Origin of the sequence: Enterobacter wuhouensis (genome assembly GCF_035835995.1) — a bacterium.
Lineage (GTDB): Bacteria > Pseudomonadota > Gammaproteobacteria > Enterobacterales > Enterobacteriaceae > Enterobacter > Enterobacter wuhouensis.
Genome location: NZ_CP142124.1, coordinates 3,033,725 through 3,149,067, shown reverse-complemented (window position 1 = coordinate 3,149,067; position 115,343 = coordinate 3,033,725). Strand labels below are relative to the sequence as shown.

The following is a 115,343-nucleotide window of genomic DNA, read 5'->3' as shown; positions in this document are numbered from 1 at the left end:
CCGCGAATTCAGAGTGAACCAGCGCAGGCAGCTCGTCGCGAATATAGTCATACATGCGGTAGTGGCTCGCCCACGGCTGCTCGGTGGCATTCAGATAGAAACCGGCGCCTTTACCTAAATCGTACCCGGCATCGTCGGCCACATCATCGCCGCGCGGGCTGGTGTCGGGCATAACCAGCGCAATGCCCAGCTCGGCCGCAACACGCTGCGCGCCCGCTTTGGTGGTGAAGTTTTCGTCGTTACAGGTCAGGCCGGAAAGCCAGAACAGAACCGGCGGATTGTCCGTCGGCGGCAGAAAAATGCTGAACGTCATGGCACAGTTCAGAACGGTAGAGTCGTGCCGCCAGCGCTGCTGTCGACCTTCAAAACAACGGTGCTCTTCGAGCAGTTCCATGCAGGGCTCCTTTATACGAATTGGTATTCACACAATCCATAATACAGAGTTTTCATTGACCTGTGAGTAACTTTCACTTCCCCCTTGCGGTCAGATGCTGCATCATAAATTTACTTTTCTTTAACATTTGGAGCGGTCATGGCGCTGCGTATCGCGCTCAGCGGATTTGTGGTTCTGGTGGTGGCAATGGGGATAGGGCGCTTTGCCTTTACGCCTCAGGTGCCGCTGATGATTGCCGCCGGGCAACTCACGCTTACCAGCGCGGGTCTGGTGGCGGCGATGAACTACCTGGGCTATCTGGTGGGGGCGTGGGATGCCATGCGCGCTCACCGTTTTGTGGAAACACGCCTCTGGCTGGGTATCTTTGGCGCCGTAGCGCTGACGCTGCTCTCGGCGGCTGCTGACAATGCGGTCATACACGGATTGCTGCGCTTTGTGATTGGCTGCATGAGCGGGTGGTCAATGGTGCTGATTGCCGCCTGGACCAACGAACGGCTGGGGCAGCTGGGTAAACCTGGACTCAGCGCCGCCGTGTTTGCCGGGCCGGGGGCAGGTATCGGCCTCAGCGGGCTGCTTGCCGTCTACATTCAGGCCAGGTCGCTCTCTGCCGGAGCGGCATGGCAAATCTACGGCGTGCTGGCGCTGGTGCTGGTTGTGCTGGTCGCGCGATACTTGCCGCGTTCAGGCCAGCTGCATCGACCGGGAACCGCGCCGGAACCGCTGGTGCTGACGACGGATTTAAAGCGCCTGGTCTGGAGCTACAGCCTGGCGGGGTTTGGCTATATCCTTCCGGCAACCTTTTTATCGCAGATGGCGGCGGCGCGTTTTCCCGGCAGCCTGTTCGCCCAGTTTGTCTGGCCGATTTTTGGCGCTGCGTCCGTTCTGGGCATTGCGCTGAGTATCGCGCTGCGCCACGCCTCTACCTCTAACCGCAGGCTGGCGATCGTGCTCTGGCTACAGGCCGTTGGCGTGCTCGCCGCCTGGCTGCTGCCGGGCGTTGGCGGCTTGCTTATCGGCGGATTGCTGGTGGGCGGCGGCTTCTTATGTGCCGTGCAGCTCTCTCTTTTATACGGTCGCGAGCTGGCGCCAAACCACACGCGCTATATGGCGGGACTGCTCACCACGGGTTACGCCATTGGCCAGCTGGTTGGCCCCGTTACCTCTGCGCTGTCAACCTGGCTTACCCATCAGCTGGAGCCCGCGCTGGGGCTGGCCGGCATCGCGCTGTTTGTCGGCGGGGCGTTAGTCTGGAACCGCCAGGCCGAAAGGCAGCGGCAATTGCAATAATTATCGTCGTGAATACTGGATTATGTGCGCCGCCTCACGCACAATGAGCGCACACTTTTGCCACAACTAGGGCAAAAGACGCCACACCTGCAGGAGAAAAGAATGCCATCACTCAGTAAAGAAGCTGCCCTGGTCCATGAAGCCCTGGTTGCGCGCGGTCTCGAAACGCCGCTGCGTCCACCGGTTCAGGAGCTGGATAATGAAACCCGTAAGCGTCTGATTTCCGGGCATATGACCGAGATCATGCAACTGCTGAATCTCGATCTGAGCGATGACAGCCTGATGGAGACGCCGCACCGCATCGCAAAAATGTACGTCGATGAGATCTTCTCTGGCCTCGATTACGCGAACTTCCCGAAAATCACCGTCATCGAAAACAAGATGAAGGTCGATGAAATGGTAACGGTGCGCGATATCACGCTGACCAGCACCTGCGAGCATCACTTCGTGACTATCGATGGTAAGGCTACGGTGGCGTATATTCCGAAAGACACGGTGATTGGTCTCTCCAAAATCAACCGCATCGTGCAGTTCTTCTCCCAGCGTCCGCAGGTGCAGGAGCGTCTGACGCAGCAGATCCTGACCGCGCTGCAAACCCTGCTGGGCACCAATAACGTGGCGGTTTCTATCGACGCGGTTCACTACTGCGTGAAGGCCCGCGGCGTACGCGACGCGACCAGCGCGACCACCACCACCTCTCTGGGCGGACTGTTTAAGTCGAGCCAGAACACCCGCCAGGAGTTCCTGCGCGCCGTGCGTCACCACAACTAATCAGACAGGGCAGGGACCATGGAGCGAAACGTCACGCTCGATTTTGTCCGCGGCGTCGCGATCCTCGGTATCCTGCTGTTGAACATCAGCGCCTTCGGCCTGCCGAAGGCGGCGTACCTTAATCCCGCCTGGTATGGCGATATCACCCGCAGCGATGCCTGGACGTGGGCGATCCTCGATCTCTTTGCGCAGGTAAAATTCCTCACCCTCTTTGCGCTACTCTTTGGCGCAGGGCTTCAGCTGTTACTCAAGCGCGGCACGCGCTGGATCCAGTCGCGGCTAACGCTGCTGGTCATCCTCGGTTTTATTCACGGTTTACTCTTCTGGGACGGCGATATTCTGCTGGCCTATGGTTTAGTCGGGCTGATCTGCTGGCGGCTTATCCGCGATGCGCCCGGCGTGAAAAGTCTGTTTAATACCGGGGTGATGCTGTACGTCATGGGGCTGGCCGTACTGCTGCTGCTGGGGATGATCTCCGGTGAGTCGACGAACCGTTCGTGGATACCCGATGCGGCCAACCTGCAGTACGAGCAGTTCTGGAAGCTGAAAGGCGGTACGGAAGCCATCAGCAATCGCGCGGATATGCTGGGCGATAATCTCCTCGCGCTGGGCGCGCAGTACGGCTGGCAGCTGGCGGGAATGATGCTGATGGGCGCGTCGCTGATGCGCACCGGCTGGCTGAAGGGCGAATTCAGCCTGCGCCACTACCGCCGCACCGGGGCAGGGCTGGTGCTGCTGGGCGTGCTGATTAATCTTCCGGCGGTGGTTGCGCAGTGGCACCTTCAGTGGGATTACCGCTGGTGCGCGTTTCTGCTGCAGGTACCGCGCGAGCTAAGCGCGCCTTTCCAGACTATCGGCTACGCGGCGCTGATCTATGGCTTCTGGCCGCAGCTGTCGCGCCTGTGGATCGTCAGCGCGGTGGCCTGCGTTGGCCGCATGGCGTTAAGCAACTACATTATGCAGACGCTGATCTGCACCACGCTTTTCTATCGATTTGGCCTGTTTATGAAGTTCGACCGCCTGACGCTGCAGGCGTTTGTTGTCCCGGTCTGGATTGTTAACGTGATGTTTTCCGTTATCTGGCTGCGATTCTTCCGTCAGGGCCCGCTGGAGTGGATGTGGCGACAATTAACCGCACTTGCTTCGGGTGTATCATTGAGTAAAACATCCAGATAACGATCTGGATCACAATCATTAACAAAACGGATGTAAGCGTTTTCATCTGTGTGAGCTTCTTCACGTAGTCCCCTCTCTCTCGCTGCCAGAATAGCCACCTTGCTAAACACAGGGGGTGTCTGTGAGCTGCTGCAATCCTTTGAAGGATGGTGAATATGATCACCATTCGTGACGTCGCCCGTCTGGCGGGCGTTTCCGTGGCGACCGTTTCTCGCGTGCTGAACAGCAGCGCGCTGGTTAGCCCTGAAACCCGTGAAACCGTAATGAAAGCCGTGACCCAGCTGGGATACCGGCCAAACGCCAATGCGCAGGCGCTGGCGACGCAGGTCAGCGACACCATCGGCGTGGTGGTGATGGATGTATCTGATGCCTTCTTCGGCGCGCTGGTCAAAGCCGTGGACGTCGTTGCCCAGCAGCATCATAAATACGTGCTGATCGGCAATAGCTATCACGAGGCTGAAAAAGAGCGTCACGCCATCGAGGTGCTGATTCGCCAGCGCTGTAACGCCCTGATCGTCCACTCAAAAGCACTCAGCGATGAAGAGCTTTCCGGATTTATGGAGCAGATCCCCGGCATGGTGCTTATCAACCGGATTGTGCCGGGCTATGCGCACCGCTGCGTTGGGCTGGATAACGTCAGCGGCGCGATGATGGCGACCCGGATGCTCATCAACAACGGCCATCAGCGCATCGGTTATCTTGCCTCCAGCCACCGTATTGAAGACGACGAAATGCGTCGGGAAGGGTGGCAAAACGCGCTGAAAGAGCACGGCATCGTGCCGCCTGAGAGCTGGGTGGGAACCGGTTCGCCGGATATGCAGGGGGGAGAGGCGGCAATGGTCGAGCTGCTGGGGCGCAACCTGCAGCTCTCTGCCGTATTTGCGTACAACGACAGCATGGCCGCGGGAGCGCTGACGGCGTTGAAAGACAACGGCATTGCGGTGCCGCAGCATTTATCGCTGATTGGCTTCGACGATATCCCCATTGCCCGTTACACCGACCCGCAGCTCACCACGGTGCGTTACCCGATAGCCTCCATGGCAAAACTGGCGACAGAGCTGGCGCTACAGGGGGCGGCGGGGCTGTTAGATCCTGATGCAACTCACTGTTTCATGCCGACTTTAGTGCGTCGCCATTCAGTATCGGGGCGGCAAACTGTGGTTCCGATCACTAACTGATTACACTGCGTGATGTAACCGTTTTCAATCTGTGAGTAAATTCACAGTATCTTAACAAGGCGCTGACTATGATGTCAGCGTTTTAGGGGCTGAAACGCTATGTAACGGTGATTATTCACTTTCACTATAGTCAAAGTGCCGCAAACGACGAATAAAACGCATTTCTGGAGCGTTACCGAACACGGAAGATAGAAATTTTATAAGTGAACTTCGGCGATCAGTAACGTTTTATTAACACCTGCCCGCCGACCGTTAATTCACAAGAACTACCCTGCATAAAAAAAACCGGAGATACCATGAATAAGAAGGTGTTGACTCTGTCTGCTGTAATGGCAAGCATGCTTTTTGGTGCAGCAGCGCACGCTGCGGATACCCGTATTGGCGTGACAATCTATAAATACGACGACAACTTCATGTCCGTTGTGCGTAAAGCAATCGAGAAAGACGGTAAATCAGCGCCGGACGTTCAGCTGCTGATGAATGATTCCCAGAACGATCAGTCCAAACAGAACGACCAAATCGACGTTCTGCTGGCGAAAGGCGTAAAAGCACTGGCCATCAACCTGGTTGACCCGGCTGCAGCAGGCACCGTCATTGAGAAAGCGCGTGGCCAGAACGTACCTATCGTCTTCTTCAACAAAGAACCTTCCCGTAAAGCGCTGGATAGCTATGACAAAGCGTTCTACGTAGGTACTGATTCCAAAGAATCCGGCATTATCCAGGGCGACCTGATTGCTAAGCACTGGGCGGCGAACCCGAACTGGGACCTGAACAAAGACGGTCAGATTCAGTTCGTTCTGCTGAAAGGCGAACCGGGCCACCCGGATGCCGAAGCACGTACCACCTACGTGATTAAAGAGCTGAACGACAAGGGTCTGAAAACCCAGCAGCTGGCGTTAGATACCGCAATGTGGGATACCGCTCAGGCGAAAGACAAGATGGACGCGTGGCTGTCCGGCCCGAACGCGAACAAAATCGAAGTGGTTATCGCCAACAACGATGCGATGGCAATGGGTGCAGTAGAAGCGCTGAAAGCGCACAACAAATCGTCCATTCCTGTCTTCGGCGTGGATGCCCTGCCGGAAGCCCTGGCGCTGGTGAAGTCTGGCGCAATGGCCGGTACCGTTCTGAACGATGCTAACAACCAGGCGAAAGCCACCTTCGACCTGGCGAAAAACCTGGCCGACGGTAAAGGTGCTGCTGACGGCACCAGCTGGAAAATTGAAAACAAAATCGTTCGCGTGCCATACGTGGGCGTAGACCAGTCCAACCTGGCTGAGTTTATCGGTAAATAAGATCTTTGTTTTGTCTTCACTGGGCGCAATTCGTTGCGCCCTTTTATAACGCGATATGCGAGGCCAACAAGGTATAATTATGGTCAGCACAACTACTCAGTCGTCCGGTGAATACTTGTTGGAAATGACAGGCGTCAACAAGTCTTTTCCCGGAGTTAAGGCACTCGATAATGTTAATTTAAAAGTGCGTCCTCACTCTATTCACGCCCTGATGGGGGAGAACGGTGCGGGTAAATCAACATTATTAAAATGTCTTTTTGGGATCTATCAAAAAGATTCTGGCAGCATTCTATTTCAGGGGAAAGAGATCGATTTCCATTCAGCGAAAGAAGCACTGGAAAACGGTATCTCGATGGTTCACCAGGAATTAAACCTGGTACTGCAACGTTCGGTAATGGATAATATGTGGTTGGGGCGTTATCCAACCAAAGGCGTCTTTGTCGATCAGGACAAAATGTATCGCGACACCAAAGCGATATTCGACGAGCTGGATATTGATATCGATCCGCGCGCCCGCGTGGGAACATTATCCGTATCCCAGATGCAGATGATCGAAATTGCAAAAGCGTTCTCCTATGACGCGAAAATCGTCATCATGGATGAACCGACATCCTCATTAACGGAAAAAGAGGTTAACCACCTCTTTACCATTATTCGCAAACTCAAAGACCGAGGCTGCGGTATTGTCTATATCTCGCATAAGATGGAAGAGATTTTCCAGCTGTGCGATGAAATCACCATCCTGCGCGACGGCCAGTGGATTGCCACCCAGCCGCTGGAAGGGCTGGACATGGACAAGATCATCGCCATGATGGTTGGCCGCTCCCTGAACCAGCGCTTCCCCGACCGTGAAAACAAGCCGGGCGAAGTGATTCTGGAAGTGCGCAATCTGACCTCCCTGCGTCAGCCGTCCATTCGCGACGTCTCCTTCGACCTGCACAAAGGCGAAATCCTGGGGATTGCCGGGCTGGTGGGGGCCAAACGTACCGATATCGTGGAAACCCTGTTTGGTATCCGGGAAAAATCGGGCGGTACTATTACGCTGCACGGGAAGAAAATTAATAACCACAACGCCAACGAAGCCATAAACCACGGTTTTGCGCTGGTGACGGAAGAGCGCCGCTCAACCGGTATTTATGCGTATCTGGATATTAACTTTAACTCGTTAATCTCAAATATCCGTAACTATAAGAGCAAAATCGGCCTGCTGGATAATTCCCGCATGAAGAGTGATACCCAGTGGGTTATCGACTCCATGCGCGTAAAAACGCCGGGCCACCGTACTCAGATTGGATCGCTCTCGGGCGGTAACCAGCAAAAGGTCATTATCGGCCGCTGGTTGTTAACCCAGCCGGAAATTTTAATGCTGGATGAACCAACCCGTGGGATCGACGTGGGTGCAAAATTTGAGATTTACCAGCTGATTGCCGAGCTGGCGAAAAAGAATAAAGGGATCATTATTATTTCTTCCGAAATGCCGGAATTGTTAGGGATCACAGATCGTATTCTGGTGATGAGCAATGGGCTCGTTGCCGGTATTGTTGACACCAAAACGACTACGCAAAACGAAATTTTGCGTCTTGCGTCTTTGCACCTTTAAGATCAGGGGCTCCTCATGAGTGCGTTGAATAAGAAAAGTTTTCTCACTTATCTGAAAGAAGGCGGTATTTACGTTGTTCTTTTAGTATTGCTGGCCATTATTATTTTCCAGGACCCTACGTTCTTAAGCCTGCTGAACTTGAGTAATATTCTTACCCAGTCTTCCGTGCGTATTATTATTGCGCTGGGGGTAGCGGGTCTGATTGTTACCCAGGGCACCGACCTTTCCGCTGGTCGTCAGGTGGGGCTGGCGGCGGTTATCGCGGCAACCATGCTGCAGTCGATGGAAAACGCCAACAAGGTGTTCCCGGAAATGGCAACCATGCCGATTTTCGTGGTGATTCTGATCGTCTGCGCCATCGGCGCGGTCATCGGCCTGATTAACGGCATCATCATCGCGTACCTGAACGTGACGCCATTCATCACCACGCTGGGTACGATGATCATCGTTTACGGTATCAACTCCCTGTACTACGACTTCGTGGGCGCGTCCCCCATTTCGGGCTTTGACAGCGGCTTCTCGACGTTCACGCAAGGGTTTATCGCGATGGGCAGCTTCCGCCTGTCGTATATCACCTTCTATGCGCTGATCGCCGTGGCCTTCGTCTGGGTGCTGTGGAACAAAACGCGCTTCGGTAAAAACATCTTCGCAATCGGCGGTAACCCGGAAGCGGCGAAAGTGTCCGGCGTTAACGTTGCCCTGAACCTGCTGATGATTTATGCGCTGTCCGGCGTGTTCTACGCCTTCGGCGGGATGCTGGAAGCGGGCCGAATCGGCTCAGCGACCAACAACCTCGGCTTTATGTACGAACTGGATGCGATTGCGGCCTGCGTGGTGGGCGGCGTCTCCTTCAGCGGCGGGGTGGGTACCGTGCTCGGCGTGGTAACCGGTGTGATCATCTTCACCGTGATCAACTACGGTCTGACCTACATCGGCGTGAACCCGTACTGGCAGTACATCATCAAGGGCGCCATCATCATCTTCGCGGTTGCCCTGGACTCACTGAAGTACGCGCGTAAGAAGTAAGTGCATTAAGAATGAAAAGGCCCGCTTACGAAGCGGGCCTTTTTTTGTCCGGTGGCGTCCACAGTCGGGTGGCGGCTTCGCCTTACCCGACCTACAGGGCACCGGAGCAGTCAGTTCTACTTCTTCTTCTGTATCTCCAGCAGCTGCTCCGGCGTCACCGCCGGATAACCTTGCGCATCTTCCGGCACTTCATGCATCGTTGGGATTGGCACCAGCGGGCCTAAAAAACGCGGTTCGCGCTTGAAAAGATACAGGTCGGCCAGCGCGCCGAAGCGGGCGCCAAACTCGCGCACGCGCACGCTCAGCATATCTTTCGGCGACGGCACGGCGTAGCACTGCGCCTGAATGCCCATGTGCAGGGCGATAAACAGCGCGCGCTCGCAGTGGAAGCGCTGGGTGATAATGATGAAATCGTTGGTGTCGAACACTTTACGGGTGCGAACGATGGAGTCGAGCGTGCGGAATCCGGCGTAGTCGAGCACGATATCGGCGGGATCGACGCCAGCCGCAATCAGGTCCTTGCGCATGGTCACCGGTTCGTTATAGCTCTGCAGCGCGTTATCGCCGCTCAGCAGCAGGTAATTCACCTTGCCGCTGTTATAGGCGTTCAGCGCGCCCTGAATGCGGTAGCGGTAATACTGATTGATGACGCCGGTGCGGTAATACTTGGCGGTGCCAAGCACCACGCCAACCTGGCGATAGGGCAGATCCTGGAGGTCATCAAAAATGTAGGGGGCCGTTTTCCAGCTCATCCAGCGGTCGAGGCCCAGCACGATCAACAGCAGTATGCCGATCAGGACAGACAGGCTGTAAAACACGCGCTTTAACATGCAGATGGCTCGTTCGTGGATGAAAGTTTACTCAGGCTACTGTACCCGCCTGGTTAGCGCAAGAAACGGTGAATCAACTGAGGGCTTTTTCAGCAAACGGGCGGGCATTTCTGCCCGCCGGAAGGTTCAGGCAAGCAGCACGCGGTCGATTGTGGTGCAGCCCAGCGCTTTCAGCGTCGCGGCGGTGGCGTCCCACTGGATCAGCGGTGCATCGGCAATTTCTGCCAGAATCGCGCGCTGAATGTCAGGATAGTCGTAGCCGTTCAGGCTCAACAGGTTGAGTGCGCCCTGCAGCGGCGGCAGCGTCGGGTTGAACGCGGCGTTCTCCGCATAGCTGCCGGTGAAGATACGACCGTCGCGGCACTGCAGCGCAACGCCGCTCGGCGATTTGCTGTACGGCGTGTGGCTCTTGTTGGCGGCGGTGATGGCGGCCTGGCTCAGATCATCGCCGGACAGGGCGAAACCGTGATCCTGTTCGTCCATCAGCAGCGTTTTGATCTCGAGATCTTTCGGGCCGAAGGCGTCCGGCAGATAGTCGCCCAGCGTATGCGGCGCGCGGCCCGGCAGGTTGATGCGCAGCTGCAGCCCGCTGTTCAGCTCGTTCATAAACTGGCGGCAGTGGCCGCACGGGGTGTAGTTAACGGTAATCGCGCTCAGCGCTTTTTCACCGCGCAGCCAGGCGTGGCTGATGGCGCTCTGCTCGGCGTGAACGGTTTGCTGCATGGTCGCACCGAGGAACTCCATATTTCCGCCGAAGTACCAGGTTCCGCTTACGCCGCGTGCAATGGCACCGACGTTAAAGTGGGAAAGATCTGCCCGGGCGCAGGCGGCGGCCAGCGGCAGGAGTGCGAATGCCAGCGCGTCTTCGTCCAGTCCCGTTGCCTGTTTCAGCGTCGTGACCTGCTCCGCCGTCAGCAGGGCGGGGAAATGCGCATCCGCCAGAACCGGAGCCAGGGCTGATTGCAAATTCTCTGCGAGCTGGGCGAAAGCAGTTTGAAAACGTGGATGCATGGCGTGTGCCTCATGAAGGTTAATGGATCGGTAGTGTACGGAGCCGTTAGGGCTTTATATGTGATCCACTTCTCATTATGTATGCAACTTATGAAAACAAAATGAAATTTGCGCGACGCATCGCAAATTTTAGCCCATTACCGCCAGAATTATCGGGAACACAAACGGCGCAATCAGGGAGGTGATAATCCCGCAGATCACCAGCGCCAGCGAGCTAAACGCCCCTTCCTGATAATCCACTTCGGCGCAGCGCGCGGTGCCGAGCGCGTGGGATGCCGTTCCCATTGCCAGACCGCGGGCGGCTTTGGTGCGAATTTTCATCAGATTCAGCAGGGTATGGCCAAACACCGCGCCCAGGATACCGACGAAAATCACGCACATAGCGCTGATCGCGGGAATACCGCCGATGCTGCCGCCCACGGCCATTGCAATCGGCGTAGTAACGGACTTCGGCAGGATAGAGGCCGCAATTTGCGGCGACGCGCCCATCAGCAGCGCCACCGAGGTTCCGGTGACCATCGCCACCAGGCTGCCGATAAAGCAAATGGTGATGATGGACTTCCAGCGGGCGCGGATCTGGTGCAGCTGTTCATATAAAGGAAACGCCAGCGCCACCACGGCAGGCTGCAGCAGATCGTTTAAAATTTTGCTCCCGGCAAAGTAGCGCTCGTAGGGAATGCCGGTGAGGAGCAGGAAAGGAATAATGACCACCATCGCCACCAGCAGCGGGTTGAGCAACGGCATCTTAAAACGGATAGCGAGCCTGCGTGCGGCAAAGAATACCACCAGGGTTAACGGCAGCGACCACCAGATATTAGCCATCATTTTTTTGTTTTCTCCCCGACGACTTTACGTTCGCCATGCACGATATGCGAACTCCAGCTCACCACCAGGAACACCACCAGCGTACTGACCGCGCAGGAGACGACAATCGGGCCGAACTGCGCTTTAAGCACATCGTAATACTGCATGACCCCCACGCCGATGGGCACGAACAGCAGCGCCATATAGCGGATGAGGACGAAGCAGCCGGGATTAACCCACTTCGCGGGCAGCACCTGCAGCGCCAGAAGGACGAACAGGATCAGCATGCCGATAATACTGCCCGGAATGACGATCGGCAGCAGCGACGCGATAAAGATCCCGGCGTACAGGCAGGCGTAAATCAGGACGAATGCGCGCAGATATTGCCAGACGGTGTTCAGTGATTTGCTCATGGTGAAAGTCCTTGATGAAACGTATTCATCATACAATTAAACCCGGAAATGTGCCACGGATCACATCATGAATTTTGAGCATACCAGACATTCCTGAATGGAACGCCGTGCTTTCCTCAACCATACGGAGCAGATACTATAGCGCGTCTTTTTTCACAGGTACTGCTATGCGTGTTTTACTGGCCCCAATGGAAGGCGTGCTCGACTCACTCGTGCGCGAGCTTCTGACCGAGGTGAACGACTACGATCTCTGCGTGACGGAGTTTTTGCGCGTGGTCGATATGCTGTTGCCGGTAAAATCCTTTTACAGGCTCTGCCCGGAGCTGCATAACCAGAGCCGAACCTCCTCCGGCACGCTGGTGCGCGTCCAGCTGCTGGGCCAGTACCCTGAATGGCTGGCGGAAAACGCCGCCCGCGCGGTTGAGCTGGGCTCTTACGGGGTCGATCTCAACTGCGGCTGCCCGTCGAAAATGGTGAACGGTAGCGGGGGCGGGGCGACGCTGCTGAAAGATCCTGAACTCATTTATCGCGGCGCGAAGGCGATGCGTGAGGCCGTGCCGTCGCACCTGCCGGTAACGGTCAAAGTGCGTCTGGGCTGGGACAGCGACGCGCGGCAGTTTGAAATTGCCGATGCGGTGCAGCAGGCCGGTGCCACCGAGCTGGTGGTGCACGGGCGTACCAAAGAAGATGGCTACAAAGCCGAGCGCATTAACTGGCAGGCGATCGGTGAGATCCGCAAACGGCTCACCATTCCGGTTATCGCCAACGGTGAAATCTGGGACTACGCCAGCGCGCAGGCCTGCCTGAAAGAGACGGGCTGCGATGCGGTAATGATCGGCCGCGGTGCGCTGAACGTGCCGAACCTCAGCCGGGTAGTGAAATATAATGAACCGCGTATGCCGTGGGCCGACGTGGTCACGCTGCTGCAAAAATACAGCCGTCTGGAAAAACAGGGCGATACCGGGTTATATCACGTCGCACGTATTAAGCAGTGGCTCAGTTATTTACGCAAAGAATATAGCGAGGCGCTGGAATTATTCCAGGAGATCCGCACGCTGCAAACCTCTGCGGATATTGCGCGGGTGATCCAGTCAAAATAATAAGCGTTAATTTGCTCACACTTTTTTAAAATAGAAAACGATGCAGGTTTTCAAGGTGGCACAACGGTGTTAAGGTGCCACTGTTTTAACGCAGGATTGTTACTGGCTAACAGGCAAAACCTAAGCGTTTCACAGCATTAGCCGCTGTGGAGCACTTAGGTTTTTTTTTGCCTGTCATTTACGCAGGAGATAAGTTTGGCCTAACGTTTTTCGCTCGAACTAATAAAGACAACACGACAGGAAATAGAAAAATTTCCTGCGACCGGTTACGCACTAAATACTCAGTCACAGGTTGCTAAAATGGCATATAAAAATAAACTCTACGCACTCGCGCTATTGACGATTTCCCCGCTTTCAGCGGCGCAGGACTGGAACGGAACGGTATTAGGTTTTGAAGCTCCGCCGGCCCCCATTTTTGGCGAGATGCTCGGCATTCGTCAAATCCTTAACGATAACGGTTTTACCTACAATCTCGGTTACCTGAATGAAATTGGCTGGAACGGCGGAGGCGGTTACAACCACGACTCCCACGTGGCCTATATCGATCAGTTCGCGCTGACCTTCAACCAGGATCTGGAGCGCTGGACGGGCATCCCGGATGCGCGTATCGAAGGGAACATCGTCAACCGTAACCACAATGACGATCTGACCACCAAACGCGTGCAGGACCCGCGCGTGAACTTCAACGACCTGACCCAGGAGAGCTGGGGCGGACAGTCCATTACCCGCCTGGGCTGGCTGACGTTTGCCCGCAGCTTTGACGACCGCCGCCTTACCTGGCGCATCGGGATGATGAACAAGGTGCAGACCTTCGACCAGATTATCCCCTGTGACTTTCAGCTGCTCACCCAGTGCGGCGGGAAATCGGCCAACTCGCTGACCTGGAATAACTGGAACGTTCACACCTGGGGCACCACGCTGGCTTATAAGGTCACGCCGACCGTCACCTTAAAAGGCGGCGTGATGGAGCAAAACCCGGATGCCTCCAGCCGTAACCATGCCTGGAGCTGGTCGACAAAGGGCAGTAAAGGGGTCTTACTCCCGGTCGAAATCGAAGCGCGGCCGCTGATCAACGGCCTGCCGGGGGCGTACAACCTTGGCGTGGTGTTCACCAACGCGCCGCAGGCCGATCTCTACCGCGGGAAATCCGGCGGCGCCGGGGCGAGCGATCCGGACGGTTTCGAGAAGCATAACCGGACCTGGTTTATGTACGCCGGGCTGAACCAGCAGCTCACGCAGCACGCGGACGACCCGAACCGCGGACTGAGCACCTCTTTCAGCATGAGCCTTGCGGATCAGCGCAGCAACTATATGCACCAGGTATACGCCGCCTCGCTGCGCTATCGCGGGCTGTTTGACGCCCGCCCGGAAGACTGGATTGGCTTCGGGCTGACCTGGATTGATATGAGCAGCCAGTACGCCCGCAGCCAGCGCTATATGAACAGCCTGAGCGGCGTGTCGGACTATAACGATCCGGCGTATCACCCGGTGCCGGGCCACTCCCTCAACGGCGAGTTTTACTATCGCTTCCGTCCGGTGTCGTGGCTGGAGCTGCAGCCGGGCATTCAGTACTGGCACCATCCAGGCGGCGTATCGCGCACCCAGGATGCCTGGGTCACGGAGCTGAAAACCGTCGTGACCTTCTAGCAAGTACGATCTGCGTCACGTTTTTTACTCGTGACGCATTGAGGCTACGAATGAAACTGTTAGAGTGCCAGAACTGGATTGTTACTGCTTCGGCAGGCAAAACCTGATTTTCTGGCTTCTGCCGGAGGTCAGGTTTTTTTGTTTCTGGAGTTCCGATGAAAATCGCCAAAATTCTTAATAATAATGTGGTGGTTGTTCTGGATGAGCGCGGGCGTGAACAGGTGGTGATGGGCCGCGGGCTGGCCTTTCAGAAGCGCGTGAATGACGCGCTGGACGCCGCGCTGATTGAAAAGGTGTTCGCGCTGCAAAGCGACGAGCTGGTGCGTCGACTGGGAGAGCTGCTGAGCCAGATCCCGCTGGAGGTGATGACCACCTGCGACCGCATCATTGGGCTGGCGGCGCAGCGGCTGGGCAAGCTGCAGGAGAGTTTGTATATCACCCTGACCGATCACTGCTACTTTGCGATTGAGCGGCAGAAGAACGGGCTGGCGATCAGGAACGTGCTGCTGTGGGATATCAAGCGTCTCTATCCGAAGGAGTTCGAGCTGGGGCAGGAGGCGAGGGCCATTATCGCCAAACGCCTGAACGTCGAGCTGGCCGAGGACGAAGCGGGGTTTATCGCGCTGCATCTGGTCACCGCGCAGCTGAACAGCGAAATGCCGGAAGTGATGCACGTGACGCGGGTGATGCAGGAGATCCTGCAGCTGGTGAAGTATCAGCTGCAGCTGGAGTACGACGAAGAGTCGCTCAGCTATCAGCGTTTTGTCACGCACCTGAAGTTTTTTGCCCAGCGGATGCTGACCCGCACCGTGGTTGAAGATGACGATGTCTCGCTGCATACGGCGGTAAAAGACAACTACGCGAAGGCGTGGAAGTGCGCCGAGAAAATCGCGCAGCACCTGAACAAAAGCTACCAGCGCGAGCTGACAACCGAAGAAATTATGTTCCTCGCCATTCATATTGAACGGGTGAGAAAAGAGGGGCGTTAAGCCTCAAATCTGGATTGTTACTGCATAACGCAGGCAAAACCTGAGCGCGGCCTTCGCAAGAAGGACGCCCTCGGGTTTTTTTATTTTTAGACTCAGTCAACAGGTGCCTGCGGGCATCGGATGTAAGGAAATCGAGATGGAATACCAGGCGTTAGCGAAGGATATTCTCGGCCACGTTGGCGGAAAAGAGAACATTGTTAGCCTCGTGCACTGCGCGACCCGGCTTCGCTTTAAACTGAAAGAGAACCAGAAAGCGGATGCCGAAGGGCTGAAGAAAAACCCGGGCGTGATTATGGTGGTCGAGAGCGGCGGCCAGTTCCAGGTGGTAATTGGCAACCACGTTCACGACGTCTGGCAGGCGGTGCGCAGCGAAGCCGGGCTTACCGACGACGCGCCGGCTGTTGAAGACAAAGGGGAAAAGGGAAACATGCTGGGCCGCCTGATCGACATCGTGTCAGGGATTTTCACCCCGTTTATCGGCATTCTGGCGGCCTCCGGTATTCTGAAAGGCCTCCTGGCGCTGGCGGTGGTCTGCGGCTGGCTCACCCCTGAAAGCGGCACCTATAAAATCTGGTTTGCCGCCAGCGACGCGCTGTTCTTCTTCTTCCCGCTGGTGCTGGGCTATACCGCCGGGAAAAAATTTGGCGGCAACCCGTTTATTACCATGGTGATCGGCGGGGCGCTCACCCACCCGATGATGATTGCCGCCTTTAATGCCAGCCAGCAGCCGGGGGCGGTTTCCGAGGCGTTTCTCGGCATACCGGTGACCTGGTTCAACTACAGCTCCTCGGTGATCCCGATCATTCTCGCCGCGTGGGTAAGCTGCTGGCTGGAAAAGCAGAGCACCAGGCTGCTGCCGTCCTCAATGAAAAACTTCTTCGCGCCGCTGATCTGCTTAGGCGTGACCGTGCCCCTGACCTTCCTGGTGATTGGCCCGCTGGCGACCTGGCTCAGCCAGCTGCTGGCCAACGGCTACCAGTGGATTTACGTCCTGGCGCCGTGGCTGGCGGGGGCGGCGATGGGTGCGCTGTGGCAGGTGTGCGTGATCTTCGGCCTGCACTGGGGGCTGGTGCCGCTGATGATCAACAATCTGGCGGTGCTGGGCCACGACACGATGCTGCCGATGCTGCTTCCCGCGGTATTTGGCCAGGTCGGCGCGGCGCTGGGGATCTTCCTGCGCACCCGCGACGCGCGTCAGAAAATGCTGGCCGGGTCGTCCGTGACGGCGGGCATTTTCGGCATCACCGAACCGGCGGTCTACGGCGTTAACCTGCCGCTGCGCCGTCCGTTTATCTTCGGCTGCGTGGCGGGGGCCGTCGGCGGCGCGATTGTCGGCTTCAGCGATACCCACGTCTACTCCTTCGGCTTTGCCAATATCTTTACCATCGCCCAGATGATCCCGCCGGGCGGCGTGGACGCCACGCTGTGGGGCGGCATTATCGGCACCGTGGTGGCGCTGGTGCTGAGCTGCGGACTGACGCTGGTGGCGGGGATGCCGGGGCAGGCCGAGCCGGAAGCAGTGATGACCGTGGGCGAAAATGACGTGCTCTCCCCGATGACCGGCACCGTGCTGGCGCTTGACCAGGTGCCGGACACCACCTTCGCCAGCGGCCTGCTCGGCAACGGCGTGGCGATTATTCCCTCCGATAACAGGGTGATTGCGCCGTTTGCCGGTGAGGTTGCCTCTCTGTTCCAGACCAAACACGCCATCGGCCTGCTCAGCAACAGCGGAATTGAAGTGTTAATTCATGTGGGAATTGACACCGTGAAGCTGGACGGCAGGCCGTTTACCGCCCATGTCAACGTGGGCGACAGGGTGCAGCCGGGCGATCTGCTGCTGGAGTTTGACCGTCAGGCGATTATCGATGCCGGATACGACCTGGCGACCCCGATTATTATCAGTAACAGCGACGAGTATCGCGAGGTAGCGACCGTGGCGGGAACGTCCGTGACCGCCGGTGCACCGCTGCTCAGCGTAAGCCATCAATAACAGGAGAACGTGATGAAAACTTTCCCGGATGATTTTTTATGGGGCGGCGCGGTTGCCGCGAACCAGGTAGAAGGCGCGTATCTGGAGGATGGCAAAGGGCTGTCCACGTCTGACGTTCAGCCGCAGGGGGTCTTTGGCCCGGTGGTGGAGCGCGTGGCGGGGGACAGCGGCATCAAGGATGTGGCCATCGACTTCTATCATCGCTACCCGGAGGACATTAAGCTCTTCGCCGAGATGGGCTTTAGCTGCCTGCGCGTCTCCATTGCCTGGACGCGCATCTTCCCGAACGGCGACGAGCAGGCGCCAAACGAGGCGGGCCTGGCGTATTACGATAAGCTGTTTGACGAGCTGGCCGCGCATAACATCACCCCGCTGGTGACGCTGTCGCATTACGAAATGCCGTGGGGGCTGGTGAAGCAGTACGGCGGCTGGGGCAGCCGTCAGACTATTACCTTCTTTGAGCGCTACGCCCGCACCGTGTTTGCGCGCTACCGGGAGAAGGTGAAGCTGTGGCTGACCTTTAACGAAATCAACATGTCGCTGCACGCCCCGATGACCGGCGTTGGCCTGCCGGAAACCAGCAGCAAGGGCGAGGTGTATCAGGCTATTCACCACCAGCTGGTGGCCAGCGCGCTGGCGGTAAAAGCCTGCCACGAGATTATCCCGGACGCCAGAATCGGTAACATGCTGCTGGGCGGCCTGATGTACCCGCTGACCTGTAAGCCAGAAGACGTGCTGGAGGCCTTGCAGGAGAACCGCGCCTGGCAGTTCTTTGGCGACGTGCAGTGCCGTGGAGCCTATCCGGGCTATATGCTGCGCTTCTTCCGCGATAACGGAATTCAGGTTGATATCACCGACGCCGACCGCGAGGCGCTAAAATCCACCGTCGATTTTATCTCGTTCAGCTACTACATGACCGGCTGCGTGACCACCGATGAAGAACTGAACCATCAGGCGCGGGGCAACATCCTGAGCATGGTGCCTAACCCGCATCTGGCAAGCTCCGAGTGGGGCTGGCAGATTGACCCGGTGGGCCTGCGTACCCTGCTGAACGTGCTCTGGGATCGCTATCAGAAGCCGCTGTTTATCGTCGAAAACGGCCTGGGCGCGAAGGATAAACCGGACGCGGACGGCGTGGTGCAGGATGATTACCGCATCAGCTACCTTAACGACCACCTGGTGCAGGTGCGCGAGGCGATTGACGACGGCGTGGAGGTGATGGGCTACACCAGCTGGGGGCCGATCGACCTGGTCAGCGCCTCCAAAGCGGAGCTGTCCAAGCGCTACGGCTTTATTTATGTAGACCGTGACGACAGCGGAAAAGGCACGCTAGCACGCAGCCGCAAGAAAAGCTTCCACTGGTATAAAGAGGTGATTGCCACGAAGGGGGCGTCGCTGAAGGCCTGATAAGGAACGGTGCCCGGCGCGGAGCCGGGCAAATAAATCAGAAAATCATCTTGAATACGCCGGTCACCACCAACAGCCCTATCAGAAATATAATCAAAATAACCCACAGTAATATTTTCATTCCCTTCTCCTGCTCATGTATGTCCTGAATAAGTGTAGCAGCGTATTTATAATTGACATGAATGCATTGAATTTATTCATTATCTTTGGGAATAATTTTCCGGGTATGAAAATGTATGACAATTTGCGGATTGCCACGCGTTACTAAAAAAAGGAACGGCTTCGGGCGTAACGTGCGCCTTTATTTTTTTGAGTTTATGGCGTCATGAAACGTTCTTTTATTATATCTCTGAGTGCTCCCCTCGTTTTTATTCTGGCGGCCTGTGCGCCTGAACATGCCACGGTATCTCCCATTACGGCGCAAACCACGGCGGCAGCGGTGAATACGCAGCTTCGCCATACCGACTGGCCGAAAAATGAGTGGTGGAAAGACTACAACGATCCCGCGCTTAATTCGCTGATTGCTAAGGCGCTGAACGATGCGCCGGATATGCAAATCGCCCGCCAGCGCATCACGCTCGCCGAAGCGCAGGCAAGAGCGACGATGGCGGCCGACGGCCCGCAGGTTGATTTTTCAGCCGATGCGGAGCGGCAGAAAATGTCGGCTGAAGGTCTGATGGGGCCCTTTGCGATTACCGATCCGGCAGCGGGCACCACCGGGCCGTGGTACACCAACGGTACATTCGGCCTGACCGCGGGCTGGGATCTCGATCTGTGGGGCAAAAATCGCGCGCAGGTTGAAGCCCGAATCGGCAAGGTTAACGCGCAAAACGCCGAGATGAAGCAAACCCGCCAGCTGCTGGCCAGCAGCGTCGCGCGACTCTACTGGGAATGGCAGACCCAGGCTGCCGTGGGGGACGTGCTCGCCCAGATTAAGCACGAGCAGGACAACATTATTGGCGCCGATCGCGAGCTGTATCAGCACGGGATCACCTCCTCCGTAGAAGGCGTCGAAACGGATATCAACGCCAGCAAAACGGAAGAGCAGCTGGCTGAGGTCAGAGGCAAAATGAAGGCCGTTGAGGCCCGCCTGGAAGCCTTGACCAACAGCGCTTCCATGACGCTTACGCGCCACGCGTTACCGACTGCGGAAGCGGCACTACCGGCCACGCTGGGCTACGAACTGCTGGCCCGCCGCCCCGATCTGCAGGAGGCGCACTGGTATATTGAAGCGTCCATGAGCGAGGTGGAGGCCGCCAAAGCGGCGTTCTACCCGGATGTGAACCTGATGGCGTTCCTGCAGCAGGATGCCCTGCACCTGAGCGATCTGTTCCGATCCTCCGCGCAGCAAATGGGCGTCACCACCGGGCTGACGCTGCCGATTTTTGACAGCGGCAGGCTAAACGCGAACCTGGATATCGCCCAGGCGCAAAGCAATCTTTCGGTGGCGAATTACAACAAGGCGGTGGTGGATGCCGTCAATCAGGTGGCGCGCACGGCCAGCGAAGTGGAAACCTTAACCGCTAAAAATCAGCAGCAGCGGCAGGTCGAAAAGGATGCCGCGCGCGTGGTTGCGCTGGCGCAGGCGCGCTATAGCGCCGGGATTATTGCCGGTTCCCGCGTGAGTGAGGCTAAAATTCCCGCGCTCAGGGAACGCATCGCCGCCCTGACGCTGAAAGGGCAGTACGTTGACGCCACGCTGCAGCTCACGTCCGCGCTGGGCGGCGGCTACCATCATGGCTAAAAACGGTCATTATCTATACTTACCTCTTTGCCCATGTGCAGGAGGTAAGTATGAACCGAGTCGCGATTGTGACCGCATCGGATTCCGGGATCGGTAAAACCACGGCGCTGATGCTGGCCGAGCGCGGGTTTGATATCGGCGTAACCTGGCATTCTGATGAGAAAGGCGCGCTGGAGACCTGCCGCGAGGTTGAAGCGCGAGGGCAGCGCGCGGAGGCTATTCAGCTTGATTTAAGCTCTCTGCCAGACGGCGCGAAGGCTATCGAAACGCTGATCGCGCGCTTTGGCAGGCTGGACGTGCTGGTCAATAATGCGGGGGCGATGACCAAAGCGTCGTTTCTCGATATGCCGTTTGACGAATGGCGGAGCATTTTTACCGTTGACGTCGACGGGGCGTTTCTCTGTTCACAAATTGCCGCCCGCCAGATGGTGAAGCAGGGGGAAGGGGGCCGGATCGTAAACATCACCTCGGTACATGAACATACGCCCCTCCCGGACGCCAGCGCCTACACGGCGGCGAAGCATGCGCTCGGCGGGCTAACGAAGTCGATGGCGCTGGAGCTGGTGAAGCACAAGATCCTGGTGAACGCCGTTGCGCCCGGCGCGATTGCCACGCCGATGAACGATATGGACGACAGCGAGGTGAAAGAAGGCTCAATGCCGTCAATCCCGCTGGCGAGGCCGGGCCACACCAAAGAGATTGCCAGCCTGGTAGCCTGGCTATGCGACAGCGACGCCAGCTACACCACCGGGCAATCCTTTATCGTCGACGGGGGATTTATGCTGGCGAACCCGCAGTTTAAGCCGGAGGGATAAGTGTTTTACCCCTCACCCCAAAGGGGCGAGGGTGTATAAAGTCCCCTCTCCCCTTTGGGGAGAGGGTTAGGGTGAGGGGGCATCAGGCCGCACTCACTCCTCATCCCGCCTCTTCTCCCGATGCCGCATCCACAGCCGCACGCCAATCACCGCCACGACCACCAGAATCAGCCACGCCCAGTGCTTAATATGCTGATCGAGATTATGCAGCCACGGACCAATCACCTCGCCGCCCAAGTAGCCGAGGGTCGTAAAGATCAGCGCCCAGGCGATCGCGCCCAGAATATTCAGCGGCAGGAAGATTTTAGGCGGCAAACGGCTGGCGCCGATCAGAATCGGCCCGATGATGCGAAAGCCGTACATAAAGCGGGTGCCTATGACGAACAGATAGGGATGGCGCTGAATTAGCCGCTGCGCGCGCTTAATTTTCTTCTGATGCTTTGCGAAACGCTTGAGCAGCGTTGGCCCAAAGCGAAGCCCGAGAAAGTAAAGCAGCTGATCGCCAATCATGCCGCCCAGCGCGACGGCGGCCACCACCAGCGGGAATTTCAGCAGCCCCTGATGCGCCGCGACGCCCCCCAGCAGCGTGATCGTTTCGCCCTCAGCCACGCTGCCAACCACCAGCGCGGCGTATCCATATTGTTCAATAAGTCCGTTGATATCCATTACGTCTCTGTTTTCTCCCTGTGCAAGCCTCCGTTAATCATATACCCCATGAATCAACCGCGCGGCAATCAACGGAAATTTCCCACTGTACAGAAAATAATCTACAGCCTGCATTATACTTAGGGTATCGCTGACGGGCCGACAACAAGGGGGCGCTATGAACCATGTCTGGGGACTCTTCTCCCATCCCGATCGTGAAATGCACGTAATCAGAAGCGAGAACGAAACGGTCGCGCATCACTACACGCACCATGTGCTGCTCATGGCGGCGGTGCCGGTGATCTGCGCATTCATCGGTACAACACAAATCGGCTGGAACTTCGGTGATGGTAACGTGGTTCAGCTCTCCTGGTTTACGGGTTTATACCTTGCCATTCTGTTTTACGGCGTCATGCTCGCCGGGGTGGCGGTGATGGGGCGGGTTATCTACTGGATGGCGCGTAACTATCCGCAGCGCCCGTCGCTCGCCCACTGTATGATTTTCGCCGGGTATGTCGCGACCCCGCTGTTTTTAAGCGGTATTGTCGCGCTCTATCCACTGGTCTGGCTGTGCGCGCTGATCGGTACGGTTGCGCTCTTTTACACCGGATATCTGCTGTATCTGGGCGTGCCCACCTTCCTGAATATCAATAAAGAAGAGGGCCTGAGCTTCTCCAGCTCAACGCTCGCCATCGGCGTGCTGGTCCTGGAGGCGCTACTGGCGCTGACGGTTATTCTTTGGGGTTATGGATACCGTCTGTTCTAAGCTCACTGCATTGCTGGCGTAAATGCCAGCAATGCAGCATCTGTTCACGATTCTCCGCTGGCGACAACGTACGGTGCCCGCTATGATGCCGAAGCCAGCCTGCGTTTATCCGTCGATGCAGGCGGTGTACGTATTACGTGCGTGAATAATTATCAGAAGTCTCACCATGCTGAAATTCCGAGTTTCAATACTTAGCCTTGCGCTTATCCTGGGGGCATCCGCTGCCGCACCCGTGATGGCCAAAACGCCCGCCGAGACCACCGCCGCTGCGCAGCCGCAGATTGCGTCCGGCAGCGCGATGATTGTCGATCTGAATACCAATAAGGTGATCTACGCCAGCCATCCGGATCTGGTGCGTCCGATCGCCTCGATAACCAAATTAATGACCGCGATGGTGGTGCTTGATGCACGTCTGCCGCTGGATGAAAAGCTGAAGGTCGATATTAGCCACACGCCGGAGATGAAAGGGATCTACTCTCGCGTGCGTCTGAACAGCGAAATCAGCCGTAAGAATATGCTGCTGCTGGCGCTGATGTCCTCCGAGAACCGCGCGGCGGCGAGCCTGGCGCACCATTATCCGGGCGGCTATGATGCCTTTATTCGGGCGATGAACGCCAAAGCCAAATCGCTGGGGATGACCAACACGCATTACGTTGAGCCGACGGGGCTGTCGATTCATAACGTCTCAACGGCGCGCGACCTGACGAAGATGCTGATTGCCAGCAAACAGTACCCGCTGATTGGTCAGCTGAGCACCACGCGTGAGGACATGGCGACCTTCTCTAATCCGCCGTACACGCTGCCGTTCCGCAATACCAACCATCTGGTGTATCGCGAGAACTGGAATATTCAGTTAACCAAAACCGGTTTTACCAACGCGGCGGGGCACTGCCTGGTGATGCGCACCGTGTTCAACGGTAAGCCGGTGGCGCTGGTGGTGATGGATGCCTTTGGCAAATACACCCACTTTGCGGATGCGAGCCGCCTGCGTACGTGGATTGAGACCGGGAAGGTGCAGCCCGTTCCGGCCGCAGCGTTGACGTATAAAAAGCAAAAAGCGGAACAGATGGCGACGGCGCAGAACGATTAGGTAAATGCAAAACGGTAACCCAGGTTACCGTTTTTTATGTTTTCGCCCTCTCCCCGTGGGAGAGGGCCGGGGTGAGGGCACCAGACCGCACGGCGTTTTACTCCGGCAGCGTCCAGTCACCGTCGTTGAGCGGGCGCTGCATTATCAACGTATCCCGCCAGTCGCCTTTTTTGTACCCGACGCTTCGCAGCTGACCCACGACTTCAAAACCGTGCTTCTTGTGCAGGCGCAGCGAACCCGAGTTATTGTTACCGTCACCGACCACCGCAATCATCTGCCGCCACGGACCCTGTTCGCAGCGCTCAATCAGCGCATTCAGCAGCGTTGAGCCAAACCCGCGGCCCGTAGTGCTGGCATCCACATAGATAGATTCTTCCAGCGTATAGCGATAAGCCTGTCGCGGACGATACGGCGTGGCATAGCAGTAGCCAACAACGATGCCGCGATACAGCGCCACCAGCCACGGCATACCGCCGTCGATCACGCTTTTTATGCGCTTGCGCATCTCGTCAACGGTGGGGGGCACTTCTTCGAAAGAGGCGCGTCCGTGAAGCACATGCCAGGCGTAGATGGCCGAGATAGCATGCGCATCGTCGGGAAGCGCATCGCGCACTTCCACTTCGGTTTCGGATAAAACATCAATAGCCGACATGATGTGCCTGCTCCTCGTCATGGAAAGTCAGAGAAACGTTTCTCTGGCAACAGGCACTTAATCTAGTACGTTTGAGGCGTGCTTAACAATCTCTTAAATTTGGCTGTAGGAATTAATCAGCAGCTTGCGTATTGTGCTGCTCCGTTTCTTCACTCTCTTTCCAGTATTTCTTCCGCGTGGTCTTGCCAATGCCGGGATTCATACTGTTTGTAGGGTCATTCTCGCGATAAAACGCCTTAAGCGTTTCGGGCGCTTTGTACAGATGTCCCACGTTATGTTCCGCAGGGTACTGCGCGCCGCGCTCGCTGAGCAGGGCGAGCATCTGCTCTTTCAGCGCGTGGGCATCAACGCCTTTCTTAACGATGTAATCCTGGTGGAAGACGTAGCACATAAAGTGGCCGTAATAGAGCTTGTGCACCAGCTTGCTGTCGATTTCAGGCGGCAGGTGTTCAAACCACTCGGTGTCGTTACGACGCAGGGCAATATCCAGCGCCAAAATATCTTCCACCTCTTCAGAATGAACGGCCTGATAGCGAATGGCCGCGCCCGCCGCGGCGAAACGGTGCAGGAAGGCTTTGCTGCCCTCTTCAGGCGTACAGGCAAAGAAATCACCCTCAGCCGTCCTGAAGTACTCGGTCAGCCAGGCCTGCGCTTCGGCAATGCCGTCTCCGGCCATTTTCAGCAGCAGGTGGTGTTCGTACCTATCGCGCCAGGTTTTCATCCGCTCCGGTAAGTGCGCCGGAAAAACGTTGCCCAGCTTCTGCATGAAGCGGTCGGTGAAGTGCGGCTTGAACAGCGACACCTTATCGAGCATCGCATCCGTGCGCCCCTTCATGGTGAAGAAGAACGGCATTTTATCGGTGCCGAGCTTGTCGATCATCAGGAAGGTATCTTTCCCGTATCGCTCGGCGATGTCGTAAATGTCCCGGTGCATGTACTCGCCCGCCACCGGCAGGTGGGTAAATTCCCCCAGAATATGACGGCGGATTTCGGTCAGCACCTCCGGCTGGTTGGTGCCGATGTAAAACACCTGCTGCTTTTTCTCCGCCGGGAAGGTATCCAGACGCACCGCGAAGACGGCCAGCTTGCCCGCGCAGCCGGAGGATTCAAACAGGCGATCCGGGTCGGCGTTATAGCGCGCCGGGGTATCCGCGTCGATATCGCGCACGCGGGTCACGTAATCGTGGTCATGCGCGTGGCGGCCATCGTGCTGAACGTCTTCGTCCTTCACGCGATCGTCGTCGAGCTTGCTGAGGATCTGCTCCGGCGTTACGCCGAGATCGATACCCAGATGGTTCACCAGCGTCAGCTTGCCGTTTTCATCGATACGCGCAAACAGCGACATCTCGGTGTAGGCCGGGCCGCGCTGCACCAGCGAGCCGCCGGAGTTATTGCAAATCCCGCCAACCACCGACGCGCCAATGCACGACGAGCCGATCACCGAATGCGGTTCGCGTCCCAGCGGCTTAAGCGCTTTTTCCAGCGTGTAGAGCGTGGTGCCCGGGAAGGCCAGCACCTGTTCGCCTTTGTCCAGCAGGTGAAGCTTGTCGAGGCGCAGGGTGCTGATAATCACGATGTCGCGATCGTAGTCATTACCGTTCGGCGTGGAGCCTTCGGTCAGGCCGGTATTGGCGGCCTGCATTAAAATAATCTTATCGGCGGCGACGCAGGCGCTCAGCACGCGCCACAGCTCCAGCAGCGTGCCGGGGAAGACCACCGCCAGCGCATCGCCCTGGCCGGAACGGAAGCCCTTGCGGTAGCGCGCCGTTTTGGCCGGGTCGGTAAGCAGGTGAGAGTGACCAACCAGGCGCGACAGTTCGTTAATAAAAGTATTGTTATCGTCAGTTCGAACAGAAGACATCTTCCACTCCTTGTGGTGGGGCAAATTTCTCGCTGTAAAGCATAGCGCGATTAACCGTTAAGCGGTCGAGTATTCACGAGAAAAATCAGAGAATAACCCTGCAACGTTCAGAGGGTTTGTGGCACACTGCGCTTTTCGCACGGTATGGCCGGGTGCTTCCCGCGGTTATTGATGAGAGAGTAAAAACGACATGAAATGGCTATGTTCTGTAGGTGTCGCCGTCAGCCTGGCACTGCAGCCTGCGCTGGCAGAAGAATTGTTTGGAAATCATCCGCTCACGCCTGAAGCCCGCGACGCGTTCGTCACGGATTTGCTCAAGAAGATGACGGTCGATGAGAAAATCGGCCAGCTGCGTCTGATCAGCGTCGGCCCGGACAACCCGAAAGAGGCCATCCGTGAGATGATCAAAGAGAGCCAGGTGGGGGCGATTTTTAACACCGTTACCCGCCAGGATATCCGCAAAATGCAGGATCAGGCGATGGAGCTTAGCCGCCTGAAAATTCCGCTGTTCTTCGCTTACGACGTGCTGCACGGCCAGCGCACCGTTTTCCCGATTAGCCTCGGCTTAGCGTCCTCCTTTAACCTCGACGCGGTGAAAACCGTTGGGCGCGTGTCCGCCTATGAAGCGGCAGATGACGGCCTGAATATGACCTGGGCGCCGATGGTGGACGTCTCCCGCGATCCGCGCTGGGGCCGCGCGTCGGAAGGCTTTGGTGAAGATACCTATTTAACGGCCACAATGGGTAAAACCATGGTGGAAGCGATGCAGGGCAAAAGCCCGGCGGATCGCTACTCGGTGATGACCAGCGTCAAGCACTTCGCCGCGTATGGCGCGGTTGAAGGCGGTAAAGAGTACAACACCGTGGACATGAGCCCGCAGCGCCTGTTCAACGACTACATGCCGCCGTACAAGGCGGGGCTGGACGCGGGCAGCGGCGCGGTGATGGTGGCGCTTAACTCGCTGAACGGCACGCCGGCTACCTCCGATTCCTGGCTGCTGAAAGACGTGCTGCGCGACCAGTGGGGCTTTAAGGGCATCACCGTTTCCGATCACGGCGCGATTAAAGAGCTGATCAAGCACGGCACGGCGTCCGATCCGGAAGACGCGGTGCGCGTGGCGCTCAAGTCCGGCATCAACATGAGCATGAGCGACGAGTACTACAGCAAGTACCTGCCGGGGCTGGTGAAGAGCGGCAAGGTAACGATGGCGGAGCTGGACGATGCCGCGCGCCACGTGCTGAACGTGAAATACGACATGGGGCTGTTTAACGATCCGTACAGTCACCTGGGGCCGAAGGACTCTGATCCGGTGGACACCAACGCCGAAAGCCGTCTGCACCGTAAAGAGGCGCGTGAAGTGGCGCGCGAAAGCCTGGTGCTGCTGAAAAACCGCCTCGACACGCTGCCGCTGAAAAAATCCGGCACCATCGCCGTGGTGGGGCCGCTGGCCGACAGCAAGCGCGACGTGATGGGAAGCTGGTCGGCCGCGGGCGTGGCGGATCAGTCCGTTACGGTGCTGACCGGCATTAAGAGCGCCGTGGGTCAAAACGCAAAAGTGGTGTACGCCAAAGGGGCGAACGTCACTGACGACAAAGACATCGTGACCTTCCTCAATCAGTACGAGGAAGCGGTGAAGGTGGATCCGCGCACGCCGAAAGAGATGATTGACGAAGCGGTTAACGCGGCGAAGACGTCTGACGTCGTTGTCGCGGTCGTGGGTGAAGCGCAGGGGATGGCGCACGAGGCCTCCAGCCGTACCGATATCACCCTTCCGCAAAGCCAGCGCGACCTGATCGCCGCCCTGAAAGCGACCGGCAAACCGCTGGTGCTGGTGCTCATGAACGGTCGTCCGCTGGCGCTGGTGAAAGAAGACCAGCAGGCAGATGCTATTCTGGAAACCTGGTTCGCCGGTACTGAAGGCGGTAACGCCATCGCCGACGTGCTGTTTGGCGATTACAACCCGTCGGGCAAGCTGCCGATGTCCTTCCCGCGCTCCGTCGGGCAGATCCCGGTGTACTACAGCCACCTGAACACCGGTCGTCCATATAACGCCGACAAGCCGAACAAATACACCTCTCGTTACTTCGACGAAGCCAACGGCCCGCTGTATCCGTTTGGTTACGGTCTGAGCTACACCACCTTTAAGGTCTCTGACGTGAAAATGTCAGCGCCAACGATGAAGCGTGACGGCAAGGTAACCGCCAGCGTGGACGTGACCAACACCGGCAAGCGCGAAGGCGCCACGGTGATCCAGATGTACGTTCAGGATGTTACCGCGTCCATGAGCCGCCCGGTGAAGCAGCTGCGCGGTTTCGATAAGGTCAGCCTCAAGCCCGGCGAAACCAAAACCGTCAGCTTCCCGATCGACGTCGACGCGCTGAAGTTCTGGAACCAGCAGATGAAATATGATGCGGAACCGGGCAAGTTTAACGTCTTCATCGGCGTGGACTCCGCCCGCGTAAATCAAGGCGAGTTCGAACTGCAGTAACTTTTCCCTCCTTTGCATCCCCCGTTCTGCGGGGGATGCGTCTTACCTTATGCTAAAAAGGCATTTTGACGGTTAATTCGGCCGTTTTAAGCTACGCTTTTCTCTCAAGCCTCTGAAAAAGGCGATAAAAAAATGAGGACAGTCGAATGACGATTCAAAAGGGGATGGTGGTCTCTGCGGCGTTACTGGCGGCGCTAAGCCTGCCGCTACAGGCTGCGGAGCCGGTAAAGGTGGGTTCGAAGATTGATACCGAGGGGGCGCTGCTCGGCAATATTATCCTGCAGGTGCTGGACAGCCACGGCGTGAAAACCGTCAATAAAGTCCAGCTCGGCACCACGCCCGTCGTGCGCGGCGCGATCACCTCCGGCGAGCTGGATATTTATCCGGAATACACCGGCAACGGCGCGTTCTTCTTCAAACAAGAAAACGATCCGGCATGGAAAAACGCCAAAGCGGGCTATGAGAAGGTCAAAAAGCTGGATGCGGAGCAGAACAAGCTGGTCTGGCTGACCCCAGCCCCGGCCAACAATACCTGGACTATCGCGGTGCGCAAGGACGTGGCGGAGAAAGGTAAGCTGACCTCGCTTGCGGATCTCAGCCGCTATCTGAAAGAGAAGGGCGACTTTAAGCTCGCTGCGTCCGCGGAGTTTATCGAGCGTCCTGATGCGCTCCCGGCGTTCGAAAAAGCGTACGACTTCAAGCTCGACCAGGCGCAGCTGCTTTCGCTGGCGGGCGGGGACACCGCGGTGACCATCAAGGCGGCGGCGCAGCAAACCTCTGGCGTTAACGCGGCCATGGCCTACGGTACCGACGGCCCGGTTGCGGCGCTCGGTCTGCAAACCCTGACCGACCCGAAAGGCGTCCAGCCGATTTACGCCCCGACCCCGGTGGTGCGCGAAGCGGTGCTGAAAGCCTACCCGGAGATTGCCGACTGGCTTAAACCGGTCTTCGAAAAGCTGGATGAAAAAACGCTGCAGCAGCTGAACGCCAGCATTGCCGTTGAGGGGCTGGACGCCAAAAAAGTGGCCGCCGATTTCCTGAAGCAGCAAGGGCTTGTGAAGTAACGGGACAGGGCTGTGCCAATAAAATGTCATAACCGCGTGCTGCTGCTGTTGGCCTGCATCGCCATCGCAGCGGTCGCGCTACCTTTCGTGAACGTCGCGCCCAACCGCCTTATGTCGGGGGAGGGGCGCGCTGTCTGGCAGATCTGGCCGTATACGCCCGTGCTGTTGGTTGCCGCGCTCGGCGTGCCTGTTGCGTTGTCGTTCTGGCCTGCGCGCAGGGCGCAGTGGCTGACGCTTATCCTCTGTGAAGCGTTGTTCATCGTGCTGGTCTGGAGCGCGGGGCTGGCGGCGTCGCAGATGGTGTCGGTTGAAAGCCCCCTCGCGCGGACCTCCGTTGGCAGCGGGCTTTGGCTGTGGCTGGCGCTGTGTCTGCTGGCCTGCAGCGATATCATTCGCCGACTGATGCCAAAGCCCGTCTGGCGCTGGCTGCTGAATGCGCAAATCTGGATTATTCCCCTGTGGCTGCTCTTTAGCGGCGAACTGAATCAACTCTCGTTGTTGAAAGAGTACGCCAACCGTCAGGAGGTGTTTAACGACGCGCTGGCGCAGCATTTGACGATCCTGCTCGGCACGCTTTTCCCGGCGCTGCTGGTCGGCGTGCCGCTGGGCATGTGGTGCTACCGCCATCCCGCGCGCCAGGGCAGTATTTTTGCCGTGCTCAACGTGATCCAGACGGTGCCTTCCGTTGCCCTGTTTGGCCTGCTGATTGCGCCGCTGGCCGGTCTGGTGAAGTCATTTCCCGCGCTGGGGGTGATAGGGATCGCCGGGACCGGGCTCACGCCCGCGCTCATCGCACTGATGCTGTACGCACTCTTGCCGCTGGTGCGCGGCGTGGTGGCGGGATTAAGCCAGGTTTCGCCCGATGTGCTTGAAAGCGCCCATGCGATGGGGATGAGCGCACGACAGTGCTTCTGGAAAATACAGCTACCGCTTGCGCTACCGCTGCTGGTGCGCAGCCTGCGCGTGGTGACGGTGCAAACCGTGGGCATGGCGGTAATTGCGGCGCTCATCGGCGCGGGCGGCTTCGGTGCGCTGGTGTTCCAGGGGCTGCTGAGCAGCGCGCTGGATTTGGTGTTGTTGGGCGTCATTCCTACCATTGCGCTGGCGGTGGTGCTGGATGCGCTGTTTGCCCTGTGGCTCGCGCTGCTCAGGAGAAGAGCCAATGATTGAATTTCACGATGTGAGTAAAACTTTTGCGGGCCGTCCGGCGGCGAGCAACCTGAACCTGCATTTTGCGGAAGGGGCGTTCTCGGTGCTGATCGGGACGTCGGGATCGGGAAAATCCACCACCCTGAAGATGATCAACCGGCTGGTGGAACACGACAGCGGCCTGATCCGCTTCGCCGGGGAGGAGATCCGCAGCCTGCCGGTGCTCGAACTGCGTCGGCGTATGGGGTACGCCATACAGTCCATCGGCCTGTTTCCTCACTGGACGGTGGCGCAGAACATCGCCACCGTGCTGCAGCTCGAAAACTGGTCGCGGGCAAAAATTAACGAGCGCGTGGATGAACTGATGGCGCTGCTCGGCTTAGAAACCGCTCTGCGCGATCGTTTTCCGCACCAGCTTTCCGGCGGACAGCAGCAGCGCGTGGGGGTCGCACGGGCGCTGGCGGCTAATCCGCAGGTGTTGCTGATGGATGAACCCTTTGGTGCGCTCGACCCGGTCACGCGCGGGGCGCTGCAGGTTGAGATGACCCGCATTCATCGCATTCTCGGGCGCACGATTATTCTTGTTACGCACGACATCGATGAGGCGCTACGCCTGGCCGACCATCTGGTGTTGATGGATCATGGCGAAGTGGTGCAGCAGGGCACGCCGCTGGAGCTGCTGACGCAGCCGGAGAACGACTTTGTGCGCGAGTTTTTTGGCCGCAGCGAGCTGGGCGTCAGGCTGCTTTCCCTGCGAACCGTCAGCGACTACATGCGCCGTGAGGACATGCCGGTGGGCGGCGAACCGCTGCAGGCGCAGATGACCCTGCGGGATGCGCTTTCCGCGTTTGTGGCGCGTCAGTGTGAGGTGCTGCCCGTTTCGGATGCCCAGGGCGCACCCTGCGGCACGCTGCATTTTCGCGATTTGCTGGCTGGGGAGGTGGCGCGTGAAGGCAGTGCGTGATCCGTTGCTCTGGCTGGTAGGGCTTTTCCTGGCGCTGCTGTTTTTGATGCCGCACAGCGCGACGCTCTTTAGCTCGCTGTTCCCCGGTCTGCCGAGGCCGGTGTACCAGCAGGAAAGCTTCATTAACCTCGCCCTGGCGCACGCCTGGCTGGTGGCGATCTCAAGCGTGATTGCCATTGTGTTGGGCGTAGGGGCGGGTATAGCGGTCACGCGATCCTGGGGCCGGGAGTTTCGCCCGCTGGTGGAGACGATTGCGGCGATCGGTCAGACGTTCCCGCCCGTGGCGGTGCTGGCCATTGCCGTACCGGTGATGGGATTTGGTCAGCAGCCGGCCATTATTGCGCTGATTTTATATGGCGTACTGCCGATCCTTCAGGGCACGCTGGCCGGGCTTGCGGCAGTGCCTGCGTCGGTGCTGAGCGTCGCCGAAGGAATGGGGATGAGCAGCGGGCAGCGGCTGCGCAAGGTTGAGCTGCCGCTCGCGGCGCCGGTTATCATCGCGGGGATCAGAACGTCGGTGATTATCAATATCGGGACCGCGACCATTGCGTCGACGGTAGGCGCCAACACGCTGGGAACGCCGATTATTATCGGCCTAAGCGGATTTAATACGGCCTATATTATTCAGGGAGCGGTACTGGTGGCGCTGGCAGCAATCGTGGTCGATCGCGTCTTCGAGCGTTTTGCGCTGTACCTCAGCCGACACCGCCGCGAACGATAAACGAATAGCCTGCAAGCATCACGCCACCGATACCGCTTACGGCCATCAGAACAAATAAGGTAATTACGGCCAGTTTGGTTGCCTTCATCATGTGCTCCTGTTGTTAACGGAACAATTATACGGTGAAGCGCAGCTGTTAATGAACCATTAAATGCCGTTACAGCTCATTTGGCCCAAGCGGGTAAACGGGGTAGCCGTGCTCGCGCCATTCGGTCAGGAGCTGCTGCTGCGAGGCCGTGGGCACTTCCCCACACCAGACCAGCAGGGTCTGGCCGTCAAAAAATTCAGGGCGGAGCTGAGCCAGCGAATGGGCGAGGACGTCAACGCGCCAGCCCTGCTGGGTGGCGATCCAGGCTTCCAGCCAGAGGCGGGTGGTGTCGTGAACGTTCCAGCCGACAACCAGCGCGTCTTTTCCGCTTTTACTTCTCGCCGAGGCAAGACAGACGGCAATGTAATTGATCAGTACGCCATCCAGCATGCTGAGCAGCGCCTGCAGAGTGGACTGCTGGCACTGTAAGCGTCGACGCAGCGGAATAAAAAGGTTTGTGATGAGGGTTTGCGCGGGGTGGTCGCGCCCTTGCTCTTTTATCCACGCGCGCAGCCGCTGCAGATTACCTGCCTGAAGGAGCCGCAGCAGCGTTTCCTGCTGTTCGCGCCAGAGGCGCAGCGTGTCGGGATCGTCCTGGCTGAGCAGCGACTTTACTTTACCGACCTGTACGCCGTTGTCGATCCAGCTTTTGATCTCGCGGATTCGATCGATATCCGCATCATTAAAAAGACGATGCCCGCCGTCGGTTCTCTGCGGTTTGAGTAATCCGTATCGTCGCTGCCACGCCCGTAGCGTAACGGGATTGATATCACAAAGGAGTGCCACTTCGCCTATCGTGTAAAGCGCCATATTCGCCCCCTGGCTTACGCGTCCCCAGCTTAACTGTAGACCCAGTTTGTCGAACCAGGAAGAAATGGTTGTTTTTTGCACAAATAATGCGAAGCACGGATGACGTCCGGCAAAAGGTGTGATGGCGGACACGATTTACAGCTTTTTTGGACAGCTTCAAAGAAAGTTAACCGTCATCAGTGTATGTTACGCGTTTTTAGAATGTGCGGTTGTTAGTATGTACGAGTTTAATCTGGTGCTGTTGCTGCTTCAGCAGATGTGCGTGTTCCTTGTCATCGCCTGGTTGATGAGTAAAACGCGCCTGTTCATCCCGCTGATGCAGGTCACCGTCCGCTTGCCGCACAAGCTGCTCTGCTACGTTACCTTCTCTATTTTTTGCATCATGGGGACCTACTTTGGCCTCCATATTGAAGACTCTATTGCCAATACGCGCGCCATCGGCGCGGTGATGGGCGGGCTGCTGGGCGGTCCCGTCGTCGGCGGCCTTGTCGGGTTAACCGGGGGTCTGCATCGCTATTCGATGGGCGGCATGACGGCGCTGAGCTGTATGATCTCCACCATCGTTGAAGGGCTGCTCGGCGGGCTGGTCCATAGCTATATGGTCAAGCGCGGTCGCCCGGATAAGGTCTTTAGCCCGCTGACCGCCGGGGCCATTACCTTCGTGGCGGAAATGGCGCAGATGGCGATTATCCTGCTGATTGCCCGCCCGTTTGAAGATGCGCTGCACCTTGTCAGCAGCATTGCCGCGCCGATGATGGTGACCAACACGGTGGGCGCGGCGCTGTTCATGCGTATTCTGCTCGACAAGCGCGCCATGTTTGAGAAGTACACCTCCGCATTTTCCGCTACGGCCCTGAAGGTCGCGGCTTCGACCGAGGGCATTCTGCGCCAGGGATTTAACGAAGAGAACAGCATGAAGGTGGCGCAGGTGCTCTATAAGGAGCTGGATATCGGCGCCGTCGCCATAACCGACCGCGAGCGGCTGCTGGCCTTTACCGGTACGGGGGACGATCACCATCTGCCGGGTAAACCGATCTCCTCAGCCTACACGCTGCGCGCCATTGAAACCGGTGAGGTGGTGTATGCCGACGGTAACGAAGTACCTTACCGCTGTTCGCTGCATCCACAGTGTAAGCTCGGCTCCACGCTGGTCATTCCCCTGCGCGGTGAAAACCAGCGGGTGATGGGAACGATCAAGCTCTACGAAGCGAAAAACCGCCTGTTCAGCTCGATCAACCGCACGCTGGGGGAGGGGATTGCCCAGCTGCTGTCCGCGCAAATCCTCGCCGGGCAGTATGAGCGCCAGAAAGCGCTGCTGACGCAGTCTGAGATCAAACTCCTGCACGCCCAGGTGAATCCGCATTTCCTGTTTAACGCGCTCAATACGCTGAAGGCGGTGATCCGCCGCGACAGCGATCAGGCCGCGCAGCTGGTGCAGTTTCTGTCGACCTTTTTCCGCAAGAACCTCAAGCGCCCGTCGGAGATTGTTACCCTGGCGGACGAAATTGAGCACGTGAACGCCTATCTGCAAATTGAGCAGGCGCGCTTTCAGTCGCGGCTGCAGGTGTCGCTCTCCATCCCGGATGAACTGGCGTACCAGCATCTTCCGGCCTTTACCCTGCAGCCTATCGTGGAAAACGCCATCAAGCACGGCACCTCGCAGCTGCTGGGGACAGGGGAGATCGCGATTTCCGCCAGCCGCTTTAACCATCACCTGGTGCTGGATATAGAAGACAATGCCGGGCTTTACGTTGCTTCCGCGTCGGGCGGATTAGGCATGAGCCTGGTGGATAAGCGCCTGCGCGCGCACTTTGGCGATGGGTGTGGTATTACCGTCGCCTGTGAGCCAGAGCGCTTTACCCGTATTACCTTACGACTGCCGCTGGAGGAAAACGCATGCTGAGAGTGCTGATTGTGGATGATGAGCCGTTAGCACGGGAAAACCTGCGCGTGCTGCTGCAGGAGCAGAGTGATATTGAGGTGGTGGGCGAGTGTGCAAACGCCATTGAAGCGATTGGCGCGGTGCATAAGCTGCGCCCGGACGTGCTTTTTCTGGATATCCAGATGCCGCGCATCAGCGGCCTGGAGATGGTCGGGATGCTTGACCCGGAACATCGCCCCTATATCGTGTTTTTGACGGCGTTTGATGAATACGCCGTGAAGGCGTTTGAAGAGCACGCGTTTGACTATCTGCTAAAGCCGATCGAAGAAAAACGTCTCGAAAAGACGCTGACGCGTTTACGCCAGGAGCGCACCGTCCAGGACGTTACGCTGCTGCCGGAAAACCAGCAGCCGCTGAAGTTTATTCCCTGCACCGGGCACAGCCGCATTTATCTCCTGCAGATGGATGACGTGGCCTTCGTCAGCAGCCGTCTGAGCGGGGTGTACGTCACCAGCGCGGAAGGAAACGAAGGGTTTACCGAGCTGACCCTGCGCACGCTGGAGAGCCGAACGCCGCTGATCCGCTGCCACCGCCAGTATCTGGTGAACATGGCGCACCTGAAGGAGATCCGCCTGGAGGATAACGGCCAGGCCGAGCTGGTGCTGCGCGCCGGGCAAACGGTGCCCGTCAGCCGTCGCTATCTGAAGAGTTTGAAAGAGGCGATTGGCCTGTAAAACTGGTACACTGCGCCGCATTGCAACATCGACAGTTAAAGGCACTCATGATTAGTAATGACATTCTTCGTAGCCTGCGCTACACCCTGAAAGCAAACAACAACGACATGGTGCGCATTCTTGCGCTGTCCGATATGGAAGCCACGTCGGCAGGTTTCGATACCTGGATGACCAAAGAAGATGAAGAGGGGTTTGTTCGCTGCCCGGACATTATTCTGTCTGGCTTCCTGAATGGTCTTATCTACGACAAGCGTGGCAAAGATGAGTCCGCGCCCGAGCTGGCGCTGGAGCGTCGCGTGAACAACAACACGGTGCTGAAAAAGCTGCGTATCGCCTTCTCGCTGAAAACGGACGATATTGTGGCGATCATGACGGAGCAAAAATACCGCGTATCCGTGCCGGAAGTGACCGCCATGATGCGCGCGCCGGATCATAAAAACTACCGCGAGTGCGGCGACCAGTTTCTGCGTAATTTCCTGCGCGGGCTGACTCACCGGGTGCATCATCCGAAGGCGTGATTGCGGAATGGGTGCGGCCTGATGCCCTCACCCCAACCCTCTCCCACGGGGAGAGGGAGAAAACAAAATGCCATAAAAAAAGCCGGAGATTAACTCCGGCTTTTTTGTTATTTCACCTGCTGGCCCGGCTTCGCGCCTTCGTCAGGGCTTAACAGGAAGATATCTTTTCCGCCAGGACCTGCGGCCATGACCATCCCCTCGGAGATGCCGAAGCGCATTTTGCGCGGCGCAAGGTTTGCCACCATCACGGTCTGGCGACCGATCAACACCTGCGGGTCCGGATACGCTGAACGAATGCCGGAGAAGACGTTGCGCTTCTCGCCGCCCAGATCCAGCGTCAGGCGCAGCAGCTTGTCAGAACCTTCCACGAACTCCGCGTTTTCAATCAGCGCCACGCGCAGGTCGATTTTGGCGAAATCATCAAAGGTGATGGTTTCCTGAATCGGATCGTCCGCCAGCGGGCCGGTGACCGGTGTAGCAGCCGCCTTCACTTCTTCTTTGGATGCTTCTACCAGAGCTTCAACCTGCTTCATCTCGATGCGGTTATACAGCGCCTTGAAGGTGTTCACCTTGTGGCCGAGCAGCGGCTGCGCCATTGCATCCCAGGTCAGTTCAGCGTTCAGGAACGCTTCAGCGCGGGCTGCCAGCTGCGGCAGAACCGGCTTCAGGTAGGTCATCAGCACGCGGAACAGGTTAATGCCCATGGAGCAGATGGCCTGCAGATCGGCATCGCGGCCTTCCTGCTTGGCGACAACCCACGGCGCCTGCTCGTCCACATAGCGGTTTGCCAGGTCAGCCAGCGCCATGATTTCACGCACCGCTTTACCGAACTCGCGCGCTTCCCACGCTTCGCCAATGGTGGCCGCCGCGTCGGTGAAGGTTTGGTACAGGGCAGGATCGGCCAGCTCAGCGGCCATCACGCCGTCGAAACGCTTGGCAATAAAGCCCGCGTTGCGGGACGCCAGGTTCACCACCTTGTTGACGATGTCCGCGTTCACGCGCTGCACGAAATCTTCCAGGTTCAGGTCGATATCGTCGATGCGGGAAGAGAGCTTCGCGGTGTAATAGTAGCGCAGGCTGTCCGCATCGAAGTGGTTCAGCCAGGTGCTGGCTTTGATGAACGTTCCGCGAGATTTGGACATCTTCGCGCCGTTCACCGTCACGTAGCCATGTACGAACAGGTTGGTTGGCTTGCGGAAGTTGCTGCCTTCCAGCATCGCCGGCCAGAACAGGCTGTGGAAGTAAACGATGTCTTTACCGATGAAGTGATACAGCTCGGCGTCGGAATCTTTCTTCCAGTATTCGTCGAAGCTGGTGGTGTCGCCGCGCTTATCGCACAGGTTCTTAAAGGAGCCCATGTAGCCGATTGGCGCATCCAGCCAGACGTAGAAATATTTGCCCGGCGCGTTCGGGATCTCAAAGCCGAAGTATGGCGCATCGCGGGAAATATCCCACTGCTGCAGGCCAGATTCGAACCACTCCTGCATTTTATTCGCCACCTGCTCCTGCAGCGCGCCGCTGCGGGTCCACGCCTGCAGCATTTCGCTGAAGGACGGCAGGTCGAAGAAGAAGTGCTCGGAGTCACGCATTACAGGCGTGGCGCCGGATACCACGGATTTCGGCTCGATAAGCTCGGTCGGGCTGTAGGTCGCGCCGCACACTTCGCAGTTATCGCCGTACTGGTCCGGGGATTTACACTTCGGACAGGTGCCCTTGACGAAACGGTCCGGCAGGAACATGCCTTTTTCCGGATCGTACAGCTGAGAGATGGTGCGGTTTTTGATAAAACCGTTCTCTTTCAGACGGCCGTAGATCAGCTCCGACAGCTCGCGGTTTTCGTCGCTGTGGGTGGAGTGATAGTTGTCATAGCTGATGTCAAAGCCAGCAAAATCAGTCTGATGCTCCTGACTCATTTCGGCAATCATCTGCTCCGGGGAAATCCCCAGCTGCTGCGCTTTCAGCATGATCGGCGTGCCGTGGGCATCGTCCGCACAGATGAAGTTAACCTCGTGGCCGCGCATTCGCTGGTAACGGACCCAGACATCAGCCTGGATATGCTCCAGCATGTGGCCGAGGTGGATTGAGCCGTTGGCGTACGGCAGTGCGCACGTTACCAGAATTTTTTTCGCGACTTGAGTCATAGTAGGCATTACTTCTTTTAACTGTGAAAAGGGTTTTTGATATTACCAAAAGGGGCATTATTAAGTAAGCACAAACCACGGCCTTTCAGGTAAACTTGTTCATCTAAGGTCTTATTCACAAGAACAAAGGAGTCGGGATGAGTTCTCAATCCCAGGCCAAATCACCGGAAGCCTTACGAGCAATGGTCGCCGGGACGCTGGCTAATTTTCAGCATCCAACCCTGAAGCACAATCTCACGACGCTGAAAGCGCTTCACCACGTCGCCTGGCTGGACGACACGCTGCACGTTGAACTGCAGATGCCGTTCGTCTGGACCCGCGCTTTCGACGCGCTGAAAGAGCAAACCAGCTCTGAGCTGCTGCGCATTACTGGCGCAAAAGCCATCGACTGGAAGCTGAGCCACAGCATCGCCACGCTGAAGCGGGTGAAAAACCAGCCTGGCGTGAACGGCGTGAAAAACATCATCGCCGTCAGCTCGGGCAAGGGCGGGGTGGGTAAATCCTCCACGGCGGTAAACCTGGCGCTGGCGCTGGCAGCGGAAGGGGCAAAAGTCGGTATTCTGGATGCGGACATTTATGGCCCGTCCATTCCAAACATGCTGGGGGCGGAAAACCAGCGCCCAACCTCGCCGGACGGCACCCACATGGCGCCCATTATGGCGCACGGGCTGGCGACTAACTCCATCGGTTATCTGGTAACCGACGATAACGCGATGGTCTGGCGCGGGCCGATGGCCAGCAAGGCGCTGATGCAGATGCTGCAGGAAACCATGTGGCCGGATCTCGATTATCTGGTGCTGGACATGCCGCCGGGCACCGGTGACATTCAACTGACGCTGGCGCAGAATATTCCCGTGACGGGCGCTGTCGTCGTCACCACGCCGCAGGATATCGCGCTGATCGACGCCAAAAAGGGCATCGTGATGTTCGAGAAGGTGGAAGTGCCTGTGCTGGGTATCGTCGAGAACATGAGCATGCACATCTGCAGCAACTGTGGACACCATGAGCCTATCTTTGGCACCGGCGGTGCGGAAAAGCTGGCCGCGCAGTATCACACCCAGCTGCTGGGCCAGATGCCGCTGCACATCACGCTGCGTGAAGATCTGGACAGCGGTAAGCCAACGGTGGTGAGCCGTCCGGACAGCGAATTTGCGGATATGTATCGCCAGCTGGCAGGGCGCGTTGCGGCGCAGCTCTACTGGCAGGGTGAGGTCATTCCGAGCGAGATTGCGTTCCGCGCGGTGTAACGTCTCTGCGCGATAGTGCCGGGTGGCGGCTTCGCCTTACCCGGCCTACAAATGGCACCATCACGTAGGTCGGGTAAGGCGAAGCCGCCACCCGACTTTAATCCAACCGATAGTGCATCAGATAGTACTCTCCGTCCGGAGAAACCCCTGTTGCCTCAATGTGCCAGCCGTTACGCTGGTAAAACGCAACCGCCCGCTCATTCTTCACCAGGCATTTCAACGCACCGGTGCTGGTAAATGTCTTTTGCACCTGCTCCAGCAATCGCTTACCCACGCCCTGGCTCTGATACTGCGGATCGACAAACAGATTGTGCAGAAAATTATCGTTCGTCCAGACGGAGGCGAAGCCAAGCCGATGCCCGTCCTGAACCGCCACCCAAATCTGTTCGTCACGGGTTACCGCGTCGAAGTCCTCTAGCTGCCATTCGGCATCGTTCATCCAGGGCCAGGCAGCACGACGGGCATGCAGATAAAGCGTGCGCAGGAAAGGACGATCGCTCTCCTGCCACGGACGGATCAGGATCGCATCAGCGGTGATAGAAGATATCTCCGTTGTAGGCTTTGTAGATTTTGCCGTCAGTATCACCAATCAGAACGTAGTTTTCGCCCATATAGGTCCAGTGGGTACCGGCATCAGGCGCCGGTAGATTACGCAGCTGATACTGTTTGATGGTGTACTCAGGCGTTTGGTACTGCGCCGGAGCCGTGTCACCAATCTTGAACTTTGTGAAATCGGCAATGAACTCTTGTTCTTCATAGGCCTTGATGCCAGAAGGTGCGGACGCCGTTTGCGGAGCAGCATAAGCCGCACTCGCCAGAGACATGACGACACCCAGAAGCAGCCATTTACGCTTAGCCATTTTTTCTCCAGTTATACCGTTACTGATACTCTCAGCCTGCTGTTTCGTTGACAGCATGACAGCCCATTTTAAGTGCCACAGCAGAGTATGTTCGAAAAAAAATGTAACAAAACTGGACGGCTTTGTGTAGTGCGAAAGGTTAATGCTATTTTTTACGTGAATGCATTATCGTGGGAATAATTCATTTGAACTATGGCTTTGCTGGATTAATTCTGAAAATACATTATTAATATAAGTTTGGACTCAGTATGGCGTGCATTTTATTGGACGAGGATTTACTATTTTTAATAGTGAATCCTTTTAATTCATTGCGGGCCAACGTGAGGTGGCGCATGTTTTACTTCATCGTTGCGTAACATTATTTTTTTTATGATGAATTGAAAGCTAAGTAGTTCTAGGGACTGGTGAACGCGGGCTTGATGTACTGTACGCGTTTCCCGCGAGCATGGATAATAAATTTATATAAATGAAAAACACAACGGCAATTTCTGTAATATTCTTATCAATAAGTCAGTTAACCGGGTGCGTAATTTCTCCCGGGCAAACGCTTAATACCTCAGGGAAACAAATAATTGTTTCTGCGGATCAAAATAATAACCTGGATAACCAGGTAGATATTTATCCACTCACCCCCGCGCTTATCGAAAAACTGCGCCCTGCGGCCGCTAAATCTCAGGCAAATCCTAATCTGGATGAGCAGGTGAAAAACTGGGAATACCGCATTGGGACCGGTGACATCCTGACGGTCACCGTCTGGGATCACCCTGAGCTTACGACGCCCGCCGGGCAGTACCGTAGCGCAAGCGATGCGGGCAACTGGGTCAATGCCGATGGTACGCTCTTCTATCCCTACGTGGGCAAACTGCACGTCGCGGGAAAAACGGTTTCCCAGGTACGCGAGGAGATCACCGCTCGACTGGATAACGTCATTGAAAGCCCGCAGGTGGACGTCAGCGTGGCCTCGTTCCGGTCGCAAAAAGCCTATGTGACCGGAGAGGTGGCGAAGTCAGGACAGCAGGCCATCACCAATATTCCCTTGACGGTAATGGATGCCGTCAATGCCGCCGGTGGGCTTTCTGCCGACGCCGACTGGCGCAACGTGGTGCTCACCCACAACGGTCAGGATTCTCGTATTTCACTGTATGCCCTGATGCAGCAAGGCGATCTCACTCAAAATAAGCTGCTCTATCCTGGCGATATCCTGTTTGTTCCTCGCAACGACGCGCTGAAAGTGTTCGTGATGGGGGAGGTTATCAAGCAGAGCACGCTGAAGATGGACCGTAGCGGCATGACCCTCGCCGAAGCGCTGGGGAATGCCGGGGGGCTGAATCAGAATATGGCGGATGCTACGGGGATTTTTGTTATCCGTTCGGTACGCAAATCCGGGATTACCGGGAAAATCGCCAATATTTATCAGCTCAATGCGCAGGACGCCTCGGCAATGGTGCTGGGCACGGAATTCCAGCTTGAGCCGTACGATATTGTGTATGTCACCACGGCGCCGCTGTCGCGCTGGAATCGCGTCATCACGCAGCTGGTGCCGACAATCTCGGGCGTGCACGACCTGACCGAAACCGTGCGTTACATCCGATCGTGGCCGCAATAATGTTCAATTCAATATTAGTGGTGTGCACCGGTAATATTTGCCGCTCCCCGATTGGCGAGCGGCTGTTACGCCAGCAGCTGCCCGGTAAGCTGGTCACCTCGGCGGGTATCCACGGACTTGAGGGGCGCCCGGCGGATGAAGGCGCACTGAACGTTGCCTGGCGCCACGGTCTTTCGCTTGATGGCCACGTTGCCCGCAAGCTGACTCGCAGCCAGATGGTTAAATCTGACCTCATCCTGGCGATGGAGCCCCAGCATCTTCACTTCATTGCTGCTGTCGCGCCTGAGCTGCGGGGAAGATCGCTGTTGTTCGGACACTGGCTGGAACAGCAGGACATTCCCGATCCGTATCGGAAAAGCAGTGAAGCCTTTGAGTACGTTTTCGAACTGTTGGGCAAAGCCAGTCAGGAATGGGCGCGTCGCCTGGGTCAAAAAGGAATTCAGCATTAATGCCGTCATACTCATCAGACAATTATGGTGCTGCCGCACCTCAAAAGAATGAAATCGATCTCATTCAGCTCCTGGCTGAAATGTACGATCACCGTACAAAAATAGTGTTGATCACGCTTCTGTTCACGTTGTGTGCTGCGCTGTATGCCTTCACGACCACGCCGATTTATCAGGCTGATGCCCTTGTGCAAATAGAAGGTAAGCAGGACAACACGCTGCTTAAAAATTTAAGCCAGCTGGGCTCCGATCTTTCGCCCGATGTGGCGCCCGAACTTTTGCTGCTTAAATCGCGCATGATCCTGGGGGAGACGGTCGATAAGCTGGGTTTACAGTATCAGGTTGAACGGCGCGTTTTCCCTGTGTTTGGCCGCCTGTGGGAGCGCGGGCGGGGAGCCCAATCGGACGAAATGACCCTGGGCGAGCTGAGTATTCCGCTGCTGGAAGGCCAGCCGCAAGAGCTTGTGCTCACCGTGCTGGGGCAGGGGAAGTATCGCCTGGAGGGAGACGCCTTCCAGGCCGAGGGCATTGTCGGACAAACTCTGGCAAAGGAGGGCGTTTCTGTTCTGGTTACCTCGCTCACCTCTGAACCGGATACGCAATATGTCCTGAAAGCCTTCACCAGGCTAGAAGCGATCAATGCGCTACAAAAAAGGCTGACGGTGGCGGAATCGGCGAAGCAGAGCGGCATGATAATGTTAACCCTCACGGGGAAAGATCCAGCCAGAATTGCCGTGGTGCTCAACACGATCGCAGACAATTATCTCAACCAGAATATCGCGCGTCAGGAAGCGCAGGACGCCCGTAGCCTCGCTTTCTTACAGCACCAGCTGCCGAAAATCAGCAACGAGCTGAACGAGGCTGAAGCGCGACTCAATGCCTATCGCGAGAAGCGAGATTCTGTCGACCTATCCCTGGAGGCGAAGTCGGTTCTTGACCAGGTCGTCAACGTGGAGAATCAGCTTAACGAACTGACGTTCCGCGAAGCCGAGATCTCTCAGCTCTTCAAAAAGGACCATCCGACCTACCGGGCCTTACGGGAAAAACGGCAAACGCTTGAGCAGCAGCGCACGCGCCTCAACAATCGCGTGTCGTCGATGCCCTCTACGCAGCAGGAAATTCTGCGCCTGAGTCGGGATGTGGAGTCCGGGCGCACCATTTACCTGCAGCTGTTAACCCGCCAGCAGGAGCTGAATATTTCTCGCTCAAGCGCGATCGGGAACGTGCGGATTATCGATACTGCGGTGACGCAGCCTAAGCCAATCCAGCCGAGAAAAGCGGTTATTATTATCATGGGGATGCTGTTCGGGCTGATGCTCGCTGTGGGATGGGTGCTGGTTCGCGCAGCGCTGAAGCGGGGTGTTACCGCAACGGAACAGCTCGAGGCGTGCGGGATGACGGTTCTGGCGACCTTGCCGCGATCGGAATGGCTCTGGAAACAAACCCATCTGCGCAGAATGAATCCGTTCGCGTCTTACTGGCAGCATAAAACGGCGAACGTGCCTTTTCTGCCCGTGGACAGGCCTGCTGATATGTTTGTTGAAGCGGTACGGGGGCTGCGCACCAGTTTGCACTTTACCATGATGGATGCTGCGAATCGGATGGTGATGATTTCCAGCCCGACGCCGGATTGCGGTAAAACGCTGGTCAGTACCTCGCTGGCGGTGGTTGCCGCACAGGCCGGACTGCGGGTGCTGTTTATCGATGCGGATATGCGGATGGGGTATGTGCATAACGTCTTTAAGCTGAACAACCACCGTGGGCTGTCCAACGTGCTGCAGGGAGACGGTCAGTGGCAGGATACCGTTCAGCGTTTCGAGAAGGGGGGCATTGACGTTATAACCTGCGGTCCACAGCCTGCGCATCCATCAGAACTCCTCATAGGGGAGCGCTTTCAGAGCATCATGGCGAGTATGAACGAACGCTACGACATTGTGATTATCGACACGCCGCCGGTCCTTGCCGTCACGGATGCGTCGTTGGTTGCCAGAATGGCGGCAACAACCCTGCTGGTAGCCCGTTTTGATAAAACCAGCGTGAAAGAGATCGTGAATGGCAGCAAGCGGCTTCAGCAAATGGGAGGCAAGGTGAGCGGTACGATCCTCAATGATATTGTGAAATCTGCCGCGCTTTACTACACCTCGGGGTATAGCCAGTATAGCTACGGGTATACCCCGAAGAAGACGCGCAAAGGTTAGTGCCTGACCAGCGTCGCAAAGTAGTACACCAGTGGAATGGCGAGGACCCAAAGACCTGCAGGGATTTCTCGCCATTTTCCGGCAATCGCCTTAATGACGATGTAAAACAGCAGTCCTCCGGCAATGCCCGTGCCGAAGCTGTTTGAAATGAGCGTTATCATTACCATCATCAGCACCGGCAGCCCGTCGGTGAAATTCGCCAAATCAACCTTACGTAAGCCGCTGAACATATTCAGCCCAATCAGGATCAGGGCTGGGGCCGTGGCTTCCTTCGGGATCATCAGCGCTACGGGCGTAAACAGCAGCATCAGCAGGAACATCACGGCGGCGGCCAGCGCGGTCATACCGGTTTTGCCGCCGGCCTCAGCCGCTGCCGATGATTCAATCAGCGCCGTGGCGGCAGGAATACCCACCCAGGGGCCAATCGCGGCGGCAATCGAGTCCACCATAAACGGACGATTAATGTGTGGCATATTGCCTTCCTCATCCAGCAAACCCGCCTCGCCGCCAACCGCCAGGGTTGTTCCCATGGTGGAGAAAAACTCGGAGGCAAAAAAGACAAACAGGAACGGCAGGAAGGCAATGTTGAGTGCGCCCAGCATATCGACGTGGCCCAGTACCGGCGCCAGTGAGTGAGGCACATCGATAAAGCTGGCGGGTAATTTTGTCACCCCAAGCGGGATGCCGATGAGGGTGGCAAACAGAATTGCCCATAAAATCGCCCCCGGAATACGGCGAGCCTGCAGCGCGATGGCTAAAAACAGGCCGGCCAGCGCCACCAGCGCGCCTGGCGACAGAAAATCACCCAGCATTAACGCGTTCGTTTTCGCATTCGCCAGCACCAGCCCGGCGTTGCGGAAGCCGAGAACGGCGACAAACAGCCCGATGGAGGCGGTGAGCCCCAGCTTGATGGATTGTGGGACGGAGCGGGTGACCACTTCACGCAGGCCAAAGCGGGTCAGCAGGAAGAATAAGATCCCTGACCAGCAGGCTATGCCCAGACCAATTTGCCAGCCAATGCCTTCACTGCCTGCGAGGGTAACGCCTACCAGCACCGAACCGCCGATGCCTGGCCCGACGATAAAGGGCAGGTTAGCGTAAAATGCCATCAGCAGCGTACCGGCGACAAACACCAGAATGGTGCCGGTGGTTGCCGCCCCTTTATCCATGCCGCCGACGGCCAGCAGCCCCGGGATCACGACCAGTAAATAGGCGGCAGCGAGAAATCCGGAGATCCCTGCCAGGCACTCGGTACGTACGGTGCTTCCACGGGTGTGCAGTGCAAAACGACGTTCAAGCCAGCTCCCTGGTGCTGGCGAATTCACGGTGTTGTCGGCCATTATCCGGCTCTCCTTCAGTCTTATTGTGTTGTGTCCGGGGTTTCCCGGTAAGAGATCAGCGGATCGACAATCTGGCGCGTGCTGCCGTCGGTCAGTCCAAGATCGGTCAAATGCGGCCCGGCGTTACAGGCCAGGCAGGTTCCTTCGATGGCCTTAAACACCCGGTACGGCGGCTCCCAGTCGGCAATCAGGCTGCTGCGGTCGCGCAGCTCGCGGAACTGCGCTGCCAGCTCAGACGGCGGCAGCTCGGAGAGCATACCCGCAATCGGCATGGCGACGTGGGCGATAATCCTGCCGTTTTGCACCAGCGCCATTCCACCACCGCTTTGGATCAGGGCGTTGGCGGCTAGCGCCATCTCATCAGGATCGCGTCCCAGCACCACCAGATTGTGCGAGTCGTGAGAGTAGCTGGTCGCAATGGCACCGCGCAGTTCTCCCCACCCTTCCAGCAGCGCAATTTGCGGTTTCGCCGCATGGCGCGCGTGGCGATGCTGCACCCAAATGAAGCTAAATCCTTCCGGTATCTCTACCTGCCCGTTGCGCACCCGCACGTCGGTTTCTCCCCAGCGGGTAAAGCGAGCGCCGCTAATATGGCGCAGGCGGGCAACGCCGTGGTTCGCGTTGGCGATAAGCATACGGAAATCATTCGCGGCCAGTTCAGACAGCTGCACGGTATCACGCGGGAGCGGCAACGGCTTTTCCACGATCGGTTCTAACATTGCCCCATCCCGGGCAATCAATTTTCCTGCCACGTAGACCTGGCGTGCGGTGAGCTTTTCCAGCGAGTCAAACACCACCAGATCCGCGCGCCGCCCGGCGGCGATCAGCCCGAGATCGTTGCGCTGCAGGCGAATGGCGGCATTCAGCGTGGCAAAGCGCAGCGCGTCCGTTGCCGGCAGGCCGTGCTCAATAAGCAGGTTCAACAGCGCGATGATGCCGCCTTTTTCCATCAGCATATCTGGCGGGACATCGTCGGTGCAGACCGTAATTTGTGAGGAGAGGTGCGGTAAGGTTTTCAGGGCGCTAACGATATCGGGCAGCAGATAAGGGTGCGATCCGCGGATTTCCAGCGTCAGCCCGGCGCGCAGTTTTTCCAGGGCGTCATCGGCAGAGGTCAGTTCGTGATCCGAGGTCACGCCCGCGGCCAGATAAGCCTGTAAATCGGCGCCGCTAAGCCCGCGAGCGTGGCCCTCAATCAGCTTGCCGCTGTTCAGTCCCGCGTCGAGGATCTCCAGCATACGCTGGCTGCCGTTGAGCACGCCGTGCATGTCCATCACTTCTGCCACGCCGCGCACTTCAGGCCAGCCGAGCAGGGTATTCATCTCTTCCCCGGCGAAATCCGCCCCGGACATTTCCAGGCCGGGGGTCGACGGCACGCTTGAGGGCGCGGCAACCATCACCTGCAGAGGCAGGTCCCGGCTGGCGTCAATGGCAAAACGCACGCCCTCGATGCCCAAAACGTTCGCCAGCTCGTGCGGATCCCAGAATACCGCCGTGGTGCCCTGGGCCAGCACAATCTCCGCATAGCGGGCGGGCAGCAGATGCGAACTTTCAAGGTGAACGTGCGTATCCATCAGCCCCGGGGAGAGGAACCGGTTGTTCAGATCCTGCGTCTCGGCCGCATCGGTACGGCTGCCGCGCGGGTGGACGCTGGCGATAAGCGAGCCAACGATGCCGACGTCCGCGTCGCGGATCTCACCGGTTGCCATATCGACGATGCGGGTATGCGTCAGCAGCAGATCAAAAGGCGTTTCGCCTCGCGCAGCCTGTACGGCGCGGCGTCGGGTTTCAGCAGTCATGCAATTAACCGTTCCAGAAATCAAATATTGACGTTACTCTAAGCACCCGGCAAACGTTTGCCCAGCTGATAAAACTTATCGGCCGATAACTCCGGCTTATTCTGTAACGCGTGAAAGAGAAAATGACGACGGAACCCTGGCAGCGCCTGCCCGCGCTCTCCCTTCGACAGCTGCAGTATTTTGTCACTCTGGCGCAGCTGCGCCATTTTACCGATACCGCCAGCAGGCTGGCGATCAGCCAGCCCGCGCTCAGCAGCGCGCTGCGGCAAATCGAAACGGTGCTGGGCGGCAAGCTGGTAAATCGTACCGCCTCTGCGGTGACGCTAACGGAATTGGGTAACGCCATTCTGCCGCACGCGCAGCGGGTGCTCAGCGTCGCCCAGCTCGCCTTTGAGGATATGCAGCAAATCGTTCAGGCGGGCGGCGACGGCACGGTGCGTATCGGATTAATCCCTTCCGTAAGTTCGCTACTGTTTCCCCTGCTGCCCCAGACGCTCGCGCAGGCTTTCCCGCGGCTGAAGGTGGAGTTTCACGATCAAACGAATGATGCGCTGGTGGCACAGCTGCTGAAAGGTCAAATCGACTTTGGCATTGGCGCGCTGGACAGCTCGGTTCCGGAACAGCTGGATGTGTTCCCGCTGCAGGAGGACCCTTTCGTTGCGGTGGTACACCGTGACGATCCTGCGGCCACGTCAGCACATTTGCCCTGGAAGCAGCTGGTGGGGCGCGATATTGCCGTGTTCTCAAAAGGCAATATTCAGCGCCTGGTCGGCGCGCTCGCTGAAAGCCATCGTTTGTCATTGCAGGCGCGTTATCAGGTCGACTACATCGAAACCTTGTACGGGCTGGTGCGCTCAAAGCTGGCCGTGGCGATATTACCGCAGCTTTATACCACGCATCTTCAGGACCCGCAGCTCAAGGTGGTGCAGCTACAGCAGCCGGCGCTGGCGCGAACGGTGGCGCTCATGCGCGCGCCGCAGACGCTTCCTCCCCTCATTGAATCCTGCTTTACGCTGATGGTCGAGACCTTGCGCGCCCGCTAGGGCGACACTTCTTTACAGCGCCGCCGTCCGTTGCTCGCTAAGATGACCTTCGTTAATTCATGAGGTCACGATGGAAAACCGTACATGCAGCAAGCTGCGCCGCTGGGCGCGGGAAGGGATTATTTTTATTCTGCTGGCGCTGGCCGTAATGTGGGGCGTAGATCGGTACCGTCAGCCGACGCTGCCCGACAACTTCAGTGCGATGCCGATGCAAAGTATCGACGGGACAACCTACGATTTGACGGCGCTCAGCCAGGAGCGGCCGCTGCTGATTTACGTCTGGGCGACCTGGTGCAGCATCTGCCGTTTTACGACCCCGTCGGTGGATAAGCTGGCAGGCGAGGGCGGGAATGTCGTCAGCATCGCGATGCGTTCGGGCGACGATGCAAAGCTGGAACGCTGGCGTGAAAAGAAACAGCTGACAATGCCGATCGTGAATGACGTCAATGGCGCGCTATCGCAACAGTGGCAGGTGAGCGTAACGCCGACGCTGGTGATAGTGTCTAAGGGCAACGTCGTCAGTACGACCACGGGCTGGACAAGCTACTGGGGAATGAAAATGAGAATGTGGTGGGCTGGGGTCTAAAAATATCCCCTCCTCCAGCGGAAGAGGGGATACGCATTACTTCGCCAGAACTTCCTGTGCGGTACGCTCAACCAGAGACAGCAGGACTTTAACATCCTCCAGCGTCACGGTTGGGTTCAGCAGGGTCAGCTTCAGGCAGGTGATGCCGTTATGCTCGGTCACGCCGACGTTGGCGCGGCCGGATTCCAGCAGCGCATCGCCAATCTTCTGGTTCAGCAGGGCGATACCTGCATCATCCATCTGCGCCTGAGGACGGAAGCGGAACAGCACGCTCGCCAGCTGCGGCTGCATGACCAGCTCCAGAGCAGGCTGCTCTTTCACGTAGGCCGCGACCTGCTGCGCCAGCGTCACGCCGTGATCGATGATCGCCGCGTACTGCTCCTGACCCAGCGCTTCCAGGCTCATCCACAGCTTCAGCGCGTCGAAACGACGGGTGGTCTGCAGAGACTTGGACACCAGGTTAGGCACGCCTGCTTCTTCGTCAAACTCAGAGTTCAGGTAGGCCGCCTGGTAGCGCATCAGCTCATAGTGACGCGCTTCTTTCAGCAGGAACGCGCCGCAGCTGATGGTCTGGAAGAACTGCTTGTGGAAGTCCAGGGTAATGGAATCCACCAGATCGATACCGTCCAGGTAGTGACGATACTGCTCGGACATCAGCAGCGCGCCGCCCCAGGCCGCATCAACGTGTACCCAGATGTTCTGCTTGGCCGCCAGTTCAGCAATGGCACGCAGCGGATCGATAGCACCGGCGTCGGTGGTACCTGCCGTCGCGACGATCGCCAGAATCTGCTCGCCGTTCGCGTTGCACTGCTCAATTTTCGCCGCCAGATCGGTCAGATCCATGCGGGAGAATTCGTCAGTTTTCACCTGCACCACGGACTGGTAGCCCAGGCCCATCAGCGCCATGTTTTTCTGCACGGAGAAGTGCGCATTTTCGGAGCACAGCACGCGAATTTTGCGCAGATCGCCCACCAGGCCGTCCTGCTGAACGGAGTGACCCTGACGCGCGAAGAACGCATCGCGCGCCAGCATCAGGCCCATCAGGTTGCTCTGGGTGCCGCCGCTGGTGAAGACACCCGCGTCGCCAGCCTGATAACCCACGCGGGTACGCAGCCATTCGATCAGCTTAATTTCGATGATGGTTGCGGACGGGCTTTGATCCCAGGAGTCCATACTCTGGTTAGTGGCGTTGATCAGCACTTCCGCCGCCTGGCTGACGACCAGGCTTGGGCAGTGCAGGTGCGCCACGCACTGCGGGTGATGAACGGACAGGCTGTCTTTCAGGAAGAACTCCACGGCGCGTTCAATCGCCGCGTCGTTGCCCAGCCCCTTCGGGTTGAAATCCAGCTTAATACGGTCGCGCAGTTCCGCGACCGTTTTGCCCTGGTACATCTCAGGCTGTTTCAGCCACTGCATCACAGCCTGAGTGCTTTGTTCAATCGCCTGCTGGTAAGCGTCAATGCTCTGCGCAGAGGAGAACAAAATTGGGTTTGAATCAGACATCGTAATCAACAACTCCGGTTACGCCGGGCGAACGCCCGCAGCAAGCAGCGCCTGCTCGAATTTATCCAGGAAGATCTTCAGCTCGTCATCGCTAATCAGCAGAGACGGCAGCAGACGCAGAACGATGCCGTTACGGCCGCCGCGCTCCAGAATCAGGCCGTTTTCGAAGCATTTCTTCTGAATCAGCGCAGACAGCTCGCCGTCGCCCGGGAAGCAGCCCATATGGTCAGCCGCTTCGTTTGGCTTAACGATTTCAATACCGATCATCATGCCCAGACCGCGAACGTGGCCGATAACAGGGTAGCGTTTAGCCAGCGCTTTCAGCTGGTCTTTCAGCCATTCGCCCTGTGCAGCCACTTTGCCCGCGATGTTCTGGTCTTTCAGGATTTTCAGGGTCGTCAGACCGGTTGCCATCGCCAGCTGGTTGCCGCGGAAGGTGCCGGTATGGTGGCCCGGTGCCCATGCATCGAACTGCTTTTTGATACCCAGCACGGCCAGCGGCAGGCCGCCACCGACAGCTTTAGACATCACGATGATGTCTGGCTCAATGCCGGCGTGTTCGAAGGCGAAGAATTTACCGGTACGGGCAAAGCCCGCCTGAACTTCGTCGAGGATCAGCAGAATGCCGTGTTCCTGAGTCACTTTACGGATGCGCTGCAGCCACTCAGCGGGAGCCGGGTTCACGCCGCCTTCGCCCTGAACCGCTTCCAGGATCACCGCTGCAGGTTTACGCACGCCGCTTTCAACGTCGTTGATCAGGTTATCGAAATAGTAAGTCAGCGCTTTCACGCCCGCTTCACCACCGATACCCAGCGGGCAGCGGTACTCGTGCGGATAAGGCATGAACTGGACTTCTGGCATCATACCGTCAACCGCTTCTTTCGGAGAAAGGTTGCCGGTGACGGACAGCGCGCCGTGGGTCATGCCGTGGTAACCACCAGAGAAGCTGATGATACCGCTACGACCGGTCACTTTTTTCGCCAGCTTCAGCGCCGCTTCAACGGCGTCAGCACCGGATGGACCGGTGAACTGCAGGCAGTACTCTTTGCCCTGACCAGGCAGCAGAGACAGCAAATATTCGGAAAACGCGTCTTTCAACGGCGTAGTCAGATCCAATGTATGTAACGGCAAGCCGCTGGTAATGACATTTTGGATGCTTTTCAGCACATCAGGATGATTGTGGCCAAGCGCGAGGGTGCCAGCGCCGGCTAAACAGTCAAGGTATTCTTTATTATCTGCATCGGTGATCCACACGCCATCTGCTTTAGTAATCGCTAAAGGCAGCTTGCGCGGATAACTCCTGACGTTAGATTCAAACTCGGCCTGACGGGCCAGATAGGTTTCGTTGCTTTTATGGGCATCTACGGTGTCAATACGGACTTTATCCGTCATCATATCACTCCTACAACCGCGGCTTCGTTATGCGCCACGATTGAATAAAAAGTTAAAAAACAGATGGGGGTGTCTAAAAAACGCCGCCAATATAGAGCCTTTTTAGACGGGGCTCAATGGTTAATTTGTTTACTGTTTTGTTACATAGCGTGCAGGAGGGGAGATATCCCGCTTTTCGGCGATAAAAGTACGCGTTCTGTACAATGAAAACAGGCGCTTACGGTACCTTTTCGCAGACTGTAAAAGTAGACGGAAGAGTGTTACAAATCGTGCCTTTTTCCAGGAGAAAAGGAGGCGAAAAACCTCCTTGCGATCGTTATTTCTGCGTTACCTGCAAAATGCCGTTCTCGCGACCTTTGCTTTTATTCCAGCTTGCATCCGTAATACCCTTTGCATCGAGGCTAATGGATATAACAAACCCGTCACCCCGTATTTCATAGAAGTTAGCATTCAGGCGTTTGACGATCGCTTTTTTGCCATTCACCGTGGCGTTAAAAAAGCCGTTTGAAATCGTGGCATTAACGGTGCCAGAAGAGAAGGACGCTTCACGCATGGGATCGTGGATAGCCGTTGTCTGCTGGTGCCCCGCCGCGTTTTCCGCTTTGGTTTTGTGAATATCACACGAGCCGTCGCCATCGCTAAGCTGGGTACATCCGGAGCGCTCCAGCTGCGCGCGATAGTGAGCGTTAATGGCATGGGCCGGAGCCGCCGCGACGGTGAATAACAGCGCAATCAGGGCTAATTTTGTTTTCATTGCAAAACCTTAATAATGACACAGGTTATAGGAAACGTACATTACGCCAATCCACACCCCGACAGAAATAAGCATCAGGTACAGAACGGCAGAAATAAAAATGTATTTGGACATGCTATGGCTTATTATCATTATTCTCATCTGAGATGAGGGGGTAATATATAAAGCTGATCTCTGAACTTAATCTTCAAAAGCCCATACCTACGCCTACCGACGCGCCCATATTATTCGCGGTGTCATCAGAGAAACTCACTTTTGCGATGACATTTGCATTGAAATTAACGGAGGCACCTACCGCAAGAGCGCTTTCACCATTGTAGGTCGCACCGCCAGCAGAAAACATGACGTGCTGATTGGTCTGTACCTGGGGCAGGTCCGCCATCGCCATTGCTCCTGAAATCCCGGCGTTGGCTTGTTTTCGGTTATTATCCACCTCATCATGCAGCGATTTAAACTGCTGGTTAGAATTGTTATTTATGGCCTGCAACGTTTGCTTCGTTGCCTGCAAATCCTGCGCAGTAGTGGTAATCGTCTGGCTGTTTTTGACAACTTTCGCCTGCGTAACGGTATCAACTTGCATTTTAGTAACGGTGGTCGTCACGCCGTCCTTGCCTTTCAGGCCGTCGCGGCCATTCAGCCCGGCAGCGCCCTGTGCGCCGGTATCGCCTTTATCGCCTTTCGCGCCGTCTTTGCCGTTAATACCGTTGGTGGCTTTGGGGGCTTTTTCCAGGGCGTCAAGGCGGCTATCCTGAACGCCATTGATGCGTTCAACGGTGATAATGGCATTACCGTTAGCCGCAACGCCTGTTAAAGCAGCATCCCCTTTTTTGTTGGCGGTGTCTGCCAGCACTCCGGCCAATTTGGCTTCACGGTCAACGTTTGAAATATCGCCCTTTAAGTTTCCGACATCATTCTGCAGAGTGAGGATATTAGAGCCATTTACCACGTTCTGCTGTAACGCCTGGCCTGCTTTATTGCCAGCCAGAAGTATTGCATCATCACGCAGCAAGTTTTCTTGTTTGATCTTAATAACATCGCCGTCAACGTTGGAAATACGGTCGTAATTACCTTGAGTTTGATCGCCGAATTGTTTATTAATCTGCGTTTGCGTCCAGCCTAATGAATCCTGAACGTCATCGGTACTTATAACGGCCGCCCTCGCCACATCGAATGAACCCACTAACACAACGCTTACAACAACAATTGAAACTGCAGATTTATTAAAAGCTTTCATTTGAAGAACTCACATCATTAAGGTATTAAAAAATTAATAAAATAGTTTGGGTTTCATTAAGCAGAAAGTTATGTCAGTGTCTGCTAATCGCTGCACATTCTTTTTTAGTAACGGGAATAAACTATCAATTAAAGCCAAAGTAATGATTTTGATCTAAATCATAAATGATCTGAATATACTAAGTGGTCGGGGTTGGTGCCGGGAGAATTTATTTAATGTATACATTAGGTTATTTTTGGCATGACCAGTGAAGGCCGAATGTTAAGCTATTGATGGGAATAATGTTGTTTGCCTTAATAATTTAGAGTGATTTTCTTTTTGGGTTTCGTACGAAAGAATATTTCGCATCTAATAAAACATATGACAAATCAAAAAAATATAAATATAACAAAGCCTGGAATAATAGTTTTGTAATGAGCAAATAACTATAAAAAAACACAATTAACGTAATCTCAATGTAAGCAGGATAATGAGTGAAAAACGCATAAGGATTTTCTGCCTGATAAACCCGGTGATACCTCGAAACACCTTGCACCTTGCCTACGGCCCCGGTTAAACTAGGTATTGATAGGTTAATTGATTTTAACTAATTGTTTTATAAGTAATTTGACTCGGGGTGCCCTTCTTCGTTGAAGGCTGAGAAATACCCGTATTACCTGATCTGGATAATGCCAGCGTAGGGAAGTCAGATGCCTTCCCGGTCATCGCTTCTTTCCGCACGGCAGGAGCGAAACCATGCAGCCTGACCTGCTCGATCTACACGTTTTACATCAGTTCCGTACCCATTCTCCGCTTACCCACTGTATGACTAACGACGTCGTTCAGGCCTTTACGGCCAACGTTCTGCTCGCGCTGGGCGCCTCTCCGGCGATGGTGATCGAAGCCGAAGAGGCTGAACAGTTTGCGGCGCTAGCCGATGCGCTGCTCATCAACGTCGGCACGCTGACCGCGCCGCGCGCCCAGTCGATGCGTCGTGCAATTGAAAGCGCGGTGGACGCGGGCAAACCCTGGACGCTCGACCCGGTCGCCGTAGGCGCGCTGGCGTTCCGCACCCGTTTCTGCCATCAAATCCTCACCCTCAAACCTGCAGCCATTCGCGGCAATGCGTCGGAAATTCTCGCCCTTGCCGGAATGAGCGCGGGCGGTCGCGGGGTCGATACGACCGATACCGCCTCCACGGCGCTCCCCGCAGCACAGGCGCTGGCGCGCCAGATCAATACCATCGTGGTCGTGACGGGAGAAGTGGATTACGTCACTGACGGACAGAGGATACGCACCGTTACGGGTGGCGATCCGCTAATGACCCGCGTCGTCGGCACAGGCTGCGCGCTCTCGGCAGTCGTGGCAGCCAGCTGTTCACTGCCCGGCGACCGGCTGGATAACATCGCTGCCGCCTGCGGATGGATGAAGCGTGCCGGAACGGTCGCCGTGGCGCAGTCACGCGGTCCCGGCAGCTTCGCCAGCGCGTTTCTCGACGCACTTTATACGCTGGAGGAGCAGGCATGAAGCGAATCAACGCACTCACCATTGCCGGCACCGACCCAAGCGGCGGCGCAGGCATCCAGGCTGACCTGAAAACCTTCTCCGCGCTTGGCGCATACGGCTGTTCCGTGATTACCGCGCTGGTGGCGCAAAATACGCGCGGCGTGCAGTCGGTCTACCGTATCGAACCGGATTTTGTCGCCGCGCAGCTGGATTCGGTGTTTAGCGACGTGCGCATTGATACCACCAAAATCGGCATGCTGGCCGAGACGGATATCGTCGACGCGGTGGCCGAGCGTCTTAAACGCTATCAGGTGCAAAACGTGGTGCTCGATACCGTGATGCTGGCAAAAAGCGGTGACCCGCTGCTCTCCGCCTCTGCCGTTGAGACGCTGCGCAAAAAGCTGTTGCCGCAGGTGGCGCTGATTACGCCAAACCTGCCGGAAGCCGCGGCGCTGCTGGACGCTGCGCACGCGCAAACGGAACGTGAAATGAAAGAGCAGGGGCGGGCGCTGCTGGCGATGGGCTGCGGCGCGGTGCTGATGAAGGGCGGGCATCTTGACGACGCCGAAAGCCCGGATTGGCTCTTCACCCGCGAAGGTGAAACGCGCTTTACCGCCCCGCGCGTGCAGACCAAAAACACACACGGCACGGGCTGCACGCTCTCTGCCGCGCTGGCGGCGCTGCGACCGCGGCACAGCGGCTGGGCAGATACGGTGCAGGAAGCCAAGATTTGGCTCTCGGCGGCGCTGGCAAAAGCCGATACTCTGGAGGTCGGTCACGGTATTGGACCGGTTCACCATTTTCATGCATGGTGGTAACTCAGTATAATGGCTGTAAACACCACGCCTGAGAAAAACAGAGATGGAACAAGCGCATACCCGGCTAATCGCTCAGCTGAATGAACGGATCTCAGCAGCAGACAACACGCCGCTGTACCTGAAATTTGCCGAAACGGTAAAAAACGCGGTACGCAGCGGCGTGCTGGAGCACGGGAATATCCTGCCCGGCGAGCGAGATCTGAGCCAGTTAACCGGCGTGTCGCGCATCACCGTGCGAAAAGCGATGCAGGCGCTTGAGGAGGAGGGTGTGGTTACGCGCTCCCGCGGCTACGGGACGCAAATCAATAACATCTTCGAGTATTCGCTGAAGGAGGCGCGCGGGTTCTCACAGCAGGTGGTGCTGCGGGGCAAAAAGCCCAACACCCTGTGGGTCAACAAGCGGGTGGTGAAATGCCCCGAAGAGGTGGCTAATCATCTGTCGATCGCGCCGGACAGCGAGGTCTTTTTGCTCAAGCGCATTCGTTACGTTGATGAAGATGCGGTCTCCATTGAAGAGTCCTGGGTGCCGACGGGATTCATCCACGATCCCGATGCGATCGGCGTCTCGCTGTACGATTACTTCCGCAGCCAGAATATCTTTCCTCAGCGCACCCGCTCCCGCGTGAGCGCCCGCATGCCGGACAGCGAGTTTCAGACGCACATTAAGATGGACGAAAAAATACCGGTGCTGGTGATCAAGCAGGTTGCGCTTGACCAACAGCACCGGCCGATTGAGTACAGCATCAGCTACTGCCGCAGCGACCTATACGTCTTCGTGTGCGAGGAGTAATTCCTCGCGGGTTGGCGCACAGTCGCCGCCGCGGTGGCTGACCACCCAGGCGGCTACCGCATTCCCCAGCAGTACCGCATCTGGAAGCGTCCATCCCGCCGCCAGCCCCGCGAGCGTGCCTCCCGCGTGGCTATCGCCCGCACCAATGGTATCCACAACCGTGGCAGGAAACGCCGGCACAACGCCCGAGGCATCGCCGTCGTACCAGGCTGCGCCGTCTTTATCATGGCGCACTATCAGCGGGGCACCGAAGCGCTGCTGCCACTGCGCGCCCAGGGTATCCACGACGAATCCGAATCTTTCAGCGGCAATCTCTGCTTCCTGGCGATTGAGCGATACGATCGGCCCGCAGGCCATAATCCGCGCCATCAGGGCGTCGGGAACGTCCGCGATGCGGGGGCCAAAATCGATAAAGGCCGTCACGTCGCGCAGTCCTTCCAGCCAGGCCGTCAGCAGTTCGCCGCACGGCGAGGCCAGCTGGTAGCCGGACAACGAAACCAGGCTATTCTTCGGAACGTTAAGCCCGTCAAGCCAGCTCGGCTGCCACTGGTTCTCCACGCCGCTAAAGGACATAAAGGTGCGCTCGCCGTCAGGCTCCACCAGCGCCAGACACCAGCCATTATCGCCAGCTTCGGCCTCTACGGCGCTGTGCAGATCCTGCTTCGCCATCGCGTTGCGGATAATATCCGCCCACACGCCGTGTCCGACGGGCAGGGCGTTTTGTGACGAAATGCCGAGCCGCTTCAGGGCGATAGCAATATTCAGCGCGCAGCCGCCGATATTGACGCCCTGCTGCTTAAGCTCGATATCGCACCCGCGCCAGGGCAGGGCGTAGGCGTCGGCGATAACGTCAATCACCGCCGCGCCCAGCACCGTCACCGGACGCGTGCCGCGCAGCGCTTCAAGGCGTTGGGCAAACGAACTCATACGCCCTCCCTTTGCTCCCGATAGTGCAGGAGCTTTTCGCAATAGTGGCCAAAATCGAGCTGGTTTACGGCGTCGAGTTCGGCCTTCAGAGCCGGATCGATCGCCTGCACGCCGTGCAGCGCGCCGCAGATTGCCGTTGCCATCGCGCCAATGGTATCGGTATCGCCGCCCAGGTTTGCGCATAAAATGGCGCAGCGGTTCGGATCGGTTCCCGCCAGTTCGACCATTGCAATCGCCGCCGGAACGGATTCGATGGTGCTGGTGCCCGCGCCGACGAGCTGATACACCGCCTCGCTCGCGGACTCAATCCCGTTGGCTTCTCGTACGGTTTTCAGTGCCAGCTCGATACGCGCCGCAAGCGATGCGCTGAAGGTGGTGGTTTTCGCTTCCTGCGCATAGCGGGCGATCCCCGGCAGGGCAACAACGATGTTCTGCCAGCTTTCGCCGTCGACGGCGCGCGAAATTGCCCACGCAATAACAGCCGCACCGGCAATGGCGAGGTCCGATTTATGCGTTGGGCTGGAGGCCAGCGCGACCTGCTCGACAAAGTGCTCCAGACGCGTTGCCGGGAGCAGGCAGCCCAGCGGAGAGGCGCGCATCGCCGCCCCGTTGGTCACGCCGTTGTTTTCCAACTCGCTCACCGGCCTGCCGTCGCGAATGGCGTTGAGGGCAATTTTCGAGGTGGGGCCAAGCACGTTCTTATTGAACGCGTCAAAATCCAGCGCCCAGTTAAGAATATGCTTGCCGATAACGTCCGCGTTAATCTGCCCGTCGCACTCGATAATCGCATCCGCCAGGCAGAGCGCCATCGAGGTATCGTCGGTGAACTCTGCGCGCCTGAAATAGCAGGCCGCGTTATTCTCCGCCGGGCCGGGTAAGAAACGGTCAATCCAGCCGAAGTGCGCCTTGACGCGCTTTCTCGGCCACAGCTCCGACGGCATCCCCATCGCATCCCCTAACGCCTGCCCGTAAAGAGCACCGAGAATACGTTCTTGTTTCATTTAACTTCCCCTTGTGTCAGCGCGGTATCGCTATCAACCACCTCAATTGCGGCGATCTCTTTATCCGATTCGCGGAAAAACAGCATAAACAGCACGGCAATCACGGCAATCATGATTGCGCCAAACGTCCACATTCCGGCCCAGTTGAAGGTCAGCCCATTCACCGGCTCTTTGTAAGCGAACATTTTTTCCATCATCACGCCGCCCAGGCGGTAACCCAGCAGGCTACCAAAGCCCTGACAGCACAGCGTAATCAAGCCCTGCGCCGCGGTGCGCATGTGCGCCGGCGCTTTTTTGTCCACGTAGATGTACGCGGTCACGTAGTAGAAGTCGTAGCTCACGCCGTGCAGCAGTATGCCGAGGAACAGCAGGGCGTAGGTGAAGTACTGATCCGCGCCGCCGTAAACAAAGAAACCGTAGCGGATGGCGGCGGTGATCAGGCCCAGCAGTAAGACCTTCTTAATACCAAAGCGTTTGGTGAAGAACGGCAGGGCCAGCATAAAGAAGATTTCGGAGAACTGGCCGAGGGTCATCCAGCCGGTGGCGTTTTTCATCCCCACTTCGGTGAGGTAGCCGTTGGCGAAGATGTAGTAGAAGGCCAGCGGCATCGCGAACAGGAACGAGCAGAAGAAGAACACCAGGAAGTTTCTGTCGCGCAGCAGGGTCAGCGCGTCCAGCCCCAGCATTACCTTGAAGTCCAGCTTGCCGGTGCTCTTAGGTGGGGTGTTCGGCAGGAAGAGGGCGAAGACGCCCAGCAGCGCGGAGCTGGCGGCGGTCATCAAGAGCGGGATGTTGGTATCGGAGATATCGCTATAGCCCATCATCTGCGGCAGGAAGCCGCACGCCAGGCCGGAGGCGATCCAGCCGATGGTGCCCATCACGCGGATGCGCGGGAAATCGGCCTCGACGTCGTCCACGTTGGCGAAGGCGATGCTGTTGGTCAGCGCGATGGTCGGCATATAGGTGAGCGAGTAGGCCAGCAGCAGCGGGAAGAAGGCGCTGAACTCGGTTTGCTGCGCGGCAAAGTACATCAGAATGGCCCCGGCAAACATCAGTACCGCCAGCACTTTCTGCGCGGCGAAGAAGCGGTCGGTCAGCGAGCCGACAAGAATAGGCGAGAGGATCGCGGCAATCGCAGTACAGGCATAGGACCAGCCGATTTCCCCGGCGGTGAAGCCGCTTTTGCTCAGCCACAGCCACAGCGGCACAAACCAGGCGCCCCAGATAAACCATTCAACAAACATCATGAATGACAGTTGGACTTTCGTTTTCATTTTTTAATCCTGCATGTCAGAGAGGGTACGCCTTTAACATACCATCTAATAATACCTTTTAAATACCTTTGAGGCGATTGTTTGATCAGTGTAACAAAATTGTTGTACATGAAACGAGCCAGCAGATTGTGCTTAAAAAAGTTGCAGACGGTGGAAAATCTGTTAAGTCGGTACCAGGCTTAGTCTGCCTGCAATTTGTAGGTTTGGATTACACGCTCCGACTTCTCGTCGGACTTACGGGAGCATCACTATGACTGATATTGCGCAGTTGCTTGGCAAAGACGCCGACAGCCTTTTACAGCATCGTTGTATGACCATTCCAGCCGACCAGCTTTACCTGCCCGGCCACGATTACGTAGACCGCGTGATGATGGATAACAACCGTCCGCCTGCCGTGCTGCGAAACATGCAGACGCTTTACAATACCGGACGACTGGCCGGCACGGGCTACCTCTCGATTCTGCCGGTTGACCAGGGCGTTGAGCACTCTGCTGGCGCATCGTTCGCGGCCAACCCGCTCTATTTTGATCCGAAGAACATTGTTGAACTGGCGATTGAGGCGGGCTGTAACTGCGTTGCGTCTACCTACGGCGTGCTGGCCTCCGTTTCCCGCCGCTACGCCCACCGCATTCCGTTCCTCGTTAAGCTTAACCACAACGAAACCCTGAGCTACCCGACCGAATATGACCAGACCCTGTACGCCAGCGTGGAGCAGGCGTTCAACATGGGCGCGGTGGCGGTGGGAGCGACCATCTATTTCGGCTCCGAGCAGTCGCGTCGTCAGATTGAAGAGATCTCTGCGGCGTTCGAGCGCGCGCACGAGCTGGGCATGGTGACGGTGCTTTGGGCTTACCTGCGTAACAACGCGTTCAAGAAAGACGGCGTGGATTACCACGTATCCGCCGATCTGACCGGCCAGGCGAACCACCTGGCGGCGACCATCGGCGCGGATATCGTGAAGCAGAAAATGGCCGAGAACAACGGCGGCTATAAGGCGGTGAACTTTGGCTACACCGACGATCGCGTGTACAGCAAGCTGACCAGCGAAAACCCGATCGATCTGGTGCGTTACCAGCTGGCGAACTGCTACATGGGTCGCGCGGGTCTGATTAACTCCGGCGGGGCGGCAGGCGGCGATACCGACCTGTCCGACGCGGTGCGCACGGCGGTGATCAACAAACGCGCGGGCGGCATGGGGCTGATCCTGGGCCGTAAGGCGTTTAAGAAAACCATGGCCGACGGCGTGAAGCTGATTAATGCGGTTCAGGATGTGTATCTGGACAGCAAAGTGACGATTGCTTAAGACATATCCCCTCACCCTAACCCTCTCCCGGAGGGAGAGGGGATGGTTTGCTCCCTCTCCCTCCGGGAGAGGGTCGGGGTGAGGGGCAATAAATACCGCATTTTATTTCTCCCGATCCACCTCACACTTCCCCTCCCTTTTGTGAAAACTGTCACTTCTTACCGTGCATATGCACAAAAAATGGTCGGCGCTTAGCGGAATTTGTCTAAGGCAGCGGATGAATTTTGCGCTTAAAGTTTATTTCGAAACAGCTTTTCAAAATGAACGTTGCGCTGAACCTCCGTAGTGTTAAGGACCGAAAATGAAAATTGAATCTGTAAACGTCACCGTCTTTCAGTATCCGACGCGCCGTGTTTCTGACGCTGCCGGGCATTCGCATCCGGGGCCGGAAAGCTTGGCCAAAATGGCGATGCTGACCATCACGTCGGACGATGGCACCCAAGGGTACTCTTTTGCGCCGCCGGAGGTGGTGCGCCCCTTTGTGGTTAACACCTTCTTTCGCAAAGTGCTGGTCGGCCAGGACGCGTTCAATCGGGAACGCATCTGGCAGGAGCTGGCGCACTGGCAGCGGGGCAGCGCGCATCAGCTGACCGAGCGCGCGCTGGGCTTCGTCGAACAGGCGCTGTGGGATCTGATTGGCCGCAAGCTCAACCTGCCGGTCTGGAAGCTGCTGGGCGGCTACCGCGACACGGTTCCGGCCTACGGCAGCACCATGTGCGGGGACGATCTGCCCGGTGGCTTATCCACGCCGGACGAGTACGCCAGCTTTGCCGAGACGCTGGTGGCGCGTGGCTATAAGGCCATCAAGCTGCACACCTGGATGCCGCCGGTCTCCTTTGCGCCCAATCCGAAGATGGACGTCAAGGCCTGCGCCGCCGTGCGTGAGGCGGTGGGCCCGGATATCGATCTCATGATCGACGGCTACCACTGGTACAGCCGCACCGAGGCGCTGTACATCGGCAAAGAGCTGGAGAAACTCAACTTCGCCTGGTTCGAAGAGCCAATGGAAGAGGAGAGCATGGCCTCCTACGCCTGGCTGGCGGAAAACCTGTCGATCCCGATTATTGGGCCGGAAAGCCTGGGCGGAAAGCATCACAGCCGCGCGGACTGGATCAAAGCCGGAGCGTGCGACATCCTGCGCGCGGGGTCAAACGGCGTGGGCGGCATTTCACCGACGCTGAAGGTGGCGAACCTGGCGGAGTCATTTGGCATGGACTGCGAAGTGCACGGCAACGGTGCGGCGAGCCTGGCGGTGATTGGCGCCATCAAAAACTGCCGCTGGTACGAACGCGGCCTGCTGCATCCGTTCCTCGACTACGACCAGCCGGCGGCCTACCTCAACAGCCTGGTCGACCCGATGGACGAGCACGGCATGGTCAGCCTGCCGACCCGCCCGGGACTGGGCGAAGACATTAATTTTGCATATATCGAAGCCAATACCGTCAGCCACGACTGACAGATAAAAACGTACCCTACAGGCGATATATACATGAAACGATCTCCTTTAGCCGGGGCGTGCCTGCTCGCGCTCTCGCTGATGATGGGGAGCGGTGCGGCGGTCGCCAAAACGCCGCCGGACCAGCTCATCATCGGCATGAATATGAACAACCTTCTGACCCTCGATCCGGCCGCAATGACCGGTAACGAGGTGGTCGGTATTGTGGTCAATCTCTACGACTCGCTGGTGGAGCTGGACCCGAACGAACTCACCCACGTCAGGCCCGCGCTGGCGACGTCCTGGGATATTTCACCGGACCGTCAAACCCTGACCTTCCACCTGCGCGATGACGTAACGTTCCATTCCGGTAATCCGCTGACGGCGGAGGACGTGGTCTGGTCGATGCGCCGCCTGCTGCACCTCAACCTGGCGCAGGCCTCGGTGTGGAAATCCTACGGTTTTTCAAAGAAAAATATCGATAGCCAAATCAGCGCTCCGGATGCATATACGGTGCAGATTGTCCTGCCAAAAGCCAACGACCCGCAGCTGGTGATCTACTCCCTTGGCGCGCTCGGCAACCTCGGCGTGCTCGACAGCAAAACGGTGCAGCAGCACGCGGTCAACAACGACTGGGGCAACCGCTGGCTGACCACCAACGAAGCCGGTTCCGGGCCGTTTATGCTGGAAACCTGGCAGGCGAAAGACGTGCTGCGCATGCAGCGCAACCCGCACTACTGGCGGGAAACGCCGAAGATGAGCCGCGTGGTGCTGCGCCATTTCCAGGAGTCGCAAACCCTGCGCCTGATGATTGAAAAGGGCGACCTCGACGTTGCCAACAACATGGCGGTGGCGGACATCAACGCCCTGCGCAAGGACCCGCAGCTTACCGTCGAGGCCGTGCAAAAGGGCACGGTCTACTACGTGGCGATGAGCATGAAAGAAGCCCATTTCGCCAACCCGAAGGTGCGCGAGGCGGTGCGTTATCTGATTGACTATCAGGGCATCAATAACGCCCTGATGCCGGGCTACGGCGTGCTGCACCAGCGCCCGATCAAGGCCGGTATGCCGTCCACGCTGCCGGACCCGGGCTACAGGCTCCATATCCCGCGCGCCAAAAAGCTGCTGGCGGAGGCGGGCTACCCGGACGGGTTTGATACCACCCTGCGGGTGCTGGCGGATCAGCCGTTCCTCAACATCGCTATCGCCGTGCAGTCGACGCTGATGCAGGCGGGGATCAACGCCAAAATCATCACCGGCACCGGGAACCAGATTTACGGCGCGATGCGCGAGCGCAGGTTCGACATGCTGGTCGGGCGCGGCGGCAGCGGGGTAGAGCCGCACCCGCACTCAAGCCTGCGCGCGCTGGTCTACAACCCGGACAACAGCGACGAAGCGCGTCTAACCAACTTCCAGGGCTGGCGCACCAGCTTTTACGATAAGCCGCTTAACGAAATGATCGACAAGGCCCTGCTGGAGCGCGATCCGAAGAAACAGATTGCCGAGTACCAGCAGATCCAGGTGCGCTACGACGAACTGATCCCGGCGATGATCCCCCTGTCGCAGATGGTGGATTCTGTGGTGGTGCGTAACGAGGTGAAGAACTTCCAGTCGCACCCGTCGGCCACCACTTTCCTGCGCGACGTCTACAAAACCGGAGGTGACAAATGAGCGTGGCGATCCTCTCTCCCGGCTCCCGGACCCGGCGCTTCTCAAAGCGGCTGAGGCAGGTGCTGGTGACGCTGTTCGGCCTGCTGCTGCTGACCTTTTTCATCGGCCGCGTGATGCCCGTCGACCCGGTGCTGGCGATCGTCGGCCCGGATGCCGACCACGGCACCTACCAGCAGGTGTATCACCAGCTGGGGTTCGATAAATCGCTGCTGACGCAGTTCGGCATTTACCTCAGCAACCTGCTGCACGGCGATCTGGGCAACGCGCTGCTGACGGGCAAGCCGGTGACCGCCGATATCCTGCGCGTCTTCCCGGCGACGCTTGAGCTGGCGACGATGGCGATTATCGTCGGCGCGGGCCTCGGCATTCCGCTCGGCGTGCTGGCGGCGGCGCGGCGCAACAGCGTTTCCGACTACGTGGTGCGCATCATCAGCCTGGCGGGCTACTCGACGCCTATTTTCTGGGTCGGGATGATGGGGCTGCTGCTGTTCTACGCCTGGCTTGGCTGGGTGGGAGGCGCAGGGCGTCTGGATCTGGGGCTGGAGGGCTTAGTCCCGCGGCGCACCGGGCTGATGACGGTGGATGCGCTGCTGGCCGGGAACGGCGCGGTGTTCTGGAACGCCGTTAACCATCTGGTGCTGCCCGCTTCGCTGCTTGGCTTCCACTCGCTGGCCTACATCAGCCGCATGACCCGCAGCTTTATGCTGGCGCAGCTGTCGCAGGAGTTCATCATCACCGCGCGGGTGAAAGGCCTGACCGAACGTCAGGTGATCTGGAACCATGCGTTTCGGAACATCCTCGTACAGCTGCTGACGGTGGTGGCGCTGGCCTATGGCTCGCTGCTGGAAGGGGCAGTGCTGATCGAGACCGTCTTCTCCTGGCCGGGCTTCGGCTCGTATCTCACCGGCAGCCTGCTGCTCGGGGATATGAACGCGGTGATGGGCTGCGTGCTGCTGGTGGGGGTTATCTTCGTGATGCTCAACCTGCTCTCCGACATGCTGTATCAACTCTTTGACCCGAGGACGAAATCATGACCGTTTCTCTGGATACGCCGCTGGGGGCAGGGCCGTCAGAAAGCCGCCAGCGTATCAGGCGCGCGCTGGGCCGCGCCGCCGGTTTTGTCGGCAAGATGGCGCGCAACCCGCTCACCGCCATCGGCGGCGGGATTATCCTGCTGCTGCTGATCGTGGCGGCCTTTGCGCCGCTGATTGCCCCGTACAACCCGCTGGTTCAGAACCTTAGCAACGCGCTCGCCGCCCCGAACGCGCAGCACTGGTTCGGCACCGACGAGTTTGGCCGCGACATCTTCAGCCGCCTGGTGTACGGATCGCGCATCACGCTCTATATCGTGCTGCTGGTCTCCGTGACCGTCGGCCCGCTGGGGCTGCTGCTGGGCGTCACCGCAGGTTATTTCGGCGGCAAGGTTGATGCCGTGCTGATGCGCGTAACCGATATCTTTATCTCCTTCCCGAGCCTGGTGCTGGCGCTGGCGTTTGTGGCGGCGCTCGGTCCCGGGCTGGAGCACGTAGTGATAGCAATTACGCTCACCGCCTGGCCGCCGATCGCCCGTCTGGCGCGCGCCGAAACGCTCTCCCTGCGACAGGCCGATTTTATCTCCGCCGTGCGCCTGCAGGGGGCGTCACCGGCCCGCGTGCTGTGGCGCCACATCGTGCCGCTGTGCCTGCCGTCGGTGATTATCCGCATCACCATGAACATGGCGGGCATCATTCTCACCGCCGCCGGGCTGGGCTTTCTCGGCCTCGGCGCCCAGCCGCCGGAGCCGGAGTGGGGCGCGATGATCTCAAGCGGCCGCACCTACATGATGGAGTGCTGGTGGGTGGTCACTATTCCGGGGCTGGCGATCCTGATCAACAGCCTGGCGTTCAACTTCTTAGGAGATGGCCTCCGTGACATCCTCGATCCCCGCAGCGAATAACCCTCTGCTCGACGTGTGCGATCTCCACGTCGATTTCATCAACGGCGGCGCGGTCACCCACGCGGTGCGCGGCGTCTCTTTCCAGCTCGGACGCGAAAAGCTGGCGATCGTCGGCGAGTCCGGCTCCGGCAAATCTACCGTCGGGCGGGCGCTGCTGCGCCTGCATCCGGCCAAAGCGCAAATCAGCGCCGCGCGGATGCAGTTTGGCGACGTCGATTTACAGGCCGTCAGCGAGGCGCAGATGCGCGGCATTCGCGGCAAGCGTATCTCGATGATCATGCAGGACCCGAAATACTCGCTCAACCCGGTGGTCTGCGTGGGCGATCAGATTGCTGAAGCCTGGCTGACGCATCATCCGGGGCGCAGGGCCGAAGCCAGGGCCAAAGTGCTGGAGATGCTCGACGTCGTGCGCATTCGCCAGCCCGAGCGGGTGTATCACCTCTATCCGCACGAGATTTCCGGCGGGCAGGGGCAGCGCATCATGATTGCCATGATGCTGATCGCTGAGCCGGAGCTGGTGATTGCCGACGAACCGACCTCGGCGCTGGACGTGTCGGTGCGCTTACAGGTGCTCGGACTGCTCGACGACCTGGTGCAGTCCCGCGGGCTTGGGCTGATCTTTATCAGCCACGACATCAGCCTGGTGCGCAGCTTCTGCGACCGGGTGCTGGTGATGTACGCCGGGCGCGTGGTGGAGTCCATTGCCGCGAAAGACCTGCACAACGCGAAGCATCCGTACACGCAGGGCTTGATCAGCGCGCTGCCGGAAATCAACCATCGCCGCCCGACGCTGCCGGTATTACAGCGTCAGGCCAGCTGGCTTACCGACTAAGGAGCAAAGATGATCGAGATTAACCACCTCAACCTGGCGTTCGGCGAGGGCGAGAAGCGCAATCAGGTGCTGGATGACGTAAACATCAGCGTGAAGGAGGGCGAGATTTATGGCCTGGTGGGAGAGTCCGGCTCGGGCAAAACCACGGTGCTCAAATGCCTGGCCGGGCTGTTTACCCACTGGGACGGCGAGCTGGCGATTGACGGCAGGCCGCTGGAAAAGCGCATTAGCCGGGAACGGTGTCGTTGGGTGCAGATGGTGTTTCAGGACCCGTACGGTTCGCTGCATCCGCGCCACACTATCGGGGATATTCTGGAGGAGCCGCTGCAGATCCACGGCATCGGCGATCGGGAGCGGCGCATTTATACCTTGCTGGACAAGGTGGGGCTGAACCGGGCGTTTCGCGATCGCTATCCGCACCAGCTTTCCGGCGGCCAGCGCCAGCGCGTGGCGATTGCCCGGGCGTTAATTCTGGAGCCGCAGGTGCTGCTGCTGGACGAGCCGACCTCGGCGCTGGACGTCTCCGTGCAGGCGGAAATCCTCAACCTGCTGGCGGAGCTTCAGCGCGAGTCGAATCTGACCTACCTGATGGTGACGCACGATCTGGGCGTGATTGCCCACCTGTGCCAGAAGGTGGCGGTGATGCAGTACGGTAAAATCCTCGAAAGCCTGACCGTCGACGCGCTGGTCGCCGGGCAGGCCAAAACCGACTATACGCGGATGCTGGTCAATGCCAGCCAGCAGTATTCGCGCGAGATGGCGCGAGAGGTGGCGATTTATTAGGGTTGTGCGGTTTTTAGCCGGGTGGCGGCTACGCCTTACCCGGCCTACGCGCTCGGTACAGTAGGTCGGGTAAGGCGTAGCCGCCACCCGACAAAACCTCAGCGCAAGAGCTGACAGTCCGGCGGCAGCCTGCACTGCAGCGCGCCGGGAACAACTTCGATGCGGAATTTCTCTCCGCTCAGCGGTTCGCCATCAAGGTTAAACGTCATGCCGTGCGGGGCGATCACCTCAAACCAGGCGGATTTTCCAGCAATAATATTTGGGCTTTCCTCGGGCTGCGTCAGCGTCGTGAACAGCGCGGGCAGCAGGCCGTCACCGGTAAAAATACGCAGCTGCAGTTGACCGTCGTTAATCAGCGCCTCAGGGCAAAGCTGCTGACCGCCGCCCGCCTGACGCCCGTTGCCGATGCCAATCACCAGCGCGTCGCCCTGCCAGTGGAAGTTTTCGCCGTTGATTTCGCAGCGGTCGGGCTTAAGGGTGTCCATGCGCATCAGGCCGTGGATCAGATACGAGACGCCGCCCAGCGCCGCCTTCAGCTTTTCCGGCGTTTCGCTGGTGATGCGCGTACCGAAGCCGCCCGTCGCCATATTGATAAAGCAGGTTTGGTCATTCACCTGAGCGATATCAACCGCAGTGGCCTTACCCAGGATTGCCAGCTGCAGGGCTTTGTTCAAATCTTCAGGAATGCCGGCGCTGGTGGCGAAATCATTCGCCGTACCGAGCGGTAAAATGCCCATTACCGGACGATCGGCTGGCTGCAGATCGATGAGCGCGCCCGCGATTTCGTTGATGGTTCCGTCGCCGCCGCCGGAAATAATGGTCCCGACGCCCAGGCGTATACCTTCATCGATATAACGCGCCGCGTCGCCTTTTTCAAACGTCACCCGCACGTGTATGCGCGCACCGTCTTCCCGTAAATCGGTAATGGCCTGGCGAAGCACATCGTTGCCCGCGCTTTTGCCATTGAGAATCAATAAACTGTCTGGATAGGTTGCCATCCGGGTTGCTCCCTTTTTTTGCTTTAGAAAGAGTGTATCCCAGAGAAGTAAAAAGCGGGTAAGAACAGGATGAAAGGCAAAAAATAAGCCCGCGTAAGGGAGATTACGCAGGCTAAGGAGGTGGTTCCTGGTACAGCTAGCATTTATGGGTTATGTTTTTCAGCGGGTGGGATAATACCCGTATTGAACGAAGCGGTATGTGATCCGTTTCTAAGAATTATCCCAGCGTGAAAAAATCCCGTTGATTGACTATTTACCGTGCGGATTACGGGTGCTTTCGCCTTCAAAATTGCGCATCAGCAGCGCAAACTCCAGCTCAACTTCTTCCGGAACCGGCAGCCAGACCACGTGACCGTCGCCCGGCGCGACGTCGATCGCTTCACCTTTTTTGTTTTCCAGATGCTCCAGACGGAAGTTCATGTTGCCCTGTGGGGTCATGAGTTCCAGGCTGTCGCCTTTGGTGAATTTGTTTTTTACCGCCACGGCCGCCAGCGCGCCTTTACGCTCGCCGGTGAAGTCGCCGACAAACTGCTGGCGCTCAGAAATGGAGTAGCCGTGCTCGTAGTTCTGATAATCGTCGTGGGTGTGACGACGCAGGAAGCCTTCGGTATAGCCGCGGTGCGCCAGGCCTTCCAGGGGTTCCAGCAGGGTGGTATCGAACGGTTTACCGGCTGCCGCATCGTCGATGGCTTTGCGGTACACCTGCGCGGTACGGGCACAGTAGTAGTATGACTTGGTACGGCCTTCGATTTTCAGCGAGTGCACGCCCATCTGCGTCAGGCGCTCGACGTGCGCGATGGCGCGCAGGTCTTTCGAGTTCATAATGTAGGTGCCGTGCTCGTCTTCAAAGGCGGTCATGTACTCGCCAGGACGCTTGGCTTCTTCAATCATAAACACGCTGTCGGTTGGCGCGCCGACGCCCAGCGTTGGCTCGACGTTGGTGACCGGGATCGGCTCGTGCTTGTGCACGATGTTGCCAACGTCATCCTCTTTGCCTTCCTGGACGTTATATTCCCAGCGGCAGGCGTTGGTGCAGGTGCCCTGGTTCGGGTCGCGCTTGTTGATATAGCCAGAGAGCAGGCAACGGCCGGAGTAGGCCATGCACAGCGCGCCGTGGACGAAAATCTCGATTTCCATATCCGGCACCTGGGTGCGGATCTCTTCGATCTCTTCCAGAGACAGTTCGCGAGATAGAATGACGCGGGTGAGCCCCATCTGCTTCCAGAACTTCACCGTCGCCCAGTTGACGGCGTTGGCCTGCACGGAAAGGTGAATATCCATCTCCGGGAAGTTCTCCCGAACCAGCATGATTAAACCCGGGTCCGACATGATCAGCGCGTCCGGCCCCATATCCACCACCGGCTTCAGGTCGCGAATAAACGTTTTAAGCTTGGCGTTGTGCGGCGCAATGTTCACCACCACGTAGAATTTTTTGCCCAGGGCGTGCGCTTCGTTGATGCCGAGCTGCAGGTTCTCGTGGTTGAATTCGTTGTTGCGCACGCGCAGCGAGTAGCGCGGCTGGCCCGCGTACACCGCATCGGCACCATAGGCGAAAGCGTAACGCATATTTTGCAGCGTTCCCGCCGGGGAAAGGAGTTCCGGTTTAAACATGTTTGTTCTCGTTCTGATGACAGGTCAGATCCGCGTGCACCTGGTGCAGCGGTAAGGGGAGATCCCCCACTTTAAGGGCGGGCATTGTAGCGCTGCGGGGCAGGGAGGTAAAGAGTCATTACCCCTCACCCTAACCCTCTCCCCAAAGGGGAGAGGGGACTCAAACACCCTCTCCCCTTTGGGGAGAGGGCAGGGTGAGGGGATATGTTGTCAGGCAATCCTGCACGCATCCGCTTCCCAGCGATACCCCACGCCGTACACCGCGCGGATAAACGACTGGTCGGCGTCCAGCGCCTCCAGCTTGCGGCGCAGGTTTTTGATGTGGCTGTCGATGGTGCGGTCGGTGACCACGCGGTAGTCGTCATACAGGTGGTTCAGCAACTGTTCGCGGGAAAACACTTTTCCCGGCTCGTGGGAGAGGGTTTTCAGCAGGCGGAACTCCGCAGGAGTGAGATCCAAAAGCTTGCTCCGCCAGCTCGCCTGGAAGCGGCTTTCGTCGACAATCAGCGGGCTTTCGGCATCCAGCACCTGCAGCTCGCGCTGCGGCCTGCAGCGGCGCAGAATGGTCTTCACGCGGGCCACCACCTCGCGCGGGCTGTACGGCTTGCAGATGTAATCGTCCGCGCCAATTTCGAGGCCCAGCAGGCGGTCAATCTCTTCAATTTTTGCGGTGACCATGACGATCGGCACGTCGGAAAAGCGACGGATCTCCCGGCACAGGGTCAGGCCGTCGGTGCCCGGCAGCATCAGGTCCAGCAGGATCAGATCCGGCGGCGTCTGGCGCACGTAGGGCAATACCCGATCGCCATGATTAATCAGCGACGGGGCGTAGCTGGCCGCGCGTAGATAGTCGATCAGCAGCTGCCCAAGCTTAGGCTCGTCTTCCACAATCAAAATGCGCGGCGTGTTTTCGTCAATCGGTAATTCGGTCATGCTTCTCTCGATAAATCCCGTTCCAGAGGTAACTCTACTGTAATGCTAACCCCGCCAAAAGGCGAATGGGCGGCGCGGAGTGTGCCGTTGTGGGCTTCGACGATGTTAACGCAAATCGCCAGCCCCAGCCCGGAGCCGCCGCTGGCGCGATTGCGCGACCCTTCAGTGCGGTAGAAGCGCTCAAACAGTCTCTCCAGCTGCGCGTCCTGCACGCCGGGGGCGGAGTCCGCGAAGGTGAGGGCGAAGCGCCCGTTTTCCTGCCTGCCGGAAATATGCAGCCCGCCGCCGCTGTCGGTGTAGCGCAGGCTGTTCTCCAGCAGGTTATTGAACAGCTGCATCAGGCGGTCCCTGTCGCCAAACACCACGGCGCTGTCAGGCAGGGAGAGGTCAATGGTCAGGTTGCGGCTGGCGAAGCGCTCGCGGAACGCGCCGCTGATCACTTCCAGAATGTTGATGACGTCTACCGGCGCTTTCTGGTAGGCGAGCGCCCCTTCGTCGGACATGGAGAGCTGATGCAGGTCGTCCACCAGCTTGGTGAGCGTGCCCACTTCCGCCTGCAGCGAGGCCACGGACTCGGGGGTGAACTGGCGCACGCCGTCCTGTATCGCCTCCAGCTCGCCGCGCAGCACCGCCAGCGGGGTACGCAGCTCGTGCGAAATATCGGCCATAAAGTCGCGGCGCATCTGCTGGTTCTTCTCCAGCGTGCTGGCGAGCTGGTTGAAGTCCTGCGCCAGCTTGCCCAGCTCGTCCTGGCTGCGGGTGTCGACGCGGGTGGAAAAATCGCCTGCGGCCAGCTTGTGCGTGCCTTCCACCAGGCGCTTAACCGGCGCCAGCAGGCCGCGCGCCAGCGGGAAGGTGGCGAGCGCGGCGAGCAGCGTCGAGAGGGCGACAATCAGCCAGCTGGTCTGGCGCTGCTGGCGGTCAAAGTTGATATCGGTGTTGCGCGTCAGCCGCTCGACCGGCGAGGCGATTACCCAGCCCACGGTAGCCCCGTTAGAGACGATGGCGCGCTTCGTGCCGTCCGGCGGCACCGGCGCGCGTGGGCCAACCAGGACGCGCATATCCTGATCGATCACCCAAAACTGGGTGCGCCAGCCGTGCGGCGGCATGCCGGGGCCCGGGCGGTCGTCGTCATTGTCGTGCTCCAGCGAGCGCAGGATCTGAAAGACGAAGCGATCGTTATTGCGCAAAAAACGCCAGTTGCCGTGCTGCGTATACTGCTCGCCCAGCGCATCGCTCAGGCCCTGCAGGCGCTGCTCGTTGCCGTGCTTGATGTAGTCAATAAACCCGCGCTCAAAGCTGACCCGCACCGCCCAGTGCATGGTGATCAGCAGGACGATACAGGTGGCAAATATCGCCACAAAGAGCTTGCCGGTAATGCCGGGACGCCAGAATTTCATGGTGCACTCCTTTTGCCGCGTCGGATCACGACGTTCTTACTGGTATCATCCGGAACCCGGGCAAAGATAAAAGCGGGCAGGGCGATAATCACCGCCATGCTGAGATAGGTGTATAAAAAGACCTGATGGGCGACCGGGGTGTCGACGCTGAGGTGATGCTGCCCGTACATGCCGAGCAGCAGCCCCGCAATGGTCACGCCCACGCTCATGGAGAGCTGCATGATCATCGACAGCAGGCTATTGCCGCTGCTCGCCAGCTCGTCCGGCAGATCCTTCAGCGTCAGGGTGTTCATCGACGAGAAGCGCATCGAGTTGACGATCCCCTGGCAGAACAGCACCAGCGGCAGAAGGTAGTACCAGCCCATCAGCGCCACGGCCATAAACAGCAGGCTGACCAGCGCCAGCCCCAGCGTGGCGGCGACCAGCACGTGACGATAGCCAAAGCGGTTCACCACCTGCACCACGATGCGCTTCATCCCCATGCTGCCGAGCACCATCGGGATCATCATCAGCCCCGCGTGGAACGGCGAGAAGCCCATGCCGATCTGCAAAAATACGGGCGTCATGAACGGCAGCATGCCGCTGCCGATGCGCCCGGCAAAGCTGCCGAACAGGCCAAGGCGGTAGGTAGGATTTTTAAAGAGGTTAAGGTTAAACAGCGCCTTGTCGTTTCCGCGAGCGTGCCACAGATACCCTGCAATGGCGGTAATGCCGAGGGCAACCAGAATGCCCAGCGTCAGGGATGAAATCCCCAGCCCCTTCTGCCCGTCGAGCGCCAGCGTAAGCGTCGCCATACCGGCCGCCAGCAGGATAAAACCGACGAAATCAAAGCGTCGCGTTTGCATTTTGTAGTTCGGCATCAGCGACAGGGTGGCGATGGCGCCGACAATGCCGACCGGCAGGTTGATTAAGAAGATCCAGTGCCAGGAGGCGTACTCCACCAGAATGCCGCCCAGCGCCGGGCCCAGCAGCGGCCCCACCTGGCCGGGAAGCGTCACGAAGGTCATCGCCGCCATGTACTGCTCGCGCGGAACGATCTTCATCACCGTTAGCCGCCCGACCGGCACCATCATCGCGCCGCCGACGCCCTGCAGCACGCGCGCCATCACCAGTTGGTCGAGCGTGTTGGCCTGCGCGCAAAACAGCGAGCCTGCGGTAAACAGCACGATGGCGGTAAAGAAGATGTTCCGCACGCCCACTTTGTCCGCCAGCCAGCCGCTGGCGGGCAGCATCACCGCCACCGTCAGCACGTAGGAGACAATCACCATATGCATATGCAGCGGGCTCTCCCCCAGGCTTTTCGCCATTGAGGGGAGGGCGGTATTGACGATAGTCGTATCCAGCGACTGCATGAAGAAGCCGAACGCGACTATCCACAGCTGCCAGCGAACGTTACTGGGAAGATCGGTCATTTACTCGGTCACCGTGGTTCTGTTTTTACGTGAAAAACGCAGCCGCAGGCGGTCAAAGAAAAGATAAACCACTGGCGTGGTGTACAGCGTCAGCAGCTGGCTCATCACCAGCCCGCCGACGATGGTGATCCCCAGCGGCTGGCGCAGCTCAGAGCCGTCACCGCCGGAAATCACCAGCGGCAGCGCGCCAAACAGCGCCGCCAGCGTGGTCATCATGATCGGGCGAAAGCGCAGCAGGCAGGCCTGGAAGATAGCGTCCTCCGGCGTCAGGTCGCCGTTGCGCTGGGCGTCCAGCGCGAAGTCCACCATCATGATCGCGTTTTTCTTCACAATGCCTATTAACAGCATGATCCCGATAAGCGCGATGAGGCTAAACGGGGCACCGAACAGCTCCAGCGCCAGCAGCGCGCCCACGCCCGCCGACGGCAGGGTCGAGAGGATGGTTAGCGGGTGGACGTAGCTCTCATACAGCACGCCCAGCACGATATAAACCGTTGCGATAGCTGCCAGAATCAGGATCACCTGTGAATTCATCGTATCCTGGAATACCTGTGCGGTACCGGCAAAGCTGCCGCGCACGGTGGACGGCACGCCCAGCTGGGTCATCGCGCGGTTGATCGCATCGCTGGCCTCAGAGAGCGACGAACCGGTTGGCAGGTTGAACGACACGGTCGAGGCGGCGGAAAGCCCCTGATGGTTCACCGAGAGCGGCGCGTTCGACGGCTGCCAGCTGGCGAAGTACGACAGCGGGATCGCTTTGCCGTCGCTGTTGATCACAAACATCTTGTCCAGCGCGCTGATGTCCTGGGTGTAGCGCGGGTCAACCTCCATCACCACCTTGTACTGGTTCATCGGCTGGTAGATGGTGGAAATTTCACGCTGGCCGAAGGCGTTATTCAGCAGGCTGTTGGCCGCGGCCACGTCAATGCCCAGCCGCGACATGGTTTCACGATCGTAGGTGAGGGCCATCTCCGCGCCGTTGTCCTGCTGATCCGAGTTGACGTCGGCCAGCTCCGGCAGGGCCGCCAGCGCTTTGCGGATCTTCGGCTCCCACTCGCGCAGGGCGGCTAAATCATCCGAAAGCAGGGTGTACTGATAGCTGGCGTTGGCCTGACGACCGCCGACGCGGATATCCTGAACGGCCATCAAAAACAGATTCGCCCCCGGCTCTTTGGCGAGCTTCACGCGCAGGCGGTCGATCACCTGCTGCGCGGTTTCTTCACGCTCGCCGCGCGATTTGAGGGTGATAAACATCATCCCGCTGTTGACGCGCGAGCCGCCGGTAAAGCCGGTCACGTTATCCACCGCCGGATCTTCACGAATGATCTTCATAAAGTCCTGCAGCTTGCCGCGCATCGCCTGGAACGAAATGCTCTGGTCGGCCTGAATGCCGCCCATCAGCACGCCGGTGTCCTGCTCGGGGAAGAAGGTTTTCGGGATGGTAATGTACATCCAGACGTTCAGCCCAATGGTGGCGATAAGCACCAGCCCAACCAGCCGCGTGTGGTTCAGTACCCACTTCAGCGATTTTCCGTAGCCTTCCTGCATCGCCATCAGGAAACGACCGAAGCCCTTCCGGCGCGGCTGGGAGCGCGGCTTGCTGCGCTTGAGCATCCAGCCGCACATCATCGGCGTGAGCGTGAGCGAGATAACCAGCGAGATGCCGATAGCGACGGAAAGCGTGACGGCAAATTCACGCAGCAGTCTGCCCGGCAGCCCGCCCATCAGCAGCAGCGGCAGGAACACCGCCACCAGCGACAGGCTCATGGAGAGCACGGTAAAACCGACCTCGCGCGTCCCCTGAAGCGCCGCCTGCAGCGGCTTCATGCCCGCTTCCAGATGGCGGGAGATATTCTCCAGCACCACGATGGCATCATCCACCACGAAGCCCGTCGCAATTGTCAGGGCCATCAGCGACAGGTTGTTGAGGCTAAAGCCGCACAGGTACATGGCGGCAAAGGTGCCGATCAGCGACACCGGCACGGCCACCGCCGGGATCAGCGTCGCCCGGCCCGAGCGCAGGAACAGGAACACCACCAGGATCACCAGCGCCACGGAGATAATCAGCGTTTGCTCGACCTCCTCAAGCGAGGCGCGAATGGTCGGGGAGCGATCCTGCGCAATCTGCAGATCGATGGCCGCCGGAATGGTCTCCTGTAGCTCCGGCAAGCGCTCGCGGATGCTGTTGACCGTCTGAATGATGTTGGCTTCCGGCAGCTTGCGGATCATCAGCAAAATGGCCGGCTTAGCGTTGGTCATCCCGGCGTTACGCACGTCCTGCACCGAGTCGGTAACGCTGGCCACGTCGCTCAGGCGCACCGCCGCGCCGTTGTTGTAGTGGATAATCAGCGGCTGGTATTCGGCGGCGGTTTTCAGTTCGTCGTTGGTCTGGAGCTGCCAGCGGTGGCTGCCGTCCTCAATGGCCCCCTGCGGCCTGCGCACGTTGGCGTTGCTGATGGCGGTGCGCACGTCGTCCAGCGACACGCCCTGATTAAACAGCGCCTGCGGGTTCAGGCCCACGCGCACGGCGGGCAGGGAGCTGCCGCCGACGCTCACGTCACCCACGCCGTCGATTTGGGCGATGGTCTGCGCCAGCTGCGTGGAGGCGAAGTCGTACAGCTGCCCCTGGGAGTAGGTGTCCGAGGTGAGCGTCAGGATCATGATCGGCGCGTCGGACGGGTTGGCCTTGCGGTAGGTAGGGCGGCTCGGCATCCCGCTCGGCAGCAGGCTTTGCGCGGCGTTAATCGCCGCCTGCACGTCGCGCGCCGCGCCGTTAATGTCGCGGTCGAAGTTGAATTCCAGAATGATGCGCGTGCTGCCCAGCGAGCTGCTGGAGGTCATCTCGTTGACCCCGGCAATGCGCCCGAGCGAGCGTTCCAGCGGCGTGGCGACGGACGACGCCATGGTTTCCGGCGACGCGCCCGGCAGCGATGCGCTGACCATGATCACCGGGAAATCCACCTGCGGCAGCGGGGCGACCGGCAGCAGCCGGAAGCCGAGCACGCCGCAGAGGGTAATGGCGAGCGAAATTAAAATCGTCGCCACCGGGCGGTAAATGAAGAGGGCAAAAAACTTCACCTACGCCTCCTCTTCACGCTTCGGGAAGCGGCTTTTGGTCCACAGCGCCAGGCGGTCAAACAGCAGGTAGATCACCGGCGTGGTGAACAACGTCAGCACCTGGCTGACCAGCAGGCCGCCGACCATGCCGATCCCCAGCGGGCGGCGTAATTCCGCGCCGACGCCGGTGCTGAGCATCAGCGGCAGTGCGCCAAGCAGGGCAGCGAGGGTGGTCATCAGGATCGGACGGAAACGCAGCAGACAGGCCTGGAAGATAGCGTCGCGCGGCGACATCCCCTGCTCGCGCTCGGCGGCCAGGGCGAAGTCGATCATCATGATGGCGTTTTTCTTCACGATGCCGATCAGCAGGATGATGCCGATAATCGCGATCACGTCCAGTTCGCTCCCCGCCAGCATCAGCGCCAGCAAGGCCCCTACGCCCGCCGTTGGCAGGGTGGAGAGGATCGTGATGGGGTGGATAAAGCTCTCGTACAGCACCCCGAGCACGATATACATCGCCACCACCGCCGCCACGACCAGCCAGACGGTGTTGCCCAGCGCGGCCTGGAACGCCAGCGTGCTGCCCTGGAACTGGGTCTGAATATCGGACGGGAAGCTCAGATCTTTCTCGGCGGCAAGAATCGCCTCAACGGCTTCGCCCAGCGAGTAATCGTCCGGCACGTTGAACGAAATGGTGGTGGACGGGAACTGATCCAGATGGTTAATCGACAGCGGGGTAAAGCGCTCCTCCACGGTGGCGATGGCGCTGAGCGGCACAATGCCGCCGTCTTTGCTGGTCAGGCGCACCGAGTCCAGCGCGGCGAGCCCCGGGGTGTTTTCAGTATTGTGCTCCAGCACCACGCGATACTGGTTCGCCTGGGTGTAAATGGTGGATATCAGGCGCTGACCGAAGGCGTTGTACAGCGCGTTATCCACGTCAGACATGGTAATGCCGAGACGGCTTGCGGTATCACGGTTGACGTTCACGTAGGCCGCCAGACCCTTATCCTGCCAGTCGCTGCTGACGTCCGCGAGCTGCGGCAGACCTTGCAGTTTATCCACCAGCTGCGGCACCCAGGTGCTGAGCGCCTCAAGCGTGGTGGCCTGCAGCGTAAACTGATACTGCGTGCGGCTGACCTGCGTATCGATGGTCAAATCCTGAGTCGGCTGCAGGTAAAGCTCAATCCCCGGCACGCGATCGACGGCGTGTTGCAGACGCTCAATGACGGCGTTAATGCGGTCGTCGCGGTCATCCAGCGGTTTGAGGTTGATTTGCAGGCGGGCGCTGTTCAGCGACGGGTTGGTGCCGTCCACGCCGACGTAGGAGGTGAGGCTCTCTACCGCCGGGTCTTTCATGATGATTTCAGAGACCTGCTGCTGGCGCTGCGCCATGTTGGCGAAGGAGACCGACTGCGGCGCCTGGAGCGTACCCTGAATAATGCCGTTGTCCTGAATCGGGAAGAAGCCTTTCGGAATGAAAATCCACAGCATCACGCTGAGGGCCAGCGTCCCCAGCGCCACGCCGAGGGTGGCCCACGGATGGTTCAGGACTTTCGCCAGCACGCGGCCGTAGGCGGCAATAATGCGCTCAAACATCCGTTCGGAGGCGCGCGAGAAGCGGTTCTGCTTGCGCAGGGACTCAACGCTCAGCATGCGGGCGCACATCATCGGCGTCAGCGTCAGCGAGACGATGGCGGAGATCAAAATGGCGACCGCCAGCGTGACCGCAAACTCGCGGAACAGCCGCCCGACGATATCGCCCATAAACAGGAGCGGGATCAGCACCGCGATCAGCGAGAAGGTCAGCGAGATAATGGTGAAGCCGATTTCCCCTGCGCCCTTCAGCGCGGCGGCTAACGGCTTTTCGCCTTTCTCGATATAGCGCGAAATGTTCTCGATAACGACGATGGCATCGTCCACCACGAACCCGGTGGCGATGGTTAGCGCCATCAGCGTCAGGTTGTTAATCGAAAAGTCGAGGAACACCATCACCGCAAAGGTGCCGACCAGCGAGAGCGGCACGGCGACGGCGGGAATAATGGTCGCCGGGACGTTGCGCAGGAACAGGTAAATGATCATGACGACCAGCGCGATCGCCAGCATCAGCTCGAACTGGGTGTCGGTCACGGAGGCGCGAATGTTGGTGGTGCGGTCAGAGAGCACCTTCACGCTCACCGATTTCGGTAGGCTTTCAATCAGCTCCGGCAGCATGGTGCGAATGCTGTCGGCGGTGTCGATGATGTTCGCGCCCGGCTGGCGCTGCACGTTCATCACGATCGCCTGCTGCCTGTTAGCCCACGCGCCCAGCCAGCTGTTTTCGGCCCCTTGCTCCACGGTCGCCACGTCGCCCAGACGCACCGGCGCGCCGTTCTGGTAAGCAATAATCAGCTGGCGGTATTCATCGGCAGACTGCATCTGGTCGTTCGCGGAGAGCGTCACGGCGCGGGTGGGGCCGTCCAGCGAACCTTTCGCGGAGTTAACGTTGGCGCTGCTGATGGCGGTGCGGACGGTTTCACTGGTCAGCCCGAGCGCGGCAATGGCCTGCGCGTTCAGCTTCACGCGCACGGCGGGGCGCTGCCCGCCCGCCAGCGTGACCAGACCGACGCCGGACACCTGAGAAATTTTCTGCGCCACGCGGGTTTCAACCATGTCTTCCACCTGCGTCATCGGCATGGCGGACGAGGTCACGGCAAGCGTCATGATCGGCGGGTCCGCCGGGTTCACCTTGCTGTAGACCGGCGGGTTAGGCAGGTCGGACGGCAGCAGGTTGGTGGCGGCGTTGATGGCGGCCTGTACCTCCTGCTCGGCAACGTCCAGCGACAGCGTCAGCTGGAACTGCAGCGTGACCACCGATGCGCCGCCTGAGCTTTGGGAGGACATCTGCTTCAGGCCGGACATCTGGCCGAACTGGCGCTCCAGCGGGGCGGTTATCGCGGAGGTCACCACGTCCGGGCTGGCGCCAGGATAAAGCGTGACCACCTGAATGGTAGGGTAATCCACTTCCGGCAGCGCCGAAACGGGCAGGAAGCGGTAGCCGATAATCCCGGCGAGCAGGATCGCCACCATCAGCAGCGTGGTGGCAACGGGGCGCATAATAAACAGGCGTGACGGCCCACCTGTGGAGCCTGGCGGCATGACCTGCATCAGGCTTTCGCTCCCTGTTTCGCCGGTTCAACCACTTCTACCTTCGCCCCTTCGGTCAGGCGGTCGATGCCGTCCGTCACCACGCGGTCGCCAGCGGAAAGCCCGGCGGCGATCGCTACCGTCTGGCTGTCCTGAATCCCGGTTTTCACCAGATGCTTGCTGACCTTATTGTCGCTGTTCAGCACCCAGACGAAGTTACCTTCGTTGCCCATCTGCAGCGCAGCCGTTGGGATCACGACCGCGTTTTCTTCGGTAGCGACCAGCATCCGCGCATTGACGAACTGGTTCGGGAAGAGGGCATCGTCCTGGTTGTTAAAGCGCGCCTTCAGCTTGATGGTGCCGGTAGTGGTGTCGATCTGGTTATCCAGGCTGAGCAGAGTACCTTCGCTCAGCTTCTGCTTGTTGGTGCGGTCCCAGGCTTCGACGACCAGCCCCTTTCCGGCTTTTTGCGCCTGCACCACGGTTGCAATTTCGCTTTCCGGCAGGGTAAAGACTAAATCAATCGGGTGGGTCTGGGTGATGACCACGATGCCCGTGGTGTCGCCGCTGGAGATCTGGTTGCCGATATCAACCTGTTTCAGGCCCACGCGTCCGTCAATTGGCGCGGTGATGCGGCTCCAGTCCAGCTGCAGCTGCGCGCTGGCGACGGCGGCTTCGTCGGCTTTAATGGTGCCCTGCGTTTCGCTGACCAGCGACTGCTGGGTATCCAGCTCCTGACGCGACACGAGGTTGGTTTTCACCAGCTGCTGGTAGCGCGCTAAATCGCGACGGGCATTAGCGAGCGTGGCTTTATCTTTTGCAAGCTGCCCCTGGGCCTGCGCGAGCGCGACCTTAAACTGGCTTGGATCGATTTCCGCCAGCAAATCCCCGGCCTTCACCTGCTGGCCTTCCTGGAAGTGGATCGCCATCAGCTGGCCGTCGACGCGGCTGCGAACGGTAGCGGTGTTTGCCGCGGTAATCGTCCCCAGCCCGGAAAGATAACGAGGCACCGCCTTACTGACCGCCGTCGCCGCCTGAACGGGCGCTAAGGCACCGCCGCGCATGCCCCGACGGCCAGCGGCGGCTGGCCGCTGTGACGGGCTGTTTGCACCGGCGGGTGCAGGGGAGTTCGCGGATTGGCTGTGCCAGTACCAGGCGGCAGCAATCGCCACCACAATGATGCCAGCGGCGATTGCCCAGCGGGATTTGTTACGGCCTTTCATCGTTATACGTTCTCATCCTGAAACACTTCGGGGAATGATACTAGTTTAGTCAGGCAACACGGCAGAAAAATGGAGGAAATATGGAAGACTGTCAGGAATGGTCTGAGAGTGGGGATCTTTTTTGCCGGGTGTTCTCCCTCTCCCTGTGGGAGAGGGCCGGGGTGAGGGCACCAGGCCGCACCAACGTTAGATTTTGTAGGCCGGGTAAGGCGAAGCCGCCACCCGGCACAACCGCACTAGCTAAACACCACCTGCGCCCAGCGCGCCAGCCCTGCGGTAACGGAGCCAAAGTCATCGCCCCCGGCAATCGGGATGCCCGGCAGCTGTTCCGCCAGCGCTTTTTTGATCAGCGGCGAACGGGCGCTACCGCCGGTCAGGTAAATAACATCCGGCTTCTCTTTGCCGTTTTCCAGCGCCAGATGAACCTGTTCCAGAATGCGCTGCAGCGGCTGAGCGAGCGCGGTTTCGAGGCCATCCTGAGAGATCGCCGTGGCGAGATCGTCGCTGATAAACGGCAGTGAGACGGCGTGTTCAGCGCGATCGGAAAGGGCAATTTTGCTCTCTTCGGCGGTGCGCACCACGCGGTAGCTCAGACGCTGGCACCACACCTTATACAGCAACGCGACCTTGTCGGCGTCCTGCGCGTCGCGCACCAGATCGTTGAGGAAGCGGCCATTGGCGGTGCTGTAAAAATCACTCTGCGCCGGGACGTCGTTGATGGCGATGGCGTTCCACCACGGCAGGATCGGCAGGGCGATACCTTTTTCCGTCTGCCCGCCCATGCCGAGCAGCGGCATCAGGCTCTTGAACGCCAGGGCGATATCCAGATCGTTACCGCCCACGCGGCAGCCGCTGTGCCCCAGCAGGCTGTTTTCACGATCGCGACGATGATGCCACTCGGGCCCCATCAGCAGCAGCGAGCAGTCTGTTGTCCCCCCGCCGATATCCACCACCAGCACGCGTTTTTCTTCCGTCAGCGTGGCTTCAAAATCCAGCCCTGCCGCAACCGGCTCATACTGGAACACCACGTCGCGGAAGCCCGCACGGTGCGCCGCGCGCTCAAGAATTCCCTGCGCCTGCTGGTTCGCCTCGCCGCCGCCCAGCCCCTGGAAGTTAATCGGGCGGCCTATCACCGCCTGGGTGATGGCATCCGGAACCTGCGTCTGCGCCTGATTGCGGATGTGCAGCATCATGGCGCACACCAGATCCTCAAACATCGCCACCTGCTGCGGCTTCAGGCCGCTGGCGCCCAGGAAGGATTTCGGTGACTTAACGAAGTAGACTTCTTCAGGGTCTTCGATGTAGTGCCCGAGCGAAGAGAGGCCGAACTGCACGCTGGACGGCGTAACCTCGATGTCCTCCTCGCGGTTGAAGCTGACCGCGCGGCGAAGCAGCGCCTGAGACTCCGCGGCGGTGGCCGGCACCTGATGATGGCGGAACAGCCATTCGCTCACCGCTTCACGCGTCGGCGCGCAGAGCATCGACGGCAGCAGCGTGCTCTCTTTTTCCATTTTCAGGAGCTGCGGCTGTCCGTTTTGCATAATCGCAACCGAGCAGTTTGCCGTACCGTAGTCAAATCCAATAAACACGTAGAAATCCCCATGCCGGTGAGAAGGGGCGAGACTTTAGCGAAATGTCTCTCCGGCGACAACAGGAATATGTCAGCAAGGCGAAACGCGCTTTTTCCGTTTATGCTGTGAGGAATAAAAAAGGAGCAAGAATGTATACCCTGACGTGGCAACCCCCTTATGACTTGCAGTGGATGTTGGGATTTTTACGTGCGCGTGCGGTCACGGGCGTCGAGACCGTCACCGACAGCTATTACGAACGCAGCTTTGCCTGCGAGGGGCATCAGGGCGTTTTTCGCGTCACGCCGGAGAGTAACGCCCCTACGCTGGTCGTGACCCTCAGCCCCGGCTTAATCCCGATAGCAACAACGTGTCTTGACCGTATTGAACGCCTGTTCGATCTGACCTGCGATCCCGAGGACGTTGCGCGCACCCTTGGCGACCTCGGCGCTGCCCGTCCCGGCCTGCGTCTGCCGGGCGCGGTGGATGCGTACGAGCAGGGCGTGCGGGCGATCCTCGGGCAGCTGGTGAGCGTGGCGATGGCGGCGAAGCTGGCGTCGCGCGTGGTGGCGCTGTGCGGTGAGCCGGTGAAGGATGCGCCGGAGTATCTCTGTTTCCCGACGCCGCAGGCGCTGGCCGCAGCCGACCCGCTGGCGTTAAAAGCGCTCGGCATGCCGGTCAAACGGGCGGAGTCACTGATTCATCTGGCGCAGTCCGTCGTCGACGGGACGTTTCCGCTGCTCCCGCCAGCGGATATTGAGGCGGGGATGAAGGCGTTGCAGCAGCGGCCCGGGATAGGGCGATGGACGGCAAACTACCTTGCCCTGCGCGGCTGGCAGGCCAAAGATGTGTTTCTGCCGGATGATTATCTGATCAAGCAGCGCTTTGCCGGGATGACGCCCGCGCAAATTCGCCGGTATGCCCTGCGCTGGCAGCCCTGGCGTTCATACGCGCTGCTGCACATCTGGTATACCGACGGCTGGACGCCGTCAGTTGATGGCGAAATAGCTGGTATTCAGAAGTAGCTCCAGCGGCTGCGGCTCGCCGATGGTGTCACCGTAGATAAAATCGATGCCGATCCCTGAGAGCGTATCCATCATCATCGGCTGATTGCTCGGCCCGGCGATGGTTTGCATTCCCAGGCGCTGGGCATGGCCCTGAATGATGGTCACCAACATTTCGTCCATCAGGTTGCCGTGCACGTTGGTCACGACCTCCGCGTCCAGCATCAGGTAATCGGCAACGTTGGCGCTCAGGTGATTAAAGACGTTCATATCGCGCCCCACCTGGCTCAGCACCACGCGACACCCCGCATGACGGAGCTTTTGCAGCCCCTGCTGAACGTTCTCATCCGGATTACGCACCACGTCGACGTTAATCACCAGATGCAGAAGACGACCCGGCAGCGTGCCTTTCTCCAGCAGTTCGAGCAGTTCGGCGACCAGCGTGACGCTGGCTAGCCCGGCCTCCGAGAGCGGCAGCGCCACCCCCATGCCTTTGCTCGCGACCTGCGCCGCGTACGTGCGGAAGAACTCGCTAAAAATGCGTCTGTCGAGGGCGTGCAGCAGTTCAGGTTCCGCCAGGCCAGAACGGAAGGCGTGTTCTTCCTGCACTTCTCCCTGGCTTGTCCACAGGCGGAGCGAAATTAGCCAGAAATTGCAGCTTTCAGGAATGCGCGGGGAGGCGACGCTGCGGGCAATCATCATCAGGTGATTGTCCTTGATCATGTGCCACTGCTCGTCAAGCGACATCATGCTGCGCGTGCTGTGGATTCGCTCCTGCTGCGGTTCGTAGACCGTGACGACGCCGCGCCCGCTATTTTTCGAGGCATAGCAGGCGATGTCGGCCTGCGACATGATTTCCGATGCCTGAACGTTGTTTTCATCGATCAGGGTGATCCCGGCGCTGGCACCGATGCGATGCAGGCGTCCTTCCCACATAAAGTGGTAGTCGTTGATGGCGTGGATCAACCGGCCCGCAATATAGCGGGCGCTTTCGATATTGCAGTCCGGCAGCAGCAGACCGAACTCATCCCCGCCCAGACGCGCAAGCACGTCGCTGGAGCGCAGCATGGTTAGCATTAATGACGACAGTTCCCGCAGCAGGGCATCACCCGCCGCATGGCCCGCCGAGTCGTTCACCGCCTTAAAGCGATCGAGATCGATAAACACCAGGGCATGACGCTGGCGCGTCTCCTGAACGGTTTGCAGCAGCCGCTTGAGATGGTTTTCGAAGCTCACGCGGTTGGCAAGATGGGTAAGAGCATCATGCGAAGCGCTGTAGCTCAGCTGGCGCAGCATTTTACGCGATTCGGTAACGTCCTGAATCACCAGCACCGATCCAATGTTTTGCCCGTCCAGGGTGCTGAGCGGGGTGATGCTGTAATGAATATCAAAGTAGCCGCCGGTGCGGCAGTTAAGGACCACGTCCTGCTCGATATCGGTACGGGACATATCGCCGCTGTGAATATTCTCCATCAACGGGCCTTTTTCTCCGAAGGTAATGTGCAGCACTTTCAGAATCGGCTGTCCGATGGCCTCGGTTTGCAGCCAGCCGCTCATTTTCTCCGCCACCGGATTCATAAAGGTGACGTTCATGTCGACGTCCGTACACAGCACCGCTTCGCCGATGGAGTCGAGCGTAATGTGCAAACGCTCTTTTTCCTGGAACAGGGCTTCGTTCAGCTGCTTCACCTCGGTCATGTCCATATTGATGCCGAGCAGGCGTTCGACTTCACCCTGCTTATTCAGCACCCGATTTGCCAGGGAGCGAATATGGCGAACGCCTTCCTTGACGCGTATCCGAAACTCAAGCTTGAAGGGCAGCCTCGCCATCAGCGAGTCCCGGAGCACCTGCTCGGCATGTTCGCGATCCTCGGGCAGCATCGCCTCGTGCCAGAGCTGCCACGTCGGTTTGATGTGGGCAGGGATGTCGTACAGCTCAAACATTCGTTTATCCCAGCTAATCACGTCAGGCTCCAGGTCCCACTCCCAGATTCCGATGCCGCCGGCTTCGTTGGCGAGGGTAATGCGCTCCATCAGGCGTTTGTTGACCCATTCGGTGTGCTTGAGATCGTTAATGTCTTCTATCTGGGCGATAAAGTAGAGCGGCGTGCCGTCGGCGTGGCGCACGACCGAGACGGCGAGCAGCGCCCAGACCACCTCACCGTCGCGGGTGTAGTAGCGCTTTTCCAGGCTGTAGGTGTTGATATCGCCGTTCACCAGCTGGTCGAGCTGCTCCAGATCGGTGTTGAGATCTTCCGGCCAGGTCAACTGCTGGAAGGTGAGCGACTGCAGCTCTGACTGGCTGTAGCCTAAAAAATTGCACAGCGCTTTGTTGGCCTGCAGCCACTGGCCTTCAATGCCGACCAGCGCCATGCCGATAGCGGAATACTCCATCGCGTTACGAAAGCGCTCTTCGCTTTCGGTGATGTGCTTACGTTCGGCGCGAAAGGCGTACATCACCATCGTCATGACGTTAGCGGGCAGGAGTAACATCAGGAACGGCAGCCAGGGCGCATTCAGCATGGCGCTGGAGTGCTGCGTTGCCAGCGATGAGGGGTCCCGCGCAATCATCATCGAAACCACCATCACGGTGACCAAAAACACCATAAAGGCTTCCATGCGCGGTAAACGCACGGCGCTCCACATCAGCAGCACGATGACGCAGGTAAACGGCCAGGGGAGCCAGGTGATGGCCGCCCAGCTCAGAACGAGCGTGACGGCCATCGTCATCAGCGTTTCCAGCAGCAGCCTCGGGTTGCGATGGCGCAGCAGGTAGTGGGGTTTAAACAGCAACCCTAACGGCACAATCGCAAGCGCCCCGATGGATTCTGACAAAACCCAGACGAGAAAATTGCGCAGCGGTTCAGCGCCCGGCACCAGAAAATGGATCAGCACGCCGCCAATGAGCGGTGGGATCAGGGCGCTGCCGATGGCCAGACGGACCCAGTCATTGAGGTTTTGCAGCGGGTTATACCACGGCAGCAGCCTGCGCAGCAGCAAGGCACCGACGCACGCCTCTATAACGTTGACGACGGTATAGACGAGGCTAAGGGACTCCCAGGAAAACAGCATCCAGGACGCCAGGACGTTGCCAAACGAGCAGGCCAGCGCGATACCGGGCCACATTTTCCCTGCGTGACGGTAAAACGCCACCATCATAATTGACGTCGGGAACCAGAGCGGGGCCAGCATCATTCCGAAGCGAGTAAGCTCCAGAGAGAATAACGTAAAGATGAAGGTGACCAGGCCCAGACAGACAAGTCGCAGTAAAGGATGTGGGGTAGTCACCAAAACCCGCTGGTATTGTTTATTCATTACCGCTTTATCCAGAGACGCTGTGCCGCCAGGAGGAAGGTCCGACGAGTGAAATAAGAATTTGGATTATGCTAGTACAAACAATTTACAATTCATATGGCGGCTGCTCATAATTTGACATCATAGGGTTATTAAATAGTTACTCTGCAAAAAATTCACGTTAAACGCTGAAAAAACGGTCGTATAAATTTCATAAAGGGAACAAAAAGCCACTTTTCAGCCTGTCTCGCATAACCTGCGTATTCGACTGGTATCACGCCCGCGAAATCCCTATAATTGCCGCGTTTGACGCTCCGGCGTCGCCCTTCCTTAACATCCAGGTTAATCAGGTCGCTAAATTTATGACTGATAAGTCTCATCAGTGCGTCATTATAGGCATCGCCGGCGCATCGGCTTCAGGTAAAAGTCTTATTGCCAGTACGCTCTACCGCGAACTGCGTGAACAAGTTGGTGATGAGCATATCGGCGTCATTCCCGAAGATAGCTATTACAAAGACCAATCTCATCTTTCAATGGAAGAGCGTGTAAAGACCAACTATGACCATCCGAGCGCGATGGATCACAGCTTGTTGTTCCAGCATCTTCAGTCACTTAAAAACGGCACGGCCATTGAGCTGCCGGTATACAGTTACGTAGAACACACCCGCACGAAAGAGACCATCCGCATTGAGCCAAAGAAGGTCATTATCCTCGAAGGCATTCTGCTTCTGACCGACGCGCGCCTGCGTGAGTCGATGAACTTCTCCATTTTCGTTGATACGCCGCTGGATATTTGCCTGATGCGCCGCATTAAGCGCGACGTCAACGAACGCGGTCGCTCGATGGACTCGGTCATGGCGCAGTACCAAAAAACCGTTCGCCCGATGTTCCTGCAGTTTATTGAACCATCCAAACAATATGCCGATATCATCGTGCCTCGCGGCGGTAAAAACCGCATTGCGATTGATATTTTAAAAGCGAAAATCAGCCAGTTTTTTGAATAAGCCGTGCGAATTGTGTACCGTTCAGAGATAACCTGGTTTGCCCTGAGCCTGTAAACCTCAGGGCACGATGCACGAAAGGAGAAAGTGCCATGCGTCTTTGCGATCGTGATATAGAAGCCTGGCTGGATGAAGGCCGCCTGTCTATTACCCCGCGCCCGCCGGTAGAGCGTATCAACGGGGTGACCGTTGACGTGCGTCTGGGGAATAAATTCCGCACCTTCAGCGGCCATACTGCCCCGTTTATCGACCTTAGCGGTCCGAAGGACGAAGTCAGCGCGGCGCTCGATCGCGTCATGAGCGACGAGATTGTCCTTGATGAGGGCGACGCCTTTTATCTGCACCCGGGTGAACTGGCGCTGGCGGTGACGTTTGAATCCGTCACGCTGCCTGCGGATCTGGTGGGCTGGCTTGACGGTCGCTCCTCCCTGGCGCGCCTGGGGCTGATGGTTCACGTGACGGCGCACCGTATCGATCCCGGCTGGTCTGGCCGCATCGTGCTTGAGTTCTTTAACGCGGGTAAACTGCCGCTGGCGCTGCGCCCCGGCATGATGATTGGTGCGTTAAGCTTTGAACCCCTGACGGGGCCGGCGGATCGTCCTTATAACCGCCGCCAGGACGCGAAGTATCGCGACCAGCAGGGTGCGGTTGCCAGTCGTATCGATAAAGACTGATCGTTAGTTCATTGAGGATGCCATGAGAAGAGTTCTGACGACGCTGATGATTTTGCTGGTGGTGCTGGTTGCTGGCCTTTCGGCGTTGGTGTTGCTGGTGAACCCAAATGATTTCCGCGCCTACATGGTGCGGCAGGTCGAAGCACGCAGCGGTTATCAACTGAACCTTGACGGGCCGCTGCGCTGGCACGTCTGGCCGCAGCTCAGTATTCTCTCTGGCCGCATGTCGCTCACCGCGCCGGGGGCTTCTCAGCCGCTGGTGTCGGCAGATAACATGCGCCTTGACGTGGCGCTGATCCCGCTCTTTTCGCACCAGCTGCAGGTTGACCAGGTGATGCTCAAGGGGGCGGTGATTCAGCTGACGCCGCAAACCGAAGCCGTGCGTAAAGACGATGCGCCGGTTGCGCCCCGCGAAAATACCTTACCTGATGAACCTTCCGATACCGGCTGGTCGTTTGATATCGGCAAGCTGAAGGTGGCCGACAGCGTGCTGGTTTTCCAGCATGAAGACGATGAGCAGGTCACCGTCCGCAACATTAATCTGAATATGGAACAGGACGCGAACCATGTTGCCACGGTGGAGTTGAGCGGACGGGTAAACCGCGATCAGCGCGATTTGACCCTGTCCCTGAACGCCAGCGTGAATGCGTCGGATTATCCGCATCGGCTTACGGCAGATATTCAACAGCTGAACTGGCAGCTGTCGGGGGCCGATCTCCCGGCTAAGGGCATCACCGGCCAGGGATCGCTGCAGGCCGTGTGGCGCGAGGAGCATAAGCAGCTCGAGCTGGATAACCTCAATTTGCAGGCTAACGACAGCATCCTGAAAGGTCAGGCCAGCGTCTCACTGGCTGAGAAGCCGAAATGGGTTCTGAACCTGCAGTTTGACACTCTAAATCTGGAAAACCTGCTCGCGATGCCTGCGGTCGCTGCATCCGGCGATGATGTTTCCCAGAACGCACAAAGCCAGGCCAGACAGGCTCGCCCGGTGATCTCCTCTAACCTCGATCAGCCGGACTATAACGGCCTGCGCGGGTTTACCGCAGATATTCAGCTCAAAGCCAACAGCGTACGCTGGCGCGGCATCGATTTTACCGACGTGAGCAGCCAGATGTTTAACCACAACGGTTTGCTGACGATCTCTGAGCTAAGCGGCAAAATGGGGGCAGGACATCTTTCCCTCCCCGGCACGCTGGATGTCCGTAACGATTCTCCTGCCGCGGTGTTCCAGCCGCGTCTCGACAACGTCGAGATCGGCACCATCCTGAAGGCGTTTAACTATCCAATCTCGCTGACCGGACAGTTATCGCTGGCGGGTGACTTCTCAGGCACGAAGATTGACGCCGACGCTTTCCGCCGCGAATGGCAGGGGCAGGCTCACGTTGAGATGAAGGACACCCGCATGGAAGGGCTTAACTTCCAGCAGCTGGTGCAGCAGGCCGTGGAGCGAAGCAGCAATGTCAAAGCTCAGGAAAATTACGACAGCGCCACGCGACTGGATAGCTTTACCAGCGATCTGACGCTGAATAACGGACAGCTTTCACTGGACGGAATGCAGGGCACTTCTGCGATGCTGTCCTTAACGGGCGAAGGCGCGTTGGACCTGGTGAAAGAGACGGCGGACACCCGCTTTAACGTCCGCGTGCTTTCCGGCTGGCAGGGGGAAGGTAAACTGATCGATTTCCTGAAGGAGACGCCAATTCCTCTGAGCGTATACGGCAAATGGCAGTCGCTGAATTACAGCCTGCAGGTGGATCAGATCATGCGTAAGCATCTGCAGGATGAAGCCAAACGTCGACTGAACGACTGGGCGGATCGGAATAAAGATTCACAGACAGGGAAGGATGTGAAGAAGCTTCTGGATAAGCTTTAATGTGAGTGGTGCCGGGTGGCGGCTGCGCCTTACCCGGCCTGCAAAAGCTGGCGTCCCAGGCCGGGTATGCGAAGCGCTACCCGGCTTTTTTACACCTCAAAATCCAGATCGTCCTCGCCGCGCAGCGGTATGAGCTGCACTTTTTGTACGCGATGGCTCTCAACCTGCAGCGTCTTGATCATATAGTCTCCTACCTGAACCTCTTCCCCCGGCTGCGGGATGCGCTGCAGATACTCCATCAGCAGGCCGGCAATGGTGTGGTACTCGCGTTTATCATCCAGCGGCAGGGGAACGAACTGCACCAGATCTTCCAGCGGCATATGGCCGTTAGCGGTCCACGAGCCATCGGCATTTTTCTGAATATCGTGGCGGGCATCGATCTCATCCACCTCGTTTGGCAGATTACCGGCGATGGTTTCCATTACGTCGCTGAGCGTCACCAGGCCCTCCACGGAACCGAATTCGTCTACCACAAAGGCAAAGTGCGTGCGCGCGTTGCGGAACTGTTCCAGCGCGGAGAGCAGCGGCAGCGCTTCCGGGAACACTAACGGCTGGCGCACCAGCGCGCGAAGGTTAAGCGGTTCACCGTGCAGCTGCTGCTGCAGCAGATCGATTACGTGGACCACGCCCAGCAGCTCTTCCTCCTCCTCGCCGCCGGTGACCACCACGCGGGTGTGCTGGTTTTTGTCCAGCAGGGCGCGTATTTGCTCCTCCGGTGCGGTGAGATCGACATGCTCGATATCGTGGCGAGAAGTCATGATGCTGCTGACCGAGCGCTGGTTGAGGTTGAGCACGCGCTCAATCATCCGCCGCTCCTGCGGGTTAAAGATCTGCCCGTCGGCATGGTCGGCCAGCATCGCGGCGGATTCTGCGTCCAGCTCGGCATCCTCTTTTCGCCCGCTCAGCAAACGCATCACCGTGTCGGCGGTCCGCTGCCGCAGGCTTTGGTTTGCAGAGAGGAAGCGACGACGGTTGAAAATGGCCAGCTGGTTCAGGGATTCAATCATTACCGAGAAACCAATGGCAGCGTACAGATAGCCTTTCGGAATATGGAAGCCAAAGCCGTCCGCCACCAGGCTAAAGCCGATCATCAGCAGGAAGCTGAGGCAGAGAATGACGATAGTAGGGTGGCTGTTCACAAATCGGGTGAGCGCTTTACTTGCCATGACCATCAGCGTGATGGCAATGATAACGGCAGCCATCATCACCGCCAGATGGTCAACCATGCCGACGGCGGTAATGACCGAGTCGAGCGAGAAGACGGCGTCGAGCACCACGATCTGCGCGACGACCGGCCAAAATTTGGCGCCGCGTCGCTGGGTGGGATGCTCACCGTCTTTACCTTCGAGCCGCTCGTTAAGCTCGACCGTCGCTTTGAACAGCAGGAACAACCCGCCAAACAGCATGATCAAATCGCGGGCGCTGAAGCTCAGCCCGTAGACGGTAAAAATAGGCTTTGTGAGGGTGACCAGCCAGGAGATTGACGCCAGCAGCAGCAGCCGCATCACCATCGCCAGCAGCAGGCCCGTCACGCGGGCGCGGTCGCGCTGTGAGGGCGGCAGCTTTTCGGCGAGGATGGCAATAAAGACCAGATTATCAATACCAAGCACTAATTCGATGACAACCAGCGTCACCAGCCCGGCCCAGATTGATGGATCGGCAATCCATTCCATAATAATCGCAATACCTTCTGTTATATGACCAATGTCACACTTCGATCATGGATAAAGCTGACGGAAATTGCAATGGCAGGCTGAGATTTCTCTTAATAGACGACCCGATAAAGAGCGATAACTGACGCCGCTGTAAATAAGCTAATGACGTATATTTAATGACAATAAATGATATTTAGGATATATCGCAATTAATGGTTTTAATTGCTGAATTGTCAATATAAAGAAATTCCTAAAACGCTAAAAACTTGCTCTTAATATTATTCTTAAAAACGAATATTAGGACGGTTGTCTCCTTGCCTGCTATTAGGTTAGCTGCAACAATTCCCTCAGCATCAAATGTTAAATTTCCTTGTTGCTATTATTGTTTCGGTCTTTAGTGATGATGATGCTTTATCAGCTGTCCTTCAGAAGTGGCTGATATATTTTCTAAAAGACCTTATCTAAGAGGGTGTATATCCATAACACATTGTTTAGTCAGTGGATTGGTAACTGAAAGCCAAGGGCGGTAGCGTGCCCGAAGGCGTGTGAAACAGCCTCGATTATTCTGTCAATAGCCAATGGATGAATAAGCCTCTTTTAGGACTGATGCCAGTTATATTTCTATTTCTTTAACTGCATGCTGAATGCCAAAACGACCCGCGCTTATTTTAATTGCACAGGATAATTACTCTGCCAAAGTGATAAATAATCAATGATGAAATCCAAAATGAAATTGATGCCATTATTGGTGTCTGTGACCTTGATGAGTGGTTGTACGGTCTTTCCCGGCAGCAATATGTCAACAATGGGTAAGGATGTGATCAAGCAACAGGATGCTGATTTTGATCTCGACAAAATGGTGAATGTTTATCCGTTGACGCCTCGTCTGGTTGAACAATTACGCCCACGTCCCAACGTTGCGCAGCCGAATATGTCTTTGGACCAGGAAATTTCCTCATACCAGTACCGGGTAGGGCCGGGCGACGTGATCAACGTCACCGTCTGGGACCACCCGGAGCTGACCACCCCGGCGGGCCAGTACCGTAGCTCAAGCGACACCGGTAACTGGGTACAGTCTGACGGCACCATGTTCTATCCGTATATCGGTAAGGTGCACGTTGCGGGCAAAACGCTTGCTGAGATCCGTAGTGATATTACCGGCCGCTTAGCGCAGTACATCGCTGACCCGCAGGTGGACGTTAATATCGCCGCGTTCCGCTCGCAGAAAGCGTATATCTCCGGGCAGGTGAACAAGTCTGGCCAGCAGGCCATCACCAACGTTCCGCTGACGGTACTGGATGCCATTAACGCCGCCGGTGGGTTAACGGACGGCGCCGACTGGCGCAACGTGGTGTTGACCCACGAAGGTAAAGAGCAGCGCATTTCGCTGCAGGCGCTGATGCAAAACGGCGATCTGACCCAAAACCGCCTGCTCTATCCGGGCGACATCCTGTACGTACCGCGCAACGACGATCTTAAAGTCTTCGTCATGGGTGAAGTGAAGAAGCAGAGCACCCTCAAGATGGACTTCAGCGGCATGACCCTGACCGAAGCGCTGGGCAATGCGGAAGGTATCGATCTGACCTCGTCCAACGCCAGCGGCATCTTCGTGATCCGTCCGCTGAAAGGCGAGGGCACGAAGGGCAAGATTGCCAACATTTACCAGCTGGATATGTCCGATGCAACGTCGCTGGTTATGGCAACCGAGTTCCGCCTCCAGCCATACGATGTGGTCTATGTCACTACCGCGCCGGTTGCCCGCTGGAACCGTCTGATCAACCAGTTGCTGCCAACCATCAGTGGCGTTCGCTACATGACGGATACGGCGCGCGACGTTCATACCTGGTAATCCGCGATGTTTAATAAAATTCTGGTGGTTTGCGTGGGGAACATTTGCCGTTCCCCGACCGCTGAGCGGCTGCTAAAACAGTACCAGCCCGACCTCATCGTTGAGTCTGCGGGGCTGGGGGCGCTGGTCGGTAAAGGCGCCGACGAGCGTGCATCAAGCGTAGCCAGCGATCACAACCTTTCTCTCGACGGGCACTGTGCCCGTCAGATTTCTGGCCGGATGTGCCGCGAGTACGACCTGATCCTGACGATGGAAAAACGCCACATTCACGCGCTGTGCGAGATCGCACCGGAGATGCGCGGCAAGGTGATGCTGTTTGGTCACTGGGACAATGAACGCGAAATCCCCGATCCGTATCGCAAGAGCCGTGAGGCTTTTGAGGCGGTATACACCTTACTCGATCAGTCTGCCCGTCAGTGGGCGCAGGCACTGAAAGCTCAGCAGGGATAACAATGACAGAAAAAACAAAACCTTCTGCCGCCCCGACGTCGGGCAGTGATGAAATCGATATTGGTCGCCTGGTCGGCACCGTTGTCGAAGCGAAGTGGTGGGTGCTTGGGATCACCGCCGTGTTTGCCGCAGCGGCCGTTGTCTACACGCTGTTTGCGACGCCTATCTACAGCGCCGATGCGCTGGTGCAGATAGAGCAAAATACCGGTAACTCGCTGGTGCAGGATATCGGTTCCGCGCTGGCGAACAAACCGCCGGCATCCGATGCTGAAATTCAGCTGATCCAGTCGCGTCTGGTGCTCGGCAAAACGGTTCATGATTTAGGGCTTGATATCGCCGTCACCAAAAATACCTTCCCGGTGTTTGGTGCGGGCTGGGATCGCCTGACGGGCCGCAGCAACGACACGGTAAAAGTGACCGACTTTGTGCTGCCGAAAGGCGCTGGCGATCAGACCTTTACCCTGACGGTGCTCGGCCCGAAACAGTACCAGTTGACCAGCGACGCGGGGTTTAGCGCGCGCGGTGAAGTGGGGCAGATGCTGAGCAAAGACGGCGTCAGCATGATGGTCAGCGGCATTCATGCTCAGGAGGGCGGCGAATTTACCGTGACCAAATTCTCCACCCTGGGGATGATCAACAATCTGCAAAGCAATCTGTCCGTCACCGAGAACGGCAAGGACACCGGCGTCCTGAGCATGACGTTCACCGGTGAAGATAAGGATCAGATCCGCGACATCCTCAACAGCATTACCCGCAACTACCTTGAGCAGAACGTCGAGCGTAAGTCAGCGGAAGCGGCCAAAAGCCTCGCCTTCCTGGCAAAACAGCTGCCGGAGGTGCGCGCTCGTCTGGATGATGCCGAGAACAAGCTGAACGCCTATCGTCAGGATAAAGACTCCGTCGACCTGCCGCTGGAGGCGAAATCGGTTCTCGACTCCATGGTAAATATTGATGCACAGCTTAACGAGCTGACCTTCAAAGAGGCGGAAATTTCCAAGCTCTACACCAAGCGCCACCCGGCTTACCGTACGCTGCTGGAAAAACGTCATACGCTGGAGGAAGAGAAAGCCAAGCTCAACAACCGCGTCACCGCGATGCCGAAGACGCAGCAGGAAATTGTGCGTCTGACCCGCGACGTGGAGTCCGGACAGCAGGTCTATATGCAGCTGCTGAACAAACAGCAGGAGCTGAAAATCACCGAAGCCAGTACGGTCGGTGACGTGCGTATCGTCGACCCGGCCATCACGCAGCCCGGCGTGCTGAAGCCGAAGAAGGCGCTGATTATTTTCGGCAGCATCATTCTCGGCCTCATGCTCTCCATTGTTGGCGTGCTGCTGCGCTCCCTGTTCAACCGCGGAATCGAAAGCCCGCAGGCGCTGGAGGAGAACGGTATCACCGTCTATGCCAGCATCCCGCTTTCCGAATGGCAGAAGTCCCGCGACAGCGTCAAAACCGTTAAGGGCGTCAAGCGTTACAAACAGAGCCAGCTGCTGGCCGTGGGTAACCCGACCGATCTGGCGATAGAGGCGGTGCGCAGCCTGCGTACCAGCCTGCACTTCGCCATGATGCAGGCCAAAAATAACGTTCTGATGATGACCGGCGTCAGCCCGTCGATTGGTAAGACCTTTGTCTGCGCCAACCTGGCGGCGGTGGTGAGCCAGACCAACAAACGCGTGCTGCTGATCGACTGTGACATGCGTAAGGGCTATACCCACGAGCTGCTGGGCACCAACAACGTCAACGGCCTGTCGGACATTCTGCTCGGCAAGGGCGATATCAGCCAGAGCGCGAAGCCGACGACTATCCCGAAATTTGACCTGATACCGCGTGGTCAGGTGCCGCCTAATCCGTCCGAGCTGCTGATGAGCGAACGCTTCACCGAGCTGGTGGAGTGGGCGAGCAAAAATTACGACCTGGTGCTGATTGATACCCCACCAATCCTGGCCGTCACCGACGCTGCCGTAGTGGGTCGACTGGCGGGCACCACGCTGATGGTGGCGCGCTACGCGGTGAACACCATCAAGGAAGTGGAAACCAGCCTGAGCCGCTTTGAGCAAAACGGCATTGAGGTGAAAGGGGTCATTCTGAACTCCATCTTCCGCCGCGCGACCGGGTACCAGGATTACGGTTACTACGAGTACGAATACAAATCTGACTCTAAATAAAAAAACCACCCACCCCTCACCCTAACCCTCTCCCCAAAGGGGAGAGGGGACTGTCCGGTGCGGGAGTTTGGGTACGAACATAATGAAGACCACTGACTGCCTTTCACCCTCTCCCCTTTGGGGAGAGGGCTGGGGTGAGGGGGAAGATGATGACCACACAACGCCCTTTGATTTCTATCTATATGCCGACATGGAACCGTCAGCAGCTGGCGATCCGCGCGATTAAGTCGGTGTTACGTCAGGATTACGATAACTGGGAGCTGATTATCGTTGATGACTGTTCCTCCTCTTTCGAACAGCTGCAGAAATTCGTGGACGACCTTAACGACCCGCGCGTGGTCTACACGCATAACGAGATTAACTCCGGGGCGTGCGCGGTGCGTAATCAGGCGATTATGCAGGCCAAGGGGCAGTATCTGACCGGGATCGACGACGATGACGAATGGACGCCGAACCGCCTGTCTATCTTCCTGTCGCATAAAGAACAGCTGGTTACGCACGCTTTCCTGTATGCCAACGACTATGTCTGCCAGGGCGAGGTTTACTCGCAGCCTGCGAGCCTGCCGCTGTATCCGAAATCACCGTACTCTCGCCGCCTGTTCTACAAGCGCAACATTATTGGTAACCAGGTCTTCACCTGGGCGTGGCGTTTCAAAGAGTGCCTGTTCGATACCGAACTCAAGGCCGCGCAGGATTACGATATCTTCCTGCGCATGGTGGTGGAGTACGGCGAGCCGTGGAAGGTGGAAGAGGCCACGCAGATCCTGCACATCAACCACGGGGAGATGCAAATCACCTCGTCGCCGAAGAAATTCTCGGGCTACTTCCACTTCTACCGCAAGCACAAGAATAAGTTTGACCGTGCCAGCCGGAAGTATCAGCTGTTTACCCTCTATCAAATCCGCAACAAGCGCATGAACTGGCGCACGCTGCTGACGCTGCTGTCCGTGCGTAACGGCAAGCGTCTGGCCGACGGGCTTCGGGGGAAATAATGTTTCTGGAAGATTGCCGCGCTAACGGCTGGAGCCTGCGCCCGTGCTGCATGGTTCTGGCGTACCGCATCGCGCACTTTTGCTCGGTGTGGCGTAAGAAAAACGTTTTAAACAATCTTTGGGCGGCACCGGTGCTGGTGCTGTACCGCATCATCACCGAATGCTTTTTTGGCTATGAAATTCAGGCCGCTGCCACCATTGGCCGACGCTTCACCATCCATCACGGCTATGCGGTGGTGATCAACAAGTTCGTGGTCGCCGGGGATGATTTCACCATTCGTCATGCGGTCACGATTGGCAACCGTGGGCCTGACAGCCTGGCCTGCCCGGTCATCGGCAATAACGTCGAGCTGGGGGCGAACGTGGTAATCATCGGTGACATTACGATTGGCAATAACGTCACGATTGGTGCTGGCAGCGTGGTGCTGGACAGCATTCCGGATAACGCGCTGGTGGTGGGAGAGAAAGCCCGCGTGAAGGTGATTAAATGAACATTTTGCAATTTAACGTACGCCTCGCAGAAGGCGGGGCGGCAGGCGTGGCGCTGGATCTGCACCAGCGCGCGCTGCAAAAAGGATTACAGTCGCGCTTTGTGTACGGCTACGGCAAAGGCGGCAAGAAAAGCGTCAGCCATGATAACTATCCGCAGGTGCTGAAGCAGACTCCGCGTCTGACCTCCATTGCCAACATCGCGCTGTTCCGCCTGTTTAACCGCGATCTGTTTGGCAACCTGAACAATCTTTACCGCACCGTGACGCGCACGTCCGGCCCGGTGGTGCTGCATTTTCACGTGCTGCACAGCTACTGGCTGAATCTGGACGAGGTTGTGGCGTTTTGTGAGAAGGTGAAAGCGCACAGGCCGGACGCCCGATTCGTCTGGACGCTGCACGATCACTGGAGCGTGACCGGACGCTGCGCCTTTACCGACGGCTGCGAAGGCTGGAAAACCGGCTGCCAGAAGTGCCCGACCCTGAGCAACTATCCGCCGGTGAAGGTGGATCGCGCGCATCGGCTGGTTGAGGGCAAGCGCCAGCTGTTCCGCGAGATGCTCTCGCTCGGCTGCACCTTTATCTCCCCAAGCCAGCACGTGGCGGATGCCTTTAACAGCCTGTACGGGGCAGGGCGCTGCAGGATCATCAATAACGGTATCGACGTGGCGACGGAAGAGATTCTGGCGGAGCTTACGCCGGTCGCCGAAACGCCGGGCAAACCGAAGATTGCCATTGTTGCGCACGACCTGCGCTACGACGGCAAAACCAACCAGCAGCTGGTGCGCGACATCATGGCGCTCGGCGACAGGGTTGAACTGCACACCTTCGGCAAGTTTTCGCCGTTCGAAGGGGCGAACGTGGTGAACCACGGATTTGAAACCGACAAGCGCAAGCTGATGAGCGCCCTGAACGGGATGGACGCGCTGGTGTTCAGCTCGCGCGTGGACAACTATCCGCTGATCCTCTGCGAAGCGCTCTCCATCGGCGTGCCGGTGATTGCCACCCACAGCGACGCCGCGCGCGAGGTGCTGGAGAAGTCCGGCGGCAAAACCTTCGCGGAGCAGGAGGTGCTGCCGCTGGTGCAGCTGCCGAAGGCGGACATTGCGCAGGCCGTTTTTGGCACTGACCTGGAATCGTTCCGCAACCGCAGCCGCAAGGCCTACAGTGGACAACAGATGCTGGAGGAGTATGTCTCGTTCTATCAGAATCTGTAGTTATCTGCTGCTGCCGCTGATCTACCTGCTGGTCAACGTCAAAATTGCCCAGCTCGGCGAAAGCTTCCCGATAACCATCGTGACCTTCCTGCCCGTCCTGCTTCTGCTCTATGTCGATAAAATCAACCTGAAGAAGCTGATGATTGCCCTGGGGCTGGGTTTTGGCCTGACGGCGTTTAACTACATCTTTGGGCAGTCGCTGGATGCCAGCAAATATGTCACGTCAACCATGCTGTTTGTTTATATCGTCATTATTATTGGCATGGTCTGGAGTATTCGCTTCAAAACTATTTCAACGCACAATTATAGGAAAATCCTTAGGTTCTTTTATATTGCCGTTGCGTTAATTGTTATGCTTGCCGCGCTGGAGATGGCGCAAATTATTTTGACCGGCGGCAGCAGCCTGATGGAGATAATTTCGAAATATCTCATATACAGCAACAGCTATGTACTGAACTTCATTAAGTTTGGCGGCAAGCGTACAACCGCCCTCTATTTTGAACCGGCATTCTTTGCTCTGGCATTAATCTCAATTTGGCTCAGCATCAAACAGTTTGGTATCAAAACCCCTAAGACCGATGCTATGATTCTTGCAGGAATTGTTCTGTCAGGGTCGTTTTCAGGGGTAATGACATTTATCCTGTTTTACCTGCTGGAGTGGGCATTCCAGTATTTGAACAAAGATGCGATAAAGAAAAAACTGCCGCTGGCGATCATCTCCCTGACGGTATTCCTGGTAGGCGTGATATTTGCTTTCCCGTACATCTCAGAACGTCTGGGTGATTTGGGAACGGAGGGCTCATCGTCCTATTATCGCATCATTGGTCCGCTGGTGATGGTGGGTTATTCCTTAACCCATATTGATGGCGTAGTAAGATTCGGCTCACTTTACGAATATGTGGCATCATTCGGAATCTTTAACGGTGCGGACGTCGGTAAAACCATAGACAATGGTCTGTATCTGTTAATTATTTATTTTTCGTGGTTCGCCGTACTGTTGACGATCTGGTATCTGTTTAAAGTATTCAAAATGATGATTAACGCGTTTGGTGATAACCAGAACTTTCGCGTGCAGCTTTATCTTTTTACGCCGGTGTCGCTGTTTTTTACCGGGTCAATATTTAGTCCGGAATATGCATTCTTAATTGTATGTCCGTTTATTTTGCGTAAAGCGCTTAATATTACGAATTCATGACGAGGTGGTTTTATGTTTCTTAGCGTCATTACTGTCGCCTTTCGCAACTACGAAGGGGTGGTAAAAACCTGGCGCTCGCTGCGCAACCTGGCGCGCGACCCAAGCCTCACCTTTGAGTGGATTGTGGTCGATGGCGGTTCGGACGACGGTACGGCTGAATTTCTGGAAAAACTCAACGGTGAGTTCAACTTACGTTACGTCAGCGAGAAAGATAAAGGCATCTACGACGCGATGAATAAAGGCATCGCGATGGCTCAGGGGCGGTATGCCATCTTCCTCAATTCCGGCGACGTGTTCCATGACGACGTGGCGCTGTTTGCCCGCCAGCTGGCCCGCCAGAAAGAAGAGGCGATGTTTATTGGCGACGCGCTGCTCGATTTCGGTGACGGTAATAAGGTGCTGCGCAGCGCCAAGCCGGGCTGGTATATCTACCACAGCCTGCCGGCCAGCCATCAGGCCATCTTCTTCCCGGTGAGCGGTCTGAAAAAGCAGCCATACGATCTGCAGTATAAAGTGTCTTCAGATTATGCGCTGACCGCCAGCCTGTACAAATCGGGATATCCCTTCCGTCGAGTGAAAGGGCTGGTGTCTGAATTTTCAATGGGCGGCGTGTCAACCTCGAATAATCTGGAATTATGCCAGGACGCAAAAAACGTGCAGCGTGAAATATTACGCGTGCCGCGGCTCTGGGCGGAATTATCTTATTTATTACGCCTGAAAACGACGGGTAAAGCGAAAGCCTTATATAACAAAGCCTGAATATAAGGAAACGTAATGCAGGAACTTAAAGGATTCACCGTGCCGAAAGGCTTTCGCGGTGGGAACGGTATTAAGGTGCAGCTGTGGTGGGCGGTTCAGGCGACGTTATTCGCCTGGTCGCCGCAAATTCTGTACCGCTGGCGCGCCTTTTTATTACGCCTGTTTGGCGCAAAAATCGGAAAAAACGTAGTCATTCGCCCCTCGGTAAAAATTACGTATCCCTGGAAATTAACGCTTGGGGATTACGCCTGGGTTGGGGACGACGCGGTGTTATATACCCTGGGCGATATTACGATTGGCGCAAATTCGGTGGTATCACAGAAATGTTATTTGTGCACCGGCAGCCATGACTTTATGAGTCAGCATTTTGATATTACCGCTTCGCCTATTGTGATTGGCGAAAAATGCTGGCTGGCAACGGATGTGTTTGTTGCACCGGGTGTTTCTGTTGGCGATGGCACGGTAATTGGTGCCCGCAGCAGCGTTTTTAAATCGCTACCGGCAAATAAAGTTTGCCGTGGCAATCCCGCAGTGGTGATACGCGAACGCGTAGAAACTGAAAAACTTTGATAAGTACAGAGGAAATAAATATGTCTAAAGTCGCTCTCATCACCGGCGTTACCGGACAGGATGGCTCTTACCTGGCAGAACTGCTGCTGGAGAAAGGGTATGAAGTACACGGTATTAAGCGTCGTGCTTCATCGTTCAATACCGAGCGCGTGGATCACATTTATCAGGATCCTCACGCGGCGAACCCGAAGTTCCACCTGCACTACGGCGACCTGACCGACACCTCCAACCTGACCCGCATCCTGCAGGAAGTGCAGCCGGATGAAGTGTACAACCTGGGCGCGATGAGCCACGTAGCGGTCTCCTTCGAATCCCCGGAATACACCGCCGACGTTGACGCCATGGGCACCCTGCGTCTGCTGGAAGCGATTCGCTTCCTGGGCCTCGAGAAGAAAACCCGCTTCTACCAGGCGTCCACCTCCGAGCTGTACGGCCTGGTGCAGGAAATCCCGCAGAAAGAGACCACGCCGTTCTACCCGCGCTCTCCGTATGCGGTAGCAAAACTGTACGCCTACTGGATCACCGTGAACTACCGTGAATCCTACGGCATGTACGCCTGTAACGGCATCCTGTTTAACCACGAATCCCCGCGCCGCGGCGAAACCTTCGTGACCCGCAAAATCACCCGCGCGATCGCCAACATCGCTCAGGGTCTGGAATCTTGCCTGCACCTCGGCAACATGGACTCCCTGCGTGACTGGGGCCATGCGAAAGACTACGTGAAAATGCAGTGGATGATGCTGCAGCAGGACAAACCGGAAGACTTCGTGATCGCGACCGGCGTGCAGTACTCCGTGCGTCAGTTCGTTGAGATGGCTGCCGCACAGCTGGGCATCAAACTGCGCTTCGAAGGCACCGGCGTTGAAGAGAAGGGCATCGTGGTCTCCGTGACCGGCCACGACGCGCCGGGCGTGAAGCCGGGCGACGTTATCGTTCAGGTTGACCCGCGCTACTTCCGTCCTGCGGAAGTGGAAACCCTGCTGGGCGACCCAACCAAAGCGCACGAAACCCTGGGCTGGAAGCCAGAAACCACCCTGCAGGAGATGGTTTCCGAGATGGTTGCTAAAGATCTTGAAGCAGCGAAAAAACACTCTCTGCTTAAGTCTCACGGCTACGAGGTTGCCATCGCGCTGGAGTCCTGATGATGACAAAACAACGTATTTTTGTCGCCGGTCATCGCGGAATGGTGGGTTCCGCGATTGTTCGCCTGCTGGAACAGCGCGGCGACGTCGAAGTGGTTGTCCGCACCCGCGACGAGCTGAACCTGCTCGACAGCCGTGCGGTACAGGACTTCTTTGCTCATGAACGCATTGATCAGGTGTATCTGGCAGCGGCGAAGGTGGGCGGCATTGTCGCTAACAACACCTACCCGGCGGATTTCATCTACGAAAACATGATGATTGAGAGCAACATCATTCACGCGGCGCACCTGCACAACGTGAACAAGCTGCTGTTTCTCGGCTCATCCTGTATCTACCCGAAAATGGCGAAGCAGCCGATCGCCGAGAGCGAGCTGCTGCAGGGCACGCTTGAAGCCACCAACGAGCCGTACGCGATTGCCAAGATTGCCGGGATCAAGCTGTGCGAGTCCTACAACCGTCAGTACAACCGCGACTATCGCTCGGTGATGCCGACCAACCTGTACGGACCGCACGATAACTTCCACCCGAGCAATTCGCACGTGATCCCGGCGCTGCTGCGCCGCTTCCACGAGGCGACCGCCGAGAGCGCGCCGGACGTGGTGGTGTGGGGCAGCGGTACGCCGATGCGCGAGTTCCTGCACGTGGACGACATGGCTGCCGCCAGCATTCACGTGATGGAGCTGGATCGCGAGGTGTGGCAGGAGAACACCGAGCCGATGCTGTCGCACATCAACGTCGGCACCGGCGTGGACTGCACCATCCGCGAGCTGGCGCAGACTATCGCCCAGGTGGTGGGCTACAAGGGCCGCGTGGTGTTTGACGCCACCAAGCCGGACGGCACGCCGCGCAAGCTGCTGGACGTCACCCGCCTGCATCAGCTGGGCTGGTATCACGAGGTCTCGCTGGAGCAGGGGCTGGCAAGCACCTACCAGTGGTTCCTCGAAAATCAGCACCGCTTCCGGGGGTAATGATGTTTTTAAGTCAGGAAGATTTTGCCACGGTGGTGCGTTCCACTCCGCTGATCTCAATCGATCTGATCGTGGAGAACGAACGCGGCGAGTTCTTGCTGGGGAAACGAACCAACCGTCCTGCACAGGGCTTTTGGTTCGTGCCCGGCGGGCGCGTGCAGAAGGATGAGACGCTGGCAAACGCCTTTGAGCGTCTCACTCTGGCGGAGCTGGGCCTGCAGCTGCCGATGGCGGCAGGCCAGTTTTACGGGGTCTGGCAGCACTTCTATGACGATAACTTTTCAGGCACCGGGTTCTCCACGCACTACATCGTGCTGGGGTTCCGCCTGAAGGTGAGTGAGGCAGATCTGCGTCTGCCTGATTCTCAGCATGACGACTACCGCTGGCTAACGCCGGAGGCGCTGCTGGCGAGCGACAACGTTCACGATAACAGTCGGGCGTATTTCCTCGCAGAACGTCAGGCCGAGGTGCCGGGCCTATGAAAATTTTGGTGTACGGAATTAACTACTCGCCCGAGCTAACCGGTATCGGAAAGTACACCGGCGAGATGGTCGAGTGGATGGCGAGCCAGGGACATGACGTACGGGTCATTACCGCGCCGCCGTACTACCCGGAGTGGAAGGTGGGCGAGCGCTACTCAAGCTGGCGCTATCGCCGCGAAGAGGGTGCAGCGACGGTGTGGCGCTGCCCGCTGTACGTGCCGAAGCAGCCTTCAACGCTGAAACGTTTAATTCATCTGGGCAGCTTTGCCCTGAGCAGCTTTTTCCCGCTGATGGCGCAGCGTCGCTGGAAGCCTGATCGCATCATCGGCGTGGTGCCGACGCTGTTCTGCACGCCGGGCATGCGCCTGCTGGGCAAACTTTCCGGCGCGCGCACCCTGCTGCACGTTCAGGATTATGAAGTGGACGCCATGCTCGGCCTGGGAATGGCAGGCAAGGGCGAGGGCGGCAAGGTGGCGAAGCTCGCCAGCGCCTTTGAGCGCAGCGGGCTGCACAACGTGGATTACGTCTCGACGATTTCGCGCTCGATGATGAACAAGGCGCGGGAGAAGGGCGTCCCGGCGGAGAAAGTTATTTTCTTCCCGAACTGGTCCGAAGTGGCGCGTTTCCGCGATGTCACGGAACAAGACGCTCGCGAACTCCGCGCGCAGCTCGGTTTGCCTGATGACCAAAAAATCATTCTCTATTCGGGCAACATCGGCGAAAAGCAGGGGCTGGAGAGCGTGATTGAAGCCGCGCTTCAGCTCAGCAAACATTCATGGATGTTTGTCATTGTCGGGCAGGGCGGCGGTAAAGCGCGGCTGGAAAAAATGGCCCGCGAGCGCGGCCTGACCAACGTGAAGTTCTTCCCGCTTCAGTCTTACGAGGCGCTGCCAGCCCTCCTGAAGATGGGCGACTGCCATCTGGTCGTGCAAAAGCGCGGCGCGGCGGACGCGGTGCTACCGTCCAAGCTGACCAACATTCTGGCGGTGGGCGGGAACGCGGTGATCACGGCAGAAGCCGAAACCGAATTAGGCCAGCTGTGCGACAGCTATCCCGGCATTGCCGTGTGCGTGGAGCCGGAATCGGTGTCTGCGCTGGTGGCCGGAATTGAGCAGGCGCTCGCCATGCCAAAAGAGAACACGGTGGCACGTGAATATGCCGAACGCACCCTCGAAAAAGAGAGCGTGCTGAGCCAATTTATTGCAGATATACGGGGATAAATCATGAGTCATACCACTTTGTATCCGGTCGTGATGGCAGGTGGCTCTGGTAGCCGGTTGTGGCCGCTGTCCCGCGTGCTCTATCCAAAACAGTTCCTCTGCCTGAAAGGGGAGCTCACCATGCTGCAGACGACGGTCAACCGTCTGCAGGGCGTGGAGTGTGAAAGCCCGGTGGTGATTTGTAACGAACAGCACCGATTTATCGTTGCCGAGCAGCTGCGCCAGCTGAACAAACTCACGGAAAATATCATTCTGGAGCCTGCCGGACGCAACACCGCGCCCGCTATCGCCCTCGCGGCGCTGGCGGCTAAGCGCAGCAGCCCGGACTGCGACCCGCTGATGCTGGTGCTGGCGGCAGACCACGTGATTCAGCAGGAAGAGGCGTTCCGCGACGCGGTGCGCGCGGCGATCCCCTATGCTGACAGCGGCAAGCTGGTCACCTTCGGCATCGTGCCGGATCTGCCGGAAACCGGCTACGGCTACATCCGTCGCGGCAGCGTGACGCCGGGTCAGGGCGACAGCGTGGCGTTCGACGTGGCGCAGTTTGTTGAAAAACCGAATCTGGAAACCGCCCAGGCCTATGTGGGCAGCGGCGAGTACTACTGGAACAGCGGCATGTTCCTGTTCCGCGCCGGACGCTATCTGGAAGAGCTGGAAAAATATCGCCCGGATATTCTCCGCGCCTGCGAAAAAGCGATGGCAGTGGTGGACCCGGACCTCGATTTTATCCGCGTTGACGAACAGTCCTTCCTCGCCTGCCCGGAAGAATCCATTGACTATGCGGTCATGGAGCGCACGGCGGACGCCGTCGTGGTGCCGATGGACGCGGGCTGGAGCGACGTGGGCTCATGGTCATCCCTGTGGGAGATCAGCGCCCATACCCCGGAGGGTAACGTCCATCACGGCGATGTGATTAGCCACAAAACGGAAAACAGCTACGTCTACGCCGAGTCTGGCCTTGTCACCACGGTAGGGGTGAAGGATCTGGTGGTCGTACAGACCAAAGACGCGGTGCTGATTGCCGACCGTAACGCCGTGCAGGACGTTAAAAAAGTGGTGGAGCAGATCAAGGCCGATGGCCGTCACGAGCACCATATCCACCGCGAAGTGTACCGCCCGTGGGGCAAATATGACTCCATCGATGCCGGAGATCGCTATCAGGTCAAACGTATCACCGTGAAGCCTGGAGAAGGTCTGTCGGTACAGATGCACCATCACCGCGCCGAGCACTGGGTGGTGGTTGCGGGAACCGCAAAAGTCACCATCGACGGTGAAATCAAACTGCTGGGCGAAAACGAATCCATCTACATTCCGCTGGGGGCGACGCACTGTCTGGAAAACCCGGGGAAAATTCCGCTCGACCTGATTGAAGTGCGCTCCGGTTCGTATCTGGAGGAGGACGATATCGTTCGCTTCCAGGACCGATACGGCCGGGTGTAGCACCTCTGCATCATGCCCGGTGGCGCTGCGCTTACCGGGCCTACGAATGACAAAAATGAATTTGGCCATTAAGTGGTCAGGGCCAACTGTTGCCTGAAAAAGGGGTCATCATGGAAAAGTTAACCTGTTTTAAAGCCTACGATATTCGCGGCAAGCTGGGCGAAGAGCTGAATGAAGACATTGCGTGGCGCATTGGCCGCGCGTACGGCGAATATTTAAAGCCGCAAACCATCGTGCTGGGCGGCGACGTGCGCCTGACCAGCGAGTCCCTGAAGCTGGCCCTGGCGAAAGGGCTGCAGGACGCGGGCGTGGACGTGCTGGACATCGGCCTTTCCGGCACGGAAGAGATCTACTTTGCTACCTTCCACCTGGGCGTGGACGGCGGTATCGAAGTGACCGCCAGCCACAACCCGATGGACTACAACGGCATGAAGCTGGTTCGCAAGGGCGCGCGTCCGATCAGCGGCGATACCGGCCTGCGCGACGTGCAGCGTCTGGCGGAAGCCAACGACTTCCCGCCGGTGAACGAGGCGAAACGCGGCAGCTATAAGCAGATTAACCTGCAGAAAGAGTACATCGACCACCTGCTGGGCTACATCAACGTGGCGAACATCAAGCCGCTCAAGCTGGTGATTAACTCCGGTAACGGCGCGGCGGGTCCGGTAGTGGATGCGCTGGAGGCCCGCTTCAAGGCGCTGAACGTGCCGGTGACCTTCATCAAAGTGCACAACACGCCGGACGGCAACTTCCCGAACGGTATTCCGAACCCGCTGCTGCCGGAGTGTCGCGACGACACCCGCAACGCGGTGATTGAGCACGGTGCCGATATGGGCATCGCCTTTGACGGCGATTTCGACCGCTGCTTCCTGTTCGACGAGAAGGGCCAGTTCATCGAAGGCTACTACATCGTCGGCCTGCTGGCGGAAGCCTTCCTCGAGAAAAACCCTGGCGCGAAGATCATTCACGACCCGCGTCTCTCCTGGAACACCGTGGACGTAGTGAGCGCGGCGGGCGGCGAGCCGGTGATGTCCAAAACCGGTCACGCCTTCATCAAAGAGCGCATGCGCGAGGAAGACGCCATCTACGGCGGTGAGATGAGCGCGCACCACTACTTCCGCGACTTTGCCTACTGCGACAGCGGGATGATCCCGTGGCTGCTGGTGGCCGAGCTGCTGTGCCTGAAAGGGCAAAGCCTGGGCGAACTGGTGCGCGACCGCATGGCGGCGTTCCCGGCAAGCGGCGAAATCAACAGCAAGCTGGCGCAGCCTGCCGAGGCGATTGCCCGCGTGGAGCACCACTTCGCTATCCACGCCCTGGAGATCGACCGGACCGACGGCATCAGCATGTCGTTCCCGCAGTGGCGCTTTAACCTGCGGTCTTCAAACACCGAGCCGGTGGTGCGCCTGAACGTGGAGTCCCGCGCGGATACGGCGCTGATGGAAGCGCGAACGAAGGACATTCTGGCGCTGTTGAATCAGTAATACCAAAACCTAAAACCTTACCCCTCACCCCGGCCCTCTCCCCCAAGGGGAGAGGGAACTTGAACACCCTCTCCCCTTGGGGGAGAGGGCCGGGGTGAGGGGTGAGGTGTTGGTTGAATAAAGGAACAACGATGACGAATCTAAAAAAGCGCGAACGAGCGAGAACAAATGCATCGTTAATCTCTATGGTGCAGCGTTTTTCTGATATCACCATCATGGTTGGCGGACTATGGGTCGTATGCCGAATCAGCGGGCAGCCGTTCCTCTACATGCATCTGCTGATGGCGTTAATCGCGCTGGTGGTGTTTCAGATGATCGGGGGAATGACCGACTTCTACCGCTCGTGGCGTGGGGTAAAAATCACCACCGAGCTGATGCTGCTGCTGCAGAACTGGACCCTGAGCCTGATTTTCAGCGCCGGGCTGGTGGCGTTCAGCCACGATTTTGACAACCGCCTGGTGACCTATCTCTGCTGGTATCTGCTGACCAGCGTGGGCATGGTGCTGTGCCGCTCGCTGATCCGCTTCGGCGCGGGCTGGCTGCGCAACCGCGGCTATAACCGCCGCTTCGTTGCCGTTGCCGGTGATTTACCGGTAGGGCAGGTTCTGCTCGACAGCTTCCGCAAAGAGCCGTGGCTGGGTTTTGAGGTGGTCGGGGTTTATCACGACGCGAAGCCGGGCGGCGTCTCTGCGGATTGGGCGGGCAGCTACGAGCAGCTTATCGACGACGCGAAAGCGGGCAAAATTCACAACGTCTACATTGCGATGCAGATGAAGGACGAATCCCGCATCAAAACGCTGATGCGCGAGCTTGCCGATACCACCTGCTCGGTGATCCTTATCCCGGACGTGTTTACCTTCAATATTCTTCACTCCCGCATTGAAGAAGTGAACGGCGTGCCGGTGGTGCCTTTGTACGATACGCCGCTGTCGGGCATCAACCGCGTGCTCAAGCGCGTGGAAGATATCGTGCTCTCCTCCCTGATTTTGCTGCTGATCTCCCCGGTGCTGTGCTGCATTGCGCTGGCGGTGAAAATCACGTCGCCAGGTCCGGTTATCTTCCGCCAGACCCGCTACGGCATGGACGGCAAGCCGATCATGGTGTGGAAATTCCGCTCCATGAAGGTGATGGAGAACGACAGGGTGGTGACTCAGGCGACGCAGAACGATCCGCGCGTGACCCGCGTGGGGAACTTCCTGCGCCGCACCTCGCTGGACGAGCTGCCGCAGTTCATCAACGTCTTTACCGGCGGCATGTCGATTGTCGGCCCGCGCCCTCATGCGGTGGCGCACAACGAGCAGTACCGCTCGCTGATTGAAGGCTACATGCTGCGCCACAAGGTGAAGCCAGGCATTACCGGCTGGGCGCAGATAAACGGCTGGCGAGGGGAAACCGACACGCTGGAAAAAATGGAAAAACGCATCGAGTTCGACCTTGAGTACATCCGCGAATGGAGCCTCTGGTTCGATATCAAGATTGTTTTTCTGACCATCTTCAAAGGTTTCGTGAACAAAGCGGCGTACTAAGATGAGCTTACGTGAAAAAACCATCAGCGGCGCCAAGTGGTCGGCCATGGCCACCATCGTCATCATCGGTCTCGGACTGGTGCAGATGACGGTGCTGGCGCGCATTATCGATAATCACCAGTTCGGCCTGCTGACCGTCTCGCTGGTGATTATCGCCCTGGCCGATACGCTGTCTGACTTCGGTATTGCGAACTCGATTATCCAGCGCAAGGAGATTAGCCACCTGGAGCTGACCACGCTCTACTGGCTGAACGTCGGGCTTGGGATCGTCGTGTTCGTGCTGGTGTTCCTGCTCAGCGACGCTATCGCCCGCGTGCTGCATAACCCCGATCTGGCTCCGCTGATGCGCACGCTGTCGTTTGCCTTTGTGCTGATCCCGCACGGGCAGCAGTTCCGCGCGCTGATGCAAAAAGAGTTAGAGTTCAACAAGATCGGCATGATCGAAACCAGCGCCGTGCTGGCGGGCTTTACCTTTACCGTGGTAAGCGCCCATTTCTGGCCGCTGGCAATGACCGCCATCCTCGGTTATCTGGTGAACTCCGCCGTGCGTACGCTGCTTTTCGGCTACTTTGGCCGCAGGATCTACCGTCCGGGGCTGCACTTCTCGCTGGCGTCCGTGTCTTCTAACCTGCGCTTTGGCGCGTGGCTGACCGCCGACAGCATCATCAACTACGTCAACACCAACCTCTCAACGCTGGTGCTGGCGCGCATTTTAGGCGCGAGCGTGGCGGGGGGGTATAACCTGGCCTACAACGTCGCGGTGGTGCCGCCGATGAAGCTGAACCCGATTATCACCCGCGTGCTGTTCCCGGCGTTCGCCAAGATTCAGGACGACACCGAGAAGCTGCGCGTGAACTTCTACAAGCTGCTTTCCGTGGTGGGGATTATTAACTTCCCCGTGCTGCTGGGGCTGATGGTGGTGTCCAGCAACTTCGTGCCGCTGGTGTTTGGCGAGAAGTGGAGCGGCATCATCCCGATCCTGCAGCTGCTGTGCGTGGTCGGCCTGCTGCGCTCGGTGGGGAACCCGATTGGCTCCCTGCTGATGGCGAAAGCGCGCGTGGATATCAGCTTTAAGTTTAACGTGTTCAAAACCTTCCTGTTTATTCCGGCAATCATCGTCGGCGGGCACATGGCGGGCGCGATTGGCGTCACGCTGGGTTTCCTGCTGGTGCAAATCATCAACACCGTTCTGAGCTACTTCGTGATGATCAAGCCGGTGCTGGGCTCCAGCTACCGTCAGTACATCCTCAGCCTGTGGCTGCCGTTTTATCTCTCTTTGCCAACGCTTGCCGTGAGCTACGGCCTGGGCGTGGTGCTCAACGGCCACCTGCCGCTGGCCGCGCTGCTGGCGGTGCAGGTGGCCGCGGGCGCTTTGGCGTTCGGCGTGATGATTGTGCTGTCGCGCAATGCGCTGGTGGTCGAGATGAAGCGCCAGTTTTGCCGTAACGAAAAAATGAAAACGCTGCTTCGCGCAGGCTAATTCTTTAAGAGGCCATTATGAAATTACTTATCCTTGGCAACCATACCTGCGGCAACCGTGGCGACAGCGCCATTCTGCGTGGTTTATTGGATGCAATTAACGCTCTTGAGCCTGAGACAGAAGTGGACGTGATGAGCCGTTACCCGGTTAGCTCGTCCTGGCTATTGAACCGCCCGGTCATGGGCGACCCGCTCTACAGCCAGATGAAACAGCATAACAACGCCGCGGGCGTGATGGGACGCGTGAAGAAAGTCCTGCGCCGTCGCTATCAGCACCAGGTGCTGCTTTCCCGCGTGACCGATACCGGCAAGCTGCGCAACATCGCCATTGCCCAGGGCTTTACCGATTTTGTGCGTCTGCTGTCGGGCTATGACGCCATCATTCAGGTCGGCGGCTCGTTCTTCGTCGATCTCTACGGCGTGCCGCAGTTCGAGCATGCGCTCTGCACCTTTATGGCGAAAAAGCCGCTGTTTATGATCGGCCACAGCGTGGGGCCGTTCCAGGACCCGCAGTTTAACCAGCTGGCGAACTACGTGTTTGGCCACTGTGATGCGCTGATCCTGCGCGAATCCGTCAGCCTGGACCTGATGAAGCGCAGCGAGATCGAGACCTCAAAAGTTGAGCACGGCGTCGACACCGCCTGGCTGGTGGATCATCAGGACGACAGCTTCCAGCCGAGCTACGCGGTGCAGCACTGGCTGGACGTGGCGGCGAAACAGAAAACCGTCGCCATCACCCTGCGCGAACTTGCCCCGTTTGATAAACGTCTGGGCACCACCCAGGCGGCCTATGAGAAAGCCTTTGCCGACGTGGTGAACCGCGTGCTGGACAGCGGCTACCAGGTGCTGGCGCTCTCAACCTGCACCGGGATAGACAGCTACAACAAAGACGACCGCATGGTGGCGCTGAACCTGCGTAACCTCGTGAACGACCCGTCGCGTTACCACGTGGTGATGGACGAGCTGAACGATCTCGAAATGGGCAAACTGCTCTCCGCCTGTGACCTGACCGTGGGCACGCGCCTGCACTCGGCGATTATTTCGATGAACTTCGGCACGCCGGCCATCGCGATTAACTACGAGCACAAGTCTGCGGGCATCATGCAGCAGCTCGGCATGCCGGAAATGGCCGTTGATATTCGTCACCTGCTGGACGGATCGCTCGGGGCGATGGTCGGCGATACGCTGGGACAATTACCTGCTATTAACGAACGTCTGGCCGTGGCGGTGAAAGCCGAGCGCGAAAAAGGTATCGGGATGGTGAAATCCGTACTCGACCGCGTTGGGGAGGGGAAATGAAGGTTGGTTTCTTCTTGCTGAAATTTCCGCTGTCGTCAGAAACCTTTGTGCTAAACCAAATCACCGCGTTTATCGATATGGGGTATAACGTGGAGATTATCGCTCTGCAAAAGGGCGACACGCAGAATACCCACGCGGCGTATACGCAATACGAGCTGGAGGCGAAAACCCGCTGGCTGCAGGATGAACCCGGCGGTCGACTAAATAAGCTTCGCTACCGCGCAGGCCAGACCCTGCGCGGTATCCATCGTGCGTCGACCTGGCGCGCGCTGAACGTTTCGCGCTACGGCGCAGAATCCCGCAACCTGATCCTGTCAGCCATCTGCGGCCAAACGGCGCAGCCGTACCGTGCCGACGTCTTTATCGCCCACTTTGGCCCGGCGGGCGTAACCGCCGCGAAGCTGCGCGAGCTGGGGGTGATTGACGGCAAAATTGCGACAATCTTCCACGGCATTGATATCTCCAGCCACGAGGTGCTCAAC

Annotated in this window: 96 protein-coding genes, 1 pseudogene and 1 riboswitch (2 of these 98 running past the window's edge); of the genes and pseudogenes, 63 read left to right on the top strand and 34 right to left on the bottom strand. The window is 58.0% G+C overall.

The features are described from left to right. Positions 1 to 394, bottom strand: partial view of an S-formylglutathione hydrolase gene (gene fghA / locus VPX56_RS15065; RefSeq protein WP_131634974.1) — the 5' end (the start) only. 434 nt of this gene lie to the left of the window's left edge; the window shows 394 of its 828 coding nt (coding positions 1-394); the start codon lies at positions 392 to 394; the stop codon falls past the left edge of the window. Positions 395 to 532: 138 nt separating this feature from the next. Here fghA and VPX56_RS15060 point away from each other — a divergent pair, with 138 nt between their 5' ends. The 7 genes from VPX56_RS15060 (at position 533) to mglC (ending at position 8,727) form a co-directional block, all read left to right on the top strand. Beyond that, positions 533 to 1,681 carry a YbfB/YjiJ family MFS transporter gene (locus VPX56_RS15060; RefSeq protein WP_326467376.1) on the top strand — a complete coding sequence of 383 codons (1,149 nt, stop codon included), beginning with the start codon at positions 533 to 535 and terminating at the stop codon, positions 1,679 to 1,681. A 102-nt stretch (positions 1,682 to 1,783) separates the two neighbouring features. Then, entirely contained in the window at positions 1,784 to 2,452 is a 669-nt protein-coding gene (gene folE / locus VPX56_RS15055; protein WP_131634976.1) for a GTP cyclohydrolase I FolE, read from the top strand. Positions 2,453 to 2,470: 18 nt separating this feature from the next. Beyond that, positions 2,471 to 3,628 carry a DUF418 domain-containing protein YeiB gene (gene yeiB, locus VPX56_RS15050; RefSeq protein WP_326467373.1) on the top strand — a complete coding sequence of 386 codons (1,158 nt, stop codon included), beginning with the start codon at positions 2,471 to 2,473 and terminating at the stop codon, positions 3,626 to 3,628. Positions 3,629 to 3,783: 155 nt separating this feature from the next. Next, a complete protein-coding gene (gene galS / locus VPX56_RS15045) occupies positions 3,784 to 4,806 on the top strand; it encodes an HTH-type transcriptional regulator GalS (protein WP_131634978.1) in 1,023 nt (340 codons plus the stop codon). 296 nt (positions 4,807 to 5,102) lie between these two features. Continuing rightward, the gene (mglB, locus tag VPX56_RS15040; RefSeq protein ID WP_119937017.1) at positions 5,103 to 6,101 is read left to right on the top strand and encodes a galactose/glucose ABC transporter substrate-binding protein MglB; all 999 of its coding nucleotides are present in this window, start codon (positions 5,103 to 5,105) and stop codon (positions 6,099 to 6,101) included. A gap of 79 nt (positions 6,102 to 6,180) precedes the next feature. After that, a complete protein-coding gene (gene mglA, locus VPX56_RS15035) occupies positions 6,181 to 7,701 on the top strand; it encodes a galactose/methyl galactoside ABC transporter ATP-binding protein MglA (RefSeq protein ID WP_131634979.1) in 1,521 nt (506 codons plus the stop codon). Positions 7,702 to 7,716: 15 nt separating this feature from the next. After that, the gene (gene mglC / locus VPX56_RS15030; protein ID WP_119937015.1) at positions 7,717 to 8,727 is read left to right on the top strand and encodes a galactose/methyl galactoside ABC transporter permease MglC; all 1,011 of its coding nucleotides are present in this window, start codon (positions 7,717 to 7,719) and stop codon (positions 8,725 to 8,727) included. Between the two features lie 116 nt (positions 8,728 to 8,843). Here mglC and sanA read toward each other — a convergent pair whose 3' ends face one another. From sanA to VPX56_RS15010, 4 genes are all read right to left on the bottom strand, one after another. Next, positions 8,844 to 9,557: an outer membrane permeability protein SanA gene (gene sanA, locus VPX56_RS15025; protein ID WP_263609880.1), complete on the bottom strand. Its 714-nt coding sequence runs from the start codon at positions 9,555 to 9,557 to the stop codon at positions 8,844 to 8,846. A gap of 126 nt (positions 9,558 to 9,683) precedes the next feature. Next, entirely contained in the window at positions 9,684 to 10,568 is an 885-nt protein-coding gene (gene cdd / locus VPX56_RS15020; protein ID WP_131634982.1) for a cytidine deaminase, read from the bottom strand. A gap of 129 nt (positions 10,569 to 10,697) precedes the next feature. After that, the gene (locus VPX56_RS15015) at positions 10,698 to 11,393 is read right to left on the bottom strand and encodes a CidB/LrgB family autolysis modulator (protein ID WP_263609881.1); all 696 of its coding nucleotides are present in this window, start codon (positions 11,391 to 11,393) and stop codon (positions 10,698 to 10,700) included. Beyond that, the gene (locus tag VPX56_RS15010; protein WP_119937011.1) at positions 11,390 to 11,785 is read right to left on the bottom strand and encodes a CidA/LrgA family protein; all 396 of its coding nucleotides are present in this window, start codon (positions 11,783 to 11,785) and stop codon (positions 11,390 to 11,392) included. Before VPX56_RS15010 ends, VPX56_RS15015 begins: the two co-directional genes overlap by 4 nt. A 167-nt stretch (positions 11,786 to 11,952) precedes the next feature. On the opposite strand from VPX56_RS15010, the gene dusC reads away from it, so the two are divergent. The 5 genes and pseudogenes from dusC (at position 11,953) to VPX56_RS14985 (ending at position 18,918) form a co-directional block, all read left to right on the top strand. Then, complete coding sequence (dusC, locus tag VPX56_RS15005) at positions 11,953 to 12,885, top strand: tRNA dihydrouridine(16) synthase DusC (RefSeq protein WP_131634984.1); 933 nt, start codon at positions 11,953 to 11,955, stop codon at positions 12,883 to 12,885. Positions 12,886 to 13,185: 300 nt separating this feature from the next. Beyond that, positions 13,186 to 14,532: a carbohydrate porin gene (locus VPX56_RS15000; protein ID WP_326467364.1), complete on the top strand. Its 1,347-nt coding sequence runs from the start codon at positions 13,186 to 13,188 to the stop codon at positions 14,530 to 14,532. A 155-nt stretch (positions 14,533 to 14,687) separates the two neighbouring features. Beyond that, positions 14,688 to 15,521, top strand: a complete 834-nt coding sequence (gene bglG, locus VPX56_RS14995) for a transcriptional antiterminator BglG (RefSeq protein ID WP_326467362.1) — start codon at positions 14,688 to 14,690, stop codon at positions 15,519 to 15,521. Positions 15,522 to 15,545: 24 nt separating this feature from the next. Continuing rightward, positions 15,546 to 17,511: pseudogene (gene bglF, locus VPX56_RS14990) on the top strand (PTS beta-glucoside transporter subunit IIABC). A 12-nt stretch (positions 17,512 to 17,523) separates the two neighbouring features. Beyond that, a complete protein-coding gene (locus tag VPX56_RS14985) occupies positions 17,524 to 18,918 on the top strand; it encodes a glycoside hydrolase family 1 protein (RefSeq protein ID WP_131634988.1) in 1,395 nt (464 codons plus the stop codon). A 37-nt stretch (positions 18,919 to 18,955) separates the two neighbouring features. On the opposite strand, the gene yohP is transcribed toward VPX56_RS14985, so the two are convergent. Continuing rightward, positions 18,956 to 19,039 carry a small membrane protein YohP gene (yohP, locus tag VPX56_RS23085; RefSeq protein ID WP_015572324.1) on the bottom strand — a complete coding sequence of 28 codons (84 nt, stop codon included), beginning with the start codon at positions 19,037 to 19,039 and terminating at the stop codon, positions 18,956 to 18,958. 204 nt (positions 19,040 to 19,243) lie between these two features. On the opposite strand from yohP, the gene mdtQ reads away from it, so the two are divergent. Then, a complete protein-coding gene (gene mdtQ / locus VPX56_RS14980; protein ID WP_326467360.1) occupies positions 19,244 to 20,662 on the top strand; it encodes a multidrug resistance outer membrane protein MdtQ in 1,419 nt (472 codons plus the stop codon). A 50-nt stretch (positions 20,663 to 20,712) separates the two neighbouring features. Next, positions 20,713 to 21,477 carry an SDR family oxidoreductase gene (locus VPX56_RS14975; RefSeq protein WP_326467359.1) on the top strand — a complete coding sequence of 255 codons (765 nt, stop codon included), beginning with the start codon at positions 20,713 to 20,715 and terminating at the stop codon, positions 21,475 to 21,477. A gap of 93 nt (positions 21,478 to 21,570) precedes the next feature. Here the strand turns inward: VPX56_RS14975 and VPX56_RS14970 are convergent, their stop codons facing one another. Continuing rightward, positions 21,571 to 22,143, bottom strand: a complete 573-nt coding sequence (locus VPX56_RS14970; protein WP_326467357.1) for a DedA family protein — start codon at positions 22,141 to 22,143, stop codon at positions 21,571 to 21,573. A 157-nt stretch (positions 22,144 to 22,300) separates the two neighbouring features. Here VPX56_RS14970 and VPX56_RS14965 point away from each other — a divergent pair, with 157 nt between their 5' ends. Both VPX56_RS14965 and pbpG read left to right on the top strand, forming a co-directional pair. After that, complete coding sequence (locus tag VPX56_RS14965; protein WP_131634992.1) at positions 22,301 to 22,888, top strand: Yip1 family protein; 588 nt, start codon at positions 22,301 to 22,303, stop codon at positions 22,886 to 22,888. A gap of 166 nt (positions 22,889 to 23,054) precedes the next feature. Continuing rightward, positions 23,055 to 23,978, top strand: a complete 924-nt coding sequence (gene pbpG, locus VPX56_RS14960; protein WP_326467355.1) for a D-alanyl-D-alanine endopeptidase — start codon at positions 23,055 to 23,057, stop codon at positions 23,976 to 23,978. 97 nt (positions 23,979 to 24,075) lie between these two features. Here the strand turns inward: pbpG and VPX56_RS14955 are convergent, their stop codons facing one another. Both VPX56_RS14955 and dld read right to left on the bottom strand, forming a co-directional pair. Further along, entirely contained in the window at positions 24,076 to 24,630 is a 555-nt protein-coding gene (locus tag VPX56_RS14955; RefSeq protein ID WP_326467353.1) for a GNAT family N-acetyltransferase, read from the bottom strand. A gap of 112 nt (positions 24,631 to 24,742) precedes the next feature. Then, complete coding sequence (gene dld, locus VPX56_RS14950; protein WP_326467351.1) at positions 24,743 to 26,491, bottom strand: D-lactate dehydrogenase; 1,749 nt, start codon at positions 26,489 to 26,491, stop codon at positions 24,743 to 24,745. Positions 26,492 to 26,681: 190 nt separating this feature from the next. Between dld and bglX the strand changes: the two genes are divergently transcribed. The 5 genes from bglX (at position 26,682) to VPX56_RS14925 (ending at position 32,877) form a co-directional block, all read left to right on the top strand. Continuing rightward, the gene (gene bglX, locus VPX56_RS14945; RefSeq protein ID WP_326467349.1) at positions 26,682 to 28,979 is read left to right on the top strand and encodes a beta-glucosidase BglX; all 2,298 of its coding nucleotides are present in this window, start codon (positions 26,682 to 26,684) and stop codon (positions 28,977 to 28,979) included. A 146-nt stretch (positions 28,980 to 29,125) separates the two neighbouring features. Beyond that, entirely contained in the window at positions 29,126 to 30,043 is a 918-nt protein-coding gene (gene osmF / locus VPX56_RS14940; RefSeq protein ID WP_263609892.1) for a glycine betaine ABC transporter substrate-binding protein OsmF, read from the top strand. Positions 30,044 to 30,055: 12 nt separating this feature from the next. Further along, on the top strand, positions 30,056 to 31,213 hold the full coding sequence (locus VPX56_RS14935) for an ABC transporter permease (RefSeq protein WP_326467346.1): 1,158 nt from the start codon (positions 30,056 to 30,058) through the stop codon (positions 31,211 to 31,213). Then, complete coding sequence (locus VPX56_RS14930; protein WP_326467344.1) at positions 31,206 to 32,156, top strand: ABC transporter ATP-binding protein; 951 nt, start codon at positions 31,206 to 31,208, stop codon at positions 32,154 to 32,156. The genes VPX56_RS14935 and VPX56_RS14930 overlap by 8 nt, the downstream gene beginning before the upstream one ends. Then, positions 32,140 to 32,877, top strand: a complete 738-nt coding sequence (locus VPX56_RS14925; RefSeq protein ID WP_131635000.1) for an ABC transporter permease — start codon at positions 32,140 to 32,142, stop codon at positions 32,875 to 32,877. Before VPX56_RS14930 ends, VPX56_RS14925 begins: the two co-directional genes overlap by 17 nt. Here VPX56_RS14925 and VPX56_RS14920 read toward each other — a convergent pair. Together VPX56_RS14920 and mlrA are read right to left on the bottom strand one after the other, a co-directional pair. Further along, positions 32,852 to 32,965 (bottom strand): protein YohO, encoded by a 114-nt coding sequence (locus VPX56_RS14920; RefSeq protein WP_010433613.1) that lies wholly within the window; start codon positions 32,963 to 32,965, stop codon positions 32,852 to 32,854. The two genes, VPX56_RS14925 and VPX56_RS14920, sit on opposite strands and share 26 nt — an antisense overlap. A 69-nt stretch (positions 32,966 to 33,034) precedes the next feature. Next, on the bottom strand, positions 33,035 to 33,775 hold the full coding sequence (gene mlrA, locus VPX56_RS14915; protein ID WP_131635001.1) for an HTH-type transcriptional regulator MlrA: 741 nt from the start codon (positions 33,773 to 33,775) through the stop codon (positions 33,035 to 33,037). 217 nt (positions 33,776 to 33,992) lie between these two features. Between mlrA and VPX56_RS14910 the strand changes: the two genes are divergently transcribed. Genes VPX56_RS14910 through VPX56_RS14900 form a run of 3 tightly spaced genes read left to right on the top strand, consistent with a single transcriptional unit; the run spans position 33,993 to position 36,909 of the window. Further along, positions 33,993 to 35,678, top strand: a complete 1,686-nt coding sequence (locus VPX56_RS14910; RefSeq protein WP_326467341.1) for a sensor histidine kinase — start codon at positions 33,993 to 33,995, stop codon at positions 35,676 to 35,678. Beyond that, positions 35,672 to 36,391 (top strand): two-component system response regulator BtsR, encoded by a 720-nt coding sequence (gene btsR, locus VPX56_RS14905; RefSeq protein ID WP_131635003.1) that lies wholly within the window; start codon positions 35,672 to 35,674, stop codon positions 36,389 to 36,391. The genes VPX56_RS14910 and btsR overlap by 7 nt, the downstream gene beginning before the upstream one ends. 47 nt (positions 36,392 to 36,438) lie before the next feature. Beyond that, complete coding sequence (locus tag VPX56_RS14900; RefSeq protein WP_006176388.1) at positions 36,439 to 36,909, top strand: YehS family protein; 471 nt, start codon at positions 36,439 to 36,441, stop codon at positions 36,907 to 36,909. Positions 36,910 to 37,016: 107 nt separating this feature from the next. On the opposite strand, the gene metG is transcribed toward VPX56_RS14900, so the two are convergent. Then, positions 37,017 to 39,050 carry a methionine--tRNA ligase gene (gene metG / locus VPX56_RS14895; protein WP_326467337.1) on the bottom strand — a complete coding sequence of 678 codons (2,034 nt, stop codon included), beginning with the start codon at positions 39,048 to 39,050 and terminating at the stop codon, positions 37,017 to 37,019. Between the two features lie 137 nt (positions 39,051 to 39,187). Between metG and apbC the strand changes: the two genes are divergently transcribed. Continuing rightward, complete coding sequence (gene apbC / locus VPX56_RS14890) at positions 39,188 to 40,297, top strand: iron-sulfur cluster carrier protein ApbC (protein ID WP_326467335.1); 1,110 nt, start codon at positions 39,188 to 39,190, stop codon at positions 40,295 to 40,297. 97 nt (positions 40,298 to 40,394) lie between these two features. On the opposite strand, the gene VPX56_RS14885 is transcribed toward apbC, so the two are convergent. Further along, positions 40,395 to 40,880, bottom strand: a complete 486-nt coding sequence (locus VPX56_RS14885) for a GNAT family N-acetyltransferase (RefSeq protein ID WP_326472077.1) — start codon at positions 40,878 to 40,880, stop codon at positions 40,395 to 40,397. Then, a complete protein-coding gene (locus VPX56_RS14880; RefSeq protein WP_131635006.1) occupies positions 40,825 to 41,157 on the bottom strand; it encodes an RcnB family protein in 333 nt (110 codons plus the stop codon). Before VPX56_RS14880 ends, VPX56_RS14885 begins: the two co-directional genes overlap by 56 nt. A gap of 466 nt (positions 41,158 to 41,623) precedes the next feature. On the opposite strand from VPX56_RS14880, the gene VPX56_RS14875 reads away from it, so the two are divergent. The 3 genes from VPX56_RS14875 to VPX56_RS14865 are packed head-to-tail and all read left to right on the top strand — an operon-like array spanning position 41,624 to position 45,407. Then, entirely contained in the window at positions 41,624 to 42,763 is a 1,140-nt protein-coding gene (locus VPX56_RS14875) for a polysaccharide export protein (protein ID WP_326467332.1), read from the top strand. Next, on the top strand, positions 42,763 to 43,212 hold the full coding sequence (locus tag VPX56_RS14870; protein ID WP_131635008.1) for an arsenate reductase/protein-tyrosine-phosphatase family protein: 450 nt from the start codon (positions 42,763 to 42,765) through the stop codon (positions 43,210 to 43,212). Before VPX56_RS14875 ends, VPX56_RS14870 begins: the two co-directional genes overlap by 1 nt. After that, positions 43,212 to 45,407, top strand: coding sequence for a polysaccharide biosynthesis tyrosine autokinase (locus VPX56_RS14865; RefSeq protein WP_263609901.1), 2,196 nt, complete (start codon positions 43,212 to 43,214; stop codon positions 45,405 to 45,407). Before VPX56_RS14870 ends, VPX56_RS14865 begins: the two co-directional genes overlap by 1 nt. Here VPX56_RS14865 and VPX56_RS14860 read toward each other — a convergent pair. Both VPX56_RS14860 and VPX56_RS14855 read right to left on the bottom strand, forming a co-directional pair. Further along, entirely contained in the window at positions 45,404 to 46,747 is a 1,344-nt protein-coding gene (locus tag VPX56_RS14860) for an NCS2 family permease (protein ID WP_326467328.1), read from the bottom strand. The genes VPX56_RS14865 and VPX56_RS14860 overlap by 4 nt on opposite strands. A 20-nt stretch (positions 46,748 to 46,767) precedes the next feature. Continuing rightward, positions 46,768 to 48,546 carry an adenine deaminase gene (locus VPX56_RS14855; RefSeq protein WP_326467326.1) on the bottom strand — a complete coding sequence of 593 codons (1,779 nt, stop codon included), beginning with the start codon at positions 48,544 to 48,546 and terminating at the stop codon, positions 46,768 to 46,770. 122 nt (positions 48,547 to 48,668) lie between these two features. On the opposite strand from VPX56_RS14855, the gene VPX56_RS14850 reads away from it, so the two are divergent. Both VPX56_RS14850 and VPX56_RS14845 read left to right on the top strand, forming a co-directional pair. Further along, positions 48,669 to 49,589, top strand: a complete 921-nt coding sequence (locus VPX56_RS14850; protein ID WP_326467324.1) for a LysR family transcriptional regulator — start codon at positions 48,669 to 48,671, stop codon at positions 49,587 to 49,589. Between the two features lie 70 nt (positions 49,590 to 49,659). Beyond that, positions 49,660 to 50,175, top strand: coding sequence for a protein disulfide oxidoreductase (locus tag VPX56_RS14845; RefSeq protein ID WP_263609905.1), 516 nt, complete (start codon positions 49,660 to 49,662; stop codon positions 50,173 to 50,175). A gap of 36 nt (positions 50,176 to 50,211) precedes the next feature. On the opposite strand, the gene VPX56_RS14840 is transcribed toward VPX56_RS14845, so the two are convergent. The 4 genes from VPX56_RS14840 to VPX56_RS14825 form a co-directional block, all read right to left on the bottom strand. Then, positions 50,212 to 51,678 (bottom strand): pyridoxal phosphate-dependent decarboxylase family protein, encoded by a 1,467-nt coding sequence (locus VPX56_RS14840; protein WP_326467320.1) that lies wholly within the window; start codon positions 51,676 to 51,678, stop codon positions 50,212 to 50,214. An 18-nt stretch (positions 51,679 to 51,696) separates the two neighbouring features. Further along, the gene (locus VPX56_RS14835; RefSeq protein WP_131635015.1) at positions 51,697 to 53,073 is read right to left on the bottom strand and encodes a diaminobutyrate--2-oxoglutarate transaminase; all 1,377 of its coding nucleotides are present in this window, start codon (positions 53,071 to 53,073) and stop codon (positions 51,697 to 51,699) included. 313 nt (positions 53,074 to 53,386) lie between these two features. Beyond that, positions 53,387 to 53,824 (bottom strand): hypothetical protein, encoded by a 438-nt coding sequence (locus tag VPX56_RS14830; RefSeq protein ID WP_326467316.1) that lies wholly within the window; start codon positions 53,822 to 53,824, stop codon positions 53,387 to 53,389. A gap of 187 nt (positions 53,825 to 54,011) precedes the next feature. Further along, a complete protein-coding gene (locus tag VPX56_RS14825; RefSeq protein ID WP_326467314.1) occupies positions 54,012 to 55,058 on the bottom strand; it encodes a YadA C-terminal domain-containing protein in 1,047 nt (348 codons plus the stop codon). A gap of 602 nt (positions 55,059 to 55,660) precedes the next feature. Then, a riboswitch (TPP riboswitch) is annotated at positions 55,661 to 55,758 on the top strand. Between the two features lie 35 nt (positions 55,759 to 55,793). On the opposite strand from VPX56_RS14825, the gene thiM reads away from it, so the two are divergent. From thiM to VPX56_RS14810, 3 genes are read left to right on the top strand one after another with little or no spacing between them, the layout of a single operon-like run. After that, a complete protein-coding gene (gene thiM, locus VPX56_RS14820) occupies positions 55,794 to 56,564 on the top strand; it encodes a hydroxyethylthiazole kinase (protein ID WP_326467312.1) in 771 nt (256 codons plus the stop codon). Then, complete coding sequence (thiD, locus tag VPX56_RS14815) at positions 56,561 to 57,361, top strand: bifunctional hydroxymethylpyrimidine kinase/phosphomethylpyrimidine kinase (protein ID WP_263609911.1); 801 nt, start codon at positions 56,561 to 56,563, stop codon at positions 57,359 to 57,361. Before thiM ends, thiD begins: the two co-directional genes overlap by 4 nt. Positions 57,362 to 57,404: 43 nt before the next feature. After that, a complete protein-coding gene (locus tag VPX56_RS14810) occupies positions 57,405 to 58,151 on the top strand; it encodes a GntR family transcriptional regulator (protein ID WP_326467308.1) in 747 nt (248 codons plus the stop codon). On the opposite strand, the gene VPX56_RS14805 is transcribed toward VPX56_RS14810, so the two are convergent. From VPX56_RS14805 to VPX56_RS14795, 3 genes are read right to left on the bottom strand one after another with little or no spacing between them, the layout of a single operon-like run. After that, positions 58,125 to 59,078 carry a PfkB family carbohydrate kinase gene (locus tag VPX56_RS14805; RefSeq protein WP_326467306.1) on the bottom strand — a complete coding sequence of 318 codons (954 nt, stop codon included), beginning with the start codon at positions 59,076 to 59,078 and terminating at the stop codon, positions 58,125 to 58,127. The two genes, VPX56_RS14810 and VPX56_RS14805, sit on opposite strands and share 27 nt — an antisense overlap. Next, positions 59,075 to 60,079 (bottom strand): ADP-ribosylglycohydrolase family protein, encoded by a 1,005-nt coding sequence (locus tag VPX56_RS14800; protein WP_326467304.1) that lies wholly within the window; start codon positions 60,077 to 60,079, stop codon positions 59,075 to 59,077. The genes VPX56_RS14805 and VPX56_RS14800 overlap by 4 nt, the downstream gene beginning before the upstream one ends. Continuing rightward, the gene (locus VPX56_RS14795) at positions 60,076 to 61,353 is read right to left on the bottom strand and encodes a nucleoside permease (protein ID WP_326467302.1); all 1,278 of its coding nucleotides are present in this window, start codon (positions 61,351 to 61,353) and stop codon (positions 60,076 to 60,078) included. Before VPX56_RS14795 ends, VPX56_RS14800 begins: the two co-directional genes overlap by 4 nt. Before the next feature lie 250 nt (positions 61,354 to 61,603). Here VPX56_RS14795 and fbaB point away from each other — a divergent pair, with 250 nt between their 5' ends. The 7 genes from fbaB to VPX56_RS14760 all read left to right on the top strand — a co-directional run bounded on the left by fbaB (position 61,604) and on the right by VPX56_RS14760 (position 69,313). After that, complete coding sequence (gene fbaB / locus VPX56_RS14790; protein WP_131635023.1) at positions 61,604 to 62,656, top strand: class I fructose-bisphosphate aldolase; 1,053 nt, start codon at positions 61,604 to 61,606, stop codon at positions 62,654 to 62,656. Positions 62,657 to 62,957: 301 nt separating this feature from the next. After that, positions 62,958 to 64,112, top strand: a complete 1,155-nt coding sequence (locus VPX56_RS14785; protein WP_326467300.1) for a mandelate racemase family protein — start codon at positions 62,958 to 62,960, stop codon at positions 64,110 to 64,112. Positions 64,113 to 64,145: 33 nt separating this feature from the next. Further along, on the top strand, positions 64,146 to 65,762 hold the full coding sequence (locus VPX56_RS14780) for an ABC transporter substrate-binding protein (protein WP_326467298.1): 1,617 nt from the start codon (positions 64,146 to 64,148) through the stop codon (positions 65,760 to 65,762). Next, the gene (locus VPX56_RS14775) at positions 65,759 to 66,796 is read left to right on the top strand and encodes an ABC transporter permease (RefSeq protein ID WP_326467296.1); all 1,038 of its coding nucleotides are present in this window, start codon (positions 65,759 to 65,761) and stop codon (positions 66,794 to 66,796) included. The genes VPX56_RS14780 and VPX56_RS14775 overlap by 4 nt, the downstream gene beginning before the upstream one ends. Next, complete coding sequence (locus VPX56_RS14770; protein WP_326467294.1) at positions 66,793 to 67,698, top strand: ABC transporter permease; 906 nt, start codon at positions 66,793 to 66,795, stop codon at positions 67,696 to 67,698. The genes VPX56_RS14775 and VPX56_RS14770 overlap by 4 nt, the downstream gene beginning before the upstream one ends. Beyond that, positions 67,670 to 68,530: an ABC transporter ATP-binding protein gene (locus tag VPX56_RS14765; protein WP_326467292.1), complete on the top strand. Its 861-nt coding sequence runs from the start codon at positions 67,670 to 67,672 to the stop codon at positions 68,528 to 68,530. Before VPX56_RS14770 ends, VPX56_RS14765 begins: the two co-directional genes overlap by 29 nt. Before the next feature lie 9 nt (positions 68,531 to 68,539). Beyond that, a complete protein-coding gene (locus VPX56_RS14760; protein ID WP_326467290.1) occupies positions 68,540 to 69,313 on the top strand; it encodes an ABC transporter ATP-binding protein in 774 nt (257 codons plus the stop codon). 98 nt (positions 69,314 to 69,411) lie between these two features. On the opposite strand, the gene yegS is transcribed toward VPX56_RS14760, so the two are convergent. The 9 genes from yegS to yegD all read right to left on the bottom strand — a co-directional run bounded on the left by yegS (position 69,412) and on the right by yegD (position 84,659). Beyond that, on the bottom strand, positions 69,412 to 70,311 hold the full coding sequence (gene yegS, locus VPX56_RS14755; RefSeq protein ID WP_326467288.1) for a lipid kinase YegS: 900 nt from the start codon (positions 70,309 to 70,311) through the stop codon (positions 69,412 to 69,414). Between the two features lie 249 nt (positions 70,312 to 70,560). Further along, a complete protein-coding gene (gene trhP / locus VPX56_RS14750) occupies positions 70,561 to 71,922 on the bottom strand; it encodes a prephenate-dependent tRNA uridine(34) hydroxylase TrhP (RefSeq protein ID WP_326467286.1) in 1,362 nt (453 codons plus the stop codon). Between the two features lie 210 nt (positions 71,923 to 72,132). Further along, the gene (gene baeR / locus VPX56_RS14745) at positions 72,133 to 72,855 is read right to left on the bottom strand and encodes an envelope stress response regulator BaeR (protein WP_131635032.1); all 723 of its coding nucleotides are present in this window, start codon (positions 72,853 to 72,855) and stop codon (positions 72,133 to 72,135) included. Continuing rightward, positions 72,852 to 74,255 carry an envelope stress sensor histidine kinase BaeS gene (baeS, locus tag VPX56_RS14740; protein WP_263610256.1) on the bottom strand — a complete coding sequence of 468 codons (1,404 nt, stop codon included), beginning with the start codon at positions 74,253 to 74,255 and terminating at the stop codon, positions 72,852 to 72,854. The genes baeR and baeS overlap by 4 nt, the downstream gene beginning before the upstream one ends. Then, entirely contained in the window at positions 74,252 to 75,667 is a 1,416-nt protein-coding gene (gene mdtD / locus VPX56_RS14735; RefSeq protein ID WP_326467282.1) for an MFS transporter, read from the bottom strand. Before mdtD ends, baeS begins: the two co-directional genes overlap by 4 nt. Further along, positions 75,668 to 78,745, bottom strand: a complete 3,078-nt coding sequence (gene mdtC, locus VPX56_RS14730; protein WP_326467280.1) for a multidrug efflux RND transporter permease subunit MdtC — start codon at positions 78,743 to 78,745, stop codon at positions 75,668 to 75,670. Next, a complete protein-coding gene (locus VPX56_RS14725; protein WP_326467278.1) occupies positions 78,746 to 81,868 on the bottom strand; it encodes an MdtB/MuxB family multidrug efflux RND transporter permease subunit in 3,123 nt (1,040 codons plus the stop codon). Further along, positions 81,868 to 83,070, bottom strand: coding sequence for an MdtA/MuxA family multidrug efflux RND transporter periplasmic adaptor subunit (locus VPX56_RS14720; RefSeq protein ID WP_263610252.1), 1,203 nt, complete (start codon positions 83,068 to 83,070; stop codon positions 81,868 to 81,870). The genes VPX56_RS14725 and VPX56_RS14720 overlap by 1 nt, the downstream gene beginning before the upstream one ends. Before the next feature lie 236 nt (positions 83,071 to 83,306). Then, a complete protein-coding gene (gene yegD / locus VPX56_RS14715; protein ID WP_326467276.1) occupies positions 83,307 to 84,659 on the bottom strand; it encodes a molecular chaperone in 1,353 nt (450 codons plus the stop codon). Positions 84,660 to 84,790: 131 nt separating this feature from the next. On the opposite strand from yegD, the gene alkA reads away from it, so the two are divergent. Further along, positions 84,791 to 85,663 carry a DNA-3-methyladenine glycosylase 2 gene (gene alkA, locus VPX56_RS14710; protein ID WP_326467274.1) on the top strand — a complete coding sequence of 291 codons (873 nt, stop codon included), beginning with the start codon at positions 84,791 to 84,793 and terminating at the stop codon, positions 85,661 to 85,663. On the opposite strand, the gene VPX56_RS14705 is transcribed toward alkA, so the two are convergent. Next, positions 85,628 to 88,957, bottom strand: coding sequence for a diguanylate cyclase (locus VPX56_RS14705; RefSeq protein WP_326467272.1), 3,330 nt, complete (start codon positions 88,955 to 88,957; stop codon positions 85,628 to 85,630). The two genes, alkA and VPX56_RS14705, sit on opposite strands and share 36 nt — an antisense overlap. Positions 88,958 to 89,298: 341 nt before the next feature. Here VPX56_RS14705 and udk point away from each other — a divergent pair, with 341 nt between their 5' ends. From udk to asmA, 3 genes are all read left to right on the top strand, one after another. Continuing rightward, a complete protein-coding gene (gene udk / locus VPX56_RS14700) occupies positions 89,299 to 89,940 on the top strand; it encodes a uridine kinase (RefSeq protein WP_131635041.1) in 642 nt (213 codons plus the stop codon). 89 nt (positions 89,941 to 90,029) lie between these two features. Continuing rightward, a complete protein-coding gene (dcd, locus tag VPX56_RS14695; RefSeq protein WP_131635042.1) occupies positions 90,030 to 90,611 on the top strand; it encodes a dCTP deaminase in 582 nt (193 codons plus the stop codon). 22 nt (positions 90,612 to 90,633) lie between these two features. After that, positions 90,634 to 92,484 carry an outer membrane assembly protein AsmA gene (gene asmA / locus VPX56_RS14690; protein WP_326467269.1) on the top strand — a complete coding sequence of 617 codons (1,851 nt, stop codon included), beginning with the start codon at positions 90,634 to 90,636 and terminating at the stop codon, positions 92,482 to 92,484. Between the two features lie 89 nt (positions 92,485 to 92,573). On the opposite strand, the gene VPX56_RS14685 is transcribed toward asmA, so the two are convergent. Continuing rightward, positions 92,574 to 94,157, bottom strand: coding sequence for a TerC family protein (locus VPX56_RS14685; protein WP_263610247.1), 1,584 nt, complete (start codon positions 94,155 to 94,157; stop codon positions 92,574 to 92,576). Between the two features lie 694 nt (positions 94,158 to 94,851). On the opposite strand from VPX56_RS14685, the gene VPX56_RS14680 reads away from it, so the two are divergent. The 19 genes from VPX56_RS14680 to wcaL form a co-directional block, all read left to right on the top strand. Next, the gene (locus VPX56_RS14680; protein ID WP_131635045.1) at positions 94,852 to 95,988 is read left to right on the top strand and encodes a polysaccharide export protein; all 1,137 of its coding nucleotides are present in this window, start codon (positions 94,852 to 94,854) and stop codon (positions 95,986 to 95,988) included. A gap of 6 nt (positions 95,989 to 95,994) precedes the next feature. Further along, complete coding sequence (gene wzb, locus VPX56_RS14675) at positions 95,995 to 96,438, top strand: low molecular weight protein-tyrosine-phosphatase Wzb (RefSeq protein ID WP_131635046.1); 444 nt, start codon at positions 95,995 to 95,997, stop codon at positions 96,436 to 96,438. A gap of 2 nt (positions 96,439 to 96,440) precedes the next feature. Next, positions 96,441 to 98,603 (top strand): tyrosine-protein kinase Wzc, encoded by a 2,163-nt coding sequence (gene wzc, locus VPX56_RS14670; protein ID WP_131635047.1) that lies wholly within the window; start codon positions 96,441 to 96,443, stop codon positions 98,601 to 98,603. A 149-nt stretch (positions 98,604 to 98,752) separates the two neighbouring features. After that, positions 98,753 to 99,595 (top strand): colanic acid biosynthesis glycosyltransferase WcaA, encoded by an 843-nt coding sequence (gene wcaA / locus VPX56_RS14665; RefSeq protein WP_326472075.1) that lies wholly within the window; start codon positions 98,753 to 98,755, stop codon positions 99,593 to 99,595. Continuing rightward, positions 99,595 to 100,086, top strand: a complete 492-nt coding sequence (wcaB, locus tag VPX56_RS14660) for a colanic acid biosynthesis acetyltransferase WcaB (RefSeq protein WP_322415948.1) — start codon at positions 99,595 to 99,597, stop codon at positions 100,084 to 100,086. Before wcaA ends, wcaB begins: the two co-directional genes overlap by 1 nt. Further along, a complete protein-coding gene (gene wcaC, locus VPX56_RS14655) occupies positions 100,083 to 101,300 on the top strand; it encodes a colanic acid biosynthesis glycosyltransferase WcaC (RefSeq protein WP_131635050.1) in 1,218 nt (405 codons plus the stop codon). Before wcaB ends, wcaC begins: the two co-directional genes overlap by 4 nt. Continuing rightward, positions 101,275 to 102,495: a colanic acid polymerase WcaD gene (gene wcaD / locus VPX56_RS14650; protein WP_131635051.1), complete on the top strand. Its 1,221-nt coding sequence runs from the start codon at positions 101,275 to 101,277 to the stop codon at positions 102,493 to 102,495. The genes wcaC and wcaD overlap by 26 nt, the downstream gene beginning before the upstream one ends. Before the next feature lie 12 nt (positions 102,496 to 102,507). Then, positions 102,508 to 103,254: a colanic acid biosynthesis glycosyltransferase WcaE gene (wcaE, locus tag VPX56_RS14645; RefSeq protein ID WP_131635052.1), complete on the top strand. Its 747-nt coding sequence runs from the start codon at positions 102,508 to 102,510 to the stop codon at positions 103,252 to 103,254. Positions 103,255 to 103,269: 15 nt separating this feature from the next. Beyond that, on the top strand, positions 103,270 to 103,824 hold the full coding sequence (gene wcaF, locus VPX56_RS14640; protein ID WP_131635053.1) for a colanic acid biosynthesis acetyltransferase WcaF: 555 nt from the start codon (positions 103,270 to 103,272) through the stop codon (positions 103,822 to 103,824). Positions 103,825 to 103,844: 20 nt separating this feature from the next. Further along, positions 103,845 to 104,966 (top strand): GDP-mannose 4,6-dehydratase, encoded by a 1,122-nt coding sequence (gmd, locus tag VPX56_RS14635; RefSeq protein ID WP_088208132.1) that lies wholly within the window; start codon positions 103,845 to 103,847, stop codon positions 104,964 to 104,966. A 2-nt stretch (positions 104,967 to 104,968) separates the two neighbouring features. After that, on the top strand, positions 104,969 to 105,934 hold the full coding sequence (fcl, locus tag VPX56_RS14630; protein ID WP_263610270.1) for a GDP-L-fucose synthase: 966 nt from the start codon (positions 104,969 to 104,971) through the stop codon (positions 105,932 to 105,934). A 2-nt stretch (positions 105,935 to 105,936) separates the two neighbouring features. Continuing rightward, the gene (locus VPX56_RS14625; protein ID WP_326472072.1) at positions 105,937 to 106,416 is read left to right on the top strand and encodes a GDP-mannose mannosyl hydrolase; all 480 of its coding nucleotides are present in this window, start codon (positions 105,937 to 105,939) and stop codon (positions 106,414 to 106,416) included. Beyond that, positions 106,413 to 107,636, top strand: coding sequence for a colanic acid biosynthesis fucosyltransferase WcaI (wcaI, locus tag VPX56_RS14620; protein ID WP_326467251.1), 1,224 nt, complete (start codon positions 106,413 to 106,415; stop codon positions 107,634 to 107,636). The genes VPX56_RS14625 and wcaI overlap by 4 nt, the downstream gene beginning before the upstream one ends. Before the next feature lie 3 nt (positions 107,637 to 107,639). Further along, positions 107,640 to 109,076 carry a mannose-1-phosphate guanyltransferase gene (gene cpsB, locus VPX56_RS14615; protein ID WP_263610243.1) on the top strand — a complete coding sequence of 479 codons (1,437 nt, stop codon included), beginning with the start codon at positions 107,640 to 107,642 and terminating at the stop codon, positions 109,074 to 109,076. Positions 109,077 to 109,186: 110 nt separating this feature from the next. Continuing rightward, positions 109,187 to 110,557 (top strand): colanic acid biosynthesis phosphomannomutase CpsG, encoded by a 1,371-nt coding sequence (gene cpsG / locus VPX56_RS14610; RefSeq protein WP_326467249.1) that lies wholly within the window; start codon positions 109,187 to 109,189, stop codon positions 110,555 to 110,557. Between the two features lie 131 nt (positions 110,558 to 110,688). Then, entirely contained in the window at positions 110,689 to 112,083 is a 1,395-nt protein-coding gene (wcaJ, locus tag VPX56_RS14605; protein ID WP_326467247.1) for an undecaprenyl-phosphate glucose phosphotransferase, read from the top strand. Position 112,084: 1 nt separating this feature from the next. Then, on the top strand, positions 112,085 to 113,563 hold the full coding sequence (wzxC, locus tag VPX56_RS14600; protein ID WP_326467245.1) for a colanic acid undecaprenyl disphosphate flippase WzxC: 1,479 nt from the start codon (positions 112,085 to 112,087) through the stop codon (positions 113,561 to 113,563). Between the two features lie 17 nt (positions 113,564 to 113,580). Then, positions 113,581 to 114,861, top strand: coding sequence for a colanic acid biosynthesis pyruvyl transferase WcaK (gene wcaK / locus VPX56_RS14595; protein ID WP_326467243.1), 1,281 nt, complete (start codon positions 113,581 to 113,583; stop codon positions 114,859 to 114,861). Continuing rightward, positions 114,858 to 115,343, top strand: the 5' end (the start) of a protein-coding gene (gene wcaL / locus VPX56_RS14590) for a colanic acid biosynthesis glycosyltransferase WcaL (protein WP_326467241.1). Its footprint extends 735 nt past the window's final position; 486 of the gene's 1,221 nt are visible here — the first part of the coding sequence; its start codon is at positions 114,858 to 114,860; its stop codon lies off the right edge, out of view. The genes wcaK and wcaL overlap by 4 nt, the downstream gene beginning before the upstream one ends.

Bases quoted from the DNA above. Each gene is read 5' to 3' on its own strand.
- VPX56_RS14825 (WP_326467314.1), bottom strand. From the start codon at position 55,058: ATGAAAGCTTTTAATAAATCTGCAGTTTCAATTGTTGTTGTAAGCGTT.
- VPX56_RS15015 (WP_263609881.1), bottom strand. From the start codon at position 11,393: ATGATGGCTAATATCTGGTGGTCGCTGCCGTTAACCCTGGTGGTATTC.
- VPX56_RS14860 (WP_326467328.1), bottom strand. From the start codon at position 46,747: ATGGCCGACAACACCGTGAATTCGCCAGCACCAGGGAGCTGGCTTGAA.
- metG (WP_326467337.1), bottom strand. From the start codon at position 39,050: ATGACTCAAGTCGCGAAAAAAATTCTGGTAACGTGCGCACTGCCGTAC.
- VPX56_RS14910 (WP_326467341.1), top strand. From the start codon at position 33,993: ATGTACGAGTTTAATCTGGTGCTGTTGCTGCTTCAGCAGATGTGCGTG.
- thiM (WP_326467312.1), top strand. From the start codon at position 55,794: ATGCAGCCTGACCTGCTCGATCTACACGTTTTACATCAGTTCCGTACC.
- VPX56_RS14800 (WP_326467304.1), bottom strand. From the start codon at position 60,079: ATGAAACAAGAACGTATTCTCGGTGCTCTTTACGGGCAGGCGTTAGGG.
- VPX56_RS14830 (WP_326467316.1), bottom strand. From the start codon at position 53,824: ATGAAAACAAAATTAGCCCTGATTGCGCTGTTATTCACCGTCGCGGCG.
- mdtQ (WP_326467360.1), top strand. From the start codon at position 19,244: ATGAAACGTTCTTTTATTATATCTCTGAGTGCTCCCCTCGTTTTTATT.
- VPX56_RS15000 (WP_326467364.1), top strand. From the start codon at position 13,186: ATGGCATATAAAAATAAACTCTACGCACTCGCGCTATTGACGATTTCC.
- mglC (WP_119937015.1), top strand. From the start codon at position 7,717: ATGAGTGCGTTGAATAAGAAAAGTTTTCTCACTTATCTGAAAGAAGGC.
- wcaJ (WP_326467247.1), top strand. From the start codon at position 110,689: ATGACGAATCTAAAAAAGCGCGAACGAGCGAGAACAAATGCATCGTTA.
- VPX56_RS14840 (WP_326467320.1), bottom strand. From the start codon at position 51,678: ATGTCTGATTCAAACCCAATTTTGTTCTCCTCTGCGCAGAGCATTGAC.
- VPX56_RS15010 (WP_119937011.1), bottom strand. From the start codon at position 11,785: ATGAGCAAATCACTGAACACCGTCTGGCAATATCTGCGCGCATTCGTC.
- baeS (WP_263610256.1), bottom strand. From the start codon at position 74,255: ATGAAATTCTGGCGTCCCGGCATTACCGGCAAGCTCTTTGTGGCGATA.
- galS (WP_131634978.1), top strand. From the start codon at position 3,784: ATGATCACCATTCGTGACGTCGCCCGTCTGGCGGGCGTTTCCGTGGCG.
- wcaE (WP_131635052.1), top strand. From the start codon at position 102,508: ATGTTTCTTAGCGTCATTACTGTCGCCTTTCGCAACTACGAAGGGGTG.
- wcaF (WP_131635053.1), top strand. From the start codon at position 103,270: ATGCAGGAACTTAAAGGATTCACCGTGCCGAAAGGCTTTCGCGGTGGG.
- mdtD (WP_326467282.1), bottom strand. From the start codon at position 75,667: ATGACCGATCTTCCCAGTAACGTTCGCTGGCAGCTGTGGATAGTCGCG.
- VPX56_RS14850 (WP_326467324.1), top strand. From the start codon at position 48,669: ATGACGACGGAACCCTGGCAGCGCCTGCCCGCGCTCTCCCTTCGACAG.
- trhP (WP_326467286.1), bottom strand. From the start codon at position 71,922: ATGTTTAAACCGGAACTCCTTTCCCCGGCGGGAACGCTGCAAAATATG.
- VPX56_RS14900 (WP_006176388.1), top strand. From the start codon at position 36,439: ATGATTAGTAATGACATTCTTCGTAGCCTGCGCTACACCCTGAAAGCA.
- dusC (WP_131634984.1), top strand. From the start codon at position 11,953: ATGCGTGTTTTACTGGCCCCAATGGAAGGCGTGCTCGACTCACTCGTG.
- VPX56_RS14760 (WP_326467290.1), top strand. From the start codon at position 68,540: ATGATCGAGATTAACCACCTCAACCTGGCGTTCGGCGAGGGCGAGAAG.
- pbpG (WP_326467355.1), top strand. From the start codon at position 23,055: ATGCTGAAATTCCGAGTTTCAATACTTAGCCTTGCGCTTATCCTGGGG.
- wzb (WP_131635046.1), top strand. From the start codon at position 95,995: ATGTTTAATAAAATTCTGGTGGTTTGCGTGGGGAACATTTGCCGTTCC.
- mglB (WP_119937017.1), top strand. From the start codon at position 5,103: ATGAATAAGAAGGTGTTGACTCTGTCTGCTGTAATGGCAAGCATGCTT.
- yohP (WP_015572324.1), bottom strand. From the start codon at position 19,039: ATGAAAATATTACTGTGGGTTATTTTGATTATATTTCTGATAGGGCTG.
- osmF (WP_263609892.1), top strand. From the start codon at position 29,126: ATGACGATTCAAAAGGGGATGGTGGTCTCTGCGGCGTTACTGGCGGCG.
- VPX56_RS14855 (WP_326467326.1), bottom strand. From the start codon at position 48,546: ATGACTGCTGAAACCCGACGCCGCGCCGTACAGGCTGCGCGAGGCGAA.
- yeiB (WP_326467373.1), top strand. From the start codon at position 2,471: ATGGAGCGAAACGTCACGCTCGATTTTGTCCGCGGCGTCGCGATCCTC.
- wcaI (WP_326467251.1), top strand. From the start codon at position 106,413: ATGAAAATTTTGGTGTACGGAATTAACTACTCGCCCGAGCTAACCGGT.
- VPX56_RS14685 (WP_263610247.1), bottom strand. From the start codon at position 94,157: ATGGAATGGATTGCCGATCCATCAATCTGGGCCGGGCTGGTGACGCTG.
- VPX56_RS14970 (WP_326467357.1), bottom strand. From the start codon at position 22,143: ATGGATATCAACGGACTTATTGAACAATATGGATACGCCGCGCTGGTG.
- yegS (WP_326467288.1), bottom strand. From the start codon at position 70,311: ATGGCAACCTATCCAGACAGTTTATTGATTCTCAATGGCAAAAGCGCG.
- folE (WP_131634976.1), top strand. From the start codon at position 1,784: ATGCCATCACTCAGTAAAGAAGCTGCCCTGGTCCATGAAGCCCTGGTT.
- VPX56_RS15060 (WP_326467376.1), top strand. From the start codon at position 533: ATGGCGCTGCGTATCGCGCTCAGCGGATTTGTGGTTCTGGTGGTGGCA.
- dcd (WP_131635042.1), top strand. From the start codon at position 90,030: ATGCGTCTTTGCGATCGTGATATAGAAGCCTGGCTGGATGAAGGCCGC.
- wcaC (WP_131635050.1), top strand. From the start codon at position 100,083: ATGAACATTTTGCAATTTAACGTACGCCTCGCAGAAGGCGGGGCGGCA.
- VPX56_RS14780 (WP_326467298.1), top strand. From the start codon at position 64,146: ATGAAACGATCTCCTTTAGCCGGGGCGTGCCTGCTCGCGCTCTCGCTG.
- thiD (WP_263609911.1), top strand. From the start codon at position 56,561: ATGAAGCGAATCAACGCACTCACCATTGCCGGCACCGACCCAAGCGGC.
- btsR (WP_131635003.1), top strand. From the start codon at position 35,672: ATGCTGAGAGTGCTGATTGTGGATGATGAGCCGTTAGCACGGGAAAAC.
- VPX56_RS14795 (WP_326467302.1), bottom strand. From the start codon at position 61,353: ATGAAAACGAAAGTCCAACTGTCATTCATGATGTTTGTTGAATGGTTT.
- VPX56_RS14955 (WP_326467353.1), bottom strand. From the start codon at position 24,630: ATGTCGGCTATTGATGTTTTATCCGAAACCGAAGTGGAAGTGCGCGAT.
- asmA (WP_326467269.1), top strand. From the start codon at position 90,634: ATGAGAAGAGTTCTGACGACGCTGATGATTTTGCTGGTGGTGCTGGTT.
- wcaA (WP_326472075.1), top strand. From the start codon at position 98,753: ATGACCACACAACGCCCTTTGATTTCTATCTATATGCCGACATGGAAC.
- wzxC (WP_326467245.1), top strand. From the start codon at position 112,085: ATGAGCTTACGTGAAAAAACCATCAGCGGCGCCAAGTGGTCGGCCATG.
- VPX56_RS14880 (WP_131635006.1), bottom strand. From the start codon at position 41,157: ATGGCTAAGCGTAAATGGCTGCTTCTGGGTGTCGTCATGTCTCTGGCG.
- dld (WP_326467351.1), bottom strand. From the start codon at position 26,491: ATGTCTTCTGTTCGAACTGACGATAACAATACTTTTATTAACGAACTG.
- VPX56_RS14965 (WP_131634992.1), top strand. From the start codon at position 22,301: ATGAACCATGTCTGGGGACTCTTCTCCCATCCCGATCGTGAAATGCAC.
- VPX56_RS14920 (WP_010433613.1), bottom strand. From the start codon at position 32,965: ATGAAGGCAACCAAACTGGCCGTAATTACCTTATTTGTTCTGATGGCC.
- cdd (WP_131634982.1), bottom strand. From the start codon at position 10,568: ATGCATCCACGTTTTCAAACTGCTTTCGCCCAGCTCGCAGAGAATTTG.
- VPX56_RS14720 (WP_263610252.1), bottom strand. From the start codon at position 83,070: ATGAAAGGCCGTAACAAATCCCGCTGGGCAATCGCCGCTGGCATCATT.
- VPX56_RS14810 (WP_326467308.1), top strand. From the start codon at position 57,405: ATGGAACAAGCGCATACCCGGCTAATCGCTCAGCTGAATGAACGGATC.
- mlrA (WP_131635001.1), bottom strand. From the start codon at position 33,775: ATGGCGCTTTACACGATAGGCGAAGTGGCACTCCTTTGTGATATCAAT.
- VPX56_RS14805 (WP_326467306.1), bottom strand. From the start codon at position 59,078: ATGAGTTCGTTTGCCCAACGCCTTGAAGCGCTGCGCGGCACGCGTCCG.
- VPX56_RS14975 (WP_326467359.1), top strand. From the start codon at position 20,713: ATGAACCGAGTCGCGATTGTGACCGCATCGGATTCCGGGATCGGTAAA.
- cpsB (WP_263610243.1), top strand. From the start codon at position 107,640: ATGAGTCATACCACTTTGTATCCGGTCGTGATGGCAGGTGGCTCTGGT.
- VPX56_RS14775 (WP_326467296.1), top strand. From the start codon at position 65,759: ATGAGCGTGGCGATCCTCTCTCCCGGCTCCCGGACCCGGCGCTTCTCA.
- VPX56_RS14845 (WP_263609905.1), top strand. From the start codon at position 49,660: ATGGAAAACCGTACATGCAGCAAGCTGCGCCGCTGGGCGCGGGAAGGG.
- VPX56_RS14985 (WP_131634988.1), top strand. From the start codon at position 17,524: ATGAAAACTTTCCCGGATGATTTTTTATGGGGCGGCGCGGTTGCCGCG.
- gmd (WP_088208132.1), top strand. From the start codon at position 103,845: ATGTCTAAAGTCGCTCTCATCACCGGCGTTACCGGACAGGATGGCTCT.
- VPX56_RS14875 (WP_326467332.1), top strand. From the start codon at position 41,624: ATGAAAAACACAACGGCAATTTCTGTAATATTCTTATCAATAAGTCAG.
- baeR (WP_131635032.1), bottom strand. From the start codon at position 72,855: ATGACCGAATTACCGATTGACGAAAACACGCCGCGCATTTTGATTGTG.
- fcl (WP_263610270.1), top strand. From the start codon at position 104,969: ATGACAAAACAACGTATTTTTGTCGCCGGTCATCGCGGAATGGTGGGT.
- wzc (WP_131635047.1), top strand. From the start codon at position 96,441: ATGACAGAAAAAACAAAACCTTCTGCCGCCCCGACGTCGGGCAGTGAT.
- wcaD (WP_131635051.1), top strand. From the start codon at position 101,275: ATGTCTCGTTCTATCAGAATCTGTAGTTATCTGCTGCTGCCGCTGATC.
- wcaB (WP_322415948.1), top strand. From the start codon at position 99,595: ATGTTTCTGGAAGATTGCCGCGCTAACGGCTGGAGCCTGCGCCCGTGC.
- fbaB (WP_131635023.1), top strand. From the start codon at position 61,604: ATGACTGATATTGCGCAGTTGCTTGGCAAAGACGCCGACAGCCTTTTA.
- VPX56_RS14865 (WP_263609901.1), top strand. From the start codon at position 43,212: ATGCCGTCATACTCATCAGACAATTATGGTGCTGCCGCACCTCAAAAG.
- bglX (WP_326467349.1), top strand. From the start codon at position 26,682: ATGAAATGGCTATGTTCTGTAGGTGTCGCCGTCAGCCTGGCACTGCAG.
- mglA (WP_131634979.1), top strand. From the start codon at position 6,181: ATGGTCAGCACAACTACTCAGTCGTCCGGTGAATACTTGTTGGAAATG.
- VPX56_RS14835 (WP_131635015.1), bottom strand. From the start codon at position 53,073: ATGATGACGGATAAAGTCCGTATTGACACCGTAGATGCCCATAAAAGC.
- VPX56_RS14870 (WP_131635008.1), top strand. From the start codon at position 42,763: ATGTTCAATTCAATATTAGTGGTGTGCACCGGTAATATTTGCCGCTCC.
- alkA (WP_326467274.1), top strand. From the start codon at position 84,791: ATGTATACCCTGACGTGGCAACCCCCTTATGACTTGCAGTGGATGTTG.
- bglG (WP_326467362.1), top strand. From the start codon at position 14,688: ATGAAAATCGCCAAAATTCTTAATAATAATGTGGTGGTTGTTCTGGAT.
- VPX56_RS14930 (WP_326467344.1), top strand. From the start codon at position 31,206: ATGATTGAATTTCACGATGTGAGTAAAACTTTTGCGGGCCGTCCGGCG.
- VPX56_RS14725 (WP_326467278.1), bottom strand. From the start codon at position 81,868: ATGCAGGTCATGCCGCCAGGCTCCACAGGTGGGCCGTCACGCCTGTTT.
- VPX56_RS14625 (WP_326472072.1), top strand. From the start codon at position 105,937: ATGTTTTTAAGTCAGGAAGATTTTGCCACGGTGGTGCGTTCCACTCCG.
- sanA (WP_263609880.1), bottom strand. From the start codon at position 9,557: ATGTTAAAGCGCGTGTTTTACAGCCTGTCTGTCCTGATCGGCATACTG.
- cpsG (WP_326467249.1), top strand. From the start codon at position 109,187: ATGGAAAAGTTAACCTGTTTTAAAGCCTACGATATTCGCGGCAAGCTG.
- wcaK (WP_326467243.1), top strand. From the start codon at position 113,581: ATGAAATTACTTATCCTTGGCAACCATACCTGCGGCAACCGTGGCGAC.
- apbC (WP_326467335.1), top strand. From the start codon at position 39,188: ATGAGTTCTCAATCCCAGGCCAAATCACCGGAAGCCTTACGAGCAATG.
- VPX56_RS14770 (WP_326467294.1), top strand. From the start codon at position 66,793: ATGACCGTTTCTCTGGATACGCCGCTGGGGGCAGGGCCGTCAGAAAGC.
- VPX56_RS14785 (WP_326467300.1), top strand. From the start codon at position 62,958: ATGAAAATTGAATCTGTAAACGTCACCGTCTTTCAGTATCCGACGCGC.
- VPX56_RS14680 (WP_131635045.1), top strand. From the start codon at position 94,852: ATGATGAAATCCAAAATGAAATTGATGCCATTATTGGTGTCTGTGACC.
- udk (WP_131635041.1), top strand. From the start codon at position 89,299: ATGACTGATAAGTCTCATCAGTGCGTCATTATAGGCATCGCCGGCGCA.
- VPX56_RS14705 (WP_326467272.1), bottom strand. From the start codon at position 88,957: ATGAATAAACAATACCAGCGGGTTTTGGTGACTACCCCACATCCTTTA.